This is a genomic window from Leifsonia poae (genome assembly GCF_050632865.1).
In the GTDB taxonomy this organism is placed as follows: Bacteria; Actinomycetota; Actinomycetes; order Actinomycetales; family Microbacteriaceae; genus Leifsonia; species Leifsonia poae_B.
In genome coordinates this window covers 224,831-335,856 of the sequence record NZ_JBODSA010000002.1, presented here as the reverse complement: position 1 = coordinate 335,856, position 111,026 = coordinate 224,831, and the positions used below count along the sequence as shown (strand labels likewise).

The 111,026-nt window shown below is 68.8% G+C and carries 108 protein-coding genes, 2 tRNA genes and 7 pseudogenes (1 of these 117 cut by a window edge); 55 read left to right on the top strand and 62 right to left on the bottom strand.

Going from position 1 to position 111,026, the window contains the following annotated elements:
- Positions 1-23 precede the first annotated feature (23 nt).
- Positions 24-96, top strand: a tRNA-Thr gene (locus tag ACRAWB_RS08865).
- 42 nt (positions 97-138) lie between these two features.
- Here ACRAWB_RS08865 and ACRAWB_RS08860 read toward each other — a convergent pair.
- Genes ACRAWB_RS08860 through ACRAWB_RS08850 form a run of 3 tightly spaced genes read right to left on the bottom strand, consistent with a single transcriptional unit; the run spans position 139 to position 2,617 of the window.
- Positions 139-2,040, bottom strand: coding sequence for an acyltransferase family protein (locus tag ACRAWB_RS08860; RefSeq protein WP_431353005.1), 1,902 nt, complete (start codon positions 2,038-2,040; stop codon positions 139-141).
- Positions 2,040-2,492 (bottom strand): hypothetical protein, encoded by a 453-nt coding sequence (locus ACRAWB_RS08855; RefSeq protein WP_431353004.1) that lies wholly within the window; start codon positions 2,490-2,492, stop codon positions 2,040-2,042. Before ACRAWB_RS08855 ends, ACRAWB_RS08860 begins: the two co-directional genes overlap by 1 nt.
- On the bottom strand, positions 2,489-2,617 hold the full coding sequence (locus ACRAWB_RS08850; protein WP_431353003.1) for a hypothetical protein: 129 nt from the start codon (positions 2,615-2,617) through the stop codon (positions 2,489-2,491). The genes ACRAWB_RS08855 and ACRAWB_RS08850 overlap by 4 nt, the downstream gene beginning before the upstream one ends.
- 268 nt (positions 2,618-2,885) lie before the next feature.
- Between ACRAWB_RS08850 and ACRAWB_RS08845 the strand changes: the two genes are divergently transcribed.
- The 4 genes from ACRAWB_RS08845 to ACRAWB_RS08830 all read left to right on the top strand — a co-directional run bounded on the left by ACRAWB_RS08845 (position 2,886) and on the right by ACRAWB_RS08830 (position 5,974).
- The gene (locus ACRAWB_RS08845; RefSeq protein WP_431353002.1) at positions 2,886-4,208 is read left to right on the top strand and encodes a glycosyltransferase; all 1,323 of its coding nucleotides are present in this window, start codon (positions 2,886-2,888) and stop codon (positions 4,206-4,208) included.
- 28 nt (positions 4,209-4,236) lie between these two features.
- Positions 4,237-4,731 carry a hypothetical protein gene (locus ACRAWB_RS08840; protein WP_431353001.1) on the top strand — a complete coding sequence of 165 codons (495 nt, stop codon included), beginning with the start codon at positions 4,237-4,239 and terminating at the stop codon, positions 4,729-4,731.
- A gap of 86 nt (positions 4,732-4,817) precedes the next feature.
- Complete coding sequence (xrtR, locus tag ACRAWB_RS08835) at positions 4,818-5,426, top strand: exosortase R (protein ID WP_431353000.1); 609 nt, start codon at positions 4,818-4,820, stop codon at positions 5,424-5,426.
- Complete coding sequence (locus ACRAWB_RS08830; RefSeq protein ID WP_431352999.1) at positions 5,423-5,974, top strand: hypothetical protein; 552 nt, start codon at positions 5,423-5,425, stop codon at positions 5,972-5,974. Before xrtR ends, ACRAWB_RS08830 begins: the two co-directional genes overlap by 4 nt.
- A gap of 1 nt (position 5,975) precedes the next feature.
- Here ACRAWB_RS08830 and ACRAWB_RS08825 read toward each other — a convergent pair whose 3' ends face one another.
- Both ACRAWB_RS08825 and ACRAWB_RS08820 read right to left on the bottom strand, forming a co-directional pair.
- Entirely contained in the window at positions 5,976-6,344 is a 369-nt protein-coding gene (locus ACRAWB_RS08825) for a hypothetical protein (RefSeq protein ID WP_431352998.1), read from the bottom strand.
- Positions 6,345-6,493: 149 nt separating this feature from the next.
- The gene (locus ACRAWB_RS08820) at positions 6,494-7,282 is read right to left on the bottom strand and encodes a DUF4239 domain-containing protein (protein ID WP_431352997.1); all 789 of its coding nucleotides are present in this window, start codon (positions 7,280-7,282) and stop codon (positions 6,494-6,496) included.
- A 94-nt stretch (positions 7,283-7,376) separates the two neighbouring features.
- Between ACRAWB_RS08820 and ACRAWB_RS08815 the strand changes: the two genes are divergently transcribed.
- Positions 7,377-7,970, top strand: a complete 594-nt coding sequence (locus tag ACRAWB_RS08815) for an alpha/beta hydrolase (RefSeq protein WP_431352996.1) — start codon at positions 7,377-7,379, stop codon at positions 7,968-7,970.
- On the opposite strand, the gene ACRAWB_RS08810 is transcribed toward ACRAWB_RS08815, so the two are convergent.
- The 3 genes from ACRAWB_RS08810 to ACRAWB_RS08800 form a co-directional block, all read right to left on the bottom strand.
- Complete coding sequence (locus tag ACRAWB_RS08810) at positions 7,967-8,362, bottom strand: PLD nuclease N-terminal domain-containing protein (protein ID WP_431352995.1); 396 nt, start codon at positions 8,360-8,362, stop codon at positions 7,967-7,969. The two genes, ACRAWB_RS08815 and ACRAWB_RS08810, sit on opposite strands and share 4 nt — an antisense overlap.
- 104 nt (positions 8,363-8,466) lie before the next feature.
- Positions 8,467-9,933 carry a carboxylesterase/lipase family protein gene (locus ACRAWB_RS08805; protein ID WP_431352994.1) on the bottom strand — a complete coding sequence of 489 codons (1,467 nt, stop codon included), beginning with the start codon at positions 9,931-9,933 and terminating at the stop codon, positions 8,467-8,469.
- Positions 9,930-10,274: a YciI family protein gene (locus ACRAWB_RS08800; RefSeq protein ID WP_431352993.1), complete on the bottom strand. Its 345-nt coding sequence runs from the start codon at positions 10,272-10,274 to the stop codon at positions 9,930-9,932. The genes ACRAWB_RS08805 and ACRAWB_RS08800 overlap by 4 nt, the downstream gene beginning before the upstream one ends.
- Before the next feature lie 145 nt (positions 10,275-10,419).
- Here ACRAWB_RS08800 and ACRAWB_RS08795 point away from each other — a divergent pair, with 145 nt between their 5' ends.
- The gene (locus ACRAWB_RS08795) at positions 10,420-11,370 is read left to right on the top strand and encodes a siderophore-interacting protein (RefSeq protein ID WP_431352992.1); all 951 of its coding nucleotides are present in this window, start codon (positions 10,420-10,422) and stop codon (positions 11,368-11,370) included.
- Positions 11,371-11,373: 3 nt separating this feature from the next.
- Here the strand turns inward: ACRAWB_RS08795 and lepB are convergent, their stop codons facing one another.
- A complete protein-coding gene (gene lepB / locus ACRAWB_RS08790; RefSeq protein WP_431352991.1) occupies positions 11,374-12,108 on the bottom strand; it encodes a signal peptidase I in 735 nt (244 codons plus the stop codon).
- A gap of 211 nt (positions 12,109-12,319) precedes the next feature.
- Here lepB and ACRAWB_RS08785 point away from each other — a divergent pair, with 211 nt between their 5' ends.
- The 3 genes from ACRAWB_RS08785 to ACRAWB_RS08775 are packed head-to-tail and all read left to right on the top strand — an operon-like array spanning position 12,320 to position 15,081.
- Entirely contained in the window at positions 12,320-13,693 is a 1,374-nt protein-coding gene (locus tag ACRAWB_RS08785) for a M23 family metallopeptidase (RefSeq protein ID WP_431352990.1), read from the top strand.
- A gap of 54 nt (positions 13,694-13,747) precedes the next feature.
- Positions 13,748-14,203, top strand: a complete 456-nt coding sequence (locus ACRAWB_RS08780; protein WP_431352989.1) for a maltokinase N-terminal cap-like domain-containing protein — start codon at positions 13,748-13,750, stop codon at positions 14,201-14,203.
- Positions 14,204-14,217: 14 nt separating this feature from the next.
- Entirely contained in the window at positions 14,218-15,081 is an 864-nt protein-coding gene (locus tag ACRAWB_RS08775; RefSeq protein WP_431352988.1) for a hypothetical protein, read from the top strand.
- Between the two features lie 146 nt (positions 15,082-15,227).
- Here the strand turns inward: ACRAWB_RS08775 and ACRAWB_RS08770 are convergent.
- From ACRAWB_RS08770 to paaA, 6 genes and pseudogenes are all read right to left on the bottom strand, one after another.
- A pseudogene (locus tag ACRAWB_RS08770) lies at positions 15,228-16,000 on the bottom strand (enoyl-CoA hydratase/isomerase family protein).
- Between the two features lie 8 nt (positions 16,001-16,008).
- Positions 16,009-17,115 (bottom strand): 1,2-phenylacetyl-CoA epoxidase subunit PaaE, encoded by a 1,107-nt coding sequence (gene paaE / locus ACRAWB_RS08765; protein WP_431352987.1) that lies wholly within the window; start codon positions 17,113-17,115, stop codon positions 16,009-16,011.
- A gap of 2 nt (positions 17,116-17,117) precedes the next feature.
- On the bottom strand, positions 17,118-17,609 hold the full coding sequence (gene paaD, locus ACRAWB_RS08760) for a 1,2-phenylacetyl-CoA epoxidase subunit PaaD (protein ID WP_431352986.1): 492 nt from the start codon (positions 17,607-17,609) through the stop codon (positions 17,118-17,120).
- The gene (gene paaC, locus ACRAWB_RS08755) at positions 17,603-18,391 is read right to left on the bottom strand and encodes a 1,2-phenylacetyl-CoA epoxidase subunit PaaC (RefSeq protein ID WP_431353168.1); all 789 of its coding nucleotides are present in this window, start codon (positions 18,389-18,391) and stop codon (positions 17,603-17,605) included. The genes paaD and paaC overlap by 7 nt, the downstream gene beginning before the upstream one ends.
- Positions 18,392-18,417: 26 nt before the next feature.
- Complete coding sequence (gene paaB, locus ACRAWB_RS08750) at positions 18,418-18,705, bottom strand: 1,2-phenylacetyl-CoA epoxidase subunit PaaB (RefSeq protein WP_064109639.1); 288 nt, start codon at positions 18,703-18,705, stop codon at positions 18,418-18,420.
- Entirely contained in the window at positions 18,702-19,676 is a 975-nt protein-coding gene (gene paaA / locus ACRAWB_RS08745; RefSeq protein WP_431352985.1) for a 1,2-phenylacetyl-CoA epoxidase subunit PaaA, read from the bottom strand. The genes paaB and paaA overlap by 4 nt, the downstream gene beginning before the upstream one ends.
- Positions 19,677-19,758: 82 nt before the next feature.
- On the opposite strand from paaA, the gene ACRAWB_RS08740 reads away from it, so the two are divergent.
- Positions 19,759-20,352 carry a TetR/AcrR family transcriptional regulator gene (locus ACRAWB_RS08740; protein ID WP_431352984.1) on the top strand — a complete coding sequence of 198 codons (594 nt, stop codon included), beginning with the start codon at positions 19,759-19,761 and terminating at the stop codon, positions 20,350-20,352.
- A gap of 31 nt (positions 20,353-20,383) precedes the next feature.
- Here the strand turns inward: ACRAWB_RS08740 and ACRAWB_RS08735 are convergent, their stop codons facing one another.
- Together ACRAWB_RS08735 and ACRAWB_RS08730 are read right to left on the bottom strand one after the other, a co-directional pair.
- Positions 20,384-20,917, bottom strand: coding sequence for a MaoC/PaaZ C-terminal domain-containing protein (locus tag ACRAWB_RS08735; RefSeq protein ID WP_431353167.1), 534 nt, complete (start codon positions 20,915-20,917; stop codon positions 20,384-20,386).
- Positions 20,918-21,145: 228 nt separating this feature from the next.
- Positions 21,146-22,446: pseudogene (locus ACRAWB_RS08730) on the bottom strand (aldehyde dehydrogenase family protein); the annotation flags it as partial.
- Between the two features lie 48 nt (positions 22,447-22,494).
- Between ACRAWB_RS08730 and ACRAWB_RS08725 the strand changes: the two are divergent.
- A complete protein-coding gene (locus ACRAWB_RS08725) occupies positions 22,495-22,896 on the top strand; it encodes a PaaI family thioesterase (RefSeq protein ID WP_431352983.1) in 402 nt (133 codons plus the stop codon).
- Here the strand turns inward: ACRAWB_RS08725 and ACRAWB_RS08720 are convergent.
- The 5 genes and pseudogenes from ACRAWB_RS08720 to ACRAWB_RS08700 all read right to left on the bottom strand — a co-directional run bounded on the left by ACRAWB_RS08720 (position 22,874) and on the right by ACRAWB_RS08700 (position 27,432).
- Complete coding sequence (locus ACRAWB_RS08720; protein WP_431352982.1) at positions 22,874-23,743, bottom strand: 3-hydroxyacyl-CoA dehydrogenase family protein; 870 nt, start codon at positions 23,741-23,743, stop codon at positions 22,874-22,876. The genes ACRAWB_RS08725 and ACRAWB_RS08720 overlap by 23 nt on opposite strands.
- On the bottom strand, positions 23,740-24,480 hold the full coding sequence (locus ACRAWB_RS08715; RefSeq protein ID WP_431352981.1) for an enoyl-CoA hydratase/isomerase family protein: 741 nt from the start codon (positions 24,478-24,480) through the stop codon (positions 23,740-23,742). The genes ACRAWB_RS08720 and ACRAWB_RS08715 overlap by 4 nt, the downstream gene beginning before the upstream one ends.
- Positions 24,477-25,660 (bottom strand): annotated as a pseudogene (locus ACRAWB_RS08710) (thiolase family protein). Before ACRAWB_RS08710 ends, ACRAWB_RS08715 begins: the two are co-directional and overlap by 4 nt.
- A gap of 180 nt (positions 25,661-25,840) precedes the next feature.
- On the bottom strand, positions 25,841-27,007 hold the full coding sequence (locus tag ACRAWB_RS08705) for a low temperature requirement protein A (RefSeq protein WP_431352980.1): 1,167 nt from the start codon (positions 27,005-27,007) through the stop codon (positions 25,841-25,843).
- Positions 27,004-27,432, bottom strand: a complete 429-nt coding sequence (locus ACRAWB_RS08700) for an Lrp/AsnC family transcriptional regulator (RefSeq protein WP_431352979.1) — start codon at positions 27,430-27,432, stop codon at positions 27,004-27,006. Before ACRAWB_RS08700 ends, ACRAWB_RS08705 begins: the two co-directional genes overlap by 4 nt.
- A 127-nt stretch (positions 27,433-27,559) precedes the next feature.
- Between ACRAWB_RS08700 and pdhA the strand changes: the two genes are divergently transcribed.
- Genes pdhA through ACRAWB_RS08675 form a run of 5 tightly spaced genes read left to right on the top strand, consistent with a single transcriptional unit; the run spans position 27,560 to position 32,168 of the window.
- Positions 27,560-28,675: a pyruvate dehydrogenase (acetyl-transferring) E1 component subunit alpha gene (gene pdhA, locus ACRAWB_RS08695; protein ID WP_431352978.1), complete on the top strand. Its 1,116-nt coding sequence runs from the start codon at positions 27,560-27,562 to the stop codon at positions 28,673-28,675.
- Complete coding sequence (locus tag ACRAWB_RS08690) at positions 28,672-29,700, top strand: alpha-ketoacid dehydrogenase subunit beta (protein ID WP_431352977.1); 1,029 nt, start codon at positions 28,672-28,674, stop codon at positions 29,698-29,700. The genes pdhA and ACRAWB_RS08690 overlap by 4 nt, the downstream gene beginning before the upstream one ends.
- Complete coding sequence (locus tag ACRAWB_RS08685) at positions 29,697-31,043, top strand: dihydrolipoamide acetyltransferase family protein (protein WP_431352976.1); 1,347 nt, start codon at positions 29,697-29,699, stop codon at positions 31,041-31,043. Before ACRAWB_RS08690 ends, ACRAWB_RS08685 begins: the two co-directional genes overlap by 4 nt.
- 9 nt (positions 31,044-31,052) lie before the next feature.
- Positions 31,053-31,175: a hypothetical protein gene (locus tag ACRAWB_RS08680; protein ID WP_431218569.1), complete on the top strand. Its 123-nt coding sequence runs from the start codon at positions 31,053-31,055 to the stop codon at positions 31,173-31,175.
- Between the two features lie 42 nt (positions 31,176-31,217).
- Positions 31,218-32,168 (top strand): DMT family transporter, encoded by a 951-nt coding sequence (locus ACRAWB_RS08675; protein WP_431352975.1) that lies wholly within the window; start codon positions 31,218-31,220, stop codon positions 32,166-32,168.
- Positions 32,169-32,171: 3 nt separating this feature from the next.
- Here ACRAWB_RS08675 and ACRAWB_RS08670 read toward each other — a convergent pair whose 3' ends face one another.
- Genes ACRAWB_RS08670 through ACRAWB_RS08660 form a run of 3 tightly spaced genes read right to left on the bottom strand, consistent with a single transcriptional unit; the run spans position 32,172 to position 33,061 of the window.
- The gene (locus ACRAWB_RS08670; protein ID WP_431352974.1) at positions 32,172-32,468 is read right to left on the bottom strand and encodes a LytR C-terminal domain-containing protein; all 297 of its coding nucleotides are present in this window, start codon (positions 32,466-32,468) and stop codon (positions 32,172-32,174) included.
- Positions 32,438-32,728 carry a hypothetical protein gene (locus tag ACRAWB_RS08665; protein WP_431352973.1) on the bottom strand — a complete coding sequence of 97 codons (291 nt, stop codon included), beginning with the start codon at positions 32,726-32,728 and terminating at the stop codon, positions 32,438-32,440. The genes ACRAWB_RS08670 and ACRAWB_RS08665 overlap by 31 nt, the downstream gene beginning before the upstream one ends.
- Positions 32,729-32,749: 21 nt before the next feature.
- Positions 32,750-33,061, bottom strand: coding sequence for a DUF3263 domain-containing protein (locus tag ACRAWB_RS08660; RefSeq protein WP_431352972.1), 312 nt, complete (start codon positions 33,059-33,061; stop codon positions 32,750-32,752).
- A gap of 182 nt (positions 33,062-33,243) precedes the next feature.
- Between ACRAWB_RS08660 and msrB the strand changes: the two genes are divergently transcribed.
- From msrB to groL, 4 genes and pseudogenes are all read left to right on the top strand, one after another.
- Positions 33,244-33,672, top strand: a complete 429-nt coding sequence (gene msrB, locus ACRAWB_RS08655; RefSeq protein WP_431352971.1) for a peptide-methionine (R)-S-oxide reductase MsrB — start codon at positions 33,244-33,246, stop codon at positions 33,670-33,672.
- Positions 33,673-34,223 (top strand): annotated as a pseudogene (locus ACRAWB_RS08650) (nitroreductase family protein).
- Between the two features lie 158 nt (positions 34,224-34,381).
- Positions 34,382-34,584: pseudogene (locus ACRAWB_RS08645) on the top strand (cold-shock protein).
- Between the two features lie 162 nt (positions 34,585-34,746).
- Positions 34,747-36,366: a chaperonin GroEL gene (groL, locus tag ACRAWB_RS08640; protein ID WP_431352970.1), complete on the top strand. Its 1,620-nt coding sequence runs from the start codon at positions 34,747-34,749 to the stop codon at positions 36,364-36,366.
- A 396-nt stretch (positions 36,367-36,762) separates the two neighbouring features.
- Here the strand turns inward: groL and ACRAWB_RS08635 are convergent, their stop codons facing one another.
- The 4 genes from ACRAWB_RS08635 to ACRAWB_RS08620 all read right to left on the bottom strand — a co-directional run bounded on the left by ACRAWB_RS08635 (position 36,763) and on the right by ACRAWB_RS08620 (position 41,573).
- Positions 36,763-38,244, bottom strand: a complete 1,482-nt coding sequence (locus ACRAWB_RS08635; protein WP_431352969.1) for a glycosyltransferase family 39 protein — start codon at positions 38,242-38,244, stop codon at positions 36,763-36,765.
- Positions 38,241-38,990, bottom strand: a complete 750-nt coding sequence (locus tag ACRAWB_RS08630) for a polyprenol monophosphomannose synthase (protein WP_431352968.1) — start codon at positions 38,988-38,990, stop codon at positions 38,241-38,243. Before ACRAWB_RS08630 ends, ACRAWB_RS08635 begins: the two co-directional genes overlap by 4 nt.
- 114 nt (positions 38,991-39,104) lie before the next feature.
- On the bottom strand, positions 39,105-40,802 hold the full coding sequence (locus ACRAWB_RS08625; protein WP_431352967.1) for a sensor histidine kinase: 1,698 nt from the start codon (positions 40,800-40,802) through the stop codon (positions 39,105-39,107).
- A gap of 78 nt (positions 40,803-40,880) precedes the next feature.
- The gene (locus ACRAWB_RS08620; protein WP_018191755.1) at positions 40,881-41,573 is read right to left on the bottom strand and encodes a response regulator transcription factor; all 693 of its coding nucleotides are present in this window, start codon (positions 41,571-41,573) and stop codon (positions 40,881-40,883) included.
- A 104-nt stretch (positions 41,574-41,677) separates the two neighbouring features.
- On the opposite strand from ACRAWB_RS08620, the gene ACRAWB_RS08615 reads away from it, so the two are divergent.
- Genes ACRAWB_RS08615 through ACRAWB_RS08600 form a run of 4 tightly spaced genes read left to right on the top strand, consistent with a single transcriptional unit; the run spans position 41,678 to position 45,415 of the window.
- Positions 41,678-42,898 carry an NAD(P)/FAD-dependent oxidoreductase gene (locus tag ACRAWB_RS08615; protein WP_431352966.1) on the top strand — a complete coding sequence of 407 codons (1,221 nt, stop codon included), beginning with the start codon at positions 41,678-41,680 and terminating at the stop codon, positions 42,896-42,898.
- Complete coding sequence (gene folP, locus ACRAWB_RS08610; RefSeq protein ID WP_431352965.1) at positions 42,852-43,796, top strand: dihydropteroate synthase; 945 nt, start codon at positions 42,852-42,854, stop codon at positions 43,794-43,796. Before ACRAWB_RS08615 ends, folP begins: the two co-directional genes overlap by 47 nt.
- Complete coding sequence (locus tag ACRAWB_RS08605) at positions 43,789-44,559, top strand: pyrimidine reductase family protein (protein ID WP_431352964.1); 771 nt, start codon at positions 43,789-43,791, stop codon at positions 44,557-44,559. Before folP ends, ACRAWB_RS08605 begins: the two co-directional genes overlap by 8 nt.
- Positions 44,546-45,415 (top strand): aminoglycoside phosphotransferase family protein, encoded by an 870-nt coding sequence (locus ACRAWB_RS08600; RefSeq protein WP_431352963.1) that lies wholly within the window; start codon positions 44,546-44,548, stop codon positions 45,413-45,415. The genes ACRAWB_RS08605 and ACRAWB_RS08600 overlap by 14 nt, the downstream gene beginning before the upstream one ends.
- 126 nt (positions 45,416-45,541) lie before the next feature.
- Here the strand turns inward: ACRAWB_RS08600 and ACRAWB_RS08595 are convergent, their stop codons facing one another.
- The gene (locus ACRAWB_RS08595; protein WP_431352962.1) at positions 45,542-47,188 is read right to left on the bottom strand and encodes a DNA repair helicase XPB; all 1,647 of its coding nucleotides are present in this window, start codon (positions 47,186-47,188) and stop codon (positions 45,542-45,544) included.
- A 213-nt stretch (positions 47,189-47,401) separates the two neighbouring features.
- Complete coding sequence (locus tag ACRAWB_RS08590) at positions 47,402-48,547, bottom strand: helicase-associated domain-containing protein (RefSeq protein WP_431352961.1); 1,146 nt, start codon at positions 48,545-48,547, stop codon at positions 47,402-47,404.
- A 207-nt stretch (positions 48,548-48,754) separates the two neighbouring features.
- On the opposite strand from ACRAWB_RS08590, the gene ACRAWB_RS08585 reads away from it, so the two are divergent.
- Positions 48,755-48,919 carry a hypothetical protein gene (locus tag ACRAWB_RS08585; RefSeq protein ID WP_431352960.1) on the top strand — a complete coding sequence of 55 codons (165 nt, stop codon included), beginning with the start codon at positions 48,755-48,757 and terminating at the stop codon, positions 48,917-48,919.
- A 383-nt stretch (positions 48,920-49,302) separates the two neighbouring features.
- Here ACRAWB_RS08585 and ACRAWB_RS08580 read toward each other — a convergent pair whose 3' ends face one another.
- Complete coding sequence (locus ACRAWB_RS08580; RefSeq protein ID WP_431352959.1) at positions 49,303-49,596, bottom strand: hypothetical protein; 294 nt, start codon at positions 49,594-49,596, stop codon at positions 49,303-49,305.
- Between the two features lie 54 nt (positions 49,597-49,650).
- Between ACRAWB_RS08580 and ACRAWB_RS08575 the strand changes: the two genes are divergently transcribed.
- A complete protein-coding gene (locus ACRAWB_RS08575) occupies positions 49,651-50,031 on the top strand; it encodes a cold-shock protein (RefSeq protein WP_018191747.1) in 381 nt (126 codons plus the stop codon).
- On the top strand, positions 50,024-50,983 hold the full coding sequence (locus tag ACRAWB_RS08570; RefSeq protein WP_431352958.1) for a DUF3027 domain-containing protein: 960 nt from the start codon (positions 50,024-50,026) through the stop codon (positions 50,981-50,983). Before ACRAWB_RS08575 ends, ACRAWB_RS08570 begins: the two co-directional genes overlap by 8 nt.
- On the opposite strand, the pseudogene ACRAWB_RS08565 reads toward ACRAWB_RS08570, so the two are convergent.
- A pseudogene (locus tag ACRAWB_RS08565) lies at positions 50,912-51,067 on the bottom strand (DUF2530 domain-containing protein); the annotation flags it as partial. The gene ACRAWB_RS08570 and the pseudogene ACRAWB_RS08565 overlap by 72 nt on opposite strands.
- A gap of 8 nt (positions 51,068-51,075) precedes the next feature.
- On the bottom strand, positions 51,076-52,191 hold the full coding sequence (serC, locus tag ACRAWB_RS08560) for a phosphoserine transaminase (RefSeq protein ID WP_431352957.1): 1,116 nt from the start codon (positions 52,189-52,191) through the stop codon (positions 51,076-51,078).
- Between the two features lie 131 nt (positions 52,192-52,322).
- On the opposite strand from serC, the gene ACRAWB_RS08555 reads away from it, so the two are divergent.
- The 6 genes from ACRAWB_RS08555 to ACRAWB_RS08530 all read left to right on the top strand — a co-directional run bounded on the left by ACRAWB_RS08555 (position 52,323) and on the right by ACRAWB_RS08530 (position 56,996).
- Positions 52,323-53,015, top strand: coding sequence for a metal-dependent transcriptional regulator (locus ACRAWB_RS08555; protein WP_431352956.1), 693 nt, complete (start codon positions 52,323-52,325; stop codon positions 53,013-53,015).
- A gap of 222 nt (positions 53,016-53,237) precedes the next feature.
- Positions 53,238-54,140 (top strand): C40 family peptidase, encoded by a 903-nt coding sequence (locus tag ACRAWB_RS08550; RefSeq protein WP_431352955.1) that lies wholly within the window; start codon positions 53,238-53,240, stop codon positions 54,138-54,140.
- A 344-nt stretch (positions 54,141-54,484) separates the two neighbouring features.
- Positions 54,485-55,000 carry an HNH endonuclease gene (locus ACRAWB_RS08545; protein ID WP_431352954.1) on the top strand — a complete coding sequence of 172 codons (516 nt, stop codon included), beginning with the start codon at positions 54,485-54,487 and terminating at the stop codon, positions 54,998-55,000.
- 304 nt (positions 55,001-55,304) lie between these two features.
- Positions 55,305-55,655 (top strand): hypothetical protein, encoded by a 351-nt coding sequence (locus ACRAWB_RS08540; RefSeq protein ID WP_431352953.1) that lies wholly within the window; start codon positions 55,305-55,307, stop codon positions 55,653-55,655.
- A 182-nt stretch (positions 55,656-55,837) separates the two neighbouring features.
- Positions 55,838-55,909 (top strand) — tRNA-Arg (locus tag ACRAWB_RS08535).
- A gap of 214 nt (positions 55,910-56,123) precedes the next feature.
- Positions 56,124-56,996, top strand: coding sequence for an HNH endonuclease (locus ACRAWB_RS08530; protein WP_431352952.1), 873 nt, complete (start codon positions 56,124-56,126; stop codon positions 56,994-56,996).
- 420 nt (positions 56,997-57,416) lie between these two features.
- Here the strand turns inward: ACRAWB_RS08530 and ACRAWB_RS08525 are convergent, their stop codons facing one another.
- Together ACRAWB_RS08525 and ACRAWB_RS08520 are read right to left on the bottom strand one after the other, a co-directional pair.
- A complete protein-coding gene (locus tag ACRAWB_RS08525) occupies positions 57,417-58,643 on the bottom strand; it encodes an McrC family protein (RefSeq protein WP_431352951.1) in 1,227 nt (408 codons plus the stop codon).
- Positions 58,633-60,882, bottom strand: a complete 2,250-nt coding sequence (locus ACRAWB_RS08520; RefSeq protein WP_431352950.1) for an McrB family protein — start codon at positions 60,880-60,882, stop codon at positions 58,633-58,635. Before ACRAWB_RS08520 ends, ACRAWB_RS08525 begins: the two co-directional genes overlap by 11 nt.
- Positions 60,883-61,221: 339 nt before the next feature.
- Between ACRAWB_RS08520 and ACRAWB_RS08515 the strand changes: the two genes are divergently transcribed.
- Positions 61,222-62,121: an HNH endonuclease gene (locus ACRAWB_RS08515; RefSeq protein ID WP_431352949.1), complete on the top strand. Its 900-nt coding sequence runs from the start codon at positions 61,222-61,224 to the stop codon at positions 62,119-62,121.
- A gap of 53 nt (positions 62,122-62,174) precedes the next feature.
- Here ACRAWB_RS08515 and ACRAWB_RS08510 read toward each other — a convergent pair whose 3' ends face one another.
- The 8 genes and pseudogenes from ACRAWB_RS08510 to ACRAWB_RS08475 form a co-directional block, all read right to left on the bottom strand.
- Positions 62,175-64,244, bottom strand: coding sequence for a DEAD/DEAH box helicase (locus tag ACRAWB_RS08510; RefSeq protein WP_431352948.1), 2,070 nt, complete (start codon positions 64,242-64,244; stop codon positions 62,175-62,177).
- Positions 64,237-65,547: a BREX system ATP-binding protein BrxD gene (brxD, locus tag ACRAWB_RS08505; RefSeq protein WP_431352947.1), complete on the bottom strand. Its 1,311-nt coding sequence runs from the start codon at positions 65,545-65,547 to the stop codon at positions 64,237-64,239. Before brxD ends, ACRAWB_RS08510 begins: the two co-directional genes overlap by 8 nt.
- A gap of 121 nt (positions 65,548-65,668) precedes the next feature.
- Positions 65,669-68,212 carry a BREX-2 system phosphatase PglZ gene (pglZ, locus tag ACRAWB_RS08500; RefSeq protein WP_431352946.1) on the bottom strand — a complete coding sequence of 848 codons (2,544 nt, stop codon included), beginning with the start codon at positions 68,210-68,212 and terminating at the stop codon, positions 65,669-65,671.
- Between the two features lie 2 nt (positions 68,213-68,214).
- Complete coding sequence (locus tag ACRAWB_RS08495; protein ID WP_431353166.1) at positions 68,215-71,793, bottom strand: DUF6079 family protein; 3,579 nt, start codon at positions 71,791-71,793, stop codon at positions 68,215-68,217.
- A pseudogene (gene pglX, locus ACRAWB_RS08490) lies at positions 71,790-75,373 on the bottom strand (BREX-2 system adenine-specific DNA-methyltransferase PglX). The gene ACRAWB_RS08495 and the pseudogene pglX overlap by 4 nt, the downstream one beginning before the upstream one ends.
- Positions 75,370-78,081 carry a protein kinase domain-containing protein gene (locus tag ACRAWB_RS08485; RefSeq protein ID WP_431352945.1) on the bottom strand — a complete coding sequence of 904 codons (2,712 nt, stop codon included), beginning with the start codon at positions 78,079-78,081 and terminating at the stop codon, positions 75,370-75,372. The pseudogene pglX and the gene ACRAWB_RS08485 overlap by 4 nt, the downstream one beginning before the upstream one ends.
- Positions 78,048-78,623 carry a protein kinase domain-containing protein gene (locus ACRAWB_RS08480; protein WP_431353165.1) on the bottom strand — a complete coding sequence of 192 codons (576 nt, stop codon included), beginning with the start codon at positions 78,621-78,623 and terminating at the stop codon, positions 78,048-78,050. The genes ACRAWB_RS08485 and ACRAWB_RS08480 overlap by 34 nt, the downstream gene beginning before the upstream one ends.
- Positions 78,530-79,438, bottom strand: coding sequence for a nuclease-related domain-containing protein (locus ACRAWB_RS08475; protein ID WP_431352944.1), 909 nt, complete (start codon positions 79,436-79,438; stop codon positions 78,530-78,532). Before ACRAWB_RS08475 ends, ACRAWB_RS08480 begins: the two co-directional genes overlap by 94 nt.
- A gap of 478 nt (positions 79,439-79,916) precedes the next feature.
- Here ACRAWB_RS08475 and ACRAWB_RS08470 point away from each other — a divergent pair, with 478 nt between their 5' ends.
- On the top strand, positions 79,917-80,231 hold the full coding sequence (locus ACRAWB_RS08470; RefSeq protein ID WP_431352943.1) for an FRG domain-containing protein: 315 nt from the start codon (positions 79,917-79,919) through the stop codon (positions 80,229-80,231).
- 176 nt (positions 80,232-80,407) lie between these two features.
- Here ACRAWB_RS08470 and ACRAWB_RS08465 read toward each other — a convergent pair whose 3' ends face one another.
- Entirely contained in the window at positions 80,408-81,535 is a 1,128-nt protein-coding gene (locus tag ACRAWB_RS08465; protein ID WP_431352942.1) for a hypothetical protein, read from the bottom strand.
- A 169-nt stretch (positions 81,536-81,704) separates the two neighbouring features.
- Between ACRAWB_RS08465 and ACRAWB_RS08460 the strand changes: the two genes are divergently transcribed.
- The 6 genes from ACRAWB_RS08460 to ACRAWB_RS08435 all read left to right on the top strand — a co-directional run bounded on the left by ACRAWB_RS08460 (position 81,705) and on the right by ACRAWB_RS08435 (position 89,304).
- Entirely contained in the window at positions 81,705-82,409 is a 705-nt protein-coding gene (locus ACRAWB_RS08460; RefSeq protein WP_431352941.1) for a DUF6994 family protein, read from the top strand.
- A gap of 242 nt (positions 82,410-82,651) precedes the next feature.
- Positions 82,652-84,232 (top strand): DEAD/DEAH box helicase, encoded by a 1,581-nt coding sequence (locus ACRAWB_RS08455; RefSeq protein WP_431352940.1) that lies wholly within the window; start codon positions 82,652-82,654, stop codon positions 84,230-84,232.
- 62 nt (positions 84,233-84,294) lie between these two features.
- Positions 84,295-84,777 carry a hypothetical protein gene (locus ACRAWB_RS08450; protein ID WP_431352939.1) on the top strand — a complete coding sequence of 161 codons (483 nt, stop codon included), beginning with the start codon at positions 84,295-84,297 and terminating at the stop codon, positions 84,775-84,777.
- Positions 84,778-85,012: 235 nt separating this feature from the next.
- Positions 85,013-86,641 carry an HsdM family class I SAM-dependent methyltransferase gene (locus ACRAWB_RS08445; protein ID WP_431352938.1) on the top strand — a complete coding sequence of 543 codons (1,629 nt, stop codon included), beginning with the start codon at positions 85,013-85,015 and terminating at the stop codon, positions 86,639-86,641.
- A gap of 35 nt (positions 86,642-86,676) precedes the next feature.
- Entirely contained in the window at positions 86,677-87,651 is a 975-nt protein-coding gene (locus tag ACRAWB_RS08440) for a hypothetical protein (protein ID WP_431352937.1), read from the top strand.
- A gap of 972 nt (positions 87,652-88,623) precedes the next feature.
- A complete protein-coding gene (locus ACRAWB_RS08435) occupies positions 88,624-89,304 on the top strand; it encodes a phospholipase D-like domain-containing protein (protein ID WP_431353164.1) in 681 nt (226 codons plus the stop codon).
- A 9-nt stretch (positions 89,305-89,313) separates the two neighbouring features.
- Here ACRAWB_RS08435 and ACRAWB_RS08430 read toward each other — a convergent pair whose 3' ends face one another.
- The 4 genes from ACRAWB_RS08430 to ACRAWB_RS08415 are packed head-to-tail and all read right to left on the bottom strand — an operon-like array spanning position 89,314 to position 94,519.
- A complete protein-coding gene (locus ACRAWB_RS08430; protein ID WP_431352936.1) occupies positions 89,314-89,694 on the bottom strand; it encodes a DUF4186 domain-containing protein in 381 nt (126 codons plus the stop codon).
- An 11-nt stretch (positions 89,695-89,705) separates the two neighbouring features.
- Positions 89,706-92,375, bottom strand: a complete 2,670-nt coding sequence (locus ACRAWB_RS08425; protein ID WP_431352935.1) for an excinuclease ABC subunit A — start codon at positions 92,373-92,375, stop codon at positions 89,706-89,708.
- A 55-nt stretch (positions 92,376-92,430) separates the two neighbouring features.
- Positions 92,431-93,027 (bottom strand): dihydrofolate reductase family protein, encoded by a 597-nt coding sequence (locus ACRAWB_RS08420; protein ID WP_431352934.1) that lies wholly within the window; start codon positions 93,025-93,027, stop codon positions 92,431-92,433.
- 28 nt (positions 93,028-93,055) lie between these two features.
- Entirely contained in the window at positions 93,056-94,519 is a 1,464-nt protein-coding gene (locus ACRAWB_RS08415) for a DHA2 family efflux MFS transporter permease subunit (protein WP_431353163.1), read from the bottom strand.
- Between the two features lie 119 nt (positions 94,520-94,638).
- Between ACRAWB_RS08415 and ACRAWB_RS08410 the strand changes: the two genes are divergently transcribed.
- On the top strand, positions 94,639-95,313 hold the full coding sequence (locus tag ACRAWB_RS08410) for a winged helix-turn-helix transcriptional regulator (RefSeq protein ID WP_431352933.1): 675 nt from the start codon (positions 94,639-94,641) through the stop codon (positions 95,311-95,313).
- A gap of 6 nt (positions 95,314-95,319) precedes the next feature.
- Here the strand turns inward: ACRAWB_RS08410 and ACRAWB_RS08405 are convergent, their stop codons facing one another.
- From ACRAWB_RS08405 to ACRAWB_RS08395, 3 genes are read right to left on the bottom strand one after another with little or no spacing between them, the layout of a single operon-like run.
- Positions 95,320-95,652 carry a hypothetical protein gene (locus ACRAWB_RS08405; RefSeq protein ID WP_431352932.1) on the bottom strand — a complete coding sequence of 111 codons (333 nt, stop codon included), beginning with the start codon at positions 95,650-95,652 and terminating at the stop codon, positions 95,320-95,322.
- A gap of 7 nt (positions 95,653-95,659) precedes the next feature.
- Positions 95,660-96,463 (bottom strand): class I SAM-dependent methyltransferase, encoded by an 804-nt coding sequence (locus ACRAWB_RS08400; protein ID WP_431352931.1) that lies wholly within the window; start codon positions 96,461-96,463, stop codon positions 95,660-95,662.
- A 49-nt stretch (positions 96,464-96,512) separates the two neighbouring features.
- Positions 96,513-97,193 (bottom strand): LuxR C-terminal-related transcriptional regulator, encoded by a 681-nt coding sequence (locus tag ACRAWB_RS08395; RefSeq protein WP_431352930.1) that lies wholly within the window; start codon positions 97,191-97,193, stop codon positions 96,513-96,515.
- Positions 97,194-97,284: 91 nt separating this feature from the next.
- Between ACRAWB_RS08395 and ACRAWB_RS08390 the strand changes: the two genes are divergently transcribed.
- The 3 genes from ACRAWB_RS08390 (at position 97,285) to ACRAWB_RS08380 (ending at position 99,247) form a co-directional block, all read left to right on the top strand.
- Positions 97,285-97,449: a hypothetical protein gene (locus tag ACRAWB_RS08390; protein ID WP_167552366.1), complete on the top strand. Its 165-nt coding sequence runs from the start codon at positions 97,285-97,287 to the stop codon at positions 97,447-97,449.
- Between the two features lie 168 nt (positions 97,450-97,617).
- Positions 97,618-98,772 (top strand): ScyD/ScyE family protein, encoded by a 1,155-nt coding sequence (locus ACRAWB_RS08385; protein ID WP_431352929.1) that lies wholly within the window; start codon positions 97,618-97,620, stop codon positions 98,770-98,772.
- A 133-nt stretch (positions 98,773-98,905) separates the two neighbouring features.
- Positions 98,906-99,247, top strand: a complete 342-nt coding sequence (locus ACRAWB_RS08380; protein WP_431352928.1) for a YciI family protein — start codon at positions 98,906-98,908, stop codon at positions 99,245-99,247.
- Here the strand turns inward: ACRAWB_RS08380 and ACRAWB_RS08375 are convergent.
- The 3 genes from ACRAWB_RS08375 to ACRAWB_RS08365 are packed head-to-tail and all read right to left on the bottom strand — an operon-like array spanning position 99,229 to position 100,561.
- Positions 99,229-99,876, bottom strand: coding sequence for a class I SAM-dependent methyltransferase (locus ACRAWB_RS08375; RefSeq protein ID WP_431352927.1), 648 nt, complete (start codon positions 99,874-99,876; stop codon positions 99,229-99,231). The genes ACRAWB_RS08380 and ACRAWB_RS08375 overlap by 19 nt on opposite strands.
- Positions 99,877-99,885: 9 nt before the next feature.
- Complete coding sequence (locus ACRAWB_RS08370) at positions 99,886-100,116, bottom strand: hypothetical protein (RefSeq protein ID WP_431352926.1); 231 nt, start codon at positions 100,114-100,116, stop codon at positions 99,886-99,888.
- Positions 100,117-100,123: 7 nt separating this feature from the next.
- On the bottom strand, positions 100,124-100,561 hold the full coding sequence (locus ACRAWB_RS08365) for a hypothetical protein (protein WP_431352925.1): 438 nt from the start codon (positions 100,559-100,561) through the stop codon (positions 100,124-100,126).
- A 97-nt stretch (positions 100,562-100,658) separates the two neighbouring features.
- Here ACRAWB_RS08365 and ACRAWB_RS08360 point away from each other — a divergent pair, with 97 nt between their 5' ends.
- On the top strand, positions 100,659-101,234 hold the full coding sequence (locus tag ACRAWB_RS08360; protein WP_431352924.1) for a TetR/AcrR family transcriptional regulator: 576 nt from the start codon (positions 100,659-100,661) through the stop codon (positions 101,232-101,234).
- Between the two features lie 130 nt (positions 101,235-101,364).
- Here the strand turns inward: ACRAWB_RS08360 and ACRAWB_RS08355 are convergent, their stop codons facing one another.
- Entirely contained in the window at positions 101,365-102,471 is a 1,107-nt protein-coding gene (locus ACRAWB_RS08355) for an epoxide hydrolase family protein (protein ID WP_431352923.1), read from the bottom strand.
- Positions 102,472-102,559: 88 nt separating this feature from the next.
- Here ACRAWB_RS08355 and ACRAWB_RS08350 point away from each other — a divergent pair, with 88 nt between their 5' ends.
- Entirely contained in the window at positions 102,560-103,180 is a 621-nt protein-coding gene (locus ACRAWB_RS08350; RefSeq protein ID WP_431352922.1) for a DUF1992 domain-containing protein, read from the top strand.
- An 81-nt stretch (positions 103,181-103,261) separates the two neighbouring features.
- Here the strand turns inward: ACRAWB_RS08350 and ACRAWB_RS08345 are convergent, their stop codons facing one another.
- The 3 genes from ACRAWB_RS08345 to ACRAWB_RS08335 form a co-directional block, all read right to left on the bottom strand.
- Entirely contained in the window at positions 103,262-103,852 is a 591-nt protein-coding gene (locus tag ACRAWB_RS08345; protein WP_431352921.1) for a hypothetical protein, read from the bottom strand.
- A 127-nt stretch (positions 103,853-103,979) separates the two neighbouring features.
- The gene (locus tag ACRAWB_RS08340; protein ID WP_431352920.1) at positions 103,980-104,492 is read right to left on the bottom strand and encodes a DUF6114 domain-containing protein; all 513 of its coding nucleotides are present in this window, start codon (positions 104,490-104,492) and stop codon (positions 103,980-103,982) included.
- Entirely contained in the window at positions 104,483-105,079 is a 597-nt protein-coding gene (locus tag ACRAWB_RS08335; RefSeq protein ID WP_363805122.1) for a DUF6230 family protein, read from the bottom strand. The genes ACRAWB_RS08340 and ACRAWB_RS08335 overlap by 10 nt, the downstream gene beginning before the upstream one ends.
- A gap of 152 nt (positions 105,080-105,231) precedes the next feature.
- Here ACRAWB_RS08335 and ACRAWB_RS08330 point away from each other — a divergent pair, with 152 nt between their 5' ends.
- Positions 105,232-105,819 carry a TetR/AcrR family transcriptional regulator gene (locus ACRAWB_RS08330; protein ID WP_431352919.1) on the top strand — a complete coding sequence of 196 codons (588 nt, stop codon included), beginning with the start codon at positions 105,232-105,234 and terminating at the stop codon, positions 105,817-105,819.
- On the opposite strand, the gene ACRAWB_RS08325 is transcribed toward ACRAWB_RS08330, so the two are convergent.
- Both ACRAWB_RS08325 and ACRAWB_RS08320 read right to left on the bottom strand, forming a co-directional pair.
- Positions 105,816-106,139 carry a hypothetical protein gene (locus tag ACRAWB_RS08325; protein ID WP_431352918.1) on the bottom strand — a complete coding sequence of 108 codons (324 nt, stop codon included), beginning with the start codon at positions 106,137-106,139 and terminating at the stop codon, positions 105,816-105,818. The two genes, ACRAWB_RS08330 and ACRAWB_RS08325, sit on opposite strands and share 4 nt — an antisense overlap.
- A 146-nt stretch (positions 106,140-106,285) precedes the next feature.
- On the bottom strand, positions 106,286-107,194 hold the full coding sequence (locus ACRAWB_RS08320; RefSeq protein WP_431352917.1) for a DsbA family protein: 909 nt from the start codon (positions 107,192-107,194) through the stop codon (positions 106,286-106,288).
- Positions 107,195-107,314: 120 nt separating this feature from the next.
- Between ACRAWB_RS08320 and ACRAWB_RS08315 the strand changes: the two genes are divergently transcribed.
- Both ACRAWB_RS08315 and ACRAWB_RS08310 read left to right on the top strand, forming a co-directional pair.
- A complete protein-coding gene (locus ACRAWB_RS08315; protein ID WP_431352916.1) occupies positions 107,315-107,806 on the top strand; it encodes a class I SAM-dependent methyltransferase in 492 nt (163 codons plus the stop codon).
- Positions 107,803-107,952 carry a hypothetical protein gene (locus tag ACRAWB_RS08310; protein WP_431352915.1) on the top strand — a complete coding sequence of 50 codons (150 nt, stop codon included), beginning with the start codon at positions 107,803-107,805 and terminating at the stop codon, positions 107,950-107,952. The genes ACRAWB_RS08315 and ACRAWB_RS08310 overlap by 4 nt, the downstream gene beginning before the upstream one ends.
- A gap of 84 nt (positions 107,953-108,036) precedes the next feature.
- On the opposite strand, the gene ACRAWB_RS08305 is transcribed toward ACRAWB_RS08310, so the two are convergent.
- Positions 108,037-109,482 carry an MDR family MFS transporter gene (locus tag ACRAWB_RS08305; RefSeq protein WP_431352914.1) on the bottom strand — a complete coding sequence of 482 codons (1,446 nt, stop codon included), beginning with the start codon at positions 109,480-109,482 and terminating at the stop codon, positions 108,037-108,039.
- A gap of 72 nt (positions 109,483-109,554) precedes the next feature.
- On the opposite strand from ACRAWB_RS08305, the gene ACRAWB_RS08300 reads away from it, so the two are divergent.
- The 4 genes in view from ACRAWB_RS08300 to ACRAWB_RS08285 are tightly spaced (each overlapping or abutting the next) and all read left to right on the top strand, a layout consistent with a single transcriptional unit that may run on beyond the window.
- Positions 109,555-110,013 (top strand): ArsR/SmtB family transcription factor, encoded by a 459-nt coding sequence (locus ACRAWB_RS08300; protein WP_431352913.1) that lies wholly within the window; start codon positions 109,555-109,557, stop codon positions 110,011-110,013.
- Positions 109,986-110,219 carry a hypothetical protein gene (locus tag ACRAWB_RS08295; RefSeq protein WP_431352912.1) on the top strand — a complete coding sequence of 78 codons (234 nt, stop codon included), beginning with the start codon at positions 109,986-109,988 and terminating at the stop codon, positions 110,217-110,219. The genes ACRAWB_RS08300 and ACRAWB_RS08295 overlap by 28 nt, the downstream gene beginning before the upstream one ends.
- On the top strand, positions 110,216-110,620 hold the full coding sequence (locus ACRAWB_RS08290; RefSeq protein ID WP_431352911.1) for an MFS transporter: 405 nt from the start codon (positions 110,216-110,218) through the stop codon (positions 110,618-110,620). The genes ACRAWB_RS08295 and ACRAWB_RS08290 overlap by 4 nt, the downstream gene beginning before the upstream one ends.
- Positions 110,506-111,026: the 5' portion of an MFS transporter gene (locus ACRAWB_RS08285; protein ID WP_431352910.1), read on the top strand. Its footprint extends 451 nt past the window's final position; 521 of the gene's 972 nt are visible here — the first part of the coding sequence; it begins with the start codon at positions 110,506-110,508; its stop codon lies beyond the right edge, outside the window. The genes ACRAWB_RS08290 and ACRAWB_RS08285 overlap by 115 nt, the downstream gene beginning before the upstream one ends.

Below are 111,026 nucleotides of genomic sequence, written 5' to 3'. Positions count from 1 at the left end.
TGGGGGCGGCGGGCGACCGCCGTGCCGGCTTAGCTCAGTTGGTAGAGCACTCGCCTTGTAAGCGAGCGGTCGCGGGTTCGAGTCCCGCAGCCGGCTCCGTGCGGAGCCCGCGCCTGCGGACCCCGCACGTCGGACGGGTCAGGACGAGACCCGCGTGACCGCGGATGCCAGCCACGGGCCCAGCTCGGCGAGACCCGCCCGGGTGAAGTGGACGCCGTCGAGGTACCGCTCGGCGCCGCCGGCGGTCGTGCTCCGGCATTCGCCCTTCGGGCACATGCGCGCGTTCAGCTCGAGCAGGGTCACGGTGTCGTGCTTCTGGGCGAACTCGGCCACCAGACGCGAGTGAACGGCCGAGGATCCGGGATTCGTGACGCCGGTCTCGGCGCGGGAGTCGGCGATGAGGACCTGCGCCGGGCTCGCCTCGAGAACGGTGCCCAGGGTGTCCAGCTGGGTGCGGTAGCGGTCCTGCATAGCGGGCGACGTGAGGTCGGCCCACTTCCCGTCGATCCGCTGCTCGACCCCGTCCCAGGCGAGGTCGATCACGACCACATCGGGCTTGTGCTGCTGCAGGAGCTGCGCGTAGCGGTTCTCCCAGGGCAGGCAGCCGACGGGCACATCCAGCTTCTCGTCGGCGTGGGTCCGCGTCGCCTCCGGGGACATGATCCCGCAGCCGCCGAGGCCTCCGTCGATGACCGAGAAGTCCGACGATGTCATCTCGAGAGCCGAGGCGAAGTCGTTGGCGAGGGAGTCGCCCAGGGTGACGACCCGCGGCGAACCCGCAGTGCCTGTGGGCAGCACGGCGACGATGGCCACGACGGCGGCGGTGACAGCCGTCATCAGCCCGGCGACGACCCGGCCGCTGGCGCGCCAGCTCCGCGTCCGCAACGGCTCGGAGAACGTGTAGTGCACGACCGCCGCGATGATCAGGGTGACCGGAAGGGAGACCGCGAGCACCAGGAGGTCGGAGGTCGTGTAGAGCAGCGTCCGCGTGAGCCAGATCACCGGCATGTGCACCACGAAGATCGCGTAGGACATGCGGCCGATCGCGGCGAGCGGAGCGACCGAGAGCGCCGCCGACAGCGGGCTCGGCTTCGTGAGCAGTACGGCCAGGGCGGCGACCAGCGCGGCGGCGGCGGCGAAGCCGCCGTAGTACAGCCACTCCGCGCGGTACGAGTCGGCGCACACCGAGAGCGTCACCAGCGAGACGAGCGCGACGGCTCCCAGCGCCGCCGTGACCGCCGGCGACAGCCTGCGGCCGGAGCGCTGACGTCCGCGGGCCTCGGCGAGCAGCACGACGATCCCGGCGACGGAACCCGCCGCGAGGGCCAGGCCGTGGGTGTCCGTGCCCATGTACGCCCGGTCCGCGCCCTCGGCGGCGAACACCAGCCCGTTCCAGACGCTGAGCTCGAGGAACACGGCGAGGGAGATCACGCCGATGGCCACGAGCGCGGTGGTCCGCCGGATGGCTCCCGCCTTGCGCGCGATGAACACGATGAGGGCGATCAGTGGCGGCCAGATCAGGTAGAACTGCTCGGTGAGCGACAGCGACCAGAGGTGCGAGAGCGGGCCGGGCTGGCCCATCGTGCTCCAGTAGGCGTCTCCCTGGGCGATGGCCTGCCAGTTGGCGACGTTGAGGATGGCCGACAGGCCGCGCGGCAGCAGCTCACCGCGTTCCCGCGGGGTGCCCCAGATCCAGACCGCCACTGCCGTCAGCCCGAGGACCAGCAGCAGGGCGGGGAGCAGGCGCTTGATCCGGCGGCCGTAGAACCCTCGAAGGCCGAGCGTCCCACGCCGGAGATAACCGCGACCGAGCGTCAGCGTGACGAAGAACCCGGAGAGGACCAGGAAGGCGTCCACGCCGAGGATCCCGTTCTCGTAGAGTCCGGTGTGGAAGACCGCGATGGACAGGATGGCGATGCCTCGCAGACCGTCGACCGCGGGGTAGTGCGCGGAGGCACCCTTCTCACGGGGGCGCCGGGCGACCGTGCGGGTCGCGTTCCGAGCCGGTGCGGCCGCGGACTGCGAGGCGATCGCACCCATCAGACGACCGACGCCTTCTGTGCCTCGAGCGAGTTCGTGCTCTCAACCGGCGACTCCGGGGCCTCGGAGGACTCCGTCGACTCGGGGGACTGCGCGCGGCGGTTGCGGGCGACGAGGATGCTCGCTGCGGCGACCAGCAGCAGCACGATTCCGCCGCCTGCGGCGAAGACCCACAGCGGGACGGCCGGCTTGTCGGTGTGCTTCATGGTGAAGCTGACGGTCGCGGACGTCTTCGCCGCCCATGCGTCCTGGGTGGCGACGGCGGAGACATAGCCGTCGCCCATGGGGACCACGCTGTCGCAGGACCAGCCGTCGCCCGTGACCCGGGCGGCGCAGAGCACGGTGCCCCGCACGTCCGTCACGAGGACCGAGGCGCCGGCCTTGCCTGTGCCGGTGAAGTGGGGGAACCGGTTGTCGACGGTCGACTCCGGTGCGGGGGAGGTGAACGTCACGGCGTCCTTGTCGGCGGCCGCGGCGGGGAGGCGTCCGACGGTTCCGCAGCGTTGGCGGCGACGGCCGATCCTCCGGTGATGACCAGCGCCAGGGCGACGCCGATGAGTCCTCTTCTGAGCTTCATGGTTCCTCGTTCGGGTGGGTCGGCCCGCGGGCCGAGGGGACGGGTTGGTTTCTCCGCCGGGCGGATTCCCCGGCTACTGAGAAGGACTCCCTCCACCCGCCTGCTATGACGCCGGAACTGCGAAACCCAGCCAAATGCCTTTATTCGATGACCGCGTCAGGATTCGCCCCTCGATCGGTCTCTACATATGAGGGCATTCCGCCGGATGCCCGGCCTCTCCGCGGCCCCGAACCGCGCAGGAGGTCACCCCACCCGAAAGGCCCGAACCATGACGATCACGATCGCCATCATCAACGCCATCGCCGGGGTGGTGGTCTGCCTCTCCCTCGCCTACTTCCTGGTGTCGATGATCGCGGGGCTGCACGAGAGCCGGAAGCTGGGCGCCAAGCTCGGCGAGCAGGGCGAGACCTCGTACCTCGATCCGTACATCGACGACCCGGAGACGCACGACGTCTACGTCCTGATCCCGTGCCTCAACGAAGAGGCGGTGATCGGACCGACGGTTGCCGCCCTCCGCGGCGGGCGACGGGTCACGACCATCGTGATCGACGACGCCTCCGACGACGCGACCGCCGAGCTCGCCGCCCGCGAGGGCGGGGACTCGACCATCGTCCTGAGCCGCGAGCTCCCGAACGCGCGCCAGGGCAAGGGCGAGGCGCTGAACGACGCCTACCGGCTCGTCCGCGAGCTGGTCGCCGAGCGCGGTCAGGACACCTCGAACGTCATCATCCTGGTCATGGACGCGGACGGCCGCCTGTCCGACGGCGCGTTCAGCCACGTGCTCCCGCTGTTCGACGACGAGAAGGTCGGCGGTGTGCAGCTCGCCGTGCGCATCCGCAACCGCGGGAAGAACTTCCTCACCCGCTTCCAGGACTTCCAGTTCTGGTCGATGTCGGCGGTCACCCAGTTCGGTCGGCGCAAGACCGGCACGGTCTCCCTCGGCGGCAACGGGCAGTTCACGCGGATGTCTGCTCTCGAAGGGCTCAACGCGATGCCGTGGTCCTCGTCGCTCACAGAAGACCTCGACCTGGCCGTCAGCCTGTCCAACAACGGCTGGGAGCTGACCACGACTCCGAAGGCGTCGGTCGACCAGCAGGGCGTGGAAGACCTCAAGCGGCTCATCGTGCAGCGTCGCCGCTGGTACCAGGGCCACATGATGGCGGGCAAGCGCCTGCCGGAGATCTGGTCGAACCCGAAGCTGAGCGCCCCCAAGGCGCTCGAGCTCTCCGGCTACCTGGTGGTGCCGTGGCTCTTCGACCTGCCCTGGTCGATCCTGTCGCACTGGACGCTCTTCATGTTCATCACGCGCATCCAGTCGTCCTTCGCCTTCGTCGACGGCCCGGTCACCCTCGTGATCGGACTCGTCGCCTGGTACCTCCTGACCTTCGCACCGGCGCTCTTCACCTCGATCGTCTACCTGCGACGCGACCGGGGGATCGGACTCGGGCGGGCGTTCCTCATGGGGCACTCGTTCGTGGTCATGAACTACCTCTCCTACATCTGCGCCTGGGGCGCGCTGGTCCGGATCCTCCAGAGGAAGACCGGATGGGACAAGACCAAGCGCACCGTGGAGACCCCTGTCGCCGCCTGAGTGCGGCCTCGACACGAAAGGAGCGCACATGCGCACCCGCATCCTCTTCGCGGCCGCCGCCCTCGTGGCGGTGGGGACCGTGCTCGGGACGGCGTCGGCCGCGTCGGCCGTGTCCGAGGTCACTATCACGTCGCCGTCCCCCGGCGCCATCGAACGCACGTCGACCCCGGTCTTCCGGGGCACAGGCCAGTCCGACGCGACGATCACGGTCTACGACCGAGAGGGGACCGTGCTCTGCTCGGCCCGCGCCAGCGCGGGTTCCTGGAGCTGCCGCTCCGCACAGCCCATGGGGGACGGCAGCACCATCGTCACGGTCGAACAACAGGTGTGGGGCGCCGTCGATCGCGCCACCGTGCCGATCGTGATCGACACACGTGAGGTGCCCGACGGCTTTCCCCTGGCGGAGATCGCAGCGGGCGGATTCCTGGTGCTGCTCGGTGCCGGCGTCGCCGTGACGACGGCACTGCACACGCGACGCCGAGGCCGCCGACCGGCTGCTGAAGTATCAGAAGCCGCGTCATGACCCGGCCGCTGGACGGTCTCTTGAAGTAAGGGTGCGCGTTGCGCGCCATGCCCGCCCCAACCTGCCCGACCCGAATCGAGGAACCCATGTCCACCGCCGCCGTACCGCCCGTCGTCTCCCGTCGAGAGGCCCGTACTGCCCAGCCGGCCCAGCGAGGTCCGCATTGGCTGCTCCGCCTCCCCCTCGCGCTTGCGCTCGCCGCTGTTGCGATCGCGCTGTTCATCACGGAGCGCACCATGCGCGGCTACGAGATCGCGATGTCGGGCAAGCTCCTGCCCTTCCTCTTCGCCTCGGACGCGCTGACCGCCGAATCCAACGGCAGCCCCATCGTGCTCTTCAAGCAGGGCGACACCTGGCTGGGGCTCCGGATGACCGCCGAGTGCTCCATCGCCTTCTACGTCGGCGCCATCCTGCTGTTCGCCGCGCTGATGATGCTGATCCCGCGCTTCGCGATCCTGCGTGTCCTGCTCGCCAGCGCGATCGCCGTGACCACCATGGTGCTGCTCAACCAGGTGCGCCTCGCGGCGCTCGCCTGGGTCTTCGGCGCTCACGGTCGGGAGACGTTCGAGTGGGCGCACTCGATCGGCGGCAGCGTGCTGATGATCGGAGGCCTCGCCGTCACGCTGACCCTGTTCTTCTTCGTCGTGGTCCGCGGCGGCCGTCGGGCGCGGCAGGCCAGGAAGGACGAGGGATGACCGCCCGGAGGAGGTACGGGCGCGACGGTCTGTACCTCCTCCTGCGCATCGCGGGGTCGGTCGTCGCGCTCGGTTCGGTGCTGCTTCTCCCGCTCTTCGCCGGCGAGCACGCACTCCAGTCGCTGTCCCGCTACGCGGCCGCCGCTGGATGGGAGGGCATCGCCGCAGCGCTCGTCGTGACCGATGCTCGGCTCGTCGAAGCCGGCGCGGTCCTCGCCCCGTGGATCTCCGCCTCACTGCTGCTCTGCGTGCTGCTGGTCGTCGCGGTCGAGGGCCGGCTCAAGCACGGCCTGGCGTCGACGGCGGCGCTGCTGTTCGGCGCGATGGCGTACTGCCCTCCGATCCAGCCGCTCGCGTGGCTGCTGCTCATCGCCGTCTTCCTCGTGCCCACGGTGTTCGTCATCCGGGCGAGAGGGTTCTCCAACCTGCTCGGCACCATCCGGTCGGCGGCGGCCGCGCTGGCGCTCGCCGTGGTGTGGGCCGTGGCGTGGCCGGCGCTGGTGCGCCGGGGGTGGGCGACCCGCCCCGCCGCGCGCCTCACGTCCTGAATCAGTCGCCGAAGAGCAGCCGGTCGAGCGCTTCGCGCGGGGAGATCCCGGCCTGCACCGCCTCCTCCCAGACTCGCTCGTAGGCGGCCGTGCTCACCTCGAGCGTCCGAGCGGGTCGTGGGCTGCCCTTCGGCGCGGGCCCAGGATCGGAGGCGAGCCGCAGCAAGCGCTCACCGATCAGGTAGGTGACGTTGTCCGCCGGCGCGATCCCGTAGCCGCCGTCGCGGAGCGACACGATGAGCTCGCCGGTCATCGTGGCGCGGCGGACCTCGGCGGTCGGCATGCCGGTCAACCGGGCGAAGTCGTCGAGGGACAGCAGGTCGGGCAGCTTGGCGATGTACTCGGCGGCGACGGCATGGCGGAGCCTCATCCATGCGGCGTTGTGCTGAACAGGCACGCGGGCATGCGCCGCGGCGGTCTGCGGTGTGTTGCGGTCTGGCATCTCGTTCCCCGGATTCGACGGTCTCACCTGTGGAGACGAGGGTTGCCGTCCAGCGTGACGCGATATGGAGCGCACTGTCAGGCGCGGGACTCCCACTGCTGCAGCAGGCGGACGAAATCGCCCGGGTCGACGGAGATGGTGCCGGCGTACGGATGGTCCATGTCGGCGGTCACGAACATCACCAGGCCGATGAAGACGGCCAGGAGACCGGCCATGAGCAGGTGCAGCCGCACGTTCGCGACGTCGATGCACGCGATGAAGACGGCGTTGATGATCGCGCCCACCCAGATCACCGCCCAGAACAGCGGGGGCAGCTGCAGCGTGGTGGCGTCGATCCTGGCTCGCCGCGCCTCCACGAAGCTGTCGAACGTCGCGAGGAGCTGGGTCAGCTGGGCCTGCTCACGTCCGTCGGTGGGGGAGAAGGAGGAGATGCGCTTCTCCAGCTGATCGACGCCGGGCGTGCTCGCTTTCGGGAGTTCGCCACGCTGCTGCTGCGGCCAGTCTCCGTCGATGACAGTGCGGACGTACCCCTTCAGCTCGCTCTGCAGCTCGCGGCTCAAAGGCTCCGGTAGAGAAGCGACGCCCCGGTAGAGCGCGCTGAGCTGCGACGACTCCTCCAGGGCAGCGGAATGCGTGTCCGAGTAGTCGGTGTAGACGGACACGGCCACGAGTCCGAGCAGGATGCCGAAGAAGACGCCGAAGGTGCCCACGACGTAGCCGAGCACCCGATCCCATTCCGCGGCCTTCGCCGCCTGCCGCCGGACGAAGGGACGGAGCAGCAGCACGATCCCGCACGAACCGGCGACGAACAACAGCACGAACGCGGGCAGTGCGATGACGTCGGGCGTCTCGTAGAACCAGTTCACGCCTCGCTCCTCCCCGGCGCAGTGCGGACGACGTCATCCTAGGGGCAGGAGGGCCGGGGTGGACCTGGCGGTCCAGCGGGGGCTGAATGGAGCCATGGCGTCCGATCCTGTCCTGCTGTTCCTCCACGGCCGCTACGGCGTGCGCGACGACCTCGCCTGGATCGCGGAGCGCGCGCCGTCCCGCTGGCGGACGGTGCTCCTCCAAGGGGCGGTACCGCTCGGCGACCGGTGGGAGTGGTTCCCCGTCGCCGACGACGGAGCCCGGGGCGCGAGCTCCCGCGATGCGGCGCCCGCCGCCGACGACCTCCTCGCGTGGATCGACGAGAACGCCGGCGACGCGGTGGTCGGCGCGATCGGCTGGTCGCAGGGCGGAGCGACGGCGCTGCAGGCGATGCGGCGCGCGCCGGAGCGATTGGCGTTCGTGGTGACGCTGGGCGGCTTCACGACGATCGACGGCGAACGCGGGGATGCGGCGCTCGCCGAACGCCGGCCGCCGGTGTTCTGGGGCCACGGGGCGAAGGATGACGCGATCACGCTGGACGACATCGCCCGGATGCGCGAGTTCCTGCCCGGCCACACGACGCTCACCGAGCGGGTCTACCCGGACGCCGGGCACGACTTGACGCCCGGGATGGCGGAGGACGCGCTGCGCTTCGTCGCCGCGCAGACGCCTGCGGCCGACGGCTAGGCCGGCTCGTCCGCGTCGTTCCGGCGGCGCAGCTCCCGCTCGAGTTCCCGGATGCGCTGGTCGCGCTCGGCCTGTTCGATCTCGCGCTGCAGCGCGGCGAGCTGCGCCTCCGTGCTGAGCGGATCCGTGTCCCGGCGCGCGCTGTACTCGACCGGCGACGCGGCGGCGGAGGGCCGGCCGACGGTCGGCATCCGCAGCGTGCGCCGCTGCGTCGACGGCTCATACTCACGCCCGACGGCGAACCACAGGATGCTCCCGACGAGCGGCAGCAGGATCACGATGAACACCCACGCGACCTTGGGCAGGTGCTTCACCTGGTCCTGGCGGCGCAGGATGATGTCGACGAGCGCGAACACGAACAGCGCGAACACGATCATCGGCAGCAGCACCATACCGGTCAGTCTAGGGGCGGCTCAGCTGAAGGACAGGATCTGTTCTCCCCAGCCGGCGCGGAGCGCGGCGTCGAGGTCGGGGACGACCCGGTCCTCGCGGTCGATCACGAGCGTCGAGCGGGCCGAGGCGTCGTAGGGAGGCCAGTCCGGCCCCGGGGTGCCGCCGTGCGCGAAGGCGGCCCAGCGCGCGCGGAGGCGTACCGAGAGGTCGTCCGCCGCGCGCCGCCCGCCCAGCAGGAACGACGGGTCGTGCGGGAGTCCGCCGAACTCGCCCCAGACGTACGGCAGGTCGGTGGCGTGGGCGGCGCCGATACCGGACAGCCGGAGCAGTCGGGGCGCGAAGTCGAAGCGGTACAGGTAGGTCGGGGCGACGGTGCTGTGACCGGCGGCCAGCCAGAGCGCGGGCATCCGGAAGGCGATGTCGGTCGCCACTCGCACGCCGCGCGACAGCGAGCTGCCCGGGTATGCGGCCCGCACGCGGCCGGGGGAGGGAGTCGCACGCCATCCGGGCCGCCGCGCGCCTGCTCCTCCTGCATGGCGGCGAACATCCGCTCGAGAGCCGGGCGCCGGATCGGCAGGAGCGGCGACCGCATGAGCCGGAACAGCGTCGCCTCGTCGCGGTTGGTGCCGACGATGAGCGGAACCGGCAGACCGCGGCCCTCGCTGAGGACCCGCAGCGGCGACTCCGGGAGCACGTCGTCGCCGATCCCCGGGGCGAAGGCGAGGGTGCCGGGATGCTCGCGCGGGATCTCGGTGTACACGGCGGCCGCCGCATCCACGATCGCGTCGACCGGTGTCTCGCGGAGCGCAGCCACGTCGCCCGCGTCGGTGCCGAGGTGTTCGACGAAGCGGCGGGTGACCACCGCCGACCGCTCCGGGCCGTACATAGACCCGGCCGGAGGGCTCTGCGCGATCGCACGGTGGAACAGCCCGGTGGCCAAAGGTGAGGCGAGCAGCGCGATCACGAGGCCGGCGCCCGCGCTCTGGCCGAAGAGGGTCACGGCGCCGGGGTCGCCTCCGAAGGCCGCGATGTTGTGCTGCACCCAGCGAAGGGCGAGCAGTACGTCGCGAAGCGCACGATTGGTCTCGGTGTCCGGCACCCCGGCGGCCGCGAGATCGAGGAAACCGAGCGCGCCGAGCCGGTAGTTGAGGGTCACGATCACCACGTCGCCGTCGACCGCGAGCGTTTCGCCGTGGTACACCAGCTGGCTGGAGGAGCCCATCGCGTACGCGCCGCCGTGCAGCCAGACCATCACCGGCCGCGAACGCCCGTCGGTTCGGTCCGCGGACGGGCGGACGACGTTGAGGAACAGGCAGTCCTCGTCCATCCTCGGACCCCCGGGCTCGCCCGGCGCGAGGGGGACGGACGGGTTCGGACGCTGCGGCGCGGCCGGTCCGAACCGCTCGGCGTCGGCCACGCCCGTCCACGGCTGCGCCGGCACCGGCGCCCGCCACCGCCGCGCACCGGTCGGCGGCTCGGCGTACCGGATGCCGCGCCAGGCGGCGACGCGGCCGTCGTCGCGGCCGCGGACAGCGCCCGCGGCCGTGACGACGACCGGCCGATCGTTCACGCCGAAGCTGCCTCGTCCCACTCCATGAACGGGCGCAGCTCGAGCTGCCCGTTGCGGGCCATCGGGTGCCGCGAGGCGATCTCCACCGCCTCGTCCAGGTTCTCGACCTCGAGGATGTCGAAGCCGCAGATCCACTCCTTGGTCTCGGCGAACGGCCCGTCGGTGACATAGCGCTTGCCGTCTCGGACGCGCACGACACGCGACTCGGTCGGCGCCTGCAGCACCTCCCCGATGATGCGCTTGCCGCCGGCATCCAGCTCGTCCACCCAGACGTCCACGTCGGACTCGTCCCGCTCGGCGTCCGGCTGGCTGTCGGTGATCACGAACATCATGTACTTCATCGTCTCTTCCTCTCGATCGTGAGCGATTCATCGGGGCGTCGAACGGGATGTCCGCATCTCGACATTCTGGCCCGGGACACTTTTCACCGCGAGACTCAGCGGATCGTCAGGAGAGCTCCGAGCCGCTTAGGGTAGCCTTACCTTCGTGACGATCCTCGCCCCGACCCGTACCGAGCGGCCCCGGCCCGCGTACCGGCCGTATCGCGCGACGGTCGCCGAGGTCCGCCGGCTGAGCCCGCACTTCACCCGCGTGAGCTTCCACTGCGGCGACTTCGAGCACTTCGGCACTGAGTGCCTGGACCAGCGCATCAAACTGGTCTTCCCGCTGGCGGACGGCAGCTTCTCCGATCTCGGGTTCGGCGACGCGGAATCCCCGTACGCGGGCGACTGGTACGAGCGCTGGCGCGGGCTGCCCGAGCACCGGCGCAACCCGTTCCGCACCTACACGGTGCGCGCGATCGACACCGACGGCTGCCGCCTCGACATCGACTTCGTCACCCACGGCGACGGCGGACCGGCCGCGCGCTGGCTGCTGGGCGCGCGTCCCGGTTCCGAGCTGGTCGTCATTGGTCCGGATGCGCGCAGCCCGCACCGGGGCGTCGGCATCGATTGGCGTCCGGGGGATGCGCGCGAGCTTCTGCTCGTCGGGGACGAGACCGCGGCGCCCGCCATCGCGTCCATCCTCGAGTCGCTGCCCGCCGGACGCCGCGCCCGCGCGTTCATCGAGGTGCCGTCGGCGGAGGATGCGCTCACGCTTGACCTGCCGTCTCACGCCGAGGTCACCTGGCTCGCCCGTGGCGGTCAGGCCATCACGGGAACGGCGCTCCTCCCGGCCGTGCGGGGCTGGCTCGCCGCGAACCCCGCGATCGTCTCGCGCGCCGCGGCCCGCACCGCGCAGACCCTCGACGAGGTGGATGTGGACCTCGACATCCTGTGGGAGAGCCCGGAGGACGCGCATCCCGGCTTCTACGCCTGGATCGCGGGCGAGTCCGCGGCCGTCAAGACGCTCCGGCGGCTGCTCGTGCGCGAGCACGGCATCGACCGCTCCCGCGTCGCTTTCATGGGCTACTGGCGGCAGGGGCGCTCGGAGAACTGAGGACTACTGGTCCTCGCGCTCGACGCCGCGGAACGTGTCCGGGTAGTTGTCGAGCCACGACCAGTGGCTGACCGGCCAGCTGATCACGAATGCCTTGCCGACGACGTCCGACAGCGGCACGAAGCCCTTGCCCGGGTCGTCCATGTGGTACCGGGAGTCGGCCGAGTTGTAGCGGTTGTCGCCCATCACCCAGACCATGTCCTTCGGCACGGTGACGTCGAACGACTTCTCGGAGACCGCCTGCACCCCGGCCGGGAGCAGCACGTAGGGCTCCTTCAGCGGCACGCCGTTGACGCTCATCTGACCGAGGGCGTTGCAGCAGGTGACGTGGTCGCCGGGCAGGCCGATCAGCCGCTTCACCAGGTGCTGGTCGGAGTCGGAGGCCCCCAGGCCGACGAAGTCGAGCACGGCGCCGACACCCTGCTGGAACGCGTTGCCCGTGGGCGGCGGGGCCGGGGGCAGCCAGCCGCCCGGATCCTTGAAGACGATCACATCGCCGTGCTGCAGCGGGAACACCTTCGGCTGCAGCTCGTTGACGATGATCCGGTCGTTGATCTGCAGCGTGTTCTCCATCGACCCGGAGGGGATGTAGAAGGAGCGCGCGACGAACGTCTTGATCAGGAAAGAGACCAGGACCGCGACGACGAAGATGACCACCACATCCCGCAGCAGGATCTTCCAGCTGGACGCGCGCTTGGCGGTGCGGCGCGGGCGCGTGGTGGCGGTACTGTCGGTCACAATCTCTCACCGTAACGTGCCGACCCTGTGAGCCGCATCACACCTCGTTCGGGTGTCTTGCTCCCCGTAGGGGAGGTGAGAACATCTCACTACGGGTCGCGGCGCGTGCCGCCGGCCCGCTTCCATCATGCGGAGTCCGTTCGAGGTGCCCAGGGGGACGACGCGGTCGGGGAGGCCGCGCCTCCTTCACGCGTGCGCCGTTCTCACCCTGGTGGCCGGAGGACTCCTGGCGGTGCCGACGGGGGCGTCCGCGGAGGAGTGCACGACGGATTGCGCGCCGGGGGCGACGAGTACGGTCACGCCGACGCCGGATCCGACGCCGACGCCGGATGGGACGCCCAGTCCGAGTCCGAAGCCGACGCCGGATCCGACGCCCACGCCCGATCCAACGCCCACTCCCGATCCAACGCCCACTCCGGATCCCACGCCGACGCCGGACCCGACGCCGACACCCGATCCGACTCCGACGCCCACCCCGACCCCCACTCCTACTCCCTCGCCGACCACGCCCGCACCCACTCCGCCGACCGCTCCACCACCGGCCGACACGCCGCCGCCGACCGACGACATCACGCTCAGCGCGCCCGACCTCCCGGAGTTCCAGCAGCCCGATCCCGCCGCCCTCCAGCAGGCCGTCGAGCTGGCCAGTGACCTGGCTGCGGCGCAGCAGCAACTGGCCGACGCGACGCAGGAGTCGGACAGCGCCCAGCGCCAGCGCGACCAGGCGCAGGCGGTCGCCGACGCCGTCAAGCAGCGGGCGGATGCGGCCAAGAAGCGGGCCACCGAGGCCGCGGCGTACGCGACGGCGCTGATCCGGGCCTCCGGAACCCACCTGCTGACCCAGGACCCCGTGAGCGCGGCGCTCGAGGGTCCGGGTGACCTCCTGACGAAACTGGGCGCGGCCGATCGTCTCAAGGTGCTGAGCGCGAACCGGGATGCGGCCATCGCAACGGCCACCAAGGAGAAGAAGGCCGCCGACGCACTGGCGCGGCAGGCGCAGGGCGCCGCGGATGCTGTGACCGCGGTCGACCTCCAGAGCAGCCAGCAGGCCGTCGCCGACGCACAGGCTCGCGTGGACGCCGCCTCCGCCGCCCTCGCTGCTGCGCCGACCGTGATCGAAGCCGGCTCGAGTTTCCAGGTGCTGACCTCCGACCCGACGCTCATCGCCGCCGGCTGGGCGCTCCCGGTGCACGGCACCATCACGGACGTCTTCGGTCCGCGACCGTCGCGTCCGCTCGGCACCGCGCTCTTCCACCCGGGAGACGACCTCGGCGCCCCGTGCGGCACGACGATCTACGCCGCGGCCGCCGGAACCGTCGAGAAGGCGGGGCCGTACAGCGGGTACGGCAACTACATCCTCATCGACCACGGCGGCGGCGTCGAGACCGCCTACGGGCACATCCGGGACGGCGGCATCGGCGTGACCGTCGGGCAGCAGGTCGCCGCCGGCCAGCCCATCGCCCAGGTCGGGTCCACGGGACTGTCCACCGGCTGCCACCTGCACTTCGAGGTGCACGTCGGCGGGCTGCAGATCGACCCGCAGCCGTTCATGGCGGCGCGTGGGATCGTGCTCGGCACCCGCTGAGCATTCGGTGGCAACCCCTGCTCCCAACCGCCCCGGCGGGCGTACGGTTCAGGCATGACCGAACTCACCGAGCTGGTCGGAACGTGGATGCAGCGCCAGCGCTGGTACTCGACCAAGAACGTCCAGCCGCGCCTGCGCCTCCTCGCCTCGTTCGACGCCGAACCCGCGGGCGACGCCCGCATCGTCACCCACTTCTTCGCGGACGACGCGCCGCGCACGCCGCGCGTCTACCAGGTGCCGGTCGTCGCGCGGGTGAGCCGCGACGGCGACGAGACCGCCTTCATCGGTGAGGCCGGCGGCCGCTACCTGTACGACGGGCCGACGGAAGAGGTGTACGTCGCCGCGCTCGTGGACCTGATGACCGGCGCCGAGCGCTCGGAGGGCCGGGACGCGCACGCACACGGCCACACGCTCGGCGAGCGGCTGGCGGTGCGGTCGTCCCGCCGGCTGACGGGGAGCAGTCCAACACCTCCATCGTCGGCGAACTGGACGACGGCCGCCCGGCGCTGATCAAGGTCTTCCGCGTGGTCCAGGACGGCGAGAACCCCGACGTCTCCACGCTCGCCGCGCTCACCGCCGGCGGCTCGCGCCGTACCCCGGCGCTGCTGGGCTGGCTGACCGGCTCGTGGCCGACCGCCGACGGCGGCACCGCCTCCGGCGAGCTGGCGCTGATGCAGGACTTCGTCCCCGGTGCGGAGGACGGCTGGGAGCTTGCCGTCAGCGCGGCGGAGCGCGCGGAGGACTTCACCGAGCGGGCCCACTCGCTGGGTGCAGGGACGGCCGAGCTGCACCGGCTGATGGCGCAGGAGCTGCCGACCAAGCCGGCGTCGTCGGAGGATGTCGCCCAGGCGCTCGACGGGATGTTCCGCCGCCTGACGGTCACGACGACCGAGGTGCCGGAGGTGGAGGAGCTGCGCGCCGGGATCGCGGCCGTGTACGAGGAGGCCGCCGCCGCACCGCTCCCGCTGCTGCAGCGCATCCACGGCGACCTGCACCTCGGCCAGGTGCTGTACGCGCCGGAACGCGGCTGGCAGTTCATCGACTTCGAGGGCGAGCCGCTGCGTCCGCTCGCCGAGCGCGCCCTGCCCGATGCGACGATGCGGGATGTGGCCGGGATGCTCCGTTCGTTCGACTACGTCGCCGGCTCGCTCGCGCGCCGCGAGACGCCGGTGGACGCGACGGGTTGGGCGGCGGACGCCCGCCAGGCGTACCTCGACGGCTATGCGTCGGTCGCCCCGGGCGAGATGGACCACTTCCGCCAGCTGCTCGACGCGTTCGAGCTGGACAAGGCGGTGTACGAGATCGCGTACGAGGCGCGGCATCGTCCGTCGTGGATCCCGATCCCGTACGCGGCGGTGCAGCGGCTGCTGGCGACCCGCGTCGGCTGACGCCCGCCGGAGATTCGTGCCGAATGTGCGTTATGGCCGCCCCACAACGCACATTCGGCACGAATCGCGCTGAGGTTCGCCCTGGTGATCCGGCACACGTGCCTCGACTCGCGCGCAGGCGCGAGCCGGGGATTCGGCACGAATGGTCAGGGGCGGCCGGTGAACCGCGGGGGCGCTTCTCCTGGAAGGCGCGGAAGCCCTCGCGGTAGTCCGCGGTGTCGCGGAGGGCCGCCTGGGCGGCGTTCTCGGCGGCGATCGACGACCAGAGGTCGAGGGAGCCGTCGCGCAGTCCCGCGACGATGCGCTTGCTCGCGAGGAACGCCTGAGTGGCGCCGGAGTAGGCGGCGGCAGCGGCCGCATCCACCTCGTCCCGCAGCGACGCGGCCGGGAGCGCCCGCGAGAACAGGCCGCCCGCCACCGCCTCCGCGCCCGAGAGGAGGCGGCCGGAGTAGATCAGGTCGAGCGCGCGGTGCGGGCCGAGGCGCGCGACCAGCAGCCAGTGGCCGCCCGAGTCGAGGGACGCGCCCAGCGCGGCGAACGGGGAGCCGATCTTGGCGTCCTCCGCGACGTAGACGACGTCGCTCGCGACGAGCAGGCCGAGGCCGACGCCGAGGGCCGCGCCCTGGGCGGCGGCGAACGTCGGCGCGGGGAAGGCGGCGATGCGCTGCAGCAGCGGAGTGACGAGTCCGTCCAGGTAGCCGCTCACGTCGTCGGTCGCGGGGTCGACGCCCGCGATGTCACGGCCGGCGCAGAACGCGCGGCCCTCGCCGCGCAGCACCAGCGCGCGCACTCCTGCGGCCTCCGCGTCGGCATATGCGGCGGTCAGCGATCGCAGGTCCTCGGGGCCGAGCGCGTTGAGGCGCTGCGGCGCGTTCAGGGTGATGCGGGCGATCCCGTCGGCGATGTCGAGCTCGATCATGGGGCTCCTCAGACGTCGTAGTCGACCACGACGCGGTCGGTCAGCGGATGCGACTGGCAGGTGAGCACGTAACCGCGCTCCAGCTCCTCCGGTTCGAGGGCGTAGTTCTCGGTCATCCGCACGTCGCCCGTGACGAGCCGCGCGCGGCAGGTGCCGCAGACGCCGCCGGTGCAGGCGAACGGCACGTCCGGCCGCACCCGCAGCGCCGCGTTCAGGACGGACTCGTTCGCGTCCACCGGCGTGGTCACGGTCGACGTGAGGCCGTCGAGAGTGAACTCGATCTCGGCGGTCTTCTCGCCGTCATGGACCACGACCGGGCGGCCGGCGTCGCCGCGCGGTTCGCCGGGCTCTCCGGTGGTGAAGAGCTCGAAGTGGATTCGGTCCCGCTCCACGCCGGAGGTCTCGAGCACGTCGCGGCACAACTGCACCAGCTCGAACGGTCCGCACAGGAACCACTCGTCGACGGAGTCCGGAGGAATGAGCGTGTCCAGCATCCGACGGAACCGCTCCTCGTCGATGCGCCCCGATAGCAGCGGCGCCGACCGCTGCTCGCGCGACAGGACGTGGTGCAGTGCCAGGCGGGCGGGGAAGCGGTCCTTGAGGTCGGCCAGCTCCTCCAGGAACATGACGTCGATCGCCGTCCGGTTCGTGTAGACGAGCGTGAACCGGGCCGTCGGCGACCCGGTGAGGATGCTGCCCGCGAGCGCCATGAGCGGTGTGATCCCGGAGCCGGCGGCCACGCCGACGATGTGCCTGCCGTCGAGGCGGGCGGTGTCGACGGTGAAGGTCCCCTGCGGGCTCATCACGTCGATCCGGTCGCCGGGGCGCAGCTCGCTGGTCGCCCAGGTGGAGAACGCGCCGCCGAGGTCGCGCTTGATCGCGACGCTGATCCGGCCGGGGCGTCCCTCCATCGGCGGCAGCGGCGGACGGCAGATCGAGTAGCTGCGGCGCAGCTCCCGGCCGCCGACGTGCGCACGCAGGGCGACGTGCTGGCCGGGCAGGTAGTCGTACTCGCCGCGCAGCTCGTCGGGCACGGCGAAGGTGACCTCGACGCTGGCGGCGGTGAGCGGCCGTACCTCGGCGACGGCGAGCTCGTGGAACCGCGCGCGCGCCATCCTCAGAGCGCCTTGAAGTGGTCGAACGGCTCCCCGCAGCCGCGGCACACGAACAGCGCCTTGCACGAGGTGGAGCCGAAGTGCGCGACTTCGCGGGTGTCCAGCGAGCCGCAGTGCGGGCACTTCACCGACAGGCGCAGGCTGACCGGCCCCGTCGCGGGCGCGGGAGGCGTGATGCCGTACTCCTTCAGCTTCGAGCGACCGACAGCGCTGATCCAGTCGGTGGTCCACGCGGGGGAGAGCACGAGGCGGACGCGCACGTCGCCGAACCCCGCGGCGGACAGGGCGCGCACGACGTCCTCGCGGATCGCATCCATCGCCGGGCAGCCGGAGTAGGTGGGCGTGATCACGACGTCGACGCCGTCGTCGGTGACGGTCACCTCGCGCAGGACACCGAGGTCGTCGATGCTGAGGACGGGCACCTCCGGGTCGACGACGGAGGCCGCGGCCGACCAGGCGCGCGCGGCGTCGGCATGGTGCGTGCGCGTCACCACGACGCCCCCGGATGCTGACGGGCGAGCACCTGCATCTCCGCGAGCAGCGGCGCCAGGTACTCCGAGTGCCGTCCGCGTCGGCCCCCGCCGGATGCGTGGAACGCCTGCGGGAGCTCGAACTCCGCTTCGGCGAGCACGGGCGCGATGTCCGCGTCGAACGTCTCGCGCAGCGACGACGGCCGCACGGCGACGCCGTCCAGCTCGTCCAGCACCGGCTCGTCCGCGAACAGCTCGTCGACGTACGGCCAGACGTCCTCCAGCGCGCGGAGCGTGCGGCGACGGGACTCGTCGGTGCCGAGGGCGAGGCGCAGCATCCACTGGTCGGCGTGGTCGCGGTGGTAGTCGACTTCCTTGACCGCCTTGGCGGCGACCCCGGCGAGCACCGGATCGGTGGATGCGCGCAGCCGGTCGTACAGCGCGTAGAGGTAGTGCGCGGCGGCGAACTGGCGCACGATGGTGTGCGCGAAGTCGCCGTTCGGCTGCTCGAACAGGTGCGCGGAGCGGAAGTCGCCCTCGTCGCGCCAGTACGCGAGGTCGTCTTCGGTGCGACCCGTCGCGGACGCCGCGTAGCGCAGCAGCGACCGGGCGTGGCCGAGCAGGTCGAGGGCGATGTTCGCCAGGGCGACGTCCTCCTCCAGCTCCGGGGCGCGGGTGATCCACATCCCGAGCCGTTGGGCCAGCACCAGGGAGTCGTCGCCGAGCCAGAGCGCGTACTCGGCGACCTCCGGGGAGGGCGGGGTGTCGGAGGCGACGAACTCGTCGGAGAGCGTCACCGCGGACAGCTCGACATGGCCGTGATCGAGGTCGGTCACAGGTGCTTCACCCCCTCGGCGGCGGTGTAGTAGGTCGCGTGCCGGTAGTTCTTGCCGGCGGGCGACGTGAAGAAGGCGCCCTTCGCATCCGGGTCGCTCGCGGTGATGGCGTCGGACGGGACGACCCAGATCGACACGCCCTCGCCGCGACGCGTGTAGAGGTCGCGGGCGTTCCGGACCGCAAGCTCCTCGTCGGGCGCATGGAGCGAGCCGACGTGCACATGGGACAGGCCGCGGGAGGCGCGGACGAAGACCTCCCAGAGCGGCCACTGCTCGGCGGTCATGCGACGGCTCCGGCGGTCATGCCTTCACGCTTGGCGGCCTGCTTCGCGGCATACGCGGCAGCGGCCTCCCGCACCCAGCGTCCCTCCTCGTGCGCCTCGCGGCGGCGCTGCAGCCGCTGCGCGTTGCAGGGGCCGTGGCCGGCGATGACCTCCTTCAGCTCGCTCCAGTCGATGGGGCCGAGGTCGTACGCTTGGGCGTCTTCGTTCCAGCGCAGGTCCGGGTCGGGGAGGGAGACGCCGAGGGCTTCGGCCTGCGGCACCAGCATGGCGACGAAGCGCTGACGGAGCTCGTCGTTGGAGAAGCGCTTGATGTTCCACGCCATCGAGCGCGCGGAGTTGGGGGAGTCGCCGTCCGGCGGGCCGAACATCATCAGCGACGGCCAGTACCAGCGGTCGACCGCATCCTGCGCCATCCGCTGCTGCTCGGGGGTGCCGCGCATCAGCTCGAGCAGGATCTCGAAGCCCTGCCGCTGGTGGAACGACTCCTCCTTGCAGATGCGGACCATCGCGCGGCCGTACGGAGCGTACGAGCAGCGGCACAACGGCACCTGGTTGCAGATGGCGGCGCCGTCCACCAGCCAGCCGATCGCGCCGATGTCGGCCCAGCTGAGAGTGGGGTAGTTGAAGATCGACGAGTACTTCGCCTGCCCCGAGATGAGCTGGTCCATCAGCTCGTCGCGGGTGACGCCCAGCGTCTCGGTGGCGGAGTAGAGGTACAGCCCGTGGCCGGCCTCGTCCTGCACCTTCGCCATCAGGATGGACTTGCGCTTGAGGCTCGGCGCTCGCGTGATCCAGTTGGCCTCCGGCTGCATGCCGATGATCTCGGAGTGCGCGTGCTGGGACATCTGCCGGATGAGGCTGCGCCGGTAGTCGTCGGGCATCCAGTCGCGCGGCTCGATGCGCGAGTCGCCGGCGATGAGCTCGTCGAAGCGCGCGTGCTCGGAGGTCGGCTCCGCGGTGGTGGTCTCCATCGACCTCCCCTTTGCTGATCTTTACTTACTGATCGTTCGTTCAGTATATGCCTCGCCGGGTGCCGCGTGCCAGACTGAACGGGTGACGGACACGGTGGAGTCGGACACGCTGCGCCGGGGACGCCCCGGATACGACCAGCGCGGCATCCTCGAGGTCGCCGTGGCCGCGTTCAACGAGCACGGCTACGACGCGACCTCGATCGGGATGCTGGCGGAGCGGCTGGGGCTGTCGAAGTCGGCGATCTACCACCACGTCGCGTCCAAGGAGGAGCTTCTGCGGCTCGCGTTGGATGAAGCGCTCGACGGGTTGGAGGGCGTGCTGCGTGCGCCCGAGGCGACCGAGGGCCCCGCCGCCGACCGCCTGGCGTACGTGCTGCGCGGCGCGGTGCGGGTGCTCGCCGACCGGCTGCCGTACGTGACGCTGCTGCTGCGCGTCCGCGGCAACACCGAGGTGGAGCGTGCCGCGCTGGAGCGCCGCCGCGCGTTCGACCACGCCGTCGCCGCCCTCGTCGCCGAGGCCCGGGATGAGGGGAGCCTCCGCACCGACGCCGACCCCGCCGTCGTCGCCCGCCTCCTCTTCGGCATGATCAACTCGCTGACCGAGTGGTACACGCCCGAGGGCCCGCTCACCCCCGACGACCTCGCCGACACCATCCTCGCCCTCGCCCTCCGCTGACCCCGCCCCGCTCGGCGGCTAGGGACGCGGGCTACTTGGCGACGAGGGTGAGGACGTCGTAGGTGGCGACGAGCTCGTCGCGCTGGTTCAGGATGCGGGCGTCCCAGCGCACCTCGCCGTAGTCGTCGGTCTCGCGCGGGGTGATCTGCTTCGCGGTGAGGGCCACCCGGATGCTGTCGCCGGGGACGACCGGGGTGAGGAACCGCAGGTCCTCCAGGCCGTAGTTCGCGAGCACGGGACCGGGCTCGGGGTCGACGAACAGGCCCGCGGCCCACGACACCAGCAGGTAGCCGTGCGCCACCCGGCCGGGGAAGAACGGATTCGCGGCCGCCGCCTCCTCGTCCATGTGCGCGTAGAACGTGTCGCCGGTGGACGTCGCGAACTCCTCGATGTCGTCGAGCGTCACCCGGCGCGGCCCGGCCTGCACCTGGTCGCCGATCCGGAGTGTCGCGAGCGACTTGCGGAACGGGTGCGGCCCGTCCGCGCTCGCCGCGGCCCCTGGATGCCACACCCCGGTGATCGCGGTGAGCAGGTCGGGTGAGCCCTGCAGCGCGGTCCGCTGCATGTGGTGCAGCACGGCGCGGATCCCGCCCAGCTCCTCGCCGCCGCCGGCGCGGCCGGGACCGCCGTGGACGAGGTGCGGCATCGGCGACCCGTGCCCGGTGGAGGTGCGCGCGTCGTCCCGGTCGAGCACCAGGATGCGGCCGTTGTACGCCCCGGAGCCGAGCACGAAGGCGCGCGCGAACGCCGAGTCGTGCGTGGCGACGCTGGTGACCAGCGACCCGCCCCCACGCGCGACGAGCGACACCGCCTCGTCCGCGGTCTCGTACGGCAGGATGCTCGCGACCGGCCCGAACGCCTCGACCGTGTGCGCCTCGGGCGTCCACGCGTCCGCGAACCGCAGCAGTACGGGCGCGACGAACGCGCCCTCCGGGGCGGCCCCGACCGTCCCGTCGGCGCGCGTCACCGTCGGCTGGTCGAGCCCGCCGAGCACCAGCTCGCCGCCGGCCGCCACCAGCCGCGAGACCTGCCGCAGCACCTCCTCGCGCTGCCCGCGCGACGCGAGCGGCCCCATGGTCACGCCCTCCCCCGCGGGTCGCCCACGACGACGCGCGACGCGATCCGCTCCCGCACGGCGCCGATCACGTCGTCCACGAGCGTCGCCGGCACGATCGCGCGCCGGATCGCCGTGCACTTCTGCCCCGACTTGGCGGTCAGTTCGACGACCAGCCCCTTCACGTAGGCGTCGAACTCGGGCGTGCCGGTCACCGCGTCCGCTCCGAGCACGGACGCGTTGATGGAGTCGGTCTCGCTGGTGAACCGCACCCCGCCGGTCTGCACCGAGTCGTGCGCGCGCAGCTTCTCGGCGGTGGAGGCGGATCCGGTGAAGGCGACGAGGTCACCGAGCCGCAGGTGCTCGAACAGGTCGGGGACGCCGCCGCTGACCAGCTGCAGCGACCCGGCCGGGAGCAGCCCCGATTCCACCATGATCCGCACAGCCGCCTCGGCGATGAACGCGGTCGGCGTCGCCGGCTTCACCAGGGTCGGCATGCCGGCGAGGAACGACGGCCCCAGCTTCTCGAGCATCCCCCACACCGGGAAGTTGAACGCGTTGATCTGCACCGCGACGCCCGGGAGGCGCGTGTAGACGTGGCGGCCGAGGAAGCTGCCGTCCTTCGACAGCTGCTCCGCCGGTCCGTCGAGCACGACCTGTGCGTTGGGCAGCTCGCGGCGACCCTTCGAGCCATACGTGAACAGGGCGCCGATGCCGCCGTCCACGTCGATCCACGCGTCGGAGCGGGTGGCGCCGGACTGCAGCGACAGGTCGTACAGCTCGTCCTTCCGCTCGGTCAGCGCCTGCGCGAGCTGCTTGAGCAGCAGCGCCCGCTGATGGAACGTCAGCTCGCCGAGCGACGCCTGCCCGACCGTCCGGGCGTGCTCGAGCGCACCTGCGAGGTCGAGGCCCGCCGCGCTCACCTGCACGACGGGCGCGCCGGTGGACGCGTCCAGCACCTCGGCCGCGCCGCTCGCGTCGTCGGGCGTCCACCATCCATCGCGGACATAGCTGGGCAGCACCGTGCTGGGCAGGATCATGAGAGGCCTCCGGGAATCGAGGGGAGAGTGGATGCGTAAGCTGGCCGCATGGCCGACGGCGACTGGACGATCGAACTGGGCGAGCTCGATGTGAAGATGGGGGTGCGCATCCTGGAGCAGTCCGCGGAGCGCGTCGTGGCGACCATGCCGGTGGAGGGCAACCGCCAGTCGTTCGGGCTGCTGCACGGCGGCGCGTCCGTCGCCTTCGCCGAGGCGCTGGGGTCGTGGGCGGCGGTCATCCACGCCGGGCCGGGGCGCAGCGCGGTCGGGGTGGACATCAACGCGACGCACCACCGGTCGGCCCGCTCGGGCCTGGTGACCGGGGTCGCGACGGCCATCCGGCTGGGGCGCACGATCGCGTCCCACGAGATCGTCGTCAGCGACGAGGAGGGCAACCGGCTCTGCACGGCGCGCATCACAAACCTGATCATCGACGCCCCGGATCGGTAGGGGAGTCGCGCGTCCAGTCGTAGAACCCGTGCCCGGTCTTCTGCCCGAGCATCCCCTCGGCCACCATCCGGCGCAGCAGCTCCGGCGGCTCGAACCTCGGACCGAGCTCGCGCGCCAGGTACTCGGCGATGTCGAGCCGCACATCCAGGCCGACGATGTCGGTGAGCCGCAGTGGCCCGACCGGGTGCTTGTAGCCGAGGGTCATCGCCGTGTCGATGGCCTCCGGGGTGGCGACGCCCTCCTCGACCATCCGGATCGCCTCCAGCCCCAGCAGCACGCCGAGGCGCGAGGATGCGAAGCCGGGCGAGTCGCGGACCGTGATCGCCGTCTTGCCGAGCGCCGCGATCCAGCGGGCGGCGTCCTCCGCGGCGGATGGCGCGGTGGCCGATCCGGTCACCAGCTCGACCAGGGTGGAGGCGGGGACCGGGTTGAAGAAGTGCATCCCGAGAAACGCCCCCGGCCGCTCCAGCCCCTCCGCCAGCACGTCGATCGACAGCGACGACGTGTTGGTGGCGAGCACGGCATCCGCCGGGAGCAGGTCCTCCGCGCGGCGCAGCGCCTCGCGTTTGAGCCCGACGAGCTCGGGCACCGCCTCGATCGCGAACCCGGCACCGTTCAGTGCCTCCCAGGTGACCGTCACGAGCAGCCGCTCCGGGTCCGGAGCCGCCGCGCCCCGGCGGACGCTGCCCTCGACGTTCGCGAGGATGCGGTCGCGTGCCTCGGCGGCAGCGGGGTGGTCCCGCTCCACCACGACCACCTCGGCGCCGGCCATCAGGAACGCATGGGCGATTCCGGCACCCATACGCCCGCCGCCGATCACCGCGACCCTGTCCGGCAACGCGCTCATCGCGTCCTCCTCCGCTCCAGGAACTCCGTCATCCTCCGCCGCTTCTCCGGCGACTCGAACGCCTGCGCCTGCGCCTCCCGCTCGGCGGTGGGATGGTCGTCGAGCGGCGCGCGCAGCACCCGCTTGGTGAGGCGGGTGGCGAGCGGGTCGTTGGCGGCGATCCGGTCGGCGAGCGCCTGCGCGGCGGGAAGCAGGTCGTCGGGCTCGTGGAGGCTGCTGACGAGCCGGGCGGCCAGCGCTTCCTCTCCGGTCAGGATGCGCCCGGTGAGCACCAGCTCGGTCGCGAGCGGCAGGCCGACCAGCTGGGGGAGCCGCCAGAGCGCGCCGGCGGCGGCGATGATGCCGAGGCCGGTCTCGGGGTTGCCGATGCGAAGGCGCGGGGTGCCGATGCGCAGGTCCGCTGCGTACGCCAGCTCGGCGCCGCCGCCGAGCGCGTAGCCGTCGAGCGCGGCGATGACCGGCATCGGGAGGGCGGCCACCCGGGAGAAGATCGTGTCGTTGATGCCGCGTGCGGCGTCCTCCGCGGTCCGCTCGCGCAGCTGGGCGATGTCGGCCCCGGATGCGAACACGCCGTCCGCCCCGGTCAGGATGAGGATGCGCGGTTCGCGCTCGAGCTCCGCGCAGACCTCGTGCAGCTCGTCCACCATCCGCTGGTCGATCGCGTTGCGGCGGTCGGGCCGGTCGAGAGTGACGACGACCCGGTCGGGCGCCTCCTCGATGCGCAGCGCCTCGGTCATACCGCCTCCACGATCAGCGAGGTTCCCTGGCCGACGCCGACGCACATGGTGGCGAGTCCGCGCCGGGCGCCCTCCCGCTCCATCCGGCCGAGCAGGGTGACGAGGATGCGCGCCCCGCTCGACCCGAGTGCGTGGCCCAGCGCGATCGCGCCGCCGTCGGCGTTGACCGTGGCGGGTTCGAGACCCAGCCGCCGGATGCACGCGAGCGCCTGGCTGGCGAAGGCCTCGTTGAGCTCGACCGCGTCGAGGTCGGAGACGTCGAGTCCGGCGCGGGCGAGCGCCTTGCGCGTGGCGGGCACCGGCCCGAGGCCCATGACCTCCGGCGCGACGCCCGCGCTCGCCGCCGCGACGATCCGAGCCCGCGGGCTCAGCCCGTACCGCTCGACCGCTTCGCCGCTCGCGACCAGGATCGCCGACGCGCCGTCGTTGAGGGGGAGGCGTTGCCGGCGGTGACCACGCTGCCGCCCGCGACGACCGGCTTCAGTCGCGCCAGCGCCTCCATACTGCTGTCGCGCCGGATGCCCTCGTCGGCGGTGACCGCGCCGGCTGGAGTCTCGACCGCGAGCAGTTCGTCGTCGAAGCGTCCCGCATCCGCGGCGGCCGCTGCGCGCCGGTGGCTCTCGAGCGCGAACGCGTCGGCCTCCTCGCGCCCGATGCCGTCGATCCGTGCGACCTCCTCGGCCGTCTCGGGCATCGTGTAGGTCGCCTTGTCGCGGGCGAGCAGCCGGGGGTTGGTGAAGCGCCAGCCGATCGACGTGTCGTACTGCGGCCCGGGCTTCGCGAACGCGCGCTCGGGCTTGGCCTGCACCCATGGCGCACGCGTCATCGACTCGACGCCGCCGGCGACGACGAGGTCGGCATCCCCGGCCCGGATGGCCTGGGCCGCCTGGATCACCGCGGTGAGCCCGGAGGCGCACAGCCGGTTGACGGTCATGGCGGGCACCTCGTCGGGCAGCCCGGCGAGCAGCACGGCCATCCGCGCGACGTTGCGGTTGTCTTCGCCCGCCTGGTTCGCGGCCCCGAGGATGACCTCGTCGAGCGCGTCCGCGGGCGCTCCTCCGCGCCGGACGGCCTCCGCGACGACGAGAGCCGCGAGGTCGTCCGGGCGCACGGCCGCCAGCGCGCCGCCGTAGCGGCCGACCGGCGTGCGCACGCCGCCGACGAGGTAGGCCTCCGCCATCGCGCTCTCCCTCGAACCCGAATTACCGAACGATCGTTCAGTTGCTCCCATCGTTGCAGACGCCGCCCCCGCGGGCAACATCCCCGCGCCCCCACCGTCGAGTCCGCAGAGAGTGCACGCGACACGCCGCCGAGCCGTGCACTCTTCGCGGACTCGATGGAGCGCGGGGGAGCGGTGGGGTCAGGTCGGCGTCGGCAGGCGGCGGCGGGTCGCGACCTCGGCGTGGGCGACGATGTACGCGAGCACCGCGACCGTGCACACCACCGCCGCCAGCGCGGGGAGCAGCGCGCCGACCGGGATGAGCAGCAGGGGCAGCACGACGTTCGGCACCGCCCAGCGCAGCACCACCGGCAGCGGGTCGCCATAGCGCCGCGAGATGATCGCGTTCGTCAGGTAGAACAGCGCGATCCCGCCGCCCACGCAGACCGCGAGCGCGACCGGCAGCGGCTCGAACGGATGCGCGATTGCCTCCGCGAGCGCGGCCGACACGGCGGTCACCCCGGCCAGCAGCAGGAACGGCAGGAACGCCACCGTGTCCCGGATCCCGCGGACGTCCCTCCGCTCGCGCAGCCGATCGAGGCCCGTGCGCATCGCATCCACCCCGAACAGGAAGAACGACCACGCGAGGCCGCTCGCGACCAGCAGCGCGAGGAAGCCGACCACGCCGGCCGGCACGGTCCACGCGGACGACACGGCGGCGACCACGCTGAGCACGGTCTCCCCGAGCACGATGATGACGAGCAGCCCGAACCGCTCCGCCAGGTGCTCGACGTTCAGCGACTCGAACCGGCCCGACGCCCAGTGCGACGCCGTCGTCACCAGCAGGATGACCTCCACCGCGATCGCGACCGCCCACAGCACGTAGCCGGCGGGCTCCGGCAGGCCGATCGACACCACCCACAGCACCGCGGTGACCCCGTTGTATGCGGCGATCCGGAGGCGCGCCGACGGCCCGTCCCGCCAGGACAGCCGTACCCAGACGACGAGCAGCACGATCCGGATCGCCGCGTTGCCCGCCGCGAACAGCCACGCCCGCTCGCCGATCGCGTCCGGCGCCGCGACCGCCATCGCCCCGACCGCGAACATCGCCGCCAGCATGACGACCGAGAGGCCGCGCCGGGTGAGCTGCGTCGAGACGTTCACGACGAACGTCAGGTTGCCCCACGACCACCACACCGCGGCGAACAGCACGAGGAAGACCCCGATGGACGCGAACCCGGGATGGACGTGCAGCCCGTGCGCGAGCTGCCCGACGAGGGCGACGAAGATCAGGTCGAAGAACAGCTCCATCCAGTCGGCCCGCGAGGGGTCGCGGTCACCGCGCCGGAGGGGGAGCCGCGGCGTCATCGCAGGTCGTGGTCCTCGAACACGAGCGACGTCTTCGTGTCGCGCACCGACGGGATGCTGGTCAGCTCCTCGAGCACCACGCGCCGCAGGTCCTCGTTGTCGCGGGCCCGCACCAGCAGGATGACGTCGAAGTCGCCGCCGACCAGTGCGAAGTGCTCCACCTCGGGGATGCCCTGCAGCCGGTCGCGCAGGTCGTGCCAGTCCGCCTGCTCGACGCGCAGCGTGACGTACGCGGAGGAGGCGCGGCCGGAGAGGCGCGGGTCCACCTTCGCCGTGAAGCCCGTGATGACGCCCTCCGAGACGAGCCGCGACACCCGCGCGTAGGCGTTGGCGCGCGAGACGTGCGCCGACTCGGCGACCGCCGTGATGGAGGCGCGGCCGTCCGCGCGCAGAGCGTCCAGGATCCGTACGTCGATGTCGTCCATGGTGGTGGACAGTCTGGCACCGAACGCGCGCGGGCGCATCCATTCGTCTCATTTCTGCGCAGTCCGTAGCGCGGAGCGTCCGGCGAAGTCATCCTGGGGAGGAGCGACGTCTTTCGAAGGAGAACAGATGCACGCGGACGATCTGCTGCCCGGCGACACCCCGCTGCGGCTCATCGACCAGGATGGCCGTCACCACCCCGACGACCGCTACCCGATCCCGTCCACCGCCGCCCTGCTCGACGGGTACCGGCGGCTGGTGCTCGCGCGCCGGATCAACGACCAGGCGGACGCGCTGGTGCGCCAGGGCAAGCTCGCCGTCTATCCGTCGTCGCACGGGCAGGAGGCCTGCGAGGTCGCCGCCGCCATGGTGCTGGACGACCAGGACTGGCTGTTCCCGACCTACCGCGACACCGTGGCCGTCATCGAGCGCGGGGTCGACCCGTTCGAGGCGTTCGTTCTGCTGCGCGGCGACTGGCACTCCGGATACGACCCGGGCGTCCACCACGTCGCCCCGCAGTCCACGCCGCTCGCGACGCAGCTGCTGCACGCGGTCGGCTTCGCCCACGCCGCCCGGATGCGCGGCGAGGACACCGTCGTCCTCGCGCTGTGCGGCGACGGTGCCACCAGCGAGGGCGACTTCCACGAAGCGCTCAACTTCGCCGCGGTGTTCCACCTCCCGGTGGTCTTCCTCGTGCAGAACAACGGCTACGCGATCTCGGTGCCGCTCAGCCGTCAGACCGCCGCGCCCAGCATCGCCCACAAGGGCATCGGCTACGGGATGCGCGGCCGCCTCGTCGACGGCAACGACCTGGCCGCTCTCCTGGCCGTTCTGGGAGAGGCCGTGACCGAGGCGCGCGAGGGCGGCGGCCCCACCCTGGTGGAGGCGCTGACCTACCGGATGAAGTCGCACACCAACGCGGATGACGCGACCCGCTACCGCACCGCCGACGAGGTGGAGCCGTGGGTCGCCCGCGATCCGCTCCTCCGGTTGCGCACGTGGCTGACCGCCGAGGGTGCGCTGGACGAGGGCGACGACGCCGAGGCGCACGCTCACGCGGAGCGGATCGCGGCCGAGCTGCGCACGGCCGTCATGGCCGACGCCGAGCCGCACCCCGAGGACCTGTTCACGCACGTCTACGCGACACCCACCCCGCAGCTGCGGGAGCAAGCGGCTCAGCTCGCGGACGAGCTCGCGGCGGGCGCCGCATCCACCCGCGCATCCACCGAGGAGGTCGCCCGATGACGCTCATGCACGACGCCCCCGCCTCGCCCGGCGCCGCCGACGCGCCGGTCACGATGACCATGGCGCAGGCGCTCAACCGCGCACTCGCGGACGCACTCGCCGCCGACCCGTCCGTCCTCGTCTTCGGCGAGGACGTCGGCACGCTTGGCGGCGTGTTCCGCATCACGGACGGCCTCACCGCCCGCTTCGGCGAGGACCGCTGCTTCGACACCCCGCTCGCCGAGTCCGGCATCGTGGGCACGGCGGTCGGCATGGCGATGAACGGGATGCGCCCGGTCGTCGAGATGCAGTTCGACGCCTTCGCCTACCCCGCGTTCGAGCAGGTGGTCGACCACGTCGCCAAGATGGGGAACCGCACTCGCGGTGCCATCCGCCTGCCGATGGTCATCCGCATCCCCTACGCGGGCGGGATCGGCGGGGTGGAGCACCACTCCGACTCCTCCGAGGGGTACTACGTGCACACGCCCGGACTCACCGTGGTGTCGACGGCGACCCCGCAGGACGCGTACGGGCTGCTGCGCGCGGCGATCGAATATCCCGACCCGGTCGTGTTCCTCGAGCCGAAGAAGCTGTACTGGTCGACCGGCGAGGTCGACACGCAGGCGCCGCTGCCCGAGCTCGGCCGCGCGCGCGTCGCCCGAGAGGGGACCGACGCGACCCTCATCGCCTACGGCCCGTCGGTGCCGATCGCGCTCGCCGCGGCCGAGGCCGCCACCGAGGACGGCCGCAGCCTCGGCGTGATCGACCTCCGCTCGCTCGTGCCCTTCGACGACGAGACGGTGTGCGATGCCGTCCGCGCGACCGGCCGCGCGGTCGTCATCGCCGAGGCGCCCGGCTTCGCCAGCATGGCCGCCGAGATCGCGGCCCGCGTCTCGGAGCGCTGCTTCCACCACCTCCTCGCGCCGGTCCGACGGGTCACCGGCTTCGACACACCGTTCGCGCCGCCGAAGCTCGAGAAGTTCTACCTGCCCGACGTGGACCGGGTGCTGGACGCGGTGGATGCGCTGCAGTGGGAGGACGAATGAGCGCGCGTGTGTTCACCCTCCCGGACCTCGGGGAGGGCCTGACCGACGCCGAGTTGGTGCGCTGGCTGGTCGCCGTCGGCGACACGGTCGCGACCGAGCAGCCGATCGCCGAGGTCGAGACAGCCAAGTCGGTCGTCGAGGTGCCGTCGCCGTACGCCGGGACGGTCGCGGCGCTCCACGGGGAGGAGGGGGAGACCATCCTCGTCGGGGCGCCGCTGATCGAGGTGGAGGAGGCGGCGGCCGCTGAAGCCGCGCCGGCCGCCGCGTCCGGCTCCGGGCAGGTGCTGGTCGGCTACGGGACCGTGGAGCACGGCGCTCGCCGCCGCCGCGCCGCCAGCGGGTCGACGCTCACCGCGTCCCGCCCGGCCGTCGCATCGGCGGCCGCGCCGCCCTCGCGAAGCGTCGTGCCGGTGATCTCGCCGGTCATCCGCGCGCTGGCCCGCAGCCACGGCATCGACCTGACCACCCTTCGACCGAGCCGACCCGACGGGGTGATCACGCGCCACGACGTGGAGGCCGCCTTCGCGACGGCGCCAACCGCACCTGCGGCGCCGACCGCGCCCGCGGTGCCGACCGAACCGGCCGCCGCCCCTCCCGCCGCCGGCGCGCCCGACTCCCGCACCGGCCTCACCATCGCGGCCACCACCCCGTTCTCGCGCCTCCGCCGCACGGTCGCCGAGACGATGACCCGCAGCCGCTCCGAGATCCCCGAGGCGACCGTCTGGGTCGACGTGGACGCGACCGACCTCTGGGAGGGACGCCGCCGCCTCGCGCGCGACGGCCGCGCTCCGTCCTTCCTCGCCTTCGTGTCGCGCTTCGCCCTCGCGGCGCTCGCCCGGCATCCCGAACTCGCCGGCCGGGTGACCCCGGACGGCCAGGGCATCACCACCTTCGACGGCGTGAACCTCGGCTTCGCCGCCGACACCGACCGCGGCCTGCTCGTGCCGGTCGTCCGCCGGGCCGACCGGCTGTCGGTCCGCGAGCTCGACGCCGAGCTCGACCGGCTCGCCCGCGCCGCGCGCGACGGGACGCTGCCCCCGGCCGACCTCACCGGCTCCACCTTCACGATCAACAACTACGGCAGCTTGGGCGTGGACGGCAGCGCCGCGATCATCAACCACCCCGAGGTCGCGATCCTCGGCCTCGGCCGCGCGATCGAGCGCCCCTGGGTGGTCGACGGCGCGATCGTGCCGCGGCGCACCCTGCAGCTCTCGCTGGTCTTCGATCACCGGGTCACCGACGGCGGGGTCGCGGCGGGCTTCCTGCGCGAGGTCGCGGACGCGATCGAGTCGCCGCTCGGGATCCTCGCCGACACGCCCGGACCGTTGGGCGCCCGGGCGTAGGGTGACGACATGAGCGACAAGAAGAACGACGACGACTACGACCTCAGCGAGGAGAAGGAAGTCGCGCCCGAGGAGAACATCGACTGGCTGCCCCATCCGGAGCCTACCGACGGCGACGCACCCGCCCCCTGATGAGGCCAGGAAGCGGTCAGTCGCGGGCATAGGGTGAGGGGAGTGACCCCTCGCTCCCTCCCGCTCTGGCTCGCCCTCGTCTTCGCACTGCTCTGCGGTGCGCTGGTCGCCATCCAGTCCCGGATCAACGGCGAGCTCGGCAGTCGGCTGGGCGACGGCTTCACCGCGGCCGCGATCTCGTTCGGGTCGGGCCTCATCATCCTCACCGTCGGGCTGGCCATCGCGCCAGCCGGCCGCCGGGGCCTCGCGAAGGTGCGCGAAGCGCTGGTGACGCGCCGCATCCGCTGGTGGTACGTCTGCGGCGGCGCAGCGGGTTCCTTCCTCGTGCTCTCGCAGGGGATCGCCGCCGCCGCCCTCGGCGTCGCCCTGTTCACCGTCGCCGTCGTCGCGGGCCAGACGATCAGCGGCCTCGTGCTCGACCGTGTCGGCATCGGCCCGGGCGGACGCCGTCCGCTGACCGCCGCGCGCCTCGTGGGCGCCGTGCTCGCGCTCGGCGCCGTGACCTGGGCCGTCTCGGCGCAGTTCGGCGGCAGCGCCCCGGTGTGGCTGATGATCCTGCCGTTCATCGCCGGACTCGGCACCGGCTGGCAGCAGGCGGTCAACGGCCAGGTCCGCGCGATCGCCGAGAGCGCCCTGAGCGCCACCTTCATCAACTTCGCGACCGGCACGACCGTCCTCGTCGTCCTGATGCTCGTCCGATGGGGGATCGGCGGCCTGCCGAAGTCGCTCCCGGCCGAGCCGTGGCTCTACATCGGCGGCGCGCTCGGCTGCGTCTTCATCGGGGTGACGTCACTGCTGGTGCGCATCACGGGCGTCCTGCTGCTGGGACTCGCGACCGTCGCCGGTCAGCTCGCCTCCGCGCTGCTCCTCGACCTGCTGATTCCGACCTCTGGACACGCCCTCGCGTTCTCCACGATCGGCGGCACCCTGCTCGCCATCGTCGCCGTGGCCATCGCGAGCATGCGGTGGCGCTGGAGCAGCCGGGCCGCCTGACGCTCAGCCCTGGTAGTTGGCGCCGACGACGACCGTGATGTCGGCCCCGGTGTCCGAGAACGCCGTGCTCTGCTGGACGGTCGCCCCCGGCAGCGACTGGGCCACGCCGAGCGCCGCCGCCTGATTCTTCGGGTCGCCGTAGTAGACGATGGTGCTCGCGAGGTCCGACTTGTCGGCGTTCGCGGTCGCCCCGACCTTCCAGCCCGCGGCGGTCAGCTTGTCGCCGACCTGGCCCGCCAGACCCTCCCGGGTGGTGCCGTTGAGGACGTTCACGCTGAGCGACGGGTCCACTGTCGGCACGATGGTCGGCGTCGGAGTGGGCGTGGGGGTCGAGGACGCCGACGTCTTCGAGGGGACGACGTCGCGCCGTGGAAGCTGATGCTCCCGTTCACCAGCGACAGCCCGAAGATGCCGGCGCCGACGAGCACGAGCGTCGCGAGGACCGCCCAGCCGACCGCGATCCAGCCGCGGCCCTTCGGACGCGGTGCACGGTGGGCGCCGACACGGGTCAGGTCTTCCGGGATCTCGTCGAAGCGGTCGCGGGGGAACTTCTCTGTCATCGGGTGATGCGGTCCTTGAGGTCAGTCGGCGGACGGGAGTGTCCGCGCGTGTCGTGCGGCCAGCCTCGCCTCGCGGAGCCGCAGCAGCCTCTTGACGAGCATGGGGTCGTGGCGCAGAGCCGCCGGACGGTCGATCAGCGCACCGAGCAACTGATAATACCGAGCCGCCGAGAGACCGAACTCTTCGCGTATGGCCTGCTCCTTGGCTCCGGCGTGCCGCCACCACTGGCGTTCGAACGCGAGGATCGCGGCATCCCGATCGCTCAGCTGCTCCGTGTCCGAGGGCTCGCGTTCGGCCGCAGGCCGTCCGTCGGCTGACCGGGTCACGCGCACCGCCTTCCCTCGTCACGGACGCCGGGCGGGACCGGCATCCCGGACGCCCCGCGTTCGACGTCATCCTAGGGTGCCCGTCCTGTGTGTTGTCGTCATGTCGCGGCACGTCGCTGTTCTCTTCCCGTTCCGGGAACAGACGTCCAGGCAGGCCGTCTACCCTTGTGAACGACGAAAGGAACGGCATGGTCCAGAACGACGGCACGGCTCAGGAGGACTACGTGGTCGAGAAGACCGACGATCAGTGGCGTGAGGAGCTGAGCCCCGAACAGTACGCGGTGCTCCGCCAGGCCGGCACCGAGCGTCCCTGGACCGGGGAGCTCCTGGACGAGAGCCGCGCCGGCCTCTACACCTGCGCCGCCTGCGGTGCGGAGCTGTTCCAGTCCGGCACCAAGTTCGACTCCGGATGCGGCTGGCCGAGCTTCTACGAGTCCGTCCGCCCCGAGGCGGTGCAGCTGCTCGAGGACGACAGCCTTGGCATGGTCCGCACCGAGGTGCGGTGCGCCACCTGCGGCTCGCACCTGGGGCATGTCTTCCCCGACGGCTTCGGCACGCCGACCGGCGACCGCTACTGCATGAACTCGATCTCGCTGAACTTCACGCCGGAGGCCTGAGTGGGCGACCTCGCCGGGCGCGTGGCCGCGCGCCGGTCCTACTCGCGCGTCACGCCGGATGCCCCGACCCACGACGAGCTGCTGCCGCTGGTGGCCGCGGCCGGGCGGGTCGCCGACCACAGCGCCCTGCACCCGTGGCGGATCATCGAGCTGCGCGGCGAGGCGCGGAAGCGGCTCGGCGAGGCGTTCGTGAAGGATGCGCATGCCTCGGGCTCCGACGCCGAGAAGCTGGCGGCCAAGCCGCTCCGCTCCTCCCTTCTGCTCGCCATCGTCTCGGTGCGCACGAAGAGTGAGAAGGTGCCCGGCTGGGAGCAGGACGCGGTCGCCTCGGGCGTCGCGCACATCCTGAGCCTGCTGCTGCACGACGCCGGCTGGGGGTCATGTGGCGCACCGGTCACCACACCCGCTCGAAGGCGGTGCACCGGATGCACGGACTCGCCAAGAACGAGCGGCTGCTGGGGTGGCTGTACGTGGGCGGTATCCCCGCCGACAGCAAGGAGGGTCACCGCACCTCGATCGACCCCGAACGGTTCCTCTCGAACCTCGGCTGACCCCTCTCCTTCCCTTCTGTTACGCGGGTGTTTCCGTTTCGAATCATTTCTGTACGGATTCGTTAAAACACTGGCGCTGCCCGGTATTGCACGCATTAGGATCGGGATTCAACGTGCGGCGTCGGATCGCGCGAGCGACACAGCAATGGGAGTAATGAATGGCGAACGGGACCGTGAAGTGGTTCAACGCTGAGAAGGGCTACGGCTTCATCACCGTGGACGGTGGGGGACAGGACGTTTTCGTCCATTACTCCGCGATCGACATGAACGGGTACAAGGTTCTCGAAGAGGGCCAGCAGGTCGTGTTCGAGGTCGGCTCCGGGCAAAGGGCCCGCAGGCCGAGTCGGTGCGCCTGGCCTGAGCCTCTTCAGCTAGGAAAGTACGAACGCCGCCCCCGACGGGGGCGGCGTTTCGTCGTCTTGCACTCCACCGTCCCGAGTGCCAGAATCGGTTTAGCACTCCATCTGTCTGAGTGCTAATCACACGGAATCTTTCGCAGACGTCCGGGAGGGACGAGAAACACATGGCAAAGATCATTGCTTTCGACGAGGACGCCCGCCGCGGCCTCGAGCGCGGCCTGAACACCCTGGCCGACACGGTCAAGGTGACGCTGGGCCCGCGTGGTCGCAACGTCGTCCTCGAGAAGAAGTGGGGCGCCCCGACCATCACGAACGACGGCGTCTCCATCGCGAAGGAGATCGAGCTCGACGACCCGTACGAGAAGATCGGCGCGGAGCTCGTCAAGGAGGTCGCGAAGAAGACCGACGACGTCGCCGGTGACGGCACCACCACGGCGACCGTGCTCGCCCAGGCCCTGGTCAAGGAGGGCCTGCGCAACGTCGCGGCCGGCGCGGACCCCATCACGCTGAAGCGCGGCATCGAGAAGGCCGTCGCGGCGGTCACCGACGAGCTCATCGCCTCCGCCAAGGAGGTCGAGACCAAGGAGGAGATCGCGGCCACCGCGTCCATCTCCGCCGGCGACACCACCATCGGCGAGATCATCGCCGAGGCGATCGACAAGGTCGGCAAGGAGGGCGTCGTCACCGTCGAGGAGTCGAACACCTTCGGCACCGAGCTCGAGCTGACCGAGGGCATGCGCTTCGACAAGGGCTTCCTGTCGCAGTACTTCGTCACCGACCAGGACCGCCAGGAGGCGGTGTTCGAGGACCCGTACATCCTCATCGCGAACCAGAAGATCAGCAACATCAAGGACCTTCTGCCGATCGTCGACAAGGTGATCCAGGCCAACAAGCCGCTCCTCATCATCGCTGAGGACGTCGACGGCGAGGCGCTGGCGACCCTGATCGTCAACAAGATCCGCGGCATCTTCAAGTCCGTCGCCGTCAAGGCTCCGGGCTTCGGCGACCGCCGCAAGGCCATGCTGCAGGACATCGCGATCCTCACCGGCGGCCAGGTCATCTCCGAGGAGGTCGGCCTCAAGCTCGAGAACGTCACCCTCGACCTGCTCGGCCAGGCCCGCAAGGTCGTCATCACCAAGGACGAGACCACCATCGTCGAGGGCGCGGGCGACCCCGAGGCCATCGCCGGCCGCGTGCAGCAGATCCGCAACGAGATCGAGTCGACCGACTCGGACTACGACCGCGAGAAGCTGCAGGAGCGTCTTGCCAAGCTCGCGGGCGGCGTCGCCGTCATCAAGGCGGGCGCGGCCACCGAGGTCGAGCTCAAGGAGCGCAAGCACCGCATCGAGGACGCCGTCCGCAACGCGAAGGCCGCCGTCGAGGAGGGCATCGTCGCCGGTGGTGGCGTGGCCCTCATCCAGGCCGGCAAGACCGCGTTCGAGAAGCTGGAGCTCTCGGGTGACGAGGCCACCGGCGCGAACATCGTCAAGGTCGCCATCGAGGCTCCGCTGAAGCAGATCGCCATCAACGCGGGCCTCGAGGCCGGCGTCGTCGTCGAGAAGGTCCGCAACCTCCCGGTCGGCCACGGCCTCAACGCCGCGACCGGCGAGTACGTCGACATGCTCGCCTCCGGCATCAACGACCCGGTGAAGGTCACCCGCTCGGCGCTGCAGAACGCCGCGTCCATCGCGGGCCTGTTCCTCACCACCGAGGCCGTCGTCGCCGACAAGCCCGAGAAGAACCCGGCTCCGGTCGGCGACCCGGGCGCGGGCATGGACTTCTAAGTCCTTAGCTACACGCAGAGGGCGTCTCCCCATCGGGGAGGCGCCCTCTTCGCGTGCACGCCGTGAATCTAGTGGTCCCAACACGCCGTTATCCGGTGCCCTATAACGGCGTGTTGGGACCACTCGTTGTCGGCCGGCTCCTACGTGACCGCCCCCGCGAGCGTGGCTACGTTGCCACCCTCACCATCGTCCTCGCGCGTCCTCGACGATCGCCGAAGAGCGGACCTCTGAACGAGGCCGGTCAACCGTGAGGAGGGCTGATAGGTCCGAGTCGCCTCCGCGCGCATCGCCACGGGCGATCAGATCGTCGAGGAGGGCACCCGTGCGGTCGTCAGACATCTCGCGGTGGTTGATCGAACTCATCGGCGGAGCGTAGCACGCCCGGCGCACCGAACCTCAGCGGCAGTTGGCCGCGGCCGTCTCCCGGTCGAAGACGTAGAAGCTCACGTCGTTCAGCATCACCCGGTGCAGGTGCGCGGCGTGTTCCCGCAGGTACGCCGTCACCTCGGGCGCGATGGGAGAGCGGGGCGACACCTTCGTGGCGACCGCGACGAGGCACGACGCCTTCGTGTCGACCGTCCACCGGTCGTGGAGGAACTGCTCCGGCTCCCACGGGGCGACGCCGCTGACGAGCACATCGCCGTGGTCGATCCCGGCGGCGCGGAGCGTCTGGTCCGCGCGGCCGAACCCGGTCGGCCCGTCGTTCCACACCAGCGCCGACGTGCCGACGGCGGCGATCAGCGCGAGCGCCAGGAGCACGCCGCCGACCGCGCGCAGCGACGCGGTGAGGATGCGGGAGCCGTGCGCCTTCAGGAGCCACGCGCAGCCGATCCCGGCCAGGATGCACAGCGCCCACGACCAGGCGTAGTAGTAGGACGCCAGCGCGTTCTGGGCGACGAACAGGTAGAACACGACGAGCGGCGCCAGCGCGAGGAGCAGGTAGACCACGAGGAAGCGGTTCGCCCGGTCGAACAGCGCCGCCAGGCAGCCGCCCGCGAGCACGACGACCGTGATGACCCCGAAGCCCTTCCACGCGAAGTACAGGTTGGCCCACCAGGGCGGATGACCCGTGGCCATCGACCCGAGGTCGATCAGGTGCCCGTTCTGGTTGTGGACGACCTGGAATTCGATCAGATCGCGCATGCCGGTCACGAAACCGATCGGCCAGTAGACCAGGAGCACGGTCGCGAGCAGAACGACGGCGGCGACGCCCAACGCGATCAGTACATCCTTGAGCCGGCGGCGCATGAGGATGAGGACCAGGAACGCCGGGATCATCACCGCGGTCGTCGGCTTGCTGGTGGCCGACAGCCCCAGGCTGAACGCGGCGATCCCGATCCAGACGACGGATCGGCCGTGATGCCACTGCCACGCCGCCGCCATCGCCGCGATGGCGAAGAACACCATGACGGGGTCGAGAACGGCGAACCGGTCCAGCCGGAACTCGAACGTGGTGTCGACGCCGCGCGGCAGCAGCAGCCAGAACGCGGTCGGGATCAACGCCGGCATCCAACCCAGCTCGGGCTTCAGCCAGAGGAAGATGATGACGCCGCCCAGGAGCGTCAGCGTCCCCACGAGCAGGCGCGGTGCGAGCGGCCCCTCGCCGAAGAGGAACTGGATGGCGCCGAACAGGTACTTCGCCGTCGGCGGCTGCTCGTGGTTGGCCCGGAGGTCGCCCTGGAGATACCAGCGTCCGACGATGATGTACTCGGGCTCGTCGGCGTTGGGATTCGCGGCGAGGATGTTCCAGAGGCACTGGTACGCGCCCCAGGCGAAGACCAGCACGAGCGCGATCCAGCGGACGGCGGGGCGCTGCCAGAAACCCGCCTGCGAGGGTGCGCGCGCGGGAGCAGTGGCGGCGGTGGTGCCGGCGCTCACCGCGACCCGCTTCCCGCCGTGGACCGCGCGGCCGACCCCGTACGCGTGCGCACGATCCGGCGAGGCAGCCCCGTGATGCCCCAGAGCGTCACCCGGGCGATCGCCTCCGCGACGATCGCGCCGCTCATCTTCGACGTTCCGTACGTACGCTCCTGGAAGGTGATGGGCACCTCCGTCACCCGCAGCCCCGCGTTATAGGAGCGTCGCAGCATGTCGATCTGGAAGCAGTAGCCGCGGCTGACCACATCCTCGTAGTGGATGCGGCGGAGCGCGTCGGCGCGGAACGCGCGGTAACCGCCGGTCACATCCCGCGCCGGCACCCCGAGCGCGACCCGTGCGTACAGGCTGCCGCCCTGCGAGAGGATGCGGCGGCGCAGCGGCCAATCGACGGTGCCGCCGCCTGCCACCCAGCGCGAGCCGAGCACGACGTCGGCGTCGTCGGTCGCGTCCAGGAGGCGGTGGAGCTCTTCCGGACGGTGCGAGCCGTCCGCGTCCATCTCCACGATGACGTCGTAGCCGCGGTCGAGGCCCCAGCGCATCCCGGCGCGGTAGGCGGCGCCGAGCCCGTCCTTGGTCTCGCGGTGCAGTACGTGGATGGCCGGATCGGCGGCGGCGAGGGCATCCGCCAGCTCGCCCGTGCCGTCCGGCGACGAGTCGTCGACCACGAGCAGATCCGCTTCGGGGGAGGCGGTGCGGAGGCGCTGCGCCAGGGGTTCGAGGTTCTGCCGCTCGTTGAAGGTCGGCATGACGACGAGCGTGCGCACTGTCCTCCCCGGGTCCGTCGATCACAGCCGCCGACGAATCCGGCGCCCGCAGTATTCTGTCATGCCCTTAGCGGGCGAGGACCCGGCAGTCGGCCCTTACGACGTGGCGGACTTCGGCGCGGCAGGCGAGCCGGCCAGCGGCAGCGAGACGCGGAACGTCGCTCCGCCGCCCTCCGTGTCGACCACGTCGACCGTGCCGTTGTGCGCGGCGACGATCGACGACACGATCGCCAGTCCCAGGCCGCTGCCGCCGGTCTCGCGGGCGCGGGAGGTGTCCGCGCGCCAGAAGCGCTGGAAGATCTTGTCCCGGATCTGCGGCGGGATGCCCTCGCCGTGGTCGCGCACCTCGAGCGTCGCGCGGTCGGCGCGGTGGTCGATGCGCACGGCGATCTCGATCGGACTGCCGTCCGGGGTGTACCGCAGGGCGTTGCCCATGAGGTTGGTGACGACCTGGCGGAGCTTGTTCTCCTCCGCCAGGACGATCGCGGGTTCGGAGGCGGGCCGCGTCAGCACGACCTTCTCCGCCGTCGTGATGGGCAGCGTCTCCGTCGTACCGCGGCGCGTACGGCCGCGGCGCAGGCGCGCGAGCGCGGAACCGGCGAAGGCGATCGGCCCGGTCGCGTTCGACGGCCGGGCGCTGGCGTCGGCGAGGGACATGGGAACCGTGTCCACGCCGAGGTCCACCTCCTCGTCCTCCTCGGGCGCGACCGGCTCGGGCGTCAGCACGGTGACGGTGCGGCCGGGGGAGCCGGCCATCGCGTCCATCGCCGCGTCCTGCGCGATCTTGACCAGGTCGACGCGGTGGAGGTCGAGCGGCTTCGTCTCGTCCAGGCGGGCGAGTTCGAGCAGGTCCTCGACCAGCGCGCCCATCCGGATCGCCTCCTTCTCGATGCGATCCATCGCCTGGGCCACGTCTTCCGGAGTCTGCAGCGCGCCCATCCGGTACAGCTCGGCGTACCCGCGCACCGACACCAGCGGCGTCCGCAGCTCGTGGGAGGCGTCGCCGACGAACCGGCGCATCTGGTCGATGGTGCGCGCGCGATCGCTGAACGCGCGGTCGATGCGGTTCAGCATGGTGTTGAGGGAGCGGTTCAGCCGCCCGACCTCGGTGTTGGGCGTCGCGCCGCCGAGGCGCTGACTGAAGTCGCCGTCCGCGATGGCCGCGGCCGTCTGCTCCACCTCGCGCAGGGGCGCGAACGTGGTGGTGACGAGCATGCGCGTCAGTCCGGCGCCGACGACGATCACGATGACGCCGAACCCGAGGAAGATCGCGAGGAAGCTCGCCATCACCGTGTCGATCTGCGAGGTCGTCGTCGCGACGATCGCCGTCGCGAGCTCGCCCGAACCGGCGAACGTCTGCGTCGTCGCCATCGCCCGGTACGTCGTGCGCCCGTCGTGGCTGTGCAGGAAGAACCCGCCGGGCATCGCCTTGGCCTCGGACAGCGTGAGGTTGTTCGGGATGTCCGGCCGGTGCGCGTACGGGATGTTCTTCCAGTTGGTCTTCAGCAGATCGCCGTCGGAGTTGTACAGCGCGGCGAAGTAGTCCGAGGGACTGGCGTCGGTGGCGATCTGGTCGGAGTCCGCCGACTGGGAGTAGAGGTACGTGTTGATGTACGTGGCGCCCGAGGCGGCGGAGAGCTGCGCATCCAGCTGGTCGAGCAGGACCGGCTTGAGCATCGACATCGTGCCGATGCCGGTCACGAGCAGCCCGAGCGTCAGCATGAGCACGGTCACGCCCGTGATCTTCGTGCGCAGGGAGATCGCGTTCCAGCGGTCGAGCAGGCGTGAGTGCATCAGGCCGTCAGTCTATGCAGCGGATGCTGTGCCGGGCATGTGCGCGATCTGTACGGCCGCCCAGCCCGGCAGCGCATCTCAGGCCTTGGCGGCCTTGAGCATGTAGCCGAACCCGCGCTTGGTCTGGATGAGCGGTTCGCTGGAGTGCGCATCCACCTTGCGGCGCAGGTACGAGATGTACGACTCGACGATGCCCGCGTCGCCGTTGAAGTCGTACTCCCACACGTGGTCGAGGATCTGAGCCTTCGACAGCACGCGGTTGGGGTTGAGCATGAGATAGCGCAGCAGCTTGAACTCGGTCGGGCTGAGCTCGATCGGGGTGTCGCCGACGAAGACCTCGTGCGTGTCCTGGTCCATGGTCAGCTCGCCGGCGCGGATGACCGCATCCTCGTCGGCCTGCATCGTACGGCGCAGGATGGCCTTGATGCGGGCGACGATCTCGTCGAGGCTGAACGGCTTGGTGACGTAGTCGTCGCCGCCGACGGTGAGTCCGGTGATCTTGTCCTCGGTGTCGTCCTTGGCGGTGAGGAACAGGATGGGCGCGGTGTAGCCGGCCCCGCGCAGCCGCTTGGTGACGCCGAAGCCGTTCATGTCCGGCAGCATGACGTCGAGGATGATGAGGTCTGGCTCCTCTTCGAGGACCGCGGAGATCGCCTGGGCGCCGTTGCCGACCGCCCGCACGGCGAACCCGGCGAATCGGAGGCTGGTGGTGAGGAGATCGCGGATGTTCGGCTCGTCGTCGACGATGAGAATGCGGGGTCCTGCGTTCATGGAAAACATTATCTGCGCGTGAGCTGATTCTTACCTGTGAGGCGTCGGTGCGCGGTCGGTGCTCCGCTCTGGTTTTCCCCGTGCGAACAGTGGATGCTGAGAGCATGTCGAACCCCACCGTCGTCATCGCGGGCGCCGGCCTCGCCGGGGCCACCGTCGCCGAGGAGCTGCGAGGGAGCGGCTTCGGCGGCCGCATCCTGCTCCTCGGGATGGAGGAGCACCATCCGTACATCCGCCCGCCGCTGTCCAAGGAGTTCCTGAAGGGCGACGCCGGCATCGAGGAGGCGGACGTGCATCCCGCCGCCTGGTACGCCGAGAACCACGTCGAGTTCGTCCCGAACGTCGAGGCGGGGTCGTTCGAGCCGTCCGCGCACGAGCTGTTCGTCTCGGACGGTGCCCGCATCACCTACGACAGCCTCGTGATCGCGACCGGCGCGAGCGCGCGTCCCCTCGGCGTCCCCGGCAGCGGCCACGGCGCGGTCTTCCCGCTGCGGACGCGCGAGGACTCGGCCTGGCTGCGCTCGGCGCTGGAGGTCGGCGGCCGCCGTGTGGTCGTGGTCGGCTCGGGCTGGATCGGGATGGAGGTCGCCGCCGCCGCGCGCGGGTACGGCAACGACGTGACCGTGATCGGCCGCTCCGCCGTGCCCCTGAGCGGCGCCCTCGGGCGCGAGCTCGGCGGCATTTTCGAACGGCTGCACCGGGCCAACGGCGTCGCCTTCCGCAATGACGCCAAGGTGGTCGGGGTCGACGGCGGCGAGGAGCAGGTGGTGGTGCTCGCGAGCGGGGAGCGCATCCCGGCGGACGTGGTCGTCGCAGGGGTCGGCGCCGCGCCGAACATCCAGGTCGCCGAGCGCTCGGGCCTCCGGATCGCGGACGGCGTCCTCACCGACAGGGGGATGCGCACCAGCATCGAGGACGTCTACGCCGTCGGCGACGTCGCGAACCCTTTCCTCCCGGCGCTCGGCCGCCACCTCCGCAGCGAGCACTGGGCGAATGCCATCACGACCGGGAAGGTGGCCGCGCACGCCATCCTGGGCGAGCGGGCGTCGTACGACGACATCCCGTACTTCTACTCCGACCAATACGATCTGGGCATGGAGTACTCCGGCTACGTGCCCCTCACGAAGGACGCGCGGGTCGTCTACCGCGGCGACGTCGAGGCGCCCGAGTTCATCGCCTTCTGGCTGCGCGGCGATCGCGTGGTCGCGGGCATGAACGTCAACGTCTGGGACGTGCAGGACGACATCCAGCGCCTCATCCGCTCGGGCGAGCGCGTGGATGCGGACCGGCTCGCCGACCGGGATGTCGACCTTGCAGCGGTCTGAGCCGTACCTGCCGCCGTTGCGCATCCCGGTGCGCACGATCGGCGCCCGCACCTTCGACTTCTCGCAGCAGGTCGCCGTCATGGCGGTGGTCAACCGCACCCCCGACTCCTTCTTCGACCAGGGCCGCACGTACGCCTTCGACCGCGCCGTCGACGCGTGCTTCGAGGCCGTCGCGCTCGGTGCCGACTGGGTCGACATCGGCGGCGCCCCCTTCGCGCCCGGGGAGCCCATCCCGGTCGAGGAGGAGGTGGAGCGCGTCGTGCCGGTCGTCGCCGCGCTGAGAGCCGGCTCCGACGTGGTCATCTCGGTGGACACGTTCCACTCGACCGTCGCACGGCACGCGATCGAGGCGGGCGCGACGGTGATCAACGACACCACGGGCCTCAGCGACCCGGAGCTCCCGCGCGTGGTCGCGGACAGCGACGCGACGCTGGTCATCACCCACAGCCTGGCGGAGCCGCGGCGGCCGTTCCCGCGGCCGCAGTACGGCGACGTGGTGGCGGATGTGTCGGCCTTCCTGCGCGATCGGGTCGACCGGGCGGTCGCGGCGGGCGTGCCCGAGGAGCGCATCATCCTCGACCCCGGTCACGACCTCAACAAGAACACGCTCCACTCGCTGGAGCTGACCCGTCGGCTCAGCGAGATCGCCGACCTGGGCTTCCCCACGCTCGCGGCGGTGTCGAACAAGGACTTCATCGGCGAGACGCTGGACGCCCCGCGCAGCGAGCGGCTGGAGGGGTCGCTCGCCGCCGCCGTGATCAGCGTGATGAATGGGGCGCGTATCGTGCGGATGCACGACGTGCGCGCCTCCGTCGCCGCCGTGCGCATGACGGAGGCGGTGCTCGGGTTGCGCGAGCCCGCCTACCTCAAGCACAACATGGGAGACGCGAATGAGTGACACCGCCCCGGCGGACGTGCCGGCCATCCACCGCCTGTCGCCGCTGCCCTCGCAGACCGCGCTGACCGACGACGAGATCACGGCGCTGTATGTGGAGGGCGCGGGGGACCCGTGGCTGCGCGTCAACTTCGTGTCGAGCGTGGACGGCGCGGCGACGCACCAGGGGCTGTCGGGCGCGCTGTCGAACGAGGTGGACGGGCGCGTGTTCGGCATCCTGCGCCGGCTGTGCGACGTCGTGCTCGTCGGCGCGGGCACCGTGCGCGCTGAGGGCTACGGCGCGATGCGGGTGGATGTGGCGTCTCAGTATGCGCGTCGCGGCGCCGGGATGACCCCGCATCCCGTCTTCGCCATCGTCTCGGCCGGGTTGGACCTCGACCCCCGCAGCTCGATCTTCCAGGACGCGCCGGAGCGGCCGATCATCCTCACCACGGAGCTGTCCCGGCCGGAGGCGCGCGACGCGCTCTCCGAGGTCGCCGACGTCGTCGTGTGCGGGCGGGAGCGGGTGCAGGCCGAGCGGGGACTCGCCGTGCTGCACGAGCGCGGGCTGACGCGCATCCACTGCGAAGGCGGACCGCGACTGTTCGCCGACCTCATCGCCGCTCGCGCGGTCGACGAGTTGTGCCTGACGATGAGCCCGCTGCTGGAGGCCGGGACGTCGTCCCGCATCGCGACCGGCGCCGCGCCCCTCGTGCCGCTCGGCCTGCGGCTCGCACACACCCTCCAGGGAGACGACACGCTGCTGCTGCGGTATGTCCGCGCCTGAACTGCGGCCGCACATCGACGCCGCGTTGGTGCGCCGGCTGGTCGACGAGCAGTTCCCCGAGTGGCGGGAGCTGCCCATCCGGCCGGTGGAGCACGACGGCTGGGACAACCGCACCTTCCGGCTGGGCGACCAGCTGAGCGTCCGGCTGCCCAGCGCCGAGGGGTACGTGGAGCAGGTGGCCAAGGAGCAGCGCTGGCTGCCGGTGCTGCGGGACCTGCTGCCGGTGTCCATCCCCTCGCCGGTGGCGGTCGGGGCGCCGGGGGAGGCGTACCCGTTCCCGTGGTCGGTCTACCGCTGGCTGCCCGGTACGCCGGTCGTGCTGCGCGGGGACGTATCGGAGGATGTGGGGCTCGCGACGGCGATCGGGCGGTTCCTCGTCGCGCTGCGGGGCGCACGGACCGAGGGCGCGCCGGGGCCGGGGACCCACAACTTCTTCCGGGGCGCGCCGCCGGAGGTGTACGAGGAGGAGGCGCTGGCTGCCTTCGCGCTGTTGGGGCCGGAGGCGTCGCGGGCGCGCTCGCTGTGGGCCTCGGCGACCTCATCGCGCTGGGACCGGGCGCCGGTGTGGTTCCACGGGGATGTGGCGCCGGGCAACCTGCTCGTGGATGAGGGCGGCGCGCTGTCCGCGGTGATCGACTTCGGCACGTCGGGGGTCGGGGATCCGGCGTGCGACCTCGTCCCGGCGTGGACCATGTTCGACGACGCGGCCCGCGACGCCTTCGTCGCGACGGTCGGACTCGACGAGGCGACGTGGGCGCGCGCCCGCGGCTGGGCGTTGTGGAAGGCCGCGATCACCGTGCGCGACCGCCCCGCCGACGCGGAGTCGCGAGCGACGCTCGCGCGCATCCTGCGCTGACGCGCGCGCCCGCCTTCGCCGTCCCTGGCCTCCGGGCATTCGTGACGAATGGTCGCTACGGAACGCTCATAACGACCATTCGTCACGAATCCTCGGCGTCTGATCCGCACAGCGGCGGCGCGGCTCCTACGCCGCCTGCAGCGCGTGCGCGTCCAGGATCGTGTATGAGTACCCCTGCTCCGCCAAGAAACGCTGGCGGTTCTGCGCGAAGTCCTGGTCCACTGTGTCGCGCGCGACCAGCGTGTAGAAGTTGGCCGACAGTCCCGACTCCTTCGGGCGGAGCAGGCGGCCGAGGCGCTGCGCCTCCTCCTGTCGGCTGCCGTATGAGCCGGACACCTGGATGGCGACCGTCGCCTCGGGCAGGTCGACCGAGAAGTTCGCGACCTTGCTCACCACGAGCACCTTCGTCCGGCCGTCGCGGAACTCCTGGAACAGCCGCTCCCGCTCATCCACCGGGGTCGCGCCGGTCAGCTGCGGCGCGTCCAGAGCCTGGGCGAGCTCGTCGATCTGGTCGAGGTACTGCCCGATGATCAGGATGCGCTCGCCCTCGTGCCGGTCGACGAGCTGACGCACGATGTCCAGCTTCGCCGGCGCCGTCGCCGCGAGACGGTAGCGCTCGTCGTCGGGGGCGGCGGCGTAGCTGAGCCGGTCGGACGCGGGCAGGTCGACGCGCACCTCGTAGCAGGCGGCGGGGGAGATGAAGCCCTGCGCCTCGATCTCCTTCCACGGGGCGTCGAAGCGCTTGGGGCCGATCAGGCTGAACACGTCGCCCTCGCGGCCGTCCTCGCGCACCAGCGTCGCCGTCAGGCCGAGCCGGCGGCGCGCCTGCAGCTCCGCGGTCAGCTTGAACACGGGCGCGGGAAGCAGGTGGACCTCGTCGTAGACCACGAGACCCCAGTCGAGCGCGTCGAGCAGCGCCAGGTGCGCGTACTCGCCCTTCCGCTTCGCCGTGAGGATCTGGTAGGTCGCGATCGTGACCGGCTTGACCTCCTTGACCTGCCCCGAGTACTCGCCGATCTCCTCCGCGGTCAGCGTCGTCCGCTTCAGCAGTTCGTCCCTCCACTGCCGCGCCGACACCGTGTTGGTGACCAGGATGAGCGTGGTCGTCTTCGCGGTCGCCATCGCCCCGGCGCCGACGAGCGTCTTGCCCGCGCCGCAGGGAAGGACGACGACGCCGGAGCCGCCGTCGAAGAAGTTGCCGACGGCCTTGCGCTGGTAGTCGCGCAGCGCCCAGCCGTCCTCCTTCAGCCCGATCTCGTGCGGGGTTCCCGGGGTGTAACCGGCGAGGTCTTCGGCCGGCCAGCCGAGCTTGACCAGCTCCTGCTTCAGCTGCCCGCGCGCCCACGCCTCGACGACGAACGTCTCGTCGTCGCGGCGCTCCAGCAGCAGCGGGGAGATGCGCTTGGCGCTCGCCACCTCGGTCAGCACCGCCAGATCTGCGGAGCGCAGCAGCAGCAGCGTCCCCTCGTCGTCCCGCTCGATGACCAGGCGGCCGTAGCGCGCGACGGTCTCCGTCACATCCACCGACACCGTCTGCGGGATGGGGAACTTCGAGTACCGCTCCAGCGTCCCGAGCATGTCCTCGGCGGTGTGGCCGGCGGCGCGCGCGTTCCACAGGCCGAGACGCGTGATGCGGTAGGTGTGGATGTGCTCGGGCGCCCGCTCCAACTCGGCGAAGACCGCGAGATCGTGCCGCGCGTCCTCCGCCTCGGCGTGCGCCACTTCGAGCAGCACGGTGCGGTCGCTCTGAACGATCAGGGGGCCATCCGACATAACTGCCAACCCTACGCCCTGCCGGTGTGGATCCTTCCCGAAGTGCAGCTTCTCGCGATCGACATGGCGCCCGACGCCGCAACAACCTGCACCTCGGCGGAGAAGACGACCACGCGGTGAAGTGCAGCTAGTTGCGGTCGACACGCCGCCTGACTGCGCAACTAGCTGCACTTCGGCGGGATGGATAGGGGAGGCGGGTCGCAGCGCCGCGGGTCAGGAGGCGGACTCGGGAGCGGGGCGCACCCCGCGGACGCTCGAGAGCGGGAGGGTGCGCTCGATGTCCGCCGCCCGGTCGCGCCCGCGCAGGCGGCCGCCGCCGACGCCGGTCGGCTCGAGGAGGTAGTCCACGACCCGGCCGTCGGGCATCGCGACCTCGATCACGATCGGCTGCCGCGCCCGCACGGCGAGGTCGAGCTGCCGGGCGAGCCAGCGCTCGCCGGTGTCGTCCCCGGCCTCCGCCTCCGCCTGCCGCAGTCGCTCGACCAGCTCGGCATCGCGATCATGCTCAGAAGCCGCCGAGGGATGCGCGATGCGCTGGCGCCGGAGGGTCACCTCGTTGCCGTCCGCATCCTCGGCCACGACCGGATACCGTGCGTCGCTGAGCGCCCAGAACACCACGTCGCGCGGGTACCGGCTGACCAGCTCCCCGTCCGCTCCCGGCGCCAGGCGCAGCGAGCCAAGCGCCTGATCCACCTGGATGGTCCGCAGCAGCGTCGCGTCCTCCGATCGCACCGCCGAACGCACGCCCTCCGCGCCCGCCACCTCGTGCACGCGCACGCGTCCGTGCCGCTCGGCCGCATCCTGGATGAGATAGTGGACCGGCTGCGGCAGCCCGGTCAGCGAGATGGTGGCCAGGAAGTCGCGGATGCCGTCCGCCGTCTCGCCCGCCGTGAGGGCGCGGTCGACCGACGCGGCCGAGATGCGGAACGTCGACGCCAGCGCCCGCGACTCCACCTCGGCCATCCCGCGCAGCCGGGACTCGATCTCGGGCGCGAGCGGCCCGGGCGACACGATGGTGAGGTCGTGCTGCAGATACACCTTGTCGACCTCGGCCGGGAACTGCGCCGCAATCGCCTCCGTCGCCGCGTCCGGGCCCTTCTCGACGAGGGCCGTCCCCGCCGAGCTCGGGGCCTGGTGCGCGGTGACGCCCAGCCACTCCGCGAGCCGGGTGTGGGCGTCGACACGCTCCTGCGCCTCCTCGACGGCGGCGGGATACAGCCACGCGACGTGCTCCCGCAGGCTGTCGCCCCAGGCGGCTCGGCTGCGCAGGGCGAGCAGCGCGCGGACGTCGCCGGGCAGCGCATCCAGCCAGGCCGCCGCGAGCGCGCGCCAGCGTGCGGGAGTGGGGAGTGACCCCACGCGGACGCGGCCTCAGTGGGAAGCCACATCCCATCCTCGACGGCGACGAGCCCGGCGCGCTCGGCGGCGGACAGCGCGACCGGGACGAGGTCGGCCTCCAGCGACAGGGCCTCGGCCAGGCGCTTCACGGCCGGGAGCGCCAGTCCGCCCTTCTGCAGCCGGCGGGCGCCCTCGCGGCCGAGCTCGGCCAGCAACTCCGAGACCGCGGTGACGGACTCGAACGCGCGCTCGGCCGCGAGCCGGTCGGTGAAGCGGCGCTCGGTGTCCGGCACCGGCGCGAGCGCGGGCGGCGGGGGAGTGCCGAGCAGGTCGGCCGGCGACGGCAGCCCCTGCGACGGCCACGCGTCGAGCTGCGCGGCCACCGCGTCGTAGACGCCGTACGCGTCATCCTCCGCGGGCTCCACCAGGAGCAGGTCGGCGAGCTCCCGGAGTGCGACGCGCACATCCTCCGGAGCCGTCTGCGCGGTTGCGGGCTCGGCGGCGAGCAGCGCGGCCGTCTCGGCGGCGGTCAGCGGCGTCGCGGCGCGTCCGAGCACGAGCAGCGCACCGAGGTGGACGCGGTCCAGCGGCGCGAGGGCGCGCTGCAGCGAGTCGGCGTCGAGGAGCGCGTCGGCCAGATCGAAGAAGTCGGCGATCCCCGTGCGACGGTAGGAGCGGCGGCGCAGCGTCTCGGTGAGGACGGCGTCGTCCAGCCCCCGCAGCCGGGCTGCGAGAGCGAGCGTGGTGGTCATCCGCCGAACCGCCGGGCGTTCCGCCTAGCGCCGGCCCTTCGGGTCGACGGCGTTGGCCCGGTTCGCCGCGCGGTTGCGCCGGGCGCTCACGATGAGCAGCACGATGATCAGAACGAACGCGATCGGCAGTGCCACGAGCGGGAAGAAGAAGACCGTCGGCCAGAGGCCCTGACCCGATCCCTGCTGCGCGAACTGGCCCGTCGCGGTGCCGATCAGGATGGCCGCGATGCAGACCAGGGAGACGATGACGAACGCGGCGATGATGTACGCGAGGATGCGCTGGAGCCGCGATGCCGGCGGCGGGGTCTGCTGGGTCACGAAATCAAGGATAATTGAGGCTGGTCATTCGATCCCCCAAGGAGTGAGGTTCCCATGCCAACCGGCAAGGTCAAGTTCTACGACGAGGAGAAGGGCTTCGGCTTCATCAGCTCCGATGACGGCCAGGAGGTCTTCCTTCACGCCTCGGCGCTGCCCGCCGGCGCCGTCGTCAAGGCCGGAACCCGCCTCGAGTTCGGCATCGCCGACGGCAAGCGCGGTGCGCAGGCGCTGTCCGTGCGCGTGCTGGAGGCTCCGCCGAGCCTGGTGAAGATGAAGCGCAAGTCAGCCGACGACATGGCGATCATCGTCGAAGACCTGGTGAAGCTCCTCGACGGCATCGGCGCCAACCTGCGCCGGGGCAAGTACCCGGACAAGGCGCACGGCGCGAAGATCGCGGCCGTGCTGCGCAAGGTCGCGGACGATCTGGATGCCTGAGCAGGACGAGCACACGGAGCAGCCGGAGGGCGAGCAGCCGGAGGGCGCCGACCAGACGGTCGAGCCCCAGGGCGCGGACGCGCCTGTCGCGTCGGAGGGGTCTGACGCGTTCGTCGAGTCCGAGGCGGTCGAGGCGGCCGTCGAGGTCGAGCCGGAGTCCCAGCCCGTGCCCGTGCTCGTGGCCGACGAGGAACTGCTCGCCGCCGTCCCGCTCGCGCTCAGCGGCCTGAAGGAGATCACCCCCGAGGCGACCATCGGCGCGCCGCTCGGTCACGTCGTGGAGGGCCCCGGCGTCCTGTCGCTGCTCTTCGAGACGCGCCTCGCCGGTTACCCCGGCTGGCACTGGACCGTGACCATCGGCCGGGCCGACGACTCCGACGAGCCGACCGTGCTCGAGGCCGAGCTCATGCCCGGCGACGGCGCCCTGCTCGCGCCCGACTGGGTGCCGTGGTCCGAACGCCTCGCCGAGTACCAGGCCGCCCAGGAGGCGATCGCTGCGCAGGAGGCGGAGTCCGGCGACGACGACGATGAGGACGACGAGTCCGACGTCGACGAGTCCGAGGATGACGACGACGAGGACGAGGACGACGACGCCTTCGACGAGTCGGAGGACGACGCGGACGTGCACGACCTCCACGCTGACGACGACCTCGACGGCGTGGACATTGACAGCGTCGACGTCGACTTCGACGAGGTGACCGACGTCGACCCCGACCTCGACCTGGAGGCCGAGGAGGCCGCCGCGCTCGCCGATCCGGAGGACGACTCGGACGACGAGGAAGACTCCGAAGAAGACGACGAAGAGTCCGACGACTCAGCGCCGGCGGCTGATGGTGAGGTAGCCCATCCCGAGCACGCCGAGGACCAGTCCGACGATGACCGTCCAGAGCCAGGTGCCGCTGGGGACGCCGACGATGAGCAGGACGACGAGGGCGACCACCCACAGGCCTAGCCCGACCAGCACGGCCCGCCGGTCGTCCGTCTTCGCGGGGACCGGATCGGGCCGACGCTCGTCGTCGCGCAGCCAGAGGCGCATGGGCCGGCTCAGCCCAGCCGCTCGACCACGTACTCGATGCAGCCGATCAGCGCGCGGACGTCTGACGGCTCGATGGCCGTGAACGTCGCGACCCGCAGCTGGTTGCGTCCGAGCTTGCGGTAGGGCTCGGTGTCGACCACGCCGTTGGCGCGCAGCGTCTTGGCGACCGCCGCCGCGTCGATGGCGTCGTCGAAGTCGATCGTGACGACGACCTGCGACCGGTGGTCCGGGTTCGCGACGAACGGCGTCGCGTAGTCGACCGACTCGGCCCACTCGTACAGCGCGCCCGACGACTCGCGGGTCCGCGCGTCGGCCCAGGCGAGACCGCCGTTGCCGTTCATCCACTCGACCTGGTTCTCGAGCAGCACCAGCGTCGAGATCGCCGGGGTGTTCAGCGTTTGGTTGAGCCGCGAGTTGTCGACAGCGTTCTTCAGGCTCAGGAACTCGGGGATGTAGCGGCCGCTCGCCGCGATCTGCTCGACACGCTCCAGCGCGGCGGGGGAGAAGAGGGCCAGCCACAGGCCGCCGTCCGAGGCGAAGTTCTTCTGCGGGGCGAAGTAGTAGACGTCCGCCTCGCTCGCGTCCAGGTCCACGCCGCCGGCCGCGCTCGTCGCGTCGATCACCGTCAGCGCGCCCGCGTCGCCGTGGACGCGGCGCACCGGGGCCATCACGCCGGTCGAGGTCTCGTTGTGCGGCCAGGCGTACACATCCACGCCCTCCACGACCTCGACCTCGCTGCGCGACCCGCCCGGCGCCTCGAGGACGTGCGGAGCCTCTAGCCACGGCGTCTTCGCGGCCTTGGCGAACTTGCCGCCGAACTCGCCGAACACCAGGTTCTCGCTGCGCTTCTCGATCAGGCCGAAGGCGGCCGCATCCCAGAACGCCGTCGAGCCGCCGTTGCCGATGACCACCTCGTAGCCCTCCGGCAGGCGGAACAGCTCGCCCAGGCCCTCGCGCACGCGGCCGACCAGGTTCTTGACCGGCGCCTGGCGGTGGGACGTCCCAAGCAGCGCGGAGCCGGGACCGGCGAGGTACGCGACCTGCTCCGGGCGGACCTTGGAGGGTCCGCATCCGAATCGACCGTCGGCGGGCAGCAGCTCAGAGGGGATCGTGACGTCCGGCATAAAGGAAGTGTATTGGCTGTTGAAGACCCAGGACGGCGCGCGGGGTGGTCCTGCGGCCGCCTGTGCCTGCCTGTCATCCGTAGCAAGTAGGCTGATATCCGGCATTCGCACGCCGTCACGTGGAGGGGTTCATGACCGATCTGATCGATACGACCGAGATGTACCTCCGCACGATCCTGGAGCTGGAGGAGGACAACATCGTCCCCCTGCGTGCGCGCATCTCGGAACGTCTCGGCCACTCGGGTCCCACCGTCTCCCAGACCGTCGGCCGGATGGAGCGCGACGGCCTCGTCGTCGTCTCCGGCGACCGCCACCTCGAGCTCACCGACGAGGGCCGCCGCAAGGCCGTGCACGTCATGCGCAAGCACCGCCTGGCCGAGCGCCTGCTCAGCGACGTCATCGAGCTGGAGTGGGAGTACGTCCATGAAGAGGCGTGCCGCTGGGAGCACGTGATGAGCGAGCAGGTCGAGCGCAAGCTGCTGACGATGCTGGGCCACCCGACGGAGTCGCCGTACGGCAACCCGATCCCGGGTCTCGGCGAACTCGGAGCGCCCGACACCTCCGCATCCACTGAGAGTCTGATCAACCTCGTCGACGTCGTCCGCGGCAACGACGCGGCCGTCACCGCGAAGATCCGCCGCCTCGGCGAGCCGGCCCAGGTCGACCCCGAGCTGCTGCTGCAGCTCAAGCAGGCCGGCGTGATTCCCGGCTCGACCGGCACTTTCTCTCCTGCTGGCTCGTACGTCGCCGTCCAGATCGACGGCTTCGAGCCCGGCCTGGAGCTGCCGAACGAGCTCGCGGCCCACATCTTCGTCGACGCCTGACTCCGTTACCGATTCGTTAAAAAGTCCGCCAAACGTGTGACAAACGCGAGGCGGTCCCGTAGTCTCTTACGAGTCCGAACGGGCCAGAAGCCGGCCCATCAGGACCCCGGGTCGTGACGCTCCACCCCCTTTGAACCCGTCTCACGATCCGTGAAGCCGAAGCCACCCAGCTTGGGACGGGGGCAGCAACCCTAGTGCTGCCGGAGCGCTGGAGGTCACACCTTGGCAGTTTCGAGCACGCCCGGTCCCGACCAGGACCGCACGAACCCGGACCAGAGCCCCACTTCCCCCGCCAACCGTCGCGCCCTGCGCACGAGCGCGCCCGCGTCCACCCCGGCGACGTCGCCGGCCCGTGGCGCCGTCGCGACGCGCACCGGTTCGACGCCTGCGCAGCAGCCGAAGAAGAAGCGCAAGGGCGGCTGGATCCTGAACGCCGCGGTCATCACCGTCGCCGCGGGTCTCGTTGGTACGATGGCGCTCCCCGCCTTCGCGTTCAACCCGAACGGTGCCGACCGCGCGGGCTTCGGCCCCAGCGCCGCCGACTCCATGAAGAAGGCGCAGTCGCAGACCGTCGAGGTCGGCGGGGTCGCCTCCGCCGCCGTCAACCGCGATGCCGCCTCCGCGACCACGCAGGAGCAGCTGGACGCGCAGAAGGCCGCCCAAGCCGCTGCGGCAGCCGCCGAGGCCGCCCGCCGCCAGGCCGCCGTGCAGCTCGCGAACTACAGCAGCGCCTCCGCGACCGGTCCGTCGGTCTCCGACTTCCTGGCCAACCCGCCATACCCGAACTTCAGCCTCTCGCAGGTCTTCTCGGTCGCCCAGCAGTACATCGGCACCCCGTACGTCTACGGCGGCGCCAGCCCCGCGGGCTTCGACTGCTCCGGCTACGTCATGTACGTGTACGCCCAGTTCGGCATCAACCTCCCGCACTCGGTGTCGGGCCAGGCCGCCATGGGCAAGCGCATCTCGATCGCGGACGCACAGCCCGGCGACCTGGTGATCATGCCCGGCCATGACGGCTTCTACGCCGGCAACGGCAACATCATGGATGCGCCCGACACGGGCCGTTCGATCTCGATCCGCCCGATCTGGACGAGCAACTACTACATCGTCCGTCTCGGTATCTGACCGGTTTCCGTCCGGTAAACACTTCGCACCACAGCCAGGAACGGCGCGCCTCGATTAAGAGGCGCGCCGTTTCTGGGTTATTCTTGCGTTCTGAGCTGCCTCGTCGCAGCTAAGAATTCGGAGGATCCGATGGCCGGAAGTCGTTCCGCCGGGTCGCTGAGGGCGACCGGATGGGACGAGCGCGGCCAAGATTTCCTCGCCTGCCGCCACCATGTCGAGGCCTGCCACCGCCACCATGTGGCCTGCCACCACCATGCCGCCGCCACCTTGGGCGCTGTCCGCACGGACAGTGCCCTTTTTGTTTGCCGTTTTTCCAGCTCTCACCTTTTCCCGGAAGGTCGCAGATGAAGACTCTGGTTCTGAACGCCAGCTACGAACCGCTCGGCGTGATCTCGACGCGGCGGGCGGTCATGCTCGTCCTCGCCGGCAAAGCCTCGACCGTCGCGGGGACCGGCGCGCAACTGCACAGCCGATCCCTGGTCCTGGATGCCCCGAGCGTCGTCCTCCTGAACCAGTACATCCGCGTCCCGCACCGCCGCATCCCGCTCACGCGCAAGAGCGCCCTGGAGCGTTACGGCCACGTGTGCGCGTACTGCGGCAAGTTCGGCGACACCCTCGACCACGTCATCCCGCGGGCGCGCGGCGGGACGCACACGTGGGACAACGTGGTGATCGCGTGCTTCCGCTGCAACAACATCAAGTCGGACCGGCTGCTGGCGGACCTGGGCTGGAAGCTGCCGTTCGAGCTGAAGGAGCCCCACCTCAACATGGCGGCCCTGATCTCGATGCGCTGGAGCGACCCCAACTGGGACGAGTACACGGAGCCGTGGAGGCGGCACGAGCTGCAGTTGGCGGGGTGAGGGGCGACCGGCCGGTCACGCGCGGGTAATCGCGATCATCTGGTCTGGTATCGACATTCGCTCAGCGACATTCTGACCCACCTAGGGGGAAGCGGGCATGCGATCGCGGGCGTTCTGATCTGTCATCGTGGACCAGGTCGCCCGAATGCCTCGGGCTGCTTTCGATCATCTGCAGGAGACATCCGTGACCGATTCCACGTTGGTAGTAGATTCCCCCGTGACGAATCCCGCGGAGGAATCCGTCCCGTCACGCTCACGGACGCGAGTGTGGGTCCTCTGCCTCGGCAGTCTCAGTGTGGTTCTCTTGGCGGCTGTCATCGCGTTGAGCATTGGCCTGAACAGCGCAACCCAAACTGCGGCGGATCTTCATCGGCAGGTCAAGAACGCCACCTCGCATGCGACCGAGTCTGCGGCGCAGCTGCAGGACGCGCAGGCGCAGCTTGCTGCTGCCAACCGTTCGCTGACTCTCTGCCAGGCGGATTCCGCGCACTACAAGACCGCTGACGGCTATATGCGCCAAGCCGAAAAGAGCCTCGCCTCTGCTAGCCAGCTATACCTCGCTCAGTCCGTGAATGCAGGGACCACGTTCGTAACGGATGCCTCTTCAATGACCGAGAAGGCGAACGCCGAAATTGCACTCGTCGGGGGTTGCTAGCGGGCGGACCGGGTTGCGGGGAGTCGCGATCGCAACACGGTGCGGCCACGAAACGCGGATGGCTCCACAGGTGGCGTCGTACCAGGCGAGTACGCGGAAGCGCGGCGTAAGAACGAACTGCTCGCCGCAGGGTTAGGCGCGGGCCCTTCGGGCGCCCGCCCTTCGGTAGACTTGCCGGGCCAGCCTCTGTAGCTCAATGGAAGAGCAGTTCCGTCCTAAGGAAACGGTTGGGGGTTCGAGTCCCTCCAGGGGCACCTTAGAGGCGATGCGGAACGCCCGGGCGGAACCAATCTTGGCTGTGATCCCCGGCTTGACCGACATCGCTTGTCTAGATTGCGCAAATCTGGCGGGCCATCTGAACGCTTTGACGGCTGTGTTTACAGGGCGGGGGCGGCGGGAAGCACTGGCATCGTAATTCAGCCTCTGAGTGACCACTCCACTCGTCAACGAGTAATGCATGCTTAACCCGTGGAAGTGCAGCAGCGGATTGTCTACGAGTTGGGGCGGCGCAGAGACTTGTGGGAACAAGTGCTCGCTTTGCCGGAGGTGGATTCCAGCGCGGTTCGACGTCTCGGGCTTTACGCGGGCCAGGCAGGGATCTACAGGGATGCAGCGAACTCCAAGGCGCAGCTTGGGGGAGATGGGCTCGCCTTGTCATTGCGACACAACGGCGCTAGCTACAACGACGACTTATCTGACGACGGCCTCATCTACCACTACCCATTGACAAAGCGCATCGGCCGGCATGACGAAGCCGAGGTCGCTTCGGCCAAGGCAGCATATGAACACAGCATGCCTCTGTTCGTGATCCTCGGTAGCAAGGATTCTCGATCCCGTACGTTGCGGCTTGCATACATTCAAGACTTTGATGACGAAGCGCGCATCTTCCTCGTGGTTTTTATTGATGAGGTTGCTAGCTCAGAACCCGTTGATGAGGTAAATTTCAGTCTCTTCGAGTCTAGGGATGACCGAGGGCTGGCCATTATCCGCAAACGTCCGAATCAACAGCGCTTCAAGTTTGAGGTACTGCGCATGTACGGTGCAGGGTGTGCCGTCTGCGGCGTTCGAGAGCCGGCGCTGATCACAGCGGCCCATATTGTCCCGAAGAAGGCAAAGGGTGCAGACGATCCAAGAAACGGCTTGCCGCTGTGCGCGAATCACCATCTCGCATTTGACGCAGGCCTATGGAGAATTGCGCCCGGAAACTACCGGGTGGTTACGCCAGAGCGCACAACCCTTGAGGACCTTCAGATCACGCGAGCCGACTTGAGCCACCTACCCCAGCTTCCTCATGAGGAGGGTCTCGCTTGGTCGTGGAAGCGAGGCTTCAAGAAGGTCTAGCGGTTCTGACCGGATGCCCGGGTGGCATGCGTGGTCAGCTGGAGAGCATTCCTTCATCGTTCGGTCTCCGGGTCGAGCGTCAGGTCCGGAACCGATGGCCGCCCATACCTGTACGGTGTGCGAAGCGAGGAACCAGCTTCTGTGATGTTCGACGCTCTCGGCTCATTCGATCAGCTGGAAATCTTCGTGGGTCGCGTCTTCGCCGCCGGCCCGGCACGCTTCACCGCCCGCTTCCACGAAACCCAGGAAGGTTGCCTCCATGGGCAACGAACAGCTCCCTACCGTCGAATCTTTCGTACACGCGGTCGCGCACGCTTTGGACACGGCCCCACCGACGGGTCCACGTGGTATCCGCATCGGGATGAACACCGGCGCAAGGTTGTCGCCAGTAACAGGGACAAGCGACTTACACCACGCGCGTCAGCGGGGTGGTGGGAGGGGGTGCGCCTGGACTGGGGAAGAAGTCGACGTGAGCGCTTGCGAGCCGGACACCAGGCGCCCCGCTAGCTCCTGCAGCGCAGCAGTCCTTTCCCTACGCGGCTGGTCGAGTTCGAGCGAGGCCAGCTCCACACTGATGTCGTTGACCTCCACGCGGTCGTACGGCGGCCGCTCGGGGTAGATGAGCGTGCATTCCGACACGTGGTACCGGGCTGCGTATGCGAGCGCTTGATACACGTTGTCCGGCGACGGGCCTTGTGCGGAGACACGCTTGTACTTCGCATCGGCGACCGCGACCACACGAGGCCCTCGGCGAATCGTGATGTCGGGACGAATCTGCACGTGACCGGAAGTGTCGAGGTCGTCCCAGCGTTGCAGGTCGACGGTCAGGTCGCTGTCCTTGAACGCCTGTCGCAAACCGTGGCCCACCACGTCCTCGAAGACTCGGTTCATATCCACCATGAAGCCCGACGCAGCCGTCGATCCATCCTCTTCGAACATCAGGGAGCCCGATCGAAGGATGATCCGTGCCAGGGCGACCGCCGGCCGATAGCGCAGGTTGAGGCGGGTCCAGTGGACAGCGGGCGGCGATGGGGATGGTCGGGTCGGCACCACGTCGATCAGCTGGTATTCGAGTCGACGCAGGCGGGCGAGCAGCGCGGCCGGCACACCCGGCAGTCGGAGGAGCAGCCGCCCGGCTCCCGCGAGGAGCTGATTCTCGATGACGTTCGTCGAGTACTCGTCGTAGCTGACTGCGATAGGAAGTGGCAGGCCTGGGTTTCGGGCCAGCTGCCGGCTGAGGTCGATGCGTCCGCGGACCGCATAGAGGTCCGCTTCCTCGGTGAAGTAGCCCTGAAGGATGCCGGCGTGCAGGGCGCGTTCCGCGGCGGCGAGGAACGCTCCGGCAATGGTCGGCACGAGATCCTCGGACGTGGCCCACTCGACGTCCCTCTGATCCCAGGCGATCTGATCGATCGACGAGACCAGCAACTCGATCAGCCGGTGTGGCCGGATCTTCGGCCTCACGCGGACGCTCAGATCATCGAAGCGCGTCGTGCCGACGAACTGACTGGCCGTGATGGACCAGCGACCAGGGCGAGCCACGTCCGGGCGGACGCTGAACATGCGCGTGCGGGCGATGAGTTGTAGTGCTTCCGGCGACAGTTCGACGCCGTGGGCCGTTTCCCATTCGGCGAGGTCAATCCTCATGAGCGTTGCGGATCCCCGCGCGCACGGCGTTGAGCGAGAACCTGTCCAGGTCCTCCCCGGTGCCGTAGAAGCGTTCCTCGAGGAGAGGCAGGATCGCGTGAGCCCAGATGCGCTCCAGGCGACCGGAATCCATGACGGTTGGAGTCATCAGATAACTGGGGCCGATCGCAACATCCGGATCGCCAAGCCGTCTGTTCAGTTCGGCTAGGAGGTGCGCGGGCTCGTCGGGCATTCCGTTTTGAGCGAGCCACTTGGCCAGGACATCGCTGACCGGGGCAGCCGCAGGCGCCATTTCAACGAAGTAGAAGCGTCGTCGCATGGCGGCGTCGACCAACGCGATCGACCTGTCGGCGGTGTTCATGGTGCCGATGATGTAGAGGTTCGCCGGCAGCGTGAACTCCATCTCGGAGTACTGGAGGCTGATCGGCCGCTCACGGTATTCAAGCAAGAAGTACAGCTCGCCGAAGACCTTGGCGAGATTGGCGCGGTTGATCTCGTCGATGATGAGAACATGCGGTGTGTCGGGCGCGGCGGCAGCTGCCTCGGCGATGCGGCGCAGCGGGCCCGGCTTGATCTGGAAGTCGACTCGGCCCGACGTTCCGGGCACAGGACGATATCCCTCGAAGAAGTCCTCATAGGTGTAGGAGGGGTGGAACTGCACGAGCTCCGAGGCCCCACCGCCGTTCGCGAAGTGATCGGCGAGCGCCTGAGCGAGGAATGTCTTTCCTGTGCCGGGCGGCCCATAGAGCACGATCTGCTTCTTCTCCTCGAGCAGTTCGATGACGTCGGTCAGCCACGACTGAGGGAGCAGGAGATCGTGCTCGAGGGCGCGGGTCGCGCGCGGCAACGTGAGTTCTCGGGCCTGCGGCGCTGAAGCGGGCTCGTCCCAGGTGCGCCCGTTGACCCAGCGTTCCAGCTCCTCGATCTCCGAGGTGATCAGGCTAACCGTGAGCAGTGTTTTCATCCGGGACTGGAGGCTCGGGGCGATGGTTCGCCGCTGGATCGGCTGCTCAGCGTTCAACCACTCTACCGACCGAATGGTCTCGATTCGCGTGCGTGCCGCGCGGTCCACCGGTGGTGAGTTGACGACACCGAGGTAGACGTCCTGACCGTTCACGGTGATCACGTAGTCCCCGATCTCGACCTTGTTGACGAATCGCCAGACCTGGCCGAGTTCGGCGCTGTAGGTGCCGGTCGTCGTGTCGACTCCGGCCTCCTCTGAAAGACTGCGCAGCTCGTCCCGGCTCATACCTGGTTTCACTGGGAACGGGAATGAGTCGGCGAATCCGATCGCGCAGATGCCTTGGCTCAGCCATGCGGGCACCTTTTCGCCGCCCGCGCCGCGAATGAGCCATGCCCCGCGCGACACCGGCTCAAGCTCGCTGGTTGTGGCCGACTCCGGCGAGCCGCCATCGCCCTGTGGAGCATCGCCTTCGGCAGCCTCGTTCTGCGGTTGCCAGAGTGGGCGTACCTCCGGGGTGTAGAACGAGAAGTCGGTGCCGTAGGTGGGCGAAAGACGCTTCCTGACATTCGCGATCGTCTCGTCGTCGTTGAGGCCACGTTCACCCTCTTCGGCAAGGTCGGCCAGTTCTCGCTTGTGATACTGACTGACCATGTCCTCGAAATAGTTTGGATGAACGAGATGAAGGAGGGCGTGGCGTTGGGTCTGGTCCGCAATCCCGTCGAGCTCAAACACCATCGCACGGAACGCGAGCGGGTCGCGCAGCCAAATGCCACGATCTTCTGCGGACGCGGACGTCCATCGGGCGGCGAAGCGCACAAGCAGCCAGAGCTGATTCGGCCGACGGGTGAAGAAGGAGGTTCCGGGCGCGGCGAGGCCCGCGTGGAGCGCCTGATCGAAGATGCCGCTCGGACCGACCGCGCTTCCCAGTTCGGCCATCTGGTCCAGAAGTTCTCGTTTGGACCCGTAGCCCTGCTTCGTCGGGGACGCGATGACGAGGTGGAGCCAGGCCAGCTCCTCGAAGAGCTGCCCCGCCGGCCGGGATACGCCCCTCAGCTGGTCACCGAGCTTCGCGATGAAGGAACGTTTGCTCTCATCCGGGCTCTCGACGAAATCGCGAGTGAGCTCTGCCGCGGAATCGGCCGTCCATACCCGGGAAGCATCGGGATCGTTGGCGGGAAGAAAACTCGACCTCAGGTCGCGAAGCGAGGTTTCCCGAAAGGCGTCCAGGGCCTCATAGACCTTTATGGCGCTCTCGCCATGCAGTCGCGTCTTCATCGATCGCTCCTTCTCGCGCGGGACCGCCCACGTCCGTTTCGGCTCGGGGCGGGGTTTGTCGTAGGGGACCGCTGCGGATGTAAATAAACCGGTCGGTTGGGTCGCGGGTGCGCCCTTGGTGATGATTTCATATTCGGCGGACTTGAGTCGCCCACGCCGCTTTGAGGTCGACAGGCCGGATGAGGGAGCGATCCGTAGGTGCCGCACATCGAGTCGCTGCAGCGTCCCGTGCCGTTGGACAGTTGTGTCACGCACCCGTATTGGGGAGTTCAGCAATGCTGCGATGACCGACAGACTGCAATTGGACCTTGATACGTAGAGCCGAAAGTAGACGAACGCTTGTTTGTTGGACATCCGGCGCCGTACGCGCTTTCCGACGCGATCGGCGACCCCTCCGCAAGTGGTGTAGCGCCCTTCGTCCCTATTGCGGTTCTCGTAGTCGGTGTCGTCCTCGTCGGTGCTATCGTCTGGGCGCTGCTCGTCATTCGAAGAAGGAGCATCGTCCGCTTCGCGAGCTCGGCGCTCAAGGCGCTCGACGGGCTGAACGCCGGCTATCGGCCGCACTTTCAAAAACAACCAGCGATCCGACACGACTTCACCGCAAGAGTCGAGTCGAAAGCGAAATACGACCGGTTCGACCTTGGGAGCTATTTGAGCCGGTGCGTGCTCGACAATGAGCAGTGGTTTGAGCAAGAAATCGGCCTGCGGGCAGCTCCACTTCAGCATTACAAGTCGTATCAGCACGACTTCGATCTGATCGAACATCTCGAGCTCGGCAGGAGCGGCGACCCCCGGCTCCGACCCGAGCAATTCGCAGCGATCGAGCGACGGTTGCTGAATCGGCAAAAGCTCGCGTGTCCGACGCCCAAGGCTCGGATCACCTCTACCGTGCGGTACACGAGCCCGAAAGGTAAGAACTCGTACGCGAGCACCATCACCTGGGATTTCGAACAGTTGCAGTACGGCCTCGCGGCCGCTCAAGCCGAGCGAGCGCGACAGTCAACTGTGCAGTTCCTTCGCAAGCGGGAGCGAGACGCGATGACGGCCGGACTCCGAACCAAGGTGATGAGGCGCGATAGCTTCCGGTGCCAGATGTGCGGTGCGTCCCGGCCGGACGGAGTCACCCTTCATGTGGATCACATTCTTCCGGTCAGCCACGGTGGCCGCACCGTTCTCGAAAATCTGCAGACACTGTGTGCAGACTGCAACCTCGGCAAGGGCAACTCGTTCGTCGGCTAGACGCCTGCTCGACCGGGCATTAGCCCTGCCAGCTGATTCAAATTGCTGCTCCTTCAGCTCCCGGACATCACAACCGGCGATGCCGCGATCTCCGTCGCATGGGTGCGATCAGCGAAACGTTCGGCCAAGGTCGATCGGGCGACAGCCGGTGTGAGCGCAGCCGAAAACTTTAGACCGTCGACTGCCGCTTGGGTGACGTGGGGTACCGACGTCACTGGGGCAACCGTGCGCAACGCGGCGACGTTGAACTGATCCGAAAATCGGATGTATTCGTTAGTGGAGCGTGGTTCGAACGCCACCGGCAGGGCGGCGGCAAGCGTTTCGTGGGCCCGAAGTCCGGCCATGCTCCAGAGCGTTACTTCGTTCGTGTCTCGCTCAATGACGACACCGTCGGTGCTTACCCGCGATGCCCACCCTGCTCTAACTTCGGCCAGTATCTTGGTGGCGCGGCTGGTAAGGGAGATGGGCGGATCAGCACCGAGCAGGACCTCGCGTCGGGCGCGAACCATCTCAAAGGATTCCGGCAGCGGATCGGAAGACCATCGGGCGCGTCCTGGAGACTCGTCTGGCTCCACTCGAACTCTATGACGTTGCCAGTCAACGTCCCGGAGCTTCCACGACCGCCCGGCAAGCAGGAGCGACATCGACCCGGTCAGCACGTCCTTGCTAAGCGACATCGGTGACACCCACCCGATCTCCCTCTGACCATGAACCACCGCGAGCTCAAGCCCACTGAGGAAGGTGCTGAGGAGATCGAGGAAGTTTCGTCCGCCGAATTCTCGCTCAGCTGCAGGGCCGATAAACAACCATCCGCCATCCTCGGCGAGGAACTCCGACTCGACGAGGTAGTCGAGCACGAGTTCACCGTCCGTCATGACCGGGCTGCCAGCCCACCATTCGCGCCACGAACCCCGCGCGAACCGGCCTTCCTGCAGGGCGAGAGCGAGGAACTGCTGAGCCGCAATATGGCGTGGAGCGGGTGGCGCGACGACGGGCTCCACGAACCCGGTGCCCCACAAATGAAGAAGGCCAGCAGCGCGAAGGAGCGCTGCCTGATCGGTTGCCAAAAACAGAGCATTGCGCGCCGAACCGGCACGGCGTCCGGTGCGACCCAGTCGTTGCATGAACGAGCCGACGCTTCGCGGTGCGTCCAATTGGATCATGCGGTCAAGGTCACCGATATCGATGCCGAGCTCCAGTGTCGACGTCGAGACGATTACGCAGTCACGCGCCTCGGCGAACGCACGTTCGCTCTGACGACGTTCGTCGAGCGACAAAGATGAATGCGAGATAAATGTCGTGACTCCGCGCAGGCGCAGCTGAAAGGCGAGTTGCTCAGCTTGAGCGCGAGATTCGCAGAACGCGAGTCGCTTTTCACCCGGGTGAAGCGCAGCAATGACAATGGCCGCGTTCTCGACCGATCCGACGTAGTCGAGCGCAATGTCCGGCTTAGCAGGACGGCCGCCCGCCGAAACAACTTTCGCGGCGATGTCGATCAATTTGTTCGAGCCTTGGTACCAGGCGAGCACTTCTTCGGGATTGCCCAGCGTCGCTGAAAGACCTATTCGCTGGATGCGCTCCTCGGCGATCCGCTGAAGGCGCTCCAGAACCGCCACGAGATGCCATCCGCGGTCGCCGGACGCGAAGGAGTGGATCTCATCGGCTACCACTGCTCGAAGCCCGCGAAAGAGGAGACGGTGGTCGATTCGACGCGAGACGAGCATCGCCTCGAGAGACTCGGGTGTTGTGAGCAGGATGTCTGGGGGATCGCTGAGGATGGAGCGGCGCGCGCTGTCGCCAATGTCGCCGTGCCAGAGCTCGACTCGACGGCCGAGCCACGATGTGTACTGGTCAAGGCGCGGGAGCAGGTTGTTCAAGAGAGCTTTGAGCGGTGCCACGTAGATTACGCTGAGCCCATTCCAGCCTTCGTCGACCATCCGAGATAGAACGGGAAATGACGCCGCTTCCGTCTTTCCGCCCGCAGTTGGAGCAATGAGGAGGCAGTCCGCACCCGATCGAATTGGTGCGATAGCGGCGTACTGCAGAGGCCGCAAGTCGCGCCAGCCCAGAGTGCTTGCCACGTGGTATTCCAACGCGGGCGTCAGGCCGCCGGGCTCAGACATCGATATCGATGCTGTCAAGGTCGCCGAGTGCTGCTCGCTCGTCCGCGTTGAGCTCGACGCTGTTTACTTGGGCCGTAGCCGCATCCGGCGGCACGTAATCAGGGAACTGTTCGATCTTGTCGAGGGTGTCAACGAGTTTGCGAAGGAAAATTCGCGGCGCGATGCCAACCCGCCCTCCGAGTCGCCCGGCCACCGCTGTTGCAAACGCAGCGATGTAATCGTCGGAGGCAAGCGTAAGGACGCGATCGGAGGCGGAGCTTCCGCTCGCGTAAATGTCTCGCGTGCGAAGGCCAAGCTCGACCAGTCCCGCGTGCTGGAATCCGAGCAATCGGATCTGTGGGGCGCGCGGGTTGTCCCATCTGGGATCACCTGAGAAGTCGACGCCAATGCGGGCGGCTAGAGGCGCCAGACGCTGAACGCCCTGCGTTCCGTCGTAGAACGCTGGCGTTCCGGTGATAAGCACATACAGCCCCGGGAAGCGCCCCGCGTCAACCTCGTCGATCAGCTGTCGCAGTGCATTGAGAGACTTCTCCCGCACGTCGCTGCGCACGCGCTGAAGCGTTTCCACTTCATCAAGCACGAGAACCAACCCCGCGTAGTCCGAGTCTCGAAGCACCGTCAATAGGCCTTGGAGGAATCCGAACGCGGCAAAGTGGTCGATGTCCCCTCGGATTCCAGCCGATCGGCGCACACTGGACGCGACCGATGGCTGGCCACCGAGCCACGCTGCAAGTCCATCGGCGGTGGGGATGTCACCGGCACGCAGGGCTGAATGGTATCCACGCAAGGCGGCCGCGAAAGCCGGGGCCGTCCTCGTGACGGCGGCAAGTCTCTGTTCGAGCAGGACGGCGGCGCGATCGGCGAGATGTTCTAGGTTGGACGGATCCGCCCCGGCGGCCACCGCGTCCTCATCGAGAATGCGGAACCAGCCGTCAAGAACGTCACGAAACGCGCTCGCCGGAATCGCTTCCGTCGTCAGGTTTTCGGTCACGCGACGGTAGATGGTCTCCAACCGGTGCACTGGCGTTTCGGTTTCAGAGATCTGCACCTCCGCGGTCGCGAAACCGCGCTGCTTTGCGGTCTCTGTGATCCAGCGAGCGAAGAACGTTTTACCAGCGCCGTACTCGCCGCGCACAGCTTTGAACGCTGCTCCGCCGTCTGCCACCAACGAGAGTTCCTCGTCGATCGCCGACTGGAATCGGTCCAGTCCAACGGCCATGACGTCCAGCCCGCGCTGAGGAACCGTGCCACGACGCAGCGCGTCGATGATCTCCCTCCGTCGTCGCGGACTGACGTCGATCATGCGGAGGTTCCCAACTTGAACTGCTGTCGAAGGAGCTCAACGTCAAGAGTCACTGTCACCTGGTCTGCGTCCAGGTCGATGACGGGATATCCATCGACATTCAGGACGCGGCGCAACGTCGTCAGGACACCATTGAAGCTGTACGCCGCCACTCCAACGCGCGAAGCGAGCGTGTCGCGGTGGGCGCGACCACCGCCCTCCAACAGCGAAGAGATGACAGTGCCGGCAACCCTGTCTTCGACGGGATGTCGTCCGGCCAACCGCCGCCGGTCAGCATAGACGGTGCTGGAGACGAGCTGGATGGCCAGAGGCAAAGGCTTCGCCGAAGTCTCGTCGTTCGGTTCGGCATCAAAAGGGTTGCCGCATCCGGCGCGATCTGTTTGGGGCCTCGCGCCTTCTTCGTTGCGGGAGTTGCCGGAACGGGTGCGGAGAACCCGAGCGGCGCGCTCGGCTCATTCCACCAGGTGGGCTCCTGCGGCGGTGCTTCCACCCATCGAGGCGGATCTGCGGCACCACGCGGTTTCGCAACGATGACCGGGATCGCCAGCTCGGCGAGAGAACCACCGCCGTGATAACCGGCCTTCTTGGCCGCGTATCGGACAGCGTCCGAGATCGCGAGAATAGCTCGCGCGCCCGGCGCGAGTACGCGCGGCCCCTCAACGAGGACTTCATCGTCGTTCGCCGCCGCGCCGGTCGCGTCTCGCCAGCGCGCGGACGATTGCGGCACGCTCCGCAGTTCACTGCCACGTTCGACCACGTGCCCGTGATCCGACGTGAGTACGACGACTCGACCCGCCTCCTGCGCGGCGGAAAGCAGAGCGTCCAGGTGAGCGACGGTGTGGGTGCTCCAACGCAGAGAGTCGACATCGGCGCTGGCAAGGGCGTCGTCGATCGTGTTGAGAACCGCGGCTACGATCCTCTGCCGGGGATCAGCAATCGCTTCGGCGACAGCCGAAGGAAGAGAGTGACCGGCGGTAGAGCGGAGGTCATCCTTGTGAAAGACGATGCCATTCACCGTGGAGCGGAATCGAGCCTTTTCGATCTGCTGATTGCCGGCAATGAGCTCGCCGGCGAAGAGAGACGTACGCGAGTACTGGGTGACAGTCGGCAGCGCGGGGAGGCCGACCTGCCGACGAAGAGCGCCTTCCGGAACCAGTTCAACCCATCCGAGCTCTCCCACACCCGGCAGGAGTTCTGCGGCTGTCGGAACGCTCATGCCGTCGAGCACGATAAGCAGAACGCGTTCATGCGAAGCGAGGGGCACAACCACATCGGCGAGCATGCGCTCCACGGGCACGACGCCGTCGATCGCCGGGTCTCCGTTGAGCCACACTGACGCGGCACTGTCTTCTTCGCGGCGCCGAGACTGTACAGCCAGTGCGAGCGCGTGGTAGGCCGCCGCGAGATCGCGGTTCATGTCGCCATCCCAGATGTCGCCAAGCGCCAGGTCTGCCCAAGCCCCATCAGCGGCGTACGACCTCATGGCGCTGGCCAGCCCGTCGATGGGCTCGACCGGCGTCTGCAGCCACCTCACCAAGCGACAGGCCATGTCGGCGGTAGGTCGAGACCGGATGAACGAGATCTTCGCCGCGTGCTCGTCGATTCGAGCAAGCGCTGCGTCGACGGAGCGCGACGCCTCTGCACTCGGGTGGTCCACAGCAGCTTGAATGGTCGCCGCGAACGCCGCGACCCGCGCTCGCAGACCGCCGGGCAGGAGGCTCGAGCGCGCGACGCCGTTCGCCCATCCGAGATCGGAACAGAGCGCCTCAGCTTGTTCGAGTACGTCCCGACCGTGCCTGTCATCTCCGGCTAGCCATCGCAGAGTAATCGTTCGAGCAGCCGCGCCAAAGCGTTGCGCAGCTGCGGCGCTAGGGGAGGAGCCGATGTATTGCTCGGCGCGGACGCGTGCGGCGGCTGTGTCAGCGTCCTCTGGTAGGGCACCCGCGGCCCACAGCTCGCCGGCGGCCAGCCCGACGGCGATGGCTGAGACGTACCCGGGAGCGCTCGCCGCATGCAACGCCATGCCGACGTACTGATCGACGTGCGCCGCGGCAGCGCTGATGACGCTCAGGCGCGTCGGCTCGTCTAGTTCCGAAAGGCGCGCGCGGGCACCTGGATCGTCGAGAGGTGGAAGAGTGGCGGAGGAGTCAAGGTCTTCTGGTCGGTCGAGCTCTAGGAGCGCTACCAGGAGCGAGCGCATTACATGACCGGGTGACAGCAGACCGCCTGGTGCCGGTGGGTAGCCCCGATCTCGCCTCCACGATGAGAGGAGGCGCGGCACCCACGGCCCGAGGTCCCGTACTGAGCGCGGGATGACCATCGAGCGGGTCCCGAACAACTCCGGGACCGTGCTCCACTCGTCGAGCGCCGTGATCTTCCCGTACTCAGCGTCCAGTAAGACCGCGGTGCCGAGGGCAGGCTCGTTCAACTCGGTTAATACCGCCACGAATTCGTCGTGGGGTGTCGAGCGCATCGCGTCCAATGCGGCCAGCCCTGACACACCTTCGACGATATGAACCCGTTTGTTGACGACCTCAATGACGGGTTCACCGGCCCAGCTCGGCTGTGCCCGCACGAGCAAGGTCCGCGAGCGCCGTCGAGGCGTGTTGATCCACGCGGCGAGGTGATCGCGGAGTGTCGACTCGCTGACGAGGGGAGCAGCCACAATCAGTCAACCTGCCACGTGATGGTGACGTTCGCGTCGGCACCGGCCTCGCGTGCGATCGCGTCACGCAGTTCGTCCAGAACCGAGTCCAGGTCCGAGATCGAGGCCCGACGCGTATGCTCCGCTGGTGGTTTCGGTGGCACCGGCCGAATCGGCGGCTGCTGTACCACCAAGGCGCGAGCCAACACGGCGACGTCGCGCAACCGTGGTTCGAGTGGAACGACCGACTCGTCAACGGCTGCTGCCTGTCGAAGGCTCGTCAACGCGACGCCGAAATCTGCATCGGCGCGCGTTTGGGCGGCTGACACCATGCCCCAATCGAGCCCAGCCAGCTCACGGCTCAGTCTCTCTGCGCTGCCGTACGCGCTTCCTAACGCTGTGAGCTGGTCGGGCAGATCGAAGGTAGCAAGCGTCGCGATGAGGCCGGCGTCTCCAGTCGCGGATGCGAGCGCGCGCGTCAGCTCTGCAAGCCGCCTAGCGGTGGCGAGACGCCCGGTCTCTTCAGCATCATCGAGCCCGAGGACCGTGGAGTGCGTTTGCAAAGCTGTAACGAGTTCGCCGACCCCGCTGGCATCGATCTTGGTCCGAACGGCGCTCGCGAAGCGGCCAACCGCGCGCGCTGTGAGATTGGCTTCGGGTGCGACGCCGAAGATACCGCCAGCGCGGCTCTTCGCCAGTTCCCAGTCGGCGGGGTCAGGAAGGTCCGCGTCTCGAATCGCAGCGGCGTCCGACAGCACGCCGATCATGGGCGTCGGGAGACCGACGAACTGGAGATTCGCCAATTGGGCCCAGGTCACGAGCACGGCGTCTTCCATCGACCTGGTCATCCCCCACGGCGCGAGGCGGGTTCGGAGTCCGCCCACCGTGGTCTCGTTTCCTAATTCGCCTCGCCATCGGGCAAGGTGCTGCCACCAGCCGAAGTGGGCAGCATCGACGACCACGACGTTTTCGTTCAGCTCACCGAGCCGCAGCGGCACCACGATGTCACGGGCGGTGCGCTGCTCGGCGGCGCTTAGCCCTTGCCGGCGACCGCCGGCCTCGACCGTTGCCGAGATGAGGTCCAAAGCGTCCGTCAAACGCCGCGTAGTGACTTCTTCCACACCGAGATCCGGGTGTTCGGGAAATTCGTCATTCCACGCCGTTTCCAGCGCATAGCGCAACCCGTTCAGGAGCGAGCCGGTGGGCGGCGGCGGAATGATCAGGCCGCGCAACAGCGGCGAGAACACCTGGTTGCCCGAAAGGTCGCTTCCGACATTGCTGTCCTCGGGCGCGTTGACACCATAGGCCTGCCGCAGCGCCGTTACAAGAACGTCACGAAGGCTCCGGCGTTGGGAGTCCAGCGTCTGTCGGGCGGGCCCGCGATCGGCCGGTGCGAGATGGTCCGCGTTCGCCTCGAAGCGGCTCCCAGTGAGCACGTAGTCAAGGAGGACGAGCTTGCCGAGATCGGCCTGTCGTGCATCCGACAAAAAGTTAGGGATCCACGCGATCGTATTGGCCGTCTGACCGTTCTCTTGCAACTTCTGCAAGCGAGCGACGTCGTCCGCGGGGCTGTAGTTTCCGCTGTCGTAGGGAAAATCGATGACGACGCGCCAATCAGGATCGCTGTGGATCAGGTCGCTCGCCAGCACGTCGCTGTCGTCGCGCACGTTGCCGAACTTGACGGTGACCGAGCGTTTCTGGCCCCGCCACACGTGACTGATCTGGCGACCGACGAGATTGTCCGGCGGGAGCTCTAGTTCCTCCGCGATGAGCTTGCGGATGAGCTCGCGTCGCGTTTGCTGGTTGTCTTCGGTGCGCACGCGGTCGAGGATCGAGTCGTAGTCGACGCCGCTCAGAGTCGCGGTGACGATCGGATCCGGGCCATCGCCCACGCTGATCTCACCGAACTCTGCGGTCCACCCCCTGACCAGCTCAAGCACCTGCTGCGTTTCAGTGCCAGGGATAAAAGCGTCAATGGTTCCCCAGTTGAGTGCTGCGAGCTTCGCGGCCGTCAAGTTGGAGAGGGATTTAGCTTCGGGAGCAAGAGCCGCAATGAGAACCGTCTTGGCTAAGCGGTCTTCGGTGCTGAAGGCGTGATCCCGCGGAAGTGCTGTGGCCGCTTCTTCCGTCAGTCCGTGCTTACGCAGGAGGTACGGCCGCATCTTCAGCGTGTAGAAGCGTGCGGAGATCGCGAAGTGTCGCTTCATGTCCTCGGTGAGAGGTTGTGAACCACCGAGGACCACAGGCTCATATAGGTCGCCCACCGGGATGACATCGCGGACGCGGAGGTCGTCCCGCCCTTCCGCGAGGAGCTCTGCCATGAGCTTGAGCGCCGTGCGCTCGCGCTGCATAAGGCTGGAAAGCGCGACCATCGTGTCTACGAGTGCAGGAGAGAAGGGGTAAACGTTGGCGAAGGCGCGCTCGTCAGAGTTCGCGTCGTCCGACAGGAGATAGCCCCATGCGGCATAGTCACGCTTGACTTCCGCGAGAGCAGTCGTCAGCGTTGCGGCCGCGTCCTGCGACTTGGGCTGGAGGAGCCGCTGTTTGACGATCTTCGGCAGGTCGGCCGCTTGGAGCCGAATGGTCGCGAAGCGGCCTTCCCAGTACTCGAACAACTGTCCCTGGGCGACTCGCTGAGCGCCGGAGATGTGGCTGCCGAGGAAGTCTCTCAGGTCTCGCTGCCGCGCGAGGAACGAGGTGATGGGGATTTGCAGCCCTGTCGCCGCGTTCTCACCCAACTGGACGACCTTTTCGACCTCGTTCTGCACCCACGCGCTGTCGGCGAGATGCTGGCCCAGCCACAACACGACCTCGTCGACGAGGAAGATGAGTCCCTGATAGCCCAGTGATTTCGCGTGGGCCGAGAGCGCCTTGAGACCGTCCGCCATCGGCAGCCACTCGCCGGCGCGAGCGTAGCCCGTGAAGTACGACTCGAGGAGGTCACCGACGAGTCGGTCTCGATCGGGCTCGCCCGGCTTCTGAGACGCTGCGACTTCGAAGCTCTCAGCATCCCATGCGCCACCGAGGTCGCCCCAGTCGCTGTCACCTCCGCCAAGACCGTCGAAGAAGCTGCCGTCTCCCATCCTGGAGCGCAGGCTTCGAGCATCCTCCAGGAGCTTGTCGCTCGCGTGCAGAACCGGGGATGGCGCGTCGGGGTGCCGCGCAGCCACCGTCTGCAGGTAGCCGCCGAAGATCGCCTCTTCGAACGACCGTGCCCCGAGGAGGTTGTAGTCGAGCACGAGAAGCTTCTGCTCCAGCGTGCCCTGGTGGGTTGCGACCACCCGCTCCAGCCCCGGGATCTGGCGGGCGGCCAGATTGCCGGTGAGGAGCAAGTGCATCACCGCCATGTAGTGCGATTTACCGGAACCAAAGGAGCCGTCGAGGAAGGCGCCACGAGGCGAGTTCTGACTCAGAGAGCTGGCCACCTTGTCGAGGCCGTCGCTGATCGCCTCTGCGATCGCGTCGGTGACGACGTAGTCCCGAATTGTCTGCTCGTGGCGGCTCACGCTTTCGTTGAGCTTGATGACGAAATCGGCCGCCTCGACCCGCTCAGGCAGCTCGATGAGGTCGCGCAGCGGCGAATTGAGCGTGTACTCCGTCATACCTTCTTCTTCCTGCCGCGGATCGCCGGCGTCGGCCGCCATTCCGAGATCGCGTCGCGACCGAGGCCCAGACGATCGAGCAGCGAGTTGGTGACGGCGGCCACGGCAACCGCCGGGCTGACGCCCGAGCGGGCGTCGATCTTATCGTGCCATTGCTTCAGCCATGGCTCGATTTCGACCAGTGCTCCGACCAGCGGAACGACCTGGTCGTCCGGCGCTCCGGCGCGGTTGAGTTCGGTTGCAAAGCGGGCGATCGCCTGGGCGCGTTCGCCGTGATCCCAACCTGCCCAGCCGTAGCTCGCGGTCGTGTCCTCGGGATAGGTGCTGCCGGGGAAGGCGATGAATCGTTCCTTCGGCACGTCGAGCTTTCCGCGTGCGGACCAGTAGCTCTGCTTGAGGAAATCGACCTGCGTGTACTTCGGGGGATGTCCGCCGCGATGTGCTCGCCGCGGTCTTCAGCTCGCTGCTGCTCCCATGTGCGTTGCCACGCGCGGAACTTCTGGAGGCCCGCGGGCTTGTAGCGGAGGGCGGCGAAAGCGGGCACAGCCTGCGCGTCGATCAGATTGGTCAGCTCGGACGCGAGATCGTAGTCCTGCGAGCCGGTGTGGATGACCAGCAGTTCACGCAGCCTCTCGTCGCGTCTCAGCGCATCGGCCAGTTGCGCGATCGAGCGCACTACCGGTCGACCGGACCCGTCCTGCCACAGCTCTGGCGCCTCAAGCCGGTCAAGGATGGTATCGCGCACTGCTGTCGTGAGGAGCTGATCCCACGTCGGACCGTTCCAGCGACGCTTGTATTCGGGCCGCTCCAGAAGGCGGAGGGACGGGTTGCTTTCGATCGCCTTGAGCCGTCGCTCGACGAGATCGCGGTACCAGCCGGGCCAACTGCCGGGGAGTTCAGTCAACGGTGTCCGGCCGTGGCGCTCAAACCAGGCCGTCTCCGCCTCGCCGGCCGCCACCTCGCGAGCGAGCCGGATCTCCATCGCGCGCTCATTCGGGTCGATGGGCAGGATCTCCGGCGACTCTGGAGCTAGGTCGGCGTCCGCGAGACCGTAGGAGACGTACATCCGCCAATCAAGCTCCTCCTGCAGGGCTACCATGAGGCGCTCCAGGCCAAGCCACTCGCGCTCTCCAGCCACCAGGCTCTTGTCCTCGGAAGCGAGAAGGGCTGCTGGGGATAGCGCTGCCCGCGAGATGGACGATTCGTCGATTCGGCGGGCAAGGTCGCGAGCTCGATCTTGTGGGAGGGGGAAGTCCTGAAGCTTCGTCCCGGTGAACTCGAAGAACCGTTCCCATTCCTGGTCGGCAATACCGCCGCCATAACCGCCGTTGCCTTTGTCATGGCTGACCTGCTTCAGCCAGAAGCACGCGGTGGAAGAGTTGAGCACGCCGAGAAGGTCGTAGTGATCGTCCTCGGTCGCTCCCTCCGGCAACTTGATCACCGGCGCCGATTGTTTGAACACCTTCCCACCGCGATCCAGCACGAAGTGGTTATGCGTAGCCACAAACGCGAACGTGATCGACATTTTCGCACGTACGGACCACCGGGTGAACTGCATGTATTCGGTCCAACGGAGGCCTGCGTCGGCCATGCTCCCCTGGAACGTCGATCTATTCGCGAGCGTTGTTTTCCACGGCCAAAGCACTCTGTCGAGCGCACCAACTGGTCGAAGCTCGTCGGAATAGGGGAAGAGAATTCTCGTTGTTCCAGAGTTGGCCCAGTCTCGCACCGCATCGCCAACCACGAACGGTTTCGAGAGCGGGGCCACTTGTGATTCTGAGGCTAGCTTTCTCGGTCTCATGAAGGCGTCGTCTGCTCCAGCGCGAATCGAGCCTCCAACCGGGACACCAAGGGTACTTCCTAACTTCATTACAGATGAAGCCTCGATCAATTCGCGGAGGGTACCTGCCCCGCCGCCTGAGAGCGACCAGGGATGATTAGCGAAGATCGCCCGAGGCATATCCGAGGCGGAGACGAAGCGTCCGTCGTACCTAGGACCGTCGACGTGCGTGACGATATCGCGCCACACGAGTCCTTCACTGGGGTGTTGCGGCTGCCCGGGCTCGCCGCGCACACCGAGAATCGCGCGAATCGTGTCCGATTGGGGTTTTCTGGGTCTGCCAACCAGAATCACGGTGGGCGTTCCATGCCCGGGAATGTACGCGCCGGAGGTGTCTGCGATAAGTCCGAGTTCCACGGGCTGAGAGGGCATTTGGCCGGAGAGAAATTGTTCTGTCACTCGCTTACCAAATTCTCGTTTCATGAACGAGTTGGCCGTGATCTGCCCGACGTAGCCGGCGCCACTCCCGACCTCTTGGCGTTTTGCAAGCCTGAACAACAGCTCCATAAACGGCACTGACATCGCGTAGGTGCCAGAGCATGTCGGGTACAGCTCGCGGTAGCGGCGATTCAGGGCGCGATCCTTGACCGTAATGTAGGGCGGGTTGGCGACTACTACGTGGTACTGGCCTCCGGTCAGGATTCCGGCATAGTCGCGCATGTCCTCCGCGTCGTACTCGAAGTCGTCAGGGTCGCCCAGATCCAGTGTGACTGGCGTGTCTCTCAGACCGCCCGCGAGGTTTGAGCCGCCGAGGAGCGAGTCGCCGATCGCGAGGTGGTATTTGAATGCGGGCGCCGCCACGAGCGTACGAATACCCGCGGCTTTGATGGCGGAGACCGTGAGGCGGAAGCGGGCGATGGCCACGGCGAAGGGGTTCAGGTCCACGCCGTGGATCGAGTCGAGTGCCCGCTGCACGCGCTCGCCTCGCTCCACGCCAGGCGCATTAATGGCCCACGCATCCACGAGCCGGTCGAACGCGCCAAGGAGGAAGTGCCCAGAGCCGCACGCAGGGTCGATCAGTTTGAGGCCGGTCAGGCCGAATTCTGCGATCGCGGGCGTCAGGGTCTGGTCGAGGATAAACTCCTCCACGAAGACCGGGGTCTGCAGCAGCGCGTACGTCTTCTTCGCGTAGTCGGACAGGTCCTGGTAGAGGTCTCCGAGAAAGCGCGTTCCCAGGTCGGGGTCGCTGAAGTCGTGAACAAGCTCGCCGTCGGGAGTGGTCCGGCGGAAGAACTTGAGTAGCGCATCAGCCGCATCGGCAGAGATTGGTGCGTGCCACACTGCAGAGTGGTCTGGATCGACGAGAGGCCGTCCGGCCGGCAGGTCCGCGAGGGTTCGGAACGCCTGCTCCATCCAGTCGCGGCCAGTCATCGTCGGCGCAGCCGCGTAGAAGGCGGACTCGTTCTCAATGGCCCGCTCAAGCCCGTCACCGGGGGCGGCGATCCATGGCAGGGAAACGAGCGAACCGTCACGAGTAGCGCCTTGGAGCAGCCCGTTGTCTTCGGCAAAGCGAACAAACACGGCAGCGATGATCCATGCGACCGCGGCCTGGGATACCTCGCCGTCGCGCCAGTCGATCCACGGCAGGCCGGTGCGTTCGCGCGCCTGCGCCCGACGATGCTCCTCGCGCAGGCGGGCGCTCCACGCGTTGTGTTCGTCGTCCGCACGGACGCGGAGGTCGTCTTCGAGGGTGCGCAGTTCGCGTTTGAGGTCGGCGAGAAGAGCGGCCGAGTTGATCACGGAGCGGAGGCCTTTCGATGGGTGAGGGAAGAAGGTCCGAGGGGTGCGTCCGGCGCCCTGCCGGGATCCGCTCCGGTCAGCGGGTCAAGGGAGAGTTCCAGCCACCGATCGGCGCCGAACGGGAACGGCACGCCGTCGAGGTCCGGGGTGCTGGCCGCGGTCGGCCGCGGCAGCAGGAACCACCGCGCAGCTGCGCGGGGCGTGCCGAGATCTGTGACGTTGGCGATGAGGTCGACGAGGCCGAGTCGGGCGAGCACGGACGCGTTGAGGAAGAGGAGGGGCTCGTCGGAGGCCAGCAGCTGCGCCCATACCGGGGCGACGGCGAGGCGCGCAAGTTGCAGGAGATTTCGTCGGCCGCGCGACTGCTCGGGCTCTCCGTCCGCACGAAGCACCACGGGCCAACTGGCCTTACGTTCTCGCGCGGCGGCTTTCAAGGCATTGAGAGCGAAGTCCGCAAGATCCACCACGGTGAGACCGTGCTGGCGTGCCAGGATGTCCGCCGTCGTGCTGAGGCGGAGTCGACGTGAAACCACCAACACCAGTGCCGTGTGATCGCGGAGTGATGCAGCTAGACGCGCCTCGACCAAAGGGTCGCTGGGGGAGCGGCCCCAGGTGGTCGAGGATGCAGTAAACGTCAGCGAACTCGCGTCTGCGGATCGCATCGTGTACCGATCGAGCTCCGGGTGCCACTCCAGATACGGCATCGCGGCTCGCACCGGGACGTCAAGCGCAGGCCTGCTCGGAATCTCCACGACTTCGGGGAATCGCGCCCGCACGCGCTGACCGATAGTGACCACCGCAAGTTCGCGCGTCGCTGCGCTCCGCAGAGCGAGCTCGACAGCACGAGCTCCACTGAGATCAGCGCGGTAGGCCTCACCCATGGACGAGATCTTGCCGTTCCGGGACAGCCCGATCGCCAACTGGAGCACCCGTGTCTCTGAGATCCGGAGAGTGGGCGCTCCGCTGGTTTGCAGCGCCTCGCGAAGCCGGGCGGCGGCCACGACGTCGATCTGCTCGAGCAAACCGTCAACGAGGTCGCCGAACCTCATCAACGTTTCGAGGTGCATCTCGGCTTCGTCGAAGCTCAAGCCGTCGTCGCCGTCGGGAGCGTAGGCCGCAGCCATCCGGCCATCGCTCTCTGTTCTGACAACAAAAAGCGGGTCGCGTGCACGAATGTCCAGCTCAAGAATCGCGCGAGTGACTGCCGTCGCCATCTCTACCCGAGTGCGATCGCTCAGCGTGGATCCGTACTCGCGCAGCATTCGAGTCGCCAGCTCGTCGAGGGTGGCCACACCTCCAAATTCCTGCAGCCATCGAGCGGCGTCGTCGGTCGGGCCCTTCAGCACAGCTTGCTTTCGCAGGCGGCGATAACGTTCCTCGGACGACTCGCCCGGCTTCAACGAGATGACGCCGATGTAGTTCTCGACCGCGCGCCGACCGGGTGGTGCTTCTCCTACAACCGTCTCTGCCGAAGCCAGTCGCTGACGCCATTCGCGAATGCGTGCGCTGATTTCTCGGCGCACCTGCTCGCCGAGGCCTCGGATCTGGTTGATTGCCATCGGCGGAACGCCCAGGAGCTCACCAACCGTCGTCGCCTTAACCCGCGAGAGGGCAGACAGGGCTCGAGCGCTGAGCCCCGCGTCCTCCAGTCGTGTAGAGAGCTCGGCAGAAGCCGCCCTTACGTCGTTCGCCTCCACGTCCACCGCTTCGGTCGCCGCACCTTTGAGAGCCGCTGCCCAGGCTAAGCGCATGGCGTCGAGCGAGGGGTGCCGAGACTCGCTATCCGGAGCGAGTGCGGTCCGGAAGAACCCGACCAATCCGTCAGCGACGCTGGTATCGAACATGCTCGCTTGCACGACCGCAGCGTCGTGAGGGTTCGATGGTGCATCACCCTGTTCCCACCAGATGGGGTCTGAGGTGGCCAACTCGAACAGCGTCGCCGCAACGGCGAAGCGTTCAGCGGCTCTGTCATATTGACCGCGAGTACGCGACCCAAGGTATGGATCGAGATATGGCCGCGATCCCGAACGGACATTGACCAGCGGCTCCTCGGCCAACGAGAAGTCGAAGAGCGTCAAGCGAGGCTTTCTCGTGCCCGGATCGGGCTTGACAGCGAGGTTCGATGGCTTGATGTCCCGGTGGAAGACTCCGCGAGACTCAAGGTGCGCGACTGCGTCGAAGAGGTCCGAACCGTAACGCTCCAGCTGCTCGATCGTCGCGCGACCTTCGAGGCGGATTCTGTCGGCCAGCGTCTCCCTGCCAGCGTCGGTCATCAGCAATCCCTGGCGATTGCCGACTCCAAGCGGTCCGTCGAGGCGCTTCACTACCCGTGGATGATCGAGAAGGTCGAGCACCTCTGCTTCGACGGCGAGGCGTGCCGCGGCCGCATCGTCCTTAGCGAGTTTGAGAATAACTCCCTCGAGGTCCTTGAGGTAGTCCGTCACTTCGAGCGCAACGCCGGTTGAACCAGCTCCGCGTCGGCTGCGTATTTCGAACCGCTCGTCTAGGAAGTCTCCAATGCGTGCCTCGAGCGGATCTTCCGGGGTCGGGGCGGCCTGGCTCCCGTCGTCCTCTCGGCCCTCGCGGTCACCCGACAGCGCGTCTTGATAGGAGGCCTGTAGGGAGGAGATGTCAAGCGGGCGGAACGCTTCGTCGAACGCCGTCGCGTCCAAGATCACCAGCGCGAGCTTGTCGGAGATCTCTGGCATGACGGACCGTGGGTCGAGGCCCGTCGCACCCGACTCGACGAGTGACTCGAGAGCGGCCACATTTGCAGCGGGGGCTTTCCCGTGAGGATGAAGTGGGCGAGTGACCCGGCGCCGTAGATGTCGAGCGTTTGTGCCGAAGCGGGAGTCGCGCCCCGGAGGGTTTCCGGAGCAAGGTACACCAACGCGGCGTCGTCAATGACACCGACGATGTCAGTGAGGCCTCGGGAGACCAGAGTGGTCGTCGTAGTTCCACTGTCGGGACGACGCGCCAGGTCCCAGTCGCGGATTCGAAGGCTGGGTGAATCGTCTTTTGTCGCGCGAATCCGAACGCTGACGGGTGACAGCGCGCGGTGAGTCAGCCGCTGGCCGTGTGCAAAACGAATGAGCTCAAGAAGGTCTTGGACGATGAGCTCGCGATCCTCGAAAGAGAGGTCATTGGCGTGCGTGATCAGGTAGTCGCCGAGGCTGATCTCCTCGGGGTCGTAACCGAAGACAAGCGCAGGGCCCTCTTCGGTGGTAAGCAGCTCCGCCGGCCCGACAATGCTGGGGTGGACGATCCCGTCGGTGAGCCGAAACTCACGTGCCGCTCGGAGGTCAACGCCCGACCGCACCTCTCTCGAGGCGCCTTTTGGATAGGGAAAAGTCGGATCCGCCGTTTCGTCTTCGCCTGCGGATGCGTTACCAGGAAGTCCTGCCAGCCAGGGCCCTCCTCGAGAGGCGCGCCGGAGTCGAGGGCGTACTGGCCAATCATGCGTTGCTTGACACGCGGCATCAGACCGGCCAATTCCATCAAGTGGTCGATCGCCTTCGCGCGAGCGCGATCGATCGGGTCTCTCAGATTGTTCTGCGCAAGAAGTTCAGAGAATGCGCGCCCAGCCCCGAGCCCCTTAACTCTGAAGCCGTCGAGGGACCATACGGCCTCGGCGCCGAAACCATCAAGCTTCACGACTGAATCGCGACCGTGCAGAACGACCGCCTCATCAACGAACGGAACGACCGACGCTGGCGCCTTTGCAGACCGGGCGACGTCCTTCAACACGCTCGCAAGCCGTTTTGCCTTCAGATTTGCGAGCTTGCGAGGATTTGCCTCGACGCGCCCCGCGTGTAGCCAGGTTTGCTGGTCACCGGTAATCTCGCCGTGCCAACCCTTGAGCTCAATAAGTGTGAGGCCGGCTCGCGTAAGCGCGAGCACATCGACTTCATTCAGGCGACCATCGTTGTCGGTGAAGGTGACATTCGCCCACGCGCGAGCGATCCCATCGTCCGGCAACAACTCGCGCACCCTGTCGAGGGCCTCGGCTTCCTGCGCCTGCGCAGGGTCGCCCATCACTCGCCAAAGCGGTGAGTCCGCCCTCATGTGCCCGTCCTTGTGATCTGTTTCTCTCAACGATATCGATGAGAAAGATGGAAGATAGCGAGGACGGACGCCGCCGCATACATCTGTGGGCACCAGTTTGGGGGCCAGAGCAAGACGACGCAGCGCGCTTGAATGACGCCATGCCCAGTCTGAAAACCGAGCCGGCAGCAACAGGAGAGCCACTTTGGGATGGTCCCGCATCCGTTTACGGCCCGTGGGAGGTCGAAATCGCCAGCTGGCAGGGCCTCCTTGAGGAGGTGCAGCGGCTCGCGACCCGGTACTCAGCACGACCCCTGGTCTGGCGAGGGGCAAGGTCCGCTGACTGGCCGCTACAGAGTTCGCTTCATCGAAGGCTCGCGCAGTTATTCGGGCGAATGCCCTCGGAATCCGAGATGGTTCGGGCGGAGAACCAAATACTCAGGCGGGCGCGGTACGACTGGCGCTTCGACAATCTCAGTGCGATGGAGATTTCGCTAGCTTGCAGCATTACGGCGGCCCGACGCGGCTCCACGATGTCACGGCCAACCCGCTCATTGCGGCCTGGTTTGCGGTCGAGTCCGCGGACGCCGATGAGTCGGTTGGAGCACGCATTTTCGCATTCGCCTCGAAACGGTCGCCAGTTCATCTCCGTGGCAGATGGGCAGAGCGCTACCCGTGGTGGTTTCAACTCCGAAATGACGTCGAACGGATCGCCGCTGATTGGGGGACCGGCAAACGAGTTCGATCAACCGCCGGCTCGGGCAGATCGAACGACGGTCAAGTACCAGCGGCTCCGGCCCGATGTACACGTTGAGGATTGCGCCCGATGCAATCCCCGAAATCGCCGATCAGCTGCAGCGGATTTATGGCTATCGCGCATCGTCGATCTACGCAGACATGAGTGGGCTGTCGACATTTCTTACCGAGTCGCCGCACTCGCTCGTTGATGATTGGGGACCGCATGATCACCCTCACGACTAATGCGGGGAGTCACGCCCCGATTGGCGTCAGGACCGAATAGCCCCCACCGGTCGAAGCGAGTTCAAGGACGGTCTCGTCTGACTCCGTCAAGAGGGGAAGGCTCTCGGGAGCCGCATGAAGTGAGCGCGCGAGACGGCCGAAGCTGGAGCGTGCCGCAAGTGTCGTCTTGCCTGCGATCGCGATCGGCACCTTGCTTGCATCGATCTGCAGCACGTTCAGGTCATCGAGGAGCGAAACAAGTTGTGTTTGGCGGTTGGCAAGGTTGGACAGCTCTTTGCGAAGAACGCCCTCGATTTCGGGGAGCGATCGGTCGCCATTCGTATATTCGGCAGCCACCTTCTCGAGGACGACAACCCGTGCGCGGAGGGCGAGCGCCTCGTACGTCTGAATGACCATCTGCTCGAACTCTTGAGCTTGATTCTCCCGCTTACCGACTAGCGCTCTCATCAGTTCTGGGCCGTAAACGCGGTCGTGGTTCTCGTACTTTTCGGCAATGCCTGACCAGCGATCGAGGCGATCGATATAGGTGTTCGTGAGCGAGTCCAACTCGCCAAAAGCGTGGGAAGCCGAGGAGATTGAAGGAATGTGGGCACGATCGAGCAGGTACCCGGCCACCTTCTCTGCCTGCTGGGATGCTGTCGTGAGAACGGAACGCTCCTGGTCGTCCATACGCACCCTCAGATCGATGACAGCGGACTTGATCGCGTCAAGCTTCTTGTTCATCTGGTGTTGAGCGAGCATTTCTCCCGCAACTGCGAGCCCAACCGTCGCGATCAATGGGCCGGCCGCGAGAGTCGCGCCAGCACCAACTGCGGCTGGTACCAGTCGCGCATGCCCTGCAATTTTGGTGGAGCCGGCCGCCCGCACGATGCCCCGGAAGCCGCCACCGACGGCCGGCACGAGGTCACGAGCGACGGACCCTGTCGGCATGACGATCCGGTACAACCCGCTTTGCGAGGCTACTTCGCCGGTCCTGCCGACGGCCTGGCTGATTGCTTTGGCGAAAACTCCCGACGTTTGAGCAACCATTCCCGCGGCTGAGCTCGTCACATCTGAAGGCGCCCGATTGATCATGAGCGCCTCTCTATTGAGGAGCATCCGCAGCATCGTCTCAGTGCTGGGCTGCGGGTCGCTCATGGGGATGAGCGGAACGACAACGGCGTCTGCAGGTTCCACGGTGCCTCCGGATGATCGTGTGCAGTACATATTGCCAGTACAAGAAAGAACGACTGGCATCCGATACGGCGAACCGGGAAGTGTCGCTCGAAACGGCGAACAGGAACGCACGTATTCATAACATGAGGGCATGGAGGACATTGACATCGACTTCGACATGCGATCCGACGCCAACGGCCGCGACCCGGACGCTGCAAGCCCCACGCTAAGGCGTTACCACCAACTGCTGTGGAGCAAGCCGCTGCCGAACGGGCACCGCCTCCAGCTGCGCCCTGGAACTCGCGGTGTATACCTCCGACATCAATCTGAAGAGATCGGCGTCCACACCGTCGCGAGTGACACGATCGTGACATCTCACCGGGGAACACTCCGTGCTCTCTATCAGCAGATGTCGCCGGAGGAAAACGCTGACTTCCATCGGCGCGGATACTCGATTGGCGGCTCCATCGTCTTCCCGGTTGGAGGCGGAACGGGAGGATGGAGCATCAACCAGCACCGTGGAATGAGTCCACGCATTCGCGATCGATTCGACCTGACGCTCGAGTGCATTCGGCGCTTTTACCGGGGAGATTCGAGTCCGCTGGAAGCTACTCTCGACCGCTACGCACGTTTCTTCGACCTCTTCGTGGACTTCTCCGGATATGTGACGTTCTTCCACCTGCAGGATCTTGTCAGCGAGACAGGCAAAATCGCATTTCTCTCGCCTTTCGACGGCTTCGACGGCGACGTGCTTCCGCGGTCACTCGCGCAATACGCGGCGTATCGTGAGGCCACGCTCCGGTTCGTCGCTGCACGCAACCAGCGCATCAGGGCGTGGCAGACCGGGACGCGGTAGAGGCGACTGACCGCACGTCGGCAGTGTGGCTCGAAGAGGGGCCGGACACCGAACAGGCGTATTCATAACATGGGAGCATGGCTTCGAGGGCGCCCCAACAGCGTTGTCCCCGTTGTGGCGCACTGGTACGGGTCTCGCGCCGCGGCGTTCTTCGAGATCATCTCTTCCAGCGGTCGACGTGTGCACCATCTTCCGCCCTCACGTTTGCGCCGAAGGGCACAGTCGCCCCGATAGCGCTCGGTGTGCAGGAAGTCCCCGACCCCGTGCGGGAGGACCCGAACCCAGACGAGTGGACCTCCGCACCCGCGCCCTCGACGCTCGACGGCACGTACGCCGGCCCAGCGCTGAGATCGTGGCAGGCGACCGCTCTTGACCGCTGGCGCGCCGCGGGGCATCGGGGCATCGTCGAGGCGATCACGGGTACTGGAAAGTCGCTGGTGGGCGTCGCCGCGATCCACGAAACAGTTGTCGTAGGCGGGGGAAGGGCGCTGGTTCTGGTCCCCACCAGGGCGCTGCTGAAGCAGTGGGCGTTGACGCTGAGAAGGTACCTTCCGGGCACCTCCATTGGATTGCTCACCGGCGGGCAAGCGGACACTTTTCGCGACCACGATGTCTTGGTCGCGACGATTCAGTCGGCGTATCGGGCGCAGCCCATTCCTATCAGCCTCGGGCTTGTCGTCGCCGACGAGGTGCACCGCTACGGCTCACAAGCCTTCTCGAAAGCGCTACACAAGCGCTACGAACGCAGGCTCGGCTTGACGGGGACGCTTGAGCGCCAACTTGACGAAGGCGTCGAACAGTACCTTCTGCCGTACTTCGGCAAGGTCACATCCTCCTACGGCTACGCGTCCGCACTCGAAGACGAAGTCGTCGCGCCGTTCCACCTAGCGCTGATCGGGGTCGAATTCGCCAGCGCGGAAGCACACGAGTACAAGCAAGCCCGCGAGCGGTGTAGCGATGCAATGACGGACTTGGTCGAGCATTTCGACTATCCCACCGAGTGGAGCGCCTTCTTCGCAGCGGTTAACGCGCGCCTGACCCGCGACTCGTACTGGGACGAAGAGCGACAACTCTGTTCCTCTTACATGAGCGCCTTCGCCGAACGGCGGCGACTAACGGCGGAAGCAGAAGGGAAGGAATCATTCGTCGGCACCGTGGCGCCGGAGTTGGCGGATATGTCGGGGAGCCTGATCTTCACGGAGACTAAAGAGAGCGCGCGACGGCTCGCATATATCGTCGACCGCCACACCTCCGCTTTTCCGTTGACGAGTGATTCCTCGGCGATAGAGCGTGACGAGACCATACGCGCGTTCGAGCATGGGCGACTCAAGGCGTTGTGCGCGCCGCGCATCCTCGACGAAGGGATCGACGTTCCCGAGGCGGAGTTTGCGATGGTCGTCGCCGCAAGCCAGACGCCGCGACAGATGATTCAGCGAATGGGACGCGTCATCCGGTTGAAGAAGGATGGGCGGCCCGCCCGAATTGCGATTCTCTACGTTCGAGAGACCGGCGAGGACCCAGCTCGTGAAGGGCACTTTGGTTTCCTGGAACAGGTCCGCCCTTTGCTGCATCGGAGTGGATGGGCGATGCGGCGGATGTCGCCGGTTTCCGGCGGTGGTTGCATACGGACGGGTTTGCCTGAAGGGCAAGCGCTCACGCCGCAGAAGATCCACCTTCGGGGCGGTTCGCTCGGAAATAGTCTAGATCGCGTGCGGTGTGGGCGACCAAGCGGCGGGTTCATCAAGGACGGGGGACGGGAGAACTGCCGCTACGACGATGCGCTTGCGCGTCGCGGTCTCTCGAATTCGGCAGGTCGCCCGTGAAACTCCGTTTCGCCGCCGTCCCGTGGCACGTCCCTCGGTCGTACGCACCGCGCCAAGGATAGGTGGCCCAGCGCCTGGGCTACGCTTTTGGCGTGGATTTCTGGCAGATTCTCTCGAGCCTCGCAACCGCGGTTACAGCCCTGGCGGTCGTCTTCGCGGCTGGGCAGCTGCGAGTGGCGCGCGAGCAGTCCCATCGCGACTTTGAGAATCTCTACGTCCAGCGCTACTGGAGTTTGCTCGACAAGTTCAGTGTCGATGCCACCCTTGAGGAAGCTCGGACTGCTGCCACTCCTTCCGATCGTGCGATAGCGCTCAACTACATGCGCCTTTGCGAAGACCAACTAGATATGAGGCGGCTCGGTCGGATTACCCATCAGACTTGGGGATTTTGGTCCGGGGCCATTCGGGAATCAATGTCTGAACCCTCATACGTGAAGCTCCGCGACGAATACCCGTCCAGCTTCGGGCAGATTCGCGCCTTCATGGTGAGCGGAGATGACCCTTTCAAGGGCAATCGATTTGTCGCGTGGCTAGGCGGTCTCTGAACTTCACATGCGTCACTGGCGCCTCGTCGGCGGTAGCACTCACCGGCCGGCTCGGCTGATTTCCTCCCTGATGCCGCCACGTCCGGAGCACGGGAGATGTCGGCGGCTGCCAATACGGTCTTCTCTAGACGCGTACGACCCAAAACGAGCTGCTCAGTTTCCATACTGATAGATTTCTGAGCAGCTCGTTTTTGATTGGAGATCGGTGAAGCCCGAAGAAACTGTGCGGCAAAAGGTGATCGCGAACCTCGAAGCGATTGGCTGGGCGCGCGACCGCCTGCGGTGGAAGCCCGAGTGGGCGATTCCGGCCACGCCTCACGACCTCTCCAAGCGCGAAAAGGGGCAGAAGTACGTCATCGCCGGGAGCGCCGATCTCGTCGCGTTCGCCGATGACAGCGCTCAGTCGTACGCACTTCAGGTGATCTTCGAGTTCAAGGCGCCCGACATCGACGCGGGGCGCGAGCAGCTGATGCGGTATCTGTCGATGGAGCCCGTGGCCAAGCTGGGCTATTGGACGAATGGCACGTCCAGCCTTGCGATCTACAAGCAGCACGCCAACGACTGGCTCTACGTCGAGAACGCACCGCTGCCTCATCCTGACGACGATCTGACACGGCCTCCCAAGCACCCGCTGACCTGGGGGAGGCTCACGGTGCCCAGCGAAGCCGAGCTCAGCGCAGCGCTGAAGCGCCTCGTCGCGACGGTCGTCGTTCAAGACTCGCGTGCGACGCGACGCGAGGACCAGTTGCGCGAACTCCTCCACGTGATGCTCGTGAAGCTCGACAACGATGCTCACTTCTCAGCTCCCCGTCGCGCCGACGAGCAGGTCCGCTTCCGTGTCTACGGTGACGAGCACACGCGGGTTGCGAAGACTGCTGGAGCCATCCGGAAGCAGTTCAAGGACTACTACGCGAAGCATCAGAACGACGTGTTCACCCAGGATGATCGTGACGACATCCAGCTCACCGATGAGACGCTGTATCGCGTCGTCGCCGAGCTCGCGGGGTACCGGATCCTCGGCGACGACATGGAAGTCCTGTCCAAGGCGTTCCAGGTGTTTCGTGCGAGCGCGCTGAAGTCGGGTGAAGGGCAGTTCCTGACACCCCAGCGGGTCATCCGGCCGTGCGTGATGGCGCTCGAGATCACCTCGGACGACACCGTCATCGATCCCGCCTGCGGGACGGGCGGCTTCATCCATGAGGCGCTTCGCCAGGTGAAGGAGAACGAATTCCCCGACGAGAGCGACACGCACCGGCTCGTCACGTATGCCAACGGCAACCTGTACGGCGCGGACATGGACAGCATCGGAGTCAAGCTCACCAAGGCACTGATGATCGCGTTCGGGGCGGGAGCGACCCATGTGCTGCAGGGCGACTCGGTTCGAACCCGCAATTGGGCATCCCACTTCCCGCACATGCAGCAGGAGCTCGGGAGCGGAAAGACGCTCGACAAGGTCGCCCGCAAGTTCACCGTCGTGGTCACCAACCCGCCGTTCGGGGAGAACCTGAAGGTATCCGCCGCCGACGCGCGCGCGAGCAAGTACACCATCTCCCAAGCGGCGGCGGCCGGGAAGAAGGCGGACTACGTCGACCTCGAGATCGGCCTGATCTTCCTAGAGCAGGCCTTCCGGCTGCTACAGGTCGGGGGACGCGTGGGCATCGTGCTTCCGGAGACCTACTTCTTCTCGTTCAGCTACCGCTGGCTGCCGAACTGGCTCGAGGGCCGGCTGAAGCTCCGGGGGATGGTCAACATCGCGATGGAGGCATTCGAGGAGTTCTGCCGCGCGAAGACGAACTTCTACATATTCGAGAAGGTCGGCGAGCCGGCCATCGTCGACGCCGAGGCCGAAGGAGTGGCAGCGTGATCCACCGACCATCCTGGTTCCGAGACGACGAGGTCATGGTTTCGACGGCACCGACCTGCGGGCTGACGAAGGGCGGCCGCCTGCTCCCGAAGGTCGACCGGACGACGGGACTGCGGGTCCAGGAGGTGGACCCGGAGACGGGCGAAATGGTGGACGCCGTCGATGACGAGCTGAAGGCGGACATGGAAGCGCTCCGCGACGGTGAATCGACTCCGACGCTGCGTTTCGTGGATGCGGCCGAGGTCTCCATGCGTGCCGCTGTGCCGACCTACTACGACCGTCGCTACGACGTGGCCTTCGACAAGGCCATGATGTCCGACGAGTTCGACGGCTTCACGTTCATGACCATCGGGGAGATGGTCGAGGCGGGGCTCCTCACCATCCGGAACGGCCATGGCTCGCCGACGCAGAGCGTGCGTGTGGGCACTGTTCCGTACATCAAGGTGAGCGACCTGCGGGCCGGCCTGATGAACATCAACCCCACCAACCGCGTCCCGCTCGCCGTGGCCGAACGGTTCTGGAAAGGCAAGACGTCCGGCCTGGCCGCGTGGGATCTGATCTGCCCCGAACGCACGTCCAAGAACATCGGTGACTTCTGCATGATCATGCCGGGCCAGGAGCAGGTGGTGACCACCAAGGAGGTCATCGTCGTGCGACCCGGTGCGAAGGCGGTGTTCGATCCCTTCTACCTCATGTGGGCGCTGACACTGAACATCGTGCGGGACCAGTGGCGTCGGGTGATCTTCATGCAGACGAACCGCGAAGACGTCGGCGAGCGGTATCGCGAGATCCGGGTACCGGTGCCGCGCGATCAGGAGCACGCGAACGAGGTCGCGAGGCCGTTCCGCGAGTATTACGAGGGCATCGCGAAGTCCCGGGACAACCTGCGCAAATACTTCGACACGCACGCTGATCACCACTTCTTCCTCGGCACCGCGACGGAGCCGGGGGAGGACGAGGTGGAGGAGATTGAGGAGGATATCGCGTACGCGGAGGAGTTGACGGCTTAGCGGCGGCGAGGTGCTGCTGCGCCGATCGGACGTCTGCGGGCCCGGGTTGAGTAGAGTGCGTCCCGTGGACGATCACGTCGGGGAGTGGTTCCTCTCTCGCGCAGAACGGGGCAACCCCGCAAGTGACATCCAATCGGGCGATGGCGGCTCCGCATCCTGGTCCGAAGGCAACCACGTGCGTCCCCTCATCCACGGCGCCACCTACTTCGCCCGCCTGCACGCCGAGCTCACCGCCCTCCGCCGCGGTGACCGCGTCTTCTTCACCGACTGGCGCGGGGATGCCGACGAACGTCTCCTTCCCGACGGCCCGACCATCGGCGAGTTGCTTGCAGGTCTGGCCAAGGATGGCGTCGAGGTGCGCGGACTCGTCTGGCGGTCGCATGGGGAGCGCGTGAAGGCGCCGATCAGCGGCGCCTCGAACGAACTCCTGGGGCGGGAGGTCAACGAAGCCGGTGGGGAGGTGCTGCTGGACCAGCGGGTGCGGGCGTTCGGGTCGCACCATCAGAAGTTCTTCGTGATTCGGCATCGCGATGACCCCACGCGGGATGTCGCGTTCGTCGGCGGCATCGATCTGAGCCACAGCCGGCGCGACGATGCCGAGCACCTGGGGGACCCGCAGGCGGTGGAGATGGATCCGCGCTACGGCGAACGGCCGCCGTGGCACGATGCCGCCCTCGAGTTGCGTGGGCCGGTGGTCGCGGACGTGCTGGAGGTGTTCGCCGAGCGGTGGAACGATCCGCATCCTTTGGATCACCGCAATCCGTACCGGATGCTGCTGCAGGCGTTCGCGCGCATGCCGCGGCATCCGAAACCGCTGCCTGAGACCGCCGCGCCGCCTCCGCCGGCCGGGTCGCACGCGGTGCAGCTGCTGCGGACGTACAGTCCGAAGCGGCCGCCCTTCCCGTTCGCGCCCAAGGGGAGCGCAGCGTCGCGCGCGCATACGCCAAGGCGTTCGAGCGGGCTCGCTCGCTCATCTACATCGAGGACCAGTACCTGTGGTCGCCCGAGGTCGCCTCGAGCATCGCGAAGGCGCTCGTGCGCAACCGAGAGCTCCAGGTCATCGTGGTGGTTCCGCGGTATCCCGACCAGGACGACACACTCGCCGGGCCGCCCAGCCGACTCGGGCAGCAGCGCGCGATCGCGAAGCTGCGGCGCGCGGGCGCGGATCGGGTGGGCGTCTTCGACCTGGAGAACCGCGATGGGACGCCGATCTACGTCCACGCCAAGATCTGCGTCGTCGACGACACCTGGGCGACGTGCGGGTCCGACAACTTCAACCGGCGCTCGTGGACCACAGACAGCGAGCTCACGTGCGCCGTGTTCGACACCAGCCGGGACGAGGCGGATGCGAGCGCCGGGGGATTCGCGCGCGGCCTTCGCCGTCAGCTGTGGGCGGAGCACCTTGGTCTCGCGCCAGACGACCCTCGCTTGGAAGACAGCCGCGACGCGCTCGCCCTCTGGAAGGACACAGCGCACGCTCTCGATCGCTGGCACGCGAACGGAGGCGACACGCCGCGGCCTCCGGGCCAGATCCGCCCGCACCGCGTCGAACGCATCACCCGCCTCCAGAGCCTCTGGTCGGATCCGTTGTACCGCGTCCTTCTCGACCCCGACTCGCGCCCCCGCCGGCTGCGCGGCACCTCGATCTTCTGAGCGACGCAGTCACCGGCGCGGCGACGACCCTCGCTGCGCCTCCAGCTCGATCCACCGAGTGATCACATCCACGACGTACTCCCGCTCGCGCGGCGTCAGCTCGTGCCCCTTCGGGATGCCGTGGTTGATCTGCAGACACGTCCGGCAGCACGTCGCGGTCGCGTGCTGTGCACGGAACACGGGATGCCCGCCCCACGGCGTCTGCTTTCCGTCCTTTTCAGGGAACGCCGGCGCGAGCCGAGTGTCGATGAAGTCCCGCGCATGCTGCCGCATCACCGCCATCCCGCGCGACGCCAGGTACTCGCGCTCGACAGGACGCAGGTGGAACTTCGCGCGGAACGGGATGCGCCCGATCCGCTCGATCCTCGCGTCCAACTGGTCCTGATCCACGATCGTCGACCCTACCGACCGCCACCGACAGCGACACCAACCGGCTCGGCGCCGAGAGCCGAGGCAAGGTACGGGGCCGACGCACTGTCGCGCGCGCGAGCCACCTCCGAGGGCGTCCCCGCGGCGACGACGGTCCCGCCCTCCTCACCCGCACCCGGGCCGAGGTCGACGACATAATCCGCCGTGGCGACCACGCGCATGTCCAGCTCCACCACGACAACCGTGTTGCCCGCGTCCACCAGGCTCTGCAGGTGGTCGATGAGGCGGTCGGCGTCGGCGCAGTGGAGGCCGGAGGTCGGCTCGTCGAGCACGTAGAGGGTGTCGGCGCGTCGGGCGCGCTGCAGTTCGGAGGCCAGCTTCACCCGCTGGGCCTCGCCGCCGGACAACTCCGTCGCGGGCTGGCCCAGCCTCAGGTAGCCGAGTCCGACATCCACGAGGGCGGTCAACGAGCGCATGATCTCGTCCTCGCCGCCGAAGAAGGCGTGGGCCTCCTCGACGGACATCGCCAGGATCTCGGCGATGTTGCGATCCCGCCAGGTGATCTCGAGCGTTTCGGGGTTGTACCGGGCGCCGCGGCACTCGGGGCAGACGGTGTAGACGGACGGGAGGAACAGCAGTTCGACCATGACGGCGCCTTCGCCCTCGCAGGTGGGGCAGCGGCCGCCCGCGACGTTGAAGGAGAAGCGGCCCGGCCGGTAGCGGCGCGACCGAGCCGCCGGGGTTTCGGCGAACCGACGTCGGACGTGGTCGAACAGGCCCGTGTAGGTGGCGACGTTGGATCGCGGGGTGCGGCCGATGGGCTTCTGGTCGATGTTGACGACCCGGCGGACGCCGCCGAGGTCTCCGGAGATGGTGCCCTCCAGCACTTCCGGGGCATCCGCGAGGAGCAGGTCGTCGGTCTCCGGAGCGTCGTCGCTCACTGCGACGGGGCGGCCCAGGTGCTCGCCGAGCAGGGCGGGGAGCACCTGGCTGACGAGGCTGGACTTCCCCGACCCGGAGACGCCGGTCACGGCGGTGAACGCCCCGAGCGGGAAGGAGACGGATGCGCCGCGCAGGTTGTTGCGCGTGACGTCCTCGAGCGAGATCCATCCCGTCGGCGACCGCGGAGTCCGGGGAGCGAGCCCGCGCTCGCCGAGGAGGTAGTCCCGCGTCACCGACTCGTCCACGTCGGCGAGGCCGTCGGGCGGTCCGCTGTAGAGGACGCGGCCGCCGCGTTCGCCGGCTCCGGGTCCGATGTCCACCAGCCAGTCCGCGTGCCGCATCACCTCGACCGAGTGCTCCACCACGAACAGGCTGTTGCCACGCCTCTTGAGTCCGTCGAGGATGCCGAGGAGCGCGTTCACATCCTGGGGGTGGAGGCCGGCCGAGGGCTCGTCGAGCACATAGACGACGCCGAACAGCTCCGAGCTCAGCTGCGTGGCGAGCCGCAGCCGCTGCAACTCGCCTCCCGACAGGGTCGGTGTGGTCCGGTGCAGGGACAGGTACCCCAGCCCGAGGTCGATGATCGGACGCAGCCGCTCCAGCAGCTCGGCGGCCAGCCGTTCGGCCGCTGCGCGCTTCTCCGCCGACTGGTTCGCGGTGCGCCGGACGTCGGGGGCGGCGGCGTGCGAGGCCCCGCCCGCGGCGATCCTCTCATGTACTGCCGACCGTCGCGCCTCCTCGCCCAGCGCCGCGCCGGAGGTGGCCGACGGCTCCCGGGACGCCGCGACCAGCGCCGCGAGCCGGCCGGACAGCTCGTGCAGCGGGAGCCGCGAGAGCTCCGCGATGTCCAGCCCCTCGAAGGTCACGGAGAGCGCTTCCGGCTTGAGGCGCTTGCCGTGGCAGACGGGGCACACGGCGGAGGTCAGGAACTCCGCGACGCGCCGCTTCATGGATGCGCTCTTGGTCGTCGCGAAGGTGTCGAGCACATAGCGGCGGGCGCCGACGAACGTCCCCTGATAGCTGGGCTCCATCCGGGCGCGGATGGCCTTCCGCGTCTGCGCCGGTGTGAGGCCCGCGTACACGGGGGCCGTGGGGCGCTCCTCGGTGAACAGGATCCAGTCGCGGTCCTTCCGCGGCAGGTCGCGCCACGGGGTGTCGACGTCGTAGCCGAGGGACACCAGGATGTCGCGCTGGTTCTGCCCGTGCCAGGCGGTCGGCCAGGAGGCGATGGCCCGGTCCCGGATGGTGAGCGACGGATCCGGGACCATCTGCTTCTCGGTGACCTCGTACACGCGGCCGATGCCGTGGCATTCCGGGCATGCGCCCTGCACGGTGTTGGGGGAGAAGTCCTCGGCGTAGAGCATCGGCTGGCCGTCGGGGTAGTCGCCGGCCCGCGAGTACATCATCCGCACGAGACTGGACAGCGTCGTGATGCTGCCGACAGTCGACCGCGCGTTGCGGCCGCCGCGCTGCTGCTGCAGGGCCACCGCCGGCGGCATCCCGGTGATCGAGTCGACGTCGGGGACGCCGGCCTGGTCGATCAGGCGGCGGGCGTAGGGAGCGACGGACTCCAGATACCGGCGCTGCGACTCCGCGAACAGCGTTCCGAACGCGAGGGACGACTTGCCCGACCCGGAGACGCCGGTGAAGACGACCATGGAATCGCGCGGGACGGTCAGGTCGATGTTCCGCAGGTTGTGCTCACGGGCGCCCCGCACCCGGACATCCGGCTGGATCGCGGACGAGCTCTCGTTCGTCATGGTCCGACGGTCCGCGCATTCCGGATGGTGTGCAACCCGTTCGGGGCATTCCCTCTCAGGCGTACTGCGGCCGGCCGCCGACGCGGTAGGTGAGCGCGACGATCCCGCTCGGGAAAACCCGCGAGTCCTCCAACTTCAGGGCGAAGTCGCGTCCGGTGCGGGGGAGGAACGCCTCGCCCTGGCCGACGATGACCGGGAACTGGACCAGGTTCAGTTCGTCCACCAGCTCGTTCTCGAGCAGCCAGCGCGCGAGCGCGACGCTGCCGACGAGGAGGAGTTCGCCGTCGCCCTCGGCCTTGAGCTCACGGATGCGAGCCACCAGGTCTCCGGAAAGCACGGTCGTCTGCTCCCAGGCCGGGTCGCTCACCGTGTCCGACACGACGTACTTGGGCTTCGAACTGATCGCCTCGCCGAACCCGCCGTCGTCGCTGCGTGCGCCCCAGTAGGTCTCGAAGAGGTCGAACGTCTTGCGGCCGAGCAGGAACGCGTCCGGCCGCCGCCAGGTCTCGAGGATGTAGTCCGCCGCCTCCGCGTCACCGACGCCGATGGCCCAGCCGCCGCGGCTGAAGCCGGGATCAAGCTCCTCGCTGTTGCCGCCGTTCGCTTGGGCGACCCCGTCCACGGTGACCTGCAGGCTGACGGTGAGCTTCATGATCGTTCCCTTTCTCTCGTTCGTTCGTTCAGTGAGCCGACTCGACGGGAGCCACGGGCTTCCGGACGAACAGCGCCAGGACGACCACCCCCAGCGACAGGGTGCCACCGGCTAGGAACGCGAGGTGAGCCCCCGCTGCCGCTGCGGCGGCCGACGGGAGGTCGGGGTCGGCGGCACCGGTCGAGGCGACACCGGTCGCGTACAGGGCGATGAAGATGGCGGTGCCCGCGGCGCCCGCGACCTGCTGCAGGGTGGCGATCGTCGCGCTGCCGTGCGAGTACAGGTGCTGGGGGAGCGACCCGAGGGACGCGCTGAACGCCGGGGTGAAGAGGAACGCGAGGGACAGCATCAGCAGGATGTGCGCAGCGAGCAGCACCACCCAGGACGAGCCCTCGCCGAGGCCGAGCGCCATGGTCCACAGGGCGACCGTCAGACCGATGGAGCCCGGGATGACCAGCGGGCGCGGGCCGAAACGGTCGAACAGCCGGCCGACGGTCGGTCCCGCCAGGCCCATCAGCAGACCGCCAGGGAGGAGGATCGCGCCGACCCACAGCGGGTCGAGTCCGAGCGTGTAGCGGGCGAACTGGGGCAGCACGATGAACGCACCGAACAGGGCAACCATCGCCATCGTCATCATCGCGACCGAGACCGCGAAGTGCCGGGACAGGAACGTCCGAAGGTCGAGCAGCGCCGAATCCGTGCGCTGCAGGACGAGCTGCCGCCAGATGAAGAAGCCGAGCGTCACGAGACCGGCGGCGACGGGGATCCACGGCTGGACGGCCGCCTCGCCGACCGCGGCCGCGCCGATCTGGCTCAGCCCGAAGACGAGCGCGGAGAATGCGAGAGCGGAGAGGATGACGGACAGCGTGTCCAGCGGGACGTTGCGGGTCTCCGACACGTTCGGCACCCGGCGCACCCCGATCAGGAGCATGGTGAGGCCGATCGGCAGCATCACCCAGAACAGCCCCTGCCAGGGCAGCACCTGGATCAGCGTACCGGAGACGATGGGCCCGACCGCCGGGGCGACCGACATGACGATGGAGACGCGCCCCATCGTCCGCCCGCGCTCGTCGACGGGGACGATCGTCATCACCGTGGTCATCATCAGCGGCATCATGATCGCGGTGCCGACCGCCTGGACGACGCGACCGGCGACCAGCACCTCGAACACCGGCGACAGTGCAGCGATGAGCGTCCCCGCGACGAAGCTCGACATCGCGATCGTGAAGACGGTCCGCGTGCGCAGGCGCTGCATCAGCCATCCGGTGATGGGGATGACAACCGCCATCGTGAGCGCGAACGCCGTGGTCAGCCACTGCCCCTTGGTCGCGTCGATGTGCAGGGACTCCTGGATGCGCGGCAGCGCGACGGCCATCATCGTCTCGTTGAGGAACACGACGAAGACGGCGGCGAGCAGGAGCCGGAGGGCGGTGCGGTTACGGCGCTCCAGCCCGGGTGCGATCGGGACCGTGGTCTCGGTGGGAGCTGCGATGGTGTCGGTCTTGTCCTTCTCCTTCTCCGTCGTCGGAGTCGCTGCAAAAAATGAAGTGGAGCTACTTCACAAAATAAAGCACACTGCAATTAATGAAGTCAAGTGCTAATCTAGGACGCATGACGAACCAGCACTACGGCCAGTTCTGCGGCCTGGCGCGCGCGGCCGAGATCGTCGGCCAGCGGTGGACGCTGCTGATCCTCCGCGATCTGAGCGTCGGACCCCGGCGCTACTCGGAGCTGGTCGGGGGCCTCCCCGGCATCCCGACGAACACGCTGGCCTCCCGGCTCAAGGAGCTGGAGGACGAGGGCATCGTCGAGCGGATGGCTCCCTCCGGTGCCGAGCGCTCCGTCGTCTACGCGCTGACACCGCGCGGCGAGGAGATCGGCCCGGCGCTCGACGCTCTCTCCCGGTGGGGTGCGGGCGGGATGCGCGCGCCGCGCGAGGGGGAGATCGTGACCACCGCGTCCATCACCGCTGCGCTGAAGGTGGCTGCGGGCGATGGCGTGGTGCCGGCGGACTGGAACACGACATACGAGGTCCGCGTCGCCGATGTGACCGCCCACGTCATCATGCGAGACGGGGTCATCGTCGCGGGACCGGGGCCGATCGACAGTCCGGACCTGATCATCACCGCCGGCCCTCAGATCCGCGACGTCATGGCGGGCGAGCTGGATGCGGCCACCGCGGTGGCGACGGGAGCGGTCCAGCTCGAGGGCGACCCGGCGCTGTTCGAGCGATTCGCCGAGACGCTGCGGGTGCCGTTCAGCGTCAACGTGCCTGCCCTCGGCTGACCGGCCTCAGCTGATGCCGCCGCGCGTGAACGCGTAGGCCTCCTCCGCAAGCGACTCCCAGAGCCCGGGCGCCTCATCCGTCACGACGAGCCACTGCCGCATCGGGGTCTTCTTGCCCGCCTGGAACGGCTCACCGACGGCCGAGGCGATCAGCTCCTGCACCCGCGCAGCCGGCAGCTTCACCACGAAGCGCTCGCCGCTGGAGACCATGCAGAACACGGAGCCGTCGACGCGAAGGGCGTCGGAGCCGAATCGCCGCGGGCCACCGGTCGGGGGAGTCACGCCGGGGCGGCCGACGAAGGCAGTGACGATGTCGTCGAATCTCTCGCGGATGGTCATGGGGGGCCTAGGCGCGCTGGGCGACATAGAGGACCCCCGTTCGATTCGGGAGCGTCGGGCCGACCGTCTCCGCTTCCTCCCTCATCGCGTTCGCGGCCTCCTCGCCGAGCGTCTGTCGCACCTCGTCGAGATTCGCCAGCCACACGTCGTACATCCGCCCGAGCTGTTCGGCCCAGCGGGGGACCTCGATCCGCGCCACCACCTCCAGGCCGCCGGCCTCGATGATGGGACGCCAATCCGGTACGGCGTGGGGGCGCCCGTCGTCAGATTCGTCCGCGGTGAAGGCGTACCGACCGCCGGGGCGGAGGATGCGCGCCGCCTCGCGCACGGCGGCGACACGATCCGTCGCGAAGAAGATCGCGTCCGCGCACAGGACGGCGTCCGCGCACTGGTCGGGCAGCCCGGTGGCGACGAGGTCGCCGACCTGGAAGCGCGCGCGTCCGTCGCCCACCCAGGCGCTCGCCCGCTTGGCGGCCTCCGCGACGGCGACCGGGGACCAGTCGACGCCGATGAGGTCGGCTCCCGTCTCGCGCGCCACCCACAGGCTCACCCCGGCACGCCCGCACGCGATGTCGACGAGCGTGCCGCCCTGAGGGATGCGCAGCTGATCGACGAAGGTCTGCAGTGTCCACCGGGTGGACATCCCGTACGGGTCCACGCCGTCGGGATAGTCGTCGCCGTAGGCCTCGCGCGCCAGGCGCGCCATGATGGTGTCGGCCGCCGCGTCACCGTGGGCGGCGTCGAACTCCTCGGCGCTGACTCCTGGACGCGGGGGCACGACGGCCCCGGGGATGTCGATCGACTCCGTCACGCGGACATTCTGGCGCGCTCCGTCGTCGCCGGGAAGTAGGGCAGGCGATTCAGCGGCCGGCGCCCACCCACCGCTCGATCCGGTGGTGATCGGGTGTGAACCCGTGCTCCACTCCCCAGAGCACCGCCTGCGTGCGGCTCTCCGCGCCGATTTTCCGGTACACGCTCCGGATGTGCGACTTGACCGTATTGGGACTCAGATAGGTGAGCTCGGCGACCGCCGCATTGCTCTTGCCCTGCGTGATCAGCGCCAGGATCTCGGACTCCCGATCGGTGATCCCCTCCTTGCGGCCCGGCCAGTCGAGCTCGTCAGCGCTGCGGGCGCGTTCGGGGGAATCGCTGACGACGATCTCGCCGGCGTTGACCGCTTCGAGGGCGTCGACCAGCTCCTGTGCGGCCAGCGTCTTCGAGAGGTAGCCGTGGACACCCTGCTTGCGAGCGCTGTCCACCAGCTCGGGATGGAAGTTCCAGGTGTAGACGACGACGTGCCGCGCCCGCGGATTCTTCACGAGCTCGCCGATCTGCGCGTGACCGGACTCCGGCTGGGCGAACGCGTCGTACAGGACCACGTCGATCGGCTCGGACAAGGGCTCGTTGGCGTCGATCTCGACGACCTGCAGCCGGTCGCGGAAGTCGTCGAACATCCGCGCCAGGCCGAGCAGCACGACGTCGTAGTCGTCCACGAGTGCGATCGTGAACGGCCTGGCCGGTGCCGCCGGGGCGTCTGACATGGCGGCACATTACACCCCTAGGGGTGAAGTCGGGCGGCCCCTCCGGTGGTTGCGTGGAGGCGTCAACATCTCCACCGGAAAGGGTCGTGTCATGAACATCCTGCTGATCGTCATCGCCGTGATCGCCATCATCCTGCTGCTCACCGGAGGCTTCGTGTCGTCGCTGAACTTCCTGCTCTGGGTGGGGATCGTCTTGCTCGTCATCGCCGCGATCATCTGGCTGGTGCGGATGCTCACGGGTAGCCGACGCGTGTGAGAAGGGGCTGGGGGAAGCCCTCGGGGACAGTCGGCCGACGGCGGCGGGCGGACATGCGTCCACCCGCCGCCGTCGCACTCTAGCCTCGCCCCCGCTCGCGGTGCTAGGTTCGCGCGTGTTGTGGGGGAGACGTGGCCTATCTATCGATGAGGATAGGGAGTCAGGTCGATGAGGACATCGAACATCGCCATCCGTGTGGGCGCGCCCGCACTGCTCGTCGCGGCCTTGATCGCCGCCGGCGCCACTTCTGCCCAGGCGACCACGCAGGCCGCCCCGAAACCGCCGGGCGGCACGGTGCAGGTCGTCGTGTCGGGGCTGGACAACCCGCGCGGACTGACGTTCGGGACGGGCGGGCAGCTGCTGATCGCCGAAGCCGGGCACGGCGGAACGCTGCCGCTGGGCGGCGGACCCGAAGGCGACCAGTACGGCGGCCTCACCGGCAAGCTCGGGGTGTGGGCGAACGGCGTGCTGACGCATCCCATCACGGGGCTGTTCTCGGCGGCCGACCAGTCGGGGACAGCGGCCGAAGGGCTGGTGTCCGTCGACGCGCAAGGACGATGGGTGACGGGCCAGATCGCGCTCAACACGTCTCCCATCCCCGCGGTTCCGCCGGGGAACCCGATCGTGGATGCGGCACGGGCGCAGCTCGGGCGCACCATCGTGATCGACTCCAAGACGGGAACGTGGTCGCCCATCGCGGCGACCGGTGACGCCGACTACGCGTGGACGGCGGCGCACAAGGACCTCGTTCCCGACCAGTTCCCGGACGCCAACCCGAACTCGGTGATCACGGTGGGCAACACGCGCTACGTCGCCGACGCCGGGGCCAACATCCTGGCGAAGGTGGACAAGTACGGCTCCGTTTCGACGGTGGCGTTCATGGGCGTCCCGGCCGGTTCGGTGACGGACAGCGTGAGCACGTGCGTCGCGAAAGCGCCCGACGGATCCTTCTACGTGACCGAGCTGCTGGGCGGAACGTACGCGCCGGGCGGCGCCCGCGTCTGGCAGGTCTGGCCGAACGGGACGGCGCGGGTCAAGTGGACCGGCTTCAGCACGATCCAGGGCTGCGGGTTCGATGGCTCCGGCAACTTCTACGTGACGGAGTTCGAGGTCCACGGCCTCGGCACGGACCCGAGCGGCGCGCTGGTCAAGATCAGCCCGACCGGTCAGCGGACCACGTACGGGACCGGGCAGCTGTTCTTCCCGTCCGGCTTCGCCTTCCGGGGCGGCAGCGCGTACGTATCGAACTGGTCGATCATGCCTGCGACGGGTGGACCGAACGGGGTGAGCGGGCAGGTGGTGCGGATCAACGTGGGGGAGTGAGCGCTGCTGGGGCGCATCGTCTGAGAGGGCGATGCGCCCCTCTGCTGCCATCGACAACCGACCAGCGGCCCGCTATCGTCGCGGGTGACCGTGCGCGGAGGCCGGAGGGGCCGGCCGAAGGAGGGGGCACCGAATGTCGAAGTTCATGATCTCGTTCCCGAGTGGGGAGATGCATTTCCGGCCGGAGGAGTTCGACACCGTCGCGGCGGAGGCGCATGCGGTGATCGAGGAGATCAAGCAGGCGGGGGCGTACGTGTTCGGCGGCGGGATCGACGAGACGGTTCCACCGGTGCTCGTGTCGGCCGAGGGCGGGGTGCGCGAGGGGACATACCCGCAGACCGCGCGCCTCGAGGGCGGCTACACGATCATCGAGGTGCCGACCCGCGATGACGCGCTGCTCTGGGCGTCGAAGATCGCGAAGGCGTGCCGCTGCGATCAGGAGCTTCGCGCGTTCGCCTACGACCCGGCGTCGTAGGACAGCTCGGCGATCAGGAGTTCGTCGGCTCCGTCGGTCCACGTCTCGGTGCGGGCCACGCGGAAGCCGGCCGGCGCGACCGTCTGCGCCAGGTGCTCGACGGAGTCGAACGGCGAGTGGTCGGACCCGGGCGGCGGCGCCGCGCGGTGGCGGGTCGGGTCGACGGCGAGGAACGTCGCGGTGACGGCCCGGCCGCCGGGGCGGAGGACGCGCGCCCACTCGGCGATGGCGGCGCCGGGATGCGGGAACAGTTGCAGTCCGGTGACGCAGGTGACGAGGTCGAACGAGGCGTCGGGCAGGCGGAGGCTGTTCGCGTCGGTCACCAGCAGTGTGGCGTCGGGAAGGTGACGGCGCGCCTCGTCGATCATGCCAGGGGAGAGGTCGACGCCGGTGACCGAGCCGGTGAAGCCGCGGTCGCGGAGGGCGCGGAGGACGAGACCGGTGCCGGTCGCGACGTCCAGGACAGCGTCCACACCGTCGAGGTCGACGAACGCGGCGACCGCGGTGGCCAGCGCGCGGTGCATCGCTGAGTCGTCGTAGGTGGGGGCGCGGTCGTCGAAGCGCTCGCGGACCATCCGCAGGTGGTCGTCGACGGTTGCGGGCGCTGGGGAGTCGTGCGCGTCGGTCACGGGGGCAGCCTAACGGGGTGTGCGTGAAGGCGGCAGGGCGCGGTGGCCGCGGATGGGCTCCTCGCCGCAGACGGGCGGGCTGGCGTTGGCGCGCGTGCCGCCGACCGTGTGCTGGGCGCCGATCGGCGTGCTGACGCCGTCGAGCTGGCTGCCGACCGGTGTGATGGTTGCCGGCCGGCGCTTCCGCCGTCGACCGGCCCAGGCGCCGTGGACCGACGGGCTGGTCGCCGACCGGCCCACCCGCACCTCAGCCCGCGGCCCCCTGCAGCTTCGCGATCTCGGCTCGCGCCGCCTGCACCAGCTCCTCGTTGGTGTGGGCGTGGCCCCACAGCCCCCAGCCGCCGGGAGCGGCCTCGGTGAGGAGCACCCAGGTGCGGTCGGCGAGGCCTGCGTCGCCGGCCGCGTCGGCGACCAGCGCTGTCAGGCGCTCGACGACGGCGAGCTGCTTGTCGCGGTCGAGGGCGCCGGCGTTGGTCAGGACCTGGACGCGCACGTGGTCGCCTGCGCCGTCCACGTCGGCCAGGTAGTGGCCGGGAAGCTCGTGGACGAAGGCGGCGGTGTTGGAGCGGAACATCGGGATGTCGGGGACGGCCTCCACATCTTTCACCGTCGCCGCGGCAGCGGTGGCCAGCGCGTGCGGGTCGGCGAAGGTTCCGGCGGGAGCGTAGATGTCGATCATGGGCATGGGGGCCTCCTGGGGTCGAGGGGAGAAGTGGATGGTTCGAGCCTGGCAAGGAGCGGCATTATGATCAACGTCATAATCGCGACCGAGGAGGCTGCCGATGGATGACACCCGCGACCGGATGCTCGACGGGGCGATCCGGCTCCTGGCATCGAAGGGTGTGCACGGGGCGTCGCTCGGCAAGATGCTCAGCGAGACGGGCGCGCCGCGGGGGTCGATCTACCATCACTTCCCGGGCGGGCGGAACCAGCTGTTCAGCGAAGCGCTCGACCGCACGACCGCCTCCCACGACCGCTGGGTCGCCGCGCACGCGGGCGGGACGGCCGAGAGCGTCACGGCGGCCTTCCTCGCGTTCTGGCGCGCGGTGCTCGAAGGGTCGGAGTTCGAGTCGGGGTGCCCGGTGCTGGCGGTCACGGTGTCGGCGCCCGACGGCGAGTTGTTCGACAAGGCGGCTTCCGTGTTCGCGTCGTCGATGGAGCACCTGACCGGCCTGCTCGTGCATGCAGGCGTGGCGCGCAGCGACGCCTCCGAGTTCGCGACGGTGCTGGTGTCGTCGGCCGAAGGGGCGGTGGTGATCGCCCGCGTGCAGCACAGCGTCCGGCCCCTGGAGGCTGTCGGTGCACTGCTGCTGCAGCGGGCCCGCGAACTCGATGCGGCCGCGGCCACCGCTGCTTAAAGTTTGCGGCGGCCGACTCACCCGAACGTCGACCGCCGCGCACCGGGAATGCAGTACAGCTGCCCGCCCCCTGCGGTTCAGCCTGCCATCCGGTTGCTTAGTGCACACAGTAATCGACCGGTCGTCGAAGTCAACCCCGTGGCCCGGCGGATGTTCGGATGTTCACCTCGAGTTCACGCACCGCTGTCGCGACCGCGTCCGGAGCTTCCCACGCGGTGAAGTGACCGCCGCGCAGCAGTCGCGCGAACGAGCGGATGTCGGTGTAACTCTTCTCGGCCAGCGACCGCGGGTAGGCGGCCTCATGGCGCTGGATGAGGATGGACGCCGGCACCGTGATGAGCGGGTGCAACTCGTCGTCGTCGGTCGATTCGCGGTACGGCCGGAAGCTCGTCCCGATGGAGCGGCTGAACCAGTAGACCGAGACGTTGGTGAGGATGTCGTCGACGTCGAAGCGTTCGAGCCCGGCGCCGTCGCTCCAGGCGGCCACCTTCTCGGCGATCCAGGCGAGCAGGCCGCTGGGCGAGTCGATGAGAGCCGCAGCGAGCGTGTCAGGGCGGGTGCCCTGCTCGTGCGCGTAGCCGGACTCGGCCGGGTTGGCGACCGAGGCCAGGAAGGCGTGCTCCTCGTCCGTCAGTTCGACCCCCGGTCGCGAGCGGCCGGAGAAGGAGGCGTGCGAGGCGACGATACCGGCGACCGAATCGGGGTAGGCGGCGGCGAGCCAGTCGCTGACGCCCGCGCCGACATCCTCGCCGTAGGTCAGGTAGCGGTCGTACCCGAGCGAGGTCGTCATCAGAGCGTTCCAACGGGCCGCGACGGCCGCCGAGGAGTACGGCTCGGGCAGCGGGGCCGACCATCCATAGCCGGGCAGGGACGGGATGATGACATCCCGCTCCTCGCTCAGCACGTCGGCGAGGTCGAGCATCGAGGCGAAGGAGTAGGGCCAGCCGTGGGTGAGGACGATCGGCAGGGCGTCGCCGGGATGCCGGGCCGGCGCGACGAGGACGTGGATCGCGCAGCCGTCGAGGTCGACTATCCGCTGTTCGTAGCGGTCGAGTCGGCGTTCCACCGCGCGCCAGTCGTAGCCGTCGCGCCATCGGTCGACGAGGCCGCGCAGCACCCGCGGCGGGATGCCGTTCGACCATTCCGGGCCGGGAGTCGGCTCGGGCAGGATGGCGGACTCGAGGCGGCGGTGCAGGTCGGCGAGATCGGCGTCGGAGACGTGGATGCGGTCGTTCATGGGTCGAATCTAGGAGGGACCTCCGACCGGTGGGCAGGACGTTCCGGAATCTGTGGAGAGGTCGTCGGCGCGGCGTACTGTGGAGAACATGGCCCGCAACCGTGACGAGAACCGTCGCGCGGCTCGCGAGTCCGACCCGCTCGTCGAGGCCGCGCGGTACCGGCTGCAACGCGACGCCGAGGCGCGCGGCGAAGAAGTCGAGGAGGCCAACGCGGGCCAGCCGTCGATGGACCAGCGGGCGCAGATCGTCGAGACGGCCATCCAGCAGGCGATCCGGCGCGGCGACTTCGACAACCTCCCGGGCGCGGGCAAGCCTCTCCCCGGGCTGACCGGGACGCACGACCCCGACTGGTGGATCCGCCGCAAGATCGAGCGGGAGCAGCTGACGGGTCTCGGGCCGCCGGCGTTGATGCTGCGCACGGAGGACAAGGAGCTGGACGATCGGCTCGACCGGCTGGCGTCCGAGGCGGCGGTGCGCGAGCACCTGGACGGCTTCAACCGCCGGATCGTCGAGGCGCGCCGGCAACTGCAGGGCGGCCCGCCAGTGGTCACCCCGACACGCGACGTGGACGAGGAGGTCGCCCGGTGGCGGCAGCGGCGCGAGGAGCGCATCCGGCAGGCCGAGGAGAACCGTCGCGCGCAGCAGGAGGCCTGGTCGGCGCTGTCCCGGCGCGAGCGGCGACGCCTCCGGCGCGAGAACGGCCGCTGACGCCCGTCAACCCGCCTCCATGGGTCGCAACACGCCGTCATCGCCGCCGCAGAACGGCGTGTTGCGACCCATGGAGGCGCGCTACTCCGACAGGTGCTGGTGTGGCGCGGTGAAGTGGATGCTGTCCGCGGTCACGCCGACGAGGCCGAGCGTCACGCGCAGCAGCTGCGGAGGCAGTCCGTCGGCGGGTGGCGGCGTCGCGGCGCCGAGGGTGATGCTCTTGCCGTCAGAGCCGGTCGCCGTCACCGAGTCCAGGTAGACCTGCACGTTGCCGCTCAGCGCCATCTGGTCGGCGGTGGTCGCCAGCTTCGGGCCGGTCTCCTTCCGAACGGTGAGGCTGAAGCCGTCGATCGTGATGGCGTCGGCCGAGATCTTCAGCACCGGGATGCGACGGCCGTCGGCGAGCGGGACGGTCACCACGGTGATGCCCTTGAGGCCGGAGAAGGAGAGGGACCGGCTGCCGAGCTGCGCGGGCGGCTGTGTGAAGACTGGGGCACCGGCGTCCGGGCCCGCGGGCGCGGGGGAGCGGTCGGCGTCGGAGTCGCGCCCGGTACGCCGGGCGCGACAGGCGCGCCGGTGGACCCGGGGACCGGCAGCGATGGGACGCCGGGGAGGCCGGATCCGGACGACGGAGTGGGCGTCGGCGTCGGCGTAGGACTCGGCGAGCCGCACGACATGAACAGCGGGATGCACAGCTCCGCCGGAGCAGCCGTCGGCACGCGGGCGGCGCCGATCCCAGCGGCCGCGGCCGCGATACACGCGATCAGCGCACCCGCCACGACCCCCGAACGCGCGCGCCTCATGCGGTCGTGCCTTCCCGCGGGGCGGGCGCGGGCTCGGGCTCCGCGAGATCAACGGGGAGGCCGTCAGCATCGTTCTGGGCGGGGTCGGCGTCGGCATCACCCGCCACCCCCGCATCCTTCTTCGGCATCCACGCCACCGTCAGGATCCCGCCCACCGTCGCCAGTAGCATCCCGACGAAGAACCCGCCCAGGTTCACACCCACCAGCGAGTACACCGCAACCGCCAGCGCGATCATGCCATAGAAGATGCGGTGCGCCGGCATCGCGATCGCGAGCACGCCGAGCACCACGAGCAGGATCGGGATGATCGTCGCCTGCAGCCCCTCGATTCCGAGCTGCACGTGGATCTTGCCGATGTCGAGCTGGCCCGAGAAGAACATCTCGATGCCGCCGAGGGCGGTCAGCACGCCGCCGACGAACGGTCGGCGGCGTCGCCAGCCGCGGAAGCGGGCCCAGGCGCCCGCCGTGGCCGGCGCACCCGCGTGGTGGGCGGCCACGATCAGAAGCATCCCTTCGAACCGTCGGTCAGCTGCACGTGCATCCCGGTGAGGGTGAAGACCGACGCCTGGGTGCTCCACGCGGTCTGCTGGAGGTTCGTGATCGTGACGGTGTCCGAGTCCTGCGCGAAGTCGCCGGCGGTGCCCTTGGCGGCGGTGTTGACCGTCGACGCGTCGACGCCGATGCGGATGTTGTGGAACTCCGAGTCGCCCTTGAGGTCGGTCATCCCGATCTGCAGGTCGGACGCGCTCGCCGGCTTGCCGTCGCCGCCCGCGGTGATGAGGATGCCGGCCTTGCCGAGCGGCGTGTCCGTGACGACCGACTGGCACAGGTCGGCGAGCGTGGCCGACTTGATGTTGGCGATCGCGACCTGATGCTCCTTGCCCGCGGTGTCGGGCGCGACGCCGGCGTACTGCGAGAAGCCGCTGCCGTCGAGCTTCGACGCGCTGATCTGGAACTGGCTGCCGGAGACGGCGAACGAGACGGGCACGGCACCCTGCGCGACACCGGCCATCAGCACGGTGGACACGACGGCCACGGGGACGGCTGCGAGAACGATCCGTCCGGCGTGAGACCCGGCGAGCTTTCGGAACTTCATCGATCCTCCTGTTCGGGGGACTTGACAGCGTCGGCGCAGTCAGGTCCAGGAGCGAGCCTAAACGTTATTGACCGTGTGTCAATAGTTGATGGATGCATCCATTCGTGTATCCGCACAGTCTCGGCGACCGGGGTGACGGTTAGGCTCGACCCATGGAATCCGACCGGCGCACCAGGCTGACGCCGGACGAGCGCCGGACACAGCTCGTCGCGCTGGGGGTCGCCTTCCTCGCCGACAACCCGCTGGACCAGCTGTCCATCGAGGAGTTGTCGGCTCGGGCGGGCGTCTCGCGAGGGCTGCTGTTCCATTACTTCGGGTCGAAGCAGGGGCTGCACCGGGATGTGGTGCGGACCGCGCGCGACAGCATGCTGCACGCCACGGAGCCGATCGCCGGGCTGCCGCCGCTGGACCGCCTCCACGACACGCTGGCACGGATCGTCGCGTTCGTGCGCGAGCACAGTGGGACGTTCTACTCGCTGGTGCGCGGCGTCGCTTCGGGGGACACGGAGGTGCGCGCCGTCGTCGAGGAGGCGCGCGGCGAGCAGGCGAAGCGGGTCATCGCGGTGTTCCTGGAGCTGGGCGTACCGGACACGCCGATGCTGCGCATCGCTCTGCGCTCGTGGATCGCGTTCGCCGAGGAGGCGCTGGTCGAGAGCGCGATCGGCACCGACCTTCCGTCCGAGCAGATCGTCGGCTTCCTCGAGCGCAGCGCCCGCGGGGTGGTGGAGGCGCTGGGCTAGATGCCCTCCTCCTCCACGTCCTCCTCGGTCAGTACGCCGTCGTCGACGTCCTCCTCGTCGTGCTCGTCGAGGACGGGCTCGGCCTCGCGGGGCTGCCCGCCGGTCGGTCCATCGTTGCCGTCGCCCGGGCCGGGCCAGATGGTCTCGCCGGCCACCGCGTCGTTCGTGACGAGCTCGTCGGCGAAGTCGGCCTCCGCTTCCGGGTCGTTGAGGGCGTAGTCCACGTCGCCGTCGGCCGGGTCGGCCCAGCCGGGCGTCTCGCCGGCGTCCGTCTCGCCGACCTCGACGTCGTCGACGCCGTCCTCCGGGATGCGGTCCATGGTCGTCCCCTCTCGCTCGTTCCTGCTGGGAACGTACACCCACGCGAAAGCCCCCACTATCGAGTCCGCAGAGAGTGCACGGGACACGCCGGAGCGGTGTGCAGTCTGTGCGGACTCGACGGTGGGGGCCGTCGGGGAGCGAGGGGTCAGCTCGCGGTCGGGAAGGTGATGGTCTTGCCCGAGCCGGCGTCCTTCACGGCCGCGTCCTTGAACGCGGCGAACTGCTCCGCGTTGGTGAAGCCGCCCTGGTAGCGCTCGCCGTTCACGAACACGGTCGGGGTGCCGAAGCCGCCCGAGGTCGGGTTCTTCAGCTGCGAGTTGGTGGTCGCATCCTGGGTCATGTTGGTGATGAAGTCGGCGTAGGTCTGATTGTTCACGCAGTCGGTGATCGACTTCGAGTCGACGCCGTTGTCCTTGAAGATCTTGAGGATTTCGGCGTTCGTGAGCCCGGTACCGGTCTGCTCGTCCGGCTGGTTGGCGAACAGCGCGGCGTTCAGGTCGAAGAACTTCGAAGGCTGCGAGTTCGCGACGCACGCCATGGCGGCGCCGGCGCGCGTCGAGTACTGCTTGTTCTGCGAGCTGTCGAGGATGGCGACCGGGTGGATCTCGAGCGTCGCCGATCCCTCGTCCAGCCACTGCTTGATCTGGCTGTTGTTGGTGGTCTCGAACTGGTCGCAGTAGGGGCACTGGTAGTCGAGCCAGATCTGGATGTGCGCGGTCTTGCCGTCGAGCTCCATCTTGGTGGGCGTCGGCTGCGCGCCGCTCTTGATGGCCGGCGTCTCGGTCGCCGTCGTCGGCGACGTGAGCAGGAGCCCGCCGCTCGCCATGTTCTTCGGGTTGGCGGCGCTGGAGCCGGCACCACCGACGCTGGTGAAGATGACCACGCCGATGATGGCGAGCACGGCGACGATGCCCACGATGACCGAGCTCTGCACGATCACCTTGCGGCGCTTGGCCTTCTTGGCGGCCTCCTCGCGCATCTTCCTGGCGGTCTCGCGCGCCTCCTCGCGGCGGTCGCGTTTCGTCGGACCCGAGGTCCCCCTGCCAGTTGCCATTCAGCTCATCCCATCGAACGGTGGTCGGTTTCCTTCTGAATGCTATTGGGATTTTGCTTTGAACCGGCTGTACCGGGTGGCCTACCGTGGAGGGATGGATCCGATGGAACGAGCCAGTTGATGTCCGACGACGCCGCCGGACGCGCGGGCGACGGTCCGAACGAGGGACGCGACACCGCCGGCGCCGACTACGCCGAACGCCTGCGTCGCCTCGACGGCTCGTGGTGGCGCCGGACGCTGAACGTCCAGGCTCCCTACCGCTGGAACATCCGGCGGCTGCACCTGGGCCGCGTGCTGGATGTGGGAAGCGGGCTCGGCCGCAATCTGGCCCACCTGGGCAACAACGGGGTGGGGGTCGACCACAACCCGGAGTCGGTGGCCATCGCCCGGGCGCGCGGGCTGACCTCGTTCACGAGCGACGAGTTCCCGTCGACGGAGTACGCGAAGCCTGGGGCGTTCGATTCCATGTTGATGGCGCACGTCGTGGAGCATGTCGACCCGGACTTCGCGGTCGAACTGGTGCGCATGTACCTGCCGTACATCAAGCCCGGGGGCGGGTGGTGTTCATCACGCCTCAGGAGCGCGGCTACGCCAGCGACTCGACGCACGTGACGTTCACGGACTTCGAGGGGCTGCACCGGCTGGCGGAGCGCGTCGGGCTGACGGTCGAGCGCGAGTATTCGTTCCCGCTGCCGCGGGCGGCGGGCAAGGCGTTCACGTACAACGAGTTCGTGGTCTTGACGCGCATCCCGGGCTGACCCTCGCGGTGAAGTGCAGGTAGTTGCGGTCGACACGCCGTGGCGGACCGCAACTAGCTGCACTTCACGAGGGGGAGCGACGGGTTAGTCGGCGGGGGCGGGGGCGCGGCTGAACTCGACGTCCTCGACGCGCGAGCGCGGCATCGCGAGGCCGGCCACGATCGTGAGGACCGCCGCCACTGCGACCGCGACGAACACCGCCGTGGACGCGGCCTGGATGGTCGCGGGGTCCTTCGCGCCGCCGGCGGAGCCTGCGATGATCGCGTTGGCGATCGCGCCGAACACGGCGACGCCGACCGCGCTGCCGATCGAGCGGGCGAACATGTTGCTGCCCGTGACCACGCCGCGCTCGTTCCACGGGACGCTGGACTGCGCGGCGATCAGCGTCGGGGTCGCGATCAGGCCCATCCCGAGCCCGACGACGAAGCAGCTGAGCGCGACGAACAGGACCGACGGGGTGACGGAGGTCGCCGCGAGCGAGACGGCGCCGACGATCGCGATGCCGGTGCCGAGCAGCGCGGTGTTGCGGAAGCCGATGCGCAGGTAGAAGCGTCCCGAGAGGGAGGCGGCGATCGGCCAGCCGAGCGTCAGCGCGGCGACGGCCAGGCCCGAGACGATGGGCGCGACGCCGATCGTGCCCTCCAGATACGTGGGCACGTACGAGGTGAGACCGATCAGGATGCCGCCGACGCCGAGCGAGATGAGGGTCGTCGTGACGAGCAGCCGCCGCGAGAACACCCACAGGGGCAGCACGGGCTCGGCGGCGCGGCGCTCGACGAGCACGAACGCGACGAGCAGGATGCCGCCCAAGGCGAAGGCGCCGATGCTCCACACGGAGTTCCATGCCCAGGCCTGGCCGCCCTCCAGCACCGCGAGGATGAGGAGCGTCGTGCCGCCGGTGAGGAGGGCAGCGCCCGCGTAGTCGATGCGGTGCTTGCGGCGTTCGATGGACTCGTGGAAGGTGCGGATCAGCATGAACGCCGCCAGGATGCACAGCGGCACGTTGACGAAGAAGATCCACCGCCACGACAGGAACTGCGAGAACACGCCGCCGAGGGTCGGACCGACGACGGAGGAGATCGCCCACACCGAGGCGAGGTAGCCCTGCGTCTTTGCACGCTCGGCGATCGTGTAGATGTCGCCGGCGATCGTGATCGACATCGGCTGGATGGCGCCGGCGCCGAGACCCTGCAGGGCGCGGAAGGCGATCAGCGCGGGCATGCTCCAGGCGAACCCGCAGAGCACGGACCCGACAAGGAACAGCGCGATGCCGATGAGGACGATCGGTTTGCGGCCGACGGTGTCCGACAGCTTCGCGTACACCGGCACGGACACGGCCTGCGCGAGCAGGTAGACGGAGAACAGCCACGGGAACTGGGCGAAGCCGCCGAGGTCCTGCACGATCGAGGGGACCGCCGTCGCGAGGATCGTCGAGTCGATCGCGACCAGTCCCGTCGTCAGCATCAGGGCGATGAGGATGGGGCCGCGATCGGATCGGAAGCCGACGCTCGCTCGGGTGGGTTCGTTCATATCTGTGAACAAGTCTCGCACCGGGCGCCGCATTCCTTGACGTGAAAGAAATCGTGCGGCAAACTCTGAAACATGTCTTTCACATCGGGTGAGCAACGCGCCGAGCAGCACGCCGAGCGCCGCGAGGAGCACCGCGCAACGGTCACCGACCCGCGCGCGCTGCGGGCGCTCGCGCATCCGCTCCGCCTCGCCCTGCTCGACCACCTCATGTCCTTCGGCCCGCGCACCGCCAGCGAGTGCGCCGCGGTCGTCGGCTCCACACCTTCCAACTGCAGTTACCACCTGCGCGCGCTCGCCAAGGTCGGCCTGGTGGAGGCGGTGGATGCGGAGGACGGCCGCGAGCGTCCGTGGCGCTCGTCGGCGACCGGGCTCAGTTTCGGCCGCTCGGAGGACCCGGAGTTCGCCATCGGCTCCGACACGGTCGAGCGCGCGCTCGCCGACCGGCAGGTCGACGACGAGGGGCGCTGGTGCACCGCGCGATCGCCCAGCGCGACGAGCAGCCGGTGGAGTGGCGCGAAGCCAGCATGCTGAACGGCTACGCCCTGAAGCTGACGCCGGCCGAGCTGCGCGAACTGGGGGAGCGGTTGGATGCGCTCATCCGCCCGTACATCGCCCTCACCCGCGGCGACGCGCCCGAGGGCAGCGACGTCGTGGCCCTGCACCTCAACGCGTTCCGTCACCCGGACGCGATCGCCGCCGCCCGCGCGCTCGAGCAGGGGCGGGAGGACGCGCGATGACCGGGACCGAAACGGGGACCGAGTCCCCGAAGCGCACGCGCTCGCCGCTGTTCCGCCGCGACTTCGCGCTGGTGTGGACCGCCGGACTCGTCTCCGACACGGGCGACTGGCTGCTGATGATCGCGCTGCCCCTCTTCGCCCTGTCGGCGACCGGCTCGGCGCTGGGCGCGTCCACCGTCTTCCTCGTCGAGCTCGTGCCGATGCTGCTCGTCGGCAGCTTCCTCGGGGTGCTCGTCGACCGTTGGGACCACCGCCGCACGATCGTCGTCGTCGCGCTGCTGCAGGGGTGCTGCTGCTCCCGCTCCTGTTCGCGAGCGCCGACCGCATGGGCATCGTCTACGCGGTCGCGGCGGTCGAGGCTGTGCTCGGCGCGGTCATCAACCCGGCCCGGCAGGCGATGATCCCGCAACTGGTGGGCGCCGACCAGCTGGCCCGCGGCAACGCCCTGATCGCGGTGAGCGACAACCTCGCCCGACTGGTCGGGTCCCCGCTCGGCGGTCTCGCGTTCGCGCTGTGGGGACTGCCCGGCATCGTGATCGCCGACGCCGCGACCTACCTGATCACGGCGGCGCTCGTGGCGCTCAGCCGTCCGCATCCCGTCGCGCCGCCCGCGGACGGGGAGGCTGCCGCCACCGCCGAGAAGCGGATCCTGCGCGAATGGGGAGAAGGACTCGCGCTGATCGCCCGGTCGGCGACGCTCCGCACGCTGGCGCTGATCGCCGGGCTGGGCGGTGTCGCGCAGGGCCTCTTCCTCGTGCTGTTCCTCGTCTACGTCACCCAGAACCTCGGCGCCGGCGACACCGGCGC

Coding starts and splice junctions, on each gene's coding strand:
- ACRAWB_RS08860 (WP_431353005.1), bottom strand. CDS start 2,040: ATGGGTGCGATCGCCTCGCAGTCCGCGGCCGCACCGGCTCGGAACGCG.
- ACRAWB_RS08850 (WP_431353003.1), bottom strand. CDS start 2,617: ATGAAGCTCAGAAGAGGACTCATCGGCGTCGCCCTGGCGCTGGTCATC.
- ACRAWB_RS08845 (WP_431353002.1), top strand. CDS start 2,886: ATGACGATCACGATCGCCATCATCAACGCCATCGCCGGGGTGGTGGTC.
- ACRAWB_RS08840 (WP_431353001.1), top strand. CDS start 4,237: ATGCGCACCCGCATCCTCTTCGCGGCCGCCGCCCTCGTGGCGGTGGGG.
- xrtR (WP_431353000.1), top strand. CDS start 4,818: ATGTCCACCGCCGCCGTACCGCCCGTCGTCTCCCGTCGAGAGGCCCGT.
- ACRAWB_RS08830 (WP_431352999.1), top strand. CDS start 5,423: ATGACCGCCCGGAGGAGGTACGGGCGCGACGGTCTGTACCTCCTCCTG.
- ACRAWB_RS08825 (WP_431352998.1), bottom strand. CDS start 6,344: ATGAGGCTCCGCCATGCCGTCGCCGCCGAGTACATCGCCAAGCTGCCC.
- ACRAWB_RS08815 (WP_431352996.1), top strand. CDS start 7,377: ATGGCGTCCGATCCTGTCCTGCTGTTCCTCCACGGCCGCTACGGCGTG.
- ACRAWB_RS08810 (WP_431352995.1), bottom strand. CDS start 8,362: ATGGTGCTGCTGCCGATGATCGTGTTCGCGCTGTTCGTGTTCGCGCTC.
- ACRAWB_RS08800 (WP_431352993.1), bottom strand. CDS start 10,274: ATGAAGTACATGATGTTCGTGATCACCGACAGCCAGCCGGACGCCGAG.
- ACRAWB_RS08780 (WP_431352989.1), top strand. CDS start 13,748: ATGACCGAACTCACCGAGCTGGTCGGAACGTGGATGCAGCGCCAGCGC.
- paaE (WP_431352987.1), bottom strand. CDS start 17,115: ATGGCGCGCGCGCGGTTCCACGAGCTCGCCGTCGCCGAGGTACGGCCG.
- paaB (WP_064109639.1), bottom strand. CDS start 18,705: ATGACCGCCGAGCAGTGGCCGCTCTGGGAGGTCTTCGTCCGCGCCTCC.
- paaA (WP_431352985.1), bottom strand. CDS start 19,676: ATGGAGACCACCACCGCGGAGCCGACCTCCGAGCACGCGCGCTTCGAC.
- ACRAWB_RS08735 (WP_431353167.1), bottom strand. CDS start 20,917: ATGCAGCGGACCGCGCTGCAGGGCTCACCCGACCTGCTCACCGCGATC.
- ACRAWB_RS08725 (WP_431352983.1), top strand. CDS start 22,495: ATGGCCGACGGCGACTGGACGATCGAACTGGGCGAGCTCGATGTGAAG.
- ACRAWB_RS08720 (WP_431352982.1), bottom strand. CDS start 23,743: ATGAGCGCGTTGCCGGACAGGGTCGCGGTGATCGGCGGCGGGCGTATG.
- ACRAWB_RS08715 (WP_431352981.1), bottom strand. CDS start 24,480: ATGACCGAGGCGCTGCGCATCGAGGAGGCGCCCGACCGGGTCGTCGTC.
- ACRAWB_RS08705 (WP_431352980.1), bottom strand. CDS start 27,007: ATGACGCCGCGGCTCCCCCTCCGGCGCGGTGACCGCGACCCCTCGCGG.
- ACRAWB_RS08700 (WP_431352979.1), bottom strand. CDS start 27,432: ATGGACGACATCGACGTACGGATCCTGGACGCTCTGCGCGCGGACGGC.
- pdhA (WP_431352978.1), top strand. CDS start 27,560: ATGCACGCGGACGATCTGCTGCCCGGCGACACCCCGCTGCGGCTCATC.
- ACRAWB_RS08690 (WP_431352977.1), top strand. CDS start 28,672: ATGACGCTCATGCACGACGCCCCCGCCTCGCCCGGCGCCGCCGACGCG.
- ACRAWB_RS08685 (WP_431352976.1), top strand. CDS start 29,697: ATGAGCGCGCGTGTGTTCACCCTCCCGGACCTCGGGGAGGGCCTGACC.
- ACRAWB_RS08680 (WP_431218569.1), top strand. CDS start 31,053: ATGAGCGACAAGAAGAACGACGACGACTACGACCTCAGCGAGGAGAAG.
- ACRAWB_RS08665 (WP_431352973.1), bottom strand. CDS start 32,728: ATGACAGAGAAGTTCCCCCGCGACCGCTTCGACGAGATCCCGGAAGAC.
- msrB (WP_431352971.1), top strand. CDS start 33,244: ATGGTCCAGAACGACGGCACGGCTCAGGAGGACTACGTGGTCGAGAAG.
- groL (WP_431352970.1), top strand. CDS start 34,747: ATGGCAAAGATCATTGCTTTCGACGAGGACGCCCGCCGCGGCCTCGAG.
- ACRAWB_RS08630 (WP_431352968.1), bottom strand. CDS start 38,990: ATGCCGACCTTCAACGAGCGGCAGAACCTCGAACCCCTGGCGCAGCGC.
- ACRAWB_RS08625 (WP_431352967.1), bottom strand. CDS start 40,802: ATGCACTCACGCCTGCTCGACCGCTGGAACGCGATCTCCCTGCGCACG.
- ACRAWB_RS08620 (WP_018191755.1), bottom strand. CDS start 41,573: ATGAACGCAGGACCCCGCATTCTCATCGTCGACGACGAGCCGAACATC.
- ACRAWB_RS08615 (WP_431352966.1), top strand. CDS start 41,678: ATGTCGAACCCCACCGTCGTCATCGCGGGCGCCGGCCTCGCCGGGGCC.
- folP (WP_431352965.1), top strand. CDS start 42,852: ATGCGGACCGGCTCGCCGACCGGGATGTCGACCTTGCAGCGGTCTGAG.
- ACRAWB_RS08605 (WP_431352964.1), top strand. CDS start 43,789: ATGAGTGACACCGCCCCGGCGGACGTGCCGGCCATCCACCGCCTGTCG.
- ACRAWB_RS08600 (WP_431352963.1), top strand. CDS start 44,546: ATGTCCGCGCCTGAACTGCGGCCGCACATCGACGCCGCGTTGGTGCGC.
- ACRAWB_RS08595 (WP_431352962.1), bottom strand. CDS start 47,188: ATGTCGGATGGCCCCCTGATCGTTCAGAGCGACCGCACCGTGCTGCTC.
- ACRAWB_RS08575 (WP_018191747.1), top strand. CDS start 49,651: ATGCCAACCGGCAAGGTCAAGTTCTACGACGAGGAGAAGGGCTTCGGC.
- ACRAWB_RS08570 (WP_431352958.1), top strand. CDS start 50,024: ATGCCTGAGCAGGACGAGCACACGGAGCAGCCGGAGGGCGAGCAGCCG.
- serC (WP_431352957.1), bottom strand. CDS start 52,191: ATGCCGGACGTCACGATCCCCTCTGAGCTGCTGCCCGCCGACGGTCGA.
- ACRAWB_RS08555 (WP_431352956.1), top strand. CDS start 52,323: ATGACCGATCTGATCGATACGACCGAGATGTACCTCCGCACGATCCTG.
- ACRAWB_RS08545 (WP_431352954.1), top strand. CDS start 54,485: ATGAAGACTCTGGTTCTGAACGCCAGCTACGAACCGCTCGGCGTGATC.
- ACRAWB_RS08525 (WP_431352951.1), bottom strand. CDS start 58,643: ATGAGGATTGACCTCGCCGAATGGGAAACGGCCCACGGCGTCGAACTG.
- ACRAWB_RS08520 (WP_431352950.1), bottom strand. CDS start 60,882: ATGAAGACGCGACTGCATGGCGAGAGCGCCATAAAGGTCTATGAGGCC.
- ACRAWB_RS08510 (WP_431352948.1), bottom strand. CDS start 64,244: ATGTCTGAGCCCGGCGGCCTGACGCCCGCGTTGGAATACCACGTGGCA.
- brxD (WP_431352947.1), bottom strand. CDS start 65,547: ATGATCGACGTCAGTCCGCGACGACGGAGGGAGATCATCGACGCGCTG.
- ACRAWB_RS08495 (WP_431353166.1), bottom strand. CDS start 71,793: ATGACGGAGTACACGCTCAATTCGCCGCTGCGCGACCTCATCGAGCTG.
- ACRAWB_RS08485 (WP_431352945.1), bottom strand. CDS start 78,081: ATGCCAGAGATCTCCGACAAGCTCGCGCTGGTGATCTTGGACGCGACG.
- ACRAWB_RS08475 (WP_431352944.1), bottom strand. CDS start 79,438: ATGAGGGCGGACTCACCGCTTTGGCGAGTGATGGGCGACCCTGCGCAG.
- ACRAWB_RS08465 (WP_431352942.1), bottom strand. CDS start 81,535: ATGAGCGACCCGCAGCCCAGCACTGAGACGATGCTGCGGATGCTCCTC.
- ACRAWB_RS08460 (WP_431352941.1), top strand. CDS start 81,705: ATGGAGGACATTGACATCGACTTCGACATGCGATCCGACGCCAACGGC.
- ACRAWB_RS08440 (WP_431352937.1), top strand. CDS start 86,677: ATGGTTTCGACGGCACCGACCTGCGGGCTGACGAAGGGCGGCCGCCTG.
- ACRAWB_RS08425 (WP_431352935.1), bottom strand. CDS start 92,375: ATGACGAACGAGAGCTCGTCCGCGATCCAGCCGGATGTCCGGGTGCGG.
- ACRAWB_RS08420 (WP_431352934.1), bottom strand. CDS start 93,027: ATGAAGCTCACCGTCAGCCTGCAGGTCACCGTGGACGGGGTCGCCCAA.
- ACRAWB_RS08410 (WP_431352933.1), top strand. CDS start 94,639: ATGACGAACCAGCACTACGGCCAGTTCTGCGGCCTGGCGCGCGCGGCC.
- ACRAWB_RS08405 (WP_431352932.1), bottom strand. CDS start 95,652: ATGACCATCCGCGAGAGATTCGACGACATCGTCACTGCCTTCGTCGGC.
- ACRAWB_RS08395 (WP_431352930.1), bottom strand. CDS start 97,193: ATGTCAGACGCCCCGGCGGCACCGGCCAGGCCGTTCACGATCGCACTC.
- ACRAWB_RS08390 (WP_167552366.1), top strand. CDS start 97,285: ATGAACATCCTGCTGATCGTCATCGCCGTGATCGCCATCATCCTGCTG.
- ACRAWB_RS08385 (WP_431352929.1), top strand. CDS start 97,618: ATGAGGACATCGAACATCGCCATCCGTGTGGGCGCGCCCGCACTGCTC.
- ACRAWB_RS08380 (WP_431352928.1), top strand. CDS start 98,906: ATGTCGAAGTTCATGATCTCGTTCCCGAGTGGGGAGATGCATTTCCGG.
- ACRAWB_RS08365 (WP_431352925.1), bottom strand. CDS start 100,561: ATGCCCATGATCGACATCTACGCTCCCGCCGGAACCTTCGCCGACCCG.
- ACRAWB_RS08360 (WP_431352924.1), top strand. CDS start 100,659: ATGGATGACACCCGCGACCGGATGCTCGACGGGGCGATCCGGCTCCTG.
- ACRAWB_RS08355 (WP_431352923.1), bottom strand. CDS start 102,471: ATGAACGACCGCATCCACGTCTCCGACGCCGATCTCGCCGACCTGCAC.
- ACRAWB_RS08350 (WP_431352922.1), top strand. CDS start 102,560: ATGGCCCGCAACCGTGACGAGAACCGTCGCGCGGCTCGCGAGTCCGAC.
- ACRAWB_RS08340 (WP_431352920.1), bottom strand. CDS start 104,492: ATGCTTCTGATCGTGGCCGCCCACCACGCGGGTGCGCCGGCCACGGCG.
- ACRAWB_RS08335 (WP_363805122.1), bottom strand. CDS start 105,079: ATGAAGTTCCGAAAGCTCGCCGGGTCTCACGCCGGACGGATCGTTCTC.
- ACRAWB_RS08330 (WP_431352919.1), top strand. CDS start 105,232: ATGGAATCCGACCGGCGCACCAGGCTGACGCCGGACGAGCGCCGGACA.
- ACRAWB_RS08325 (WP_431352918.1), bottom strand. CDS start 106,139: ATGGACCGCATCCCGGAGGACGGCGTCGACGACGTCGAGGTCGGCGAG.
- ACRAWB_RS08320 (WP_431352917.1), bottom strand. CDS start 107,194: ATGGCAACTGGCAGGGGGACCTCGGGTCCGACGAAACGCGACCGCCGC.
- ACRAWB_RS08315 (WP_431352916.1), top strand. CDS start 107,315: ATGTCCGACGACGCCGCCGGACGCGCGGGCGACGGTCCGAACGAGGGA.
- ACRAWB_RS08305 (WP_431352914.1), bottom strand. CDS start 109,482: ATGAACGAACCCACCCGAGCGAGCGTCGGCTTCCGATCCGATCGCGGC.
- ACRAWB_RS08300 (WP_431352913.1), top strand. CDS start 109,555: ATGTCTTTCACATCGGGTGAGCAACGCGCCGAGCAGCACGCCGAGCGC.
- ACRAWB_RS08290 (WP_431352911.1), top strand. CDS start 110,216: ATGACCGGGACCGAAACGGGGACCGAGTCCCCGAAGCGCACGCGCTCG.